Origin of the sequence: Stenotrophomonas sp. TD3, assembly GCF_001939825.1 — a bacterium.
Lineage (GTDB): Bacteria > Pseudomonadota > Gammaproteobacteria > Xanthomonadales > Xanthomonadaceae > Stenotrophomonas.
This window is the reverse complement of record NZ_MOYM01000002.1, coordinates 114,874-227,619: the sequence shown is the minus strand read 5'-3', so window position 1 is coordinate 227,619 and position 112,746 is coordinate 114,874. Positions and strand designations below refer to the sequence as shown.

Genomic DNA, 112,746 nt, shown 5'->3' with positions numbered 1-112,746 from the left:
GGCGCGTACACCCACGCGCAGGCGATCGCCATTGACCCGCATGCGCAGGTCGATGCGCGGCAGCGTGGTGTCGATGCCCAAGGCCGGCGCGTGCACGCCCAAACGGCCCCCGATCACCTGCAGCTCGCCCAGCCGGCGCAGCGCGTCCAGCGGATCGCCGCCGTTGTCGGACTGCGGCAGCCCCCGCACCGTCCAGCGTCCGTCTTCGCCCTGCTGCAGGTCCAGCGCCAAGCCACGCAGGCGCAGCTCGGTCAGCGAGCGCCCGGGCAGCAGCCCGCTGTACATCGATACCAGCACCTCGGCCTCGCCGATCGCCAGGCCCTGCCCGGCGCCGATGCGCAGGCCCTTCAGCTGCAGCAGCGGGCCACGACGGGTCCATGCCGTCTGCAACTGGTCGAAACGCACCGACTGGCCGGCACGCTCACTCAGCCAGGCGGCAATCCTGTCGGGATGACGCTCGGCCAGCGGCAGCAGCTGGCTGAGCGTGCCCACCAGCAGTGCAAGCCCGACCAGGCCCACCGCACAGGCGGCAATGAAATGACGGCGGATCCTTCGCAGTCGCAGGCGCGGCGGCGCGCTCATCGGCCACCGCCGGCCTGCAGCCGGCGAGGATCAGAGCAGAACGACATCGAATTGCTCCTGCAGGTACTGCTCGTCCGCCTGGAAGCGGATGCTCTTGCCGAGGAACTCTTCCAGCTCGGCCACCGCCGAGGATTCCTCATCGGTGATGCGCGCGACCACCTTGGTCGATGCGATCACCAGCAGGCGCGCAGCATCGAACTGGCGCACGGCACGGGTGATCTCGCGGAAGATCTCGTAGGTCACCGTCTCGGTGGTCTTGATGCTGCCGCGGCCGCTGCACTGCGGGCAGGTCTCCGACAGCTGGCGTTCCAGGCTTTCCACCGTGCGCTTGCGGGTCATCTCCACCAGGCCCAGCGGCGAGAAATCATAGACCGTGGTCTTGGCATGGTCGCGGGCCAGCGCCTTCTCCAGCGTGCGCAGCACCTGGCGGCGATGCTCTGCATCATCCATGTCGATGAAGTCGATGATGATGATGCCGCCCAGGTTGCGCAGCCGCAGCTGCCGCGCCACCGCCTGCGCCGCCTCCAGGTTGGTGCGGAACACCGTTTCTTCCAGGTTGCGCTGGCCGAGGAACGAACCGGTATTGACGTCGATGGTGGTCATCGCCTCGGTCTGGTCGATCACCAGGTAGCCACCGGATTTCAGCGGCACCTGCTTGTCCAGCGCGCGGCCGATCTCGTCCTCCACGCCGAACATGTCGAAGATCGGGCGGTCACCGGAATACAGCTCCAGCTTCTCGGCCAGCACCGGCATGTACTTGGCGACGAAGGCCTGCAGCTGGCTGAAGGTCTCCTTCGAGTCCACCTTCACCTTGTCCACGTCCTTGCGGATCAGGTCGCGCACCGACCGCAGCGGCAGGCTCAGGTCTTCATAGATGATGCTGCACGACGGCGCTTCGCGGCCGCGGCGCTCGACCACGTTCCATACGCGCGACAGGTAGGCGATGTCCTCGGCGATGGCCTCGGCCGGCTGGCCTTCGGCGTTGGTGCGCACGATGTAACCGTAGCCACCATGCTGCGCCGACAGCTCAGTCACCAGCGCCTTCAGGCGGGCGCGCTCGGTTTCGTCCTCGATGCGCGCCGACACGCCCACCACCTTCGACTGCGGCAGCAGCACCATGTAGCGCGAGGGAATGCTGATCTGCGTGGTCAGGCGTGCGCCCTTGGTGCCGATCGGGTCCTTCACCACCTGCACCACGATGTCCTGGCCGTCACGCAGCAGCTCGACGATCGGCACGCTGGCCGGCGGCGGCAGGGTGGTGTTCTCGGTGTCGGCGCTGGCCACCGGTGCCGGGCGCACCACGTCGTTGGCGTGCAGGAACGCGGCGCGCTCCAGGCCGACTTCGACGAAGGCGGCCTGCATGCCGGGCATGACCCGCTGCACCTTGCCCTTGTAGATGTTGCCGACCACGCCACGGCGCCAACCGCGCTCGATGTGCAGTTCCTGCAGCATGCCATTTTCGATCACCGCGACCCGGGTCTCGCGCGGGGTCACATTGACCAGGATTTCCTCAGACATCGGCAGCCTCCCTGGCGGCATCGGCAGTGGGGGCCGGCACGCCGCAGCGCGCCAGCAGACGATCGGTGTGCAGCAGCGGCAACCCCATGACGCCGGAGTAGCTGCCGGAAAGGTGTTCGATCCAGCGTTCGGCCCCGCCCTGGATGGCGTAGGCACCGGCCTTGTCCAGCGGCTCGCCGGTGGCGACATAGGCGGCGATGTCGGCGGCGTCGATCGGGGCGAAGGTCACCTCGGATATGACCAGCTCGCTGTCCAGGCCGGTGGCATCGACCACCACCACCGCGGTCATCACCTGGTGGGTGCGTCCGGCCAGCCGCGCCAGCATCGCCCGCGCGTCGGCGGCATCGGCCGGCTTGCCGAAGACCTCGCCCTCCAGCACCACCTCGGTGTCCGAACCGAGCACGCGCGCCTGCGGGTCGTCGGCCAGCACCTGGGCCAGGCCGGCGCGCGCCTTGTCGGCAGCGACCCGGCACACGTACTGCTCGGCACTTTCAGTCGCCGCGCGCTGCTCGACGACCTCCAGGTCAAGGGCCTGGAAGGGGCGTCCGAGTCGGGCCAGCAGCTGGTTGCGTCGGGGGGAGCGGGAAGCAAGATAGAGCATCGGCACAGCATAACCTGAGGCCGCCACCTGAATCGTCGGCAACCCGTTACGGAACGCGTACAACCCCGAACAGGCTCACAGCGCGTTCATCGCTACGACACCACCCTCACTGCCACAACAAGGAGATCCCATGCGCCTGACCGCCACCCCGCTGCTGCTTGCCCTGTCCCTTGCCCTTGGAACCTCGATGACCGCCCATGCCGCTCCGTCGTCGCCGTCGATCGCCGCCGCGGCCGAAGGCACCCTGCTGAACATCTCGGCCAACGCCGAGGCGACCCGCGTGCCGGACGTCGCCACCCTGTCGGCCGGCGTGGTCACCCAGGCCGCCGACGGCAACAGCGCCATGCGCCAGAACGCCCAGCAGATGGACAAGGTGCTGGCCGCGATCAAGGCCGCCGGCATCGCCGAACGCGATGTGCAGACCAGCGGCGTCAGCCTCAACCCGCAGTACCGCTATGCCGACAATGAAGCACCGAAGATTACCGGCTACCAGGCCAGCAATACGGTCAGCCTGAAGGTCCGCGACATCGCCAAGCTCGGCAAGGTGCTCGATGCGCTGGCCGCGCAGGGCGCCAACCAGATCAACGGCCCCAGCTTCGAGATCGACCAGCCGGAACCGGTCTATGACGAAGCCCGCCTGGCTGCCCTGAAGAAAGCCCAGGCCCGTGCCCAGACCTATGCCAAGTCGCTGGGCCTGCAGGTGCGCCGCATCGTCAGCATCTCCGAGAACAGCAACGGCGGTTTCCGCCCGATGCAGATGATGCGCACCATGTCGGCCGGTGCGGCGATGGACAAGGCCACCCCGGTCGCACCGGGTGAGTCGACCGTCTCGGTCAACCTGGACGTGGTGTTCGAACTGGGCCGCTGATCGCGTCCGCCACTGCCGGCACAGGCTGGTCCCGCAGGGGGCCCGCCTTTTTCATGCGCGCTGCCGGCGCTGGCTGAAGGCCAGCCCAACGCTCATGCCCCTGCCTCTAGGCAGTAGCCGCCAAGCCGCGCTACTGATGGACTGCCAGCCGCGTGCGGCAACCCCGCCACGGGCCCTGGTGCGTTGAGGACTTCGTCACTGGCATGGAGGTGGATCATGGTTCGTACGTATCCCGTTGCATCCCCGCACTTCGACCCCGCCCGCGTAGCCGCCTGGAGCGCGGCGATCGCCCTGCACCTGCTGGCCTTCCTGTTGCTGCTCATCCCTGCGACCTACCAGGCCGTGCAGGTCCCCCGTGACAAGACCACGGTCAGGCTGATCGAGAAGATCCCGCCGACACCGACACCGCCGGTCCCGGTCCCGCCGAAAGAGATCGTCCAGGTGGTGCCGAAACCGCGGACGCAGCCGGTGGTACCGCCACTGCCCGCCCCCACCGCGACCGTGGAAGAGACGCAGGGCATCGCGTTGCCGGCCGCCGAACCGGCTCCGCCGCAGCTGGCGCCCAGCATCGACACCTCCACCCCATTGGCTGGCGCCCAGCTGCAGTACCGCAGCGCCCCGCCGCCGACCTACCCGATCCAGTCCCTGCGCAACCACGAACAGGGCACGGTGCTGTTGCGGGTGGAAGTGGACACCCGTGGCCAGCCGGTCGCCGTCAGCGTCGAGCGCAGCAGCGGCTCGCGCAACCTGGACCAGGCCGCCCGCCAGCAGGTGCTCAAGCACTGGCGCTTCGAGCCTGCCCAGCGTGACGGCGTGGCGGTTCCGGCCATCGGCATGGTGCCGGTGCAGTTCTCGCTGCCGGACTGAGCGCCCCACCGGCCCGGCCTCGCGCCGGGCCGGCCCCTGCCTCAGCCATGGGGAATGCGGACAGTCGAGGACCAAGCGTTACCGATTAAGCAAAAATTCACGACTTCGTCACCTGCTGGAAACCTAGATTGGCGCGTCCCGGTATCGATCCGGCGACAGCCCTCAACGCTACGGTTTTCCAGTTAGGAGAGAAGCTGTGAAACACCCGATCCAACGGCCCGCCAGCCGCCGCCGCAGCACCCTGGCATCGTCCATCACCCACATCCTCACCGGCGGCGCCCTGCTGCTGGCCGGCGCCGTCGCTTCCTCCTCCGCCTTCGCGCAGGAAAAGGCCACCAACCTCGACCGCATCACGGTCACCGGCTCCAACATCCCGCGCACCAACACCGAGACACCGTCGCCGGTGCAGGTGGTGACCCGCCAGGAAATCGACCGCACCGGCAAGACCTCGCTGGCCGAGTACCTGCAGACCATCACCGCCGATGGCGCCGGCTCGATTCCCAAGACCTTCGGCAACGGTTTCGCCGGCGGTGGCGCCGGCATCTCGCTGCGCGGCCTGGGCGCCGGCTCGACGCTGGTGCTGTTGAACGGCCGCCGCATGGCCACCTATGGCCTGGCCGATGACGGCCAGAAGGTCTTCACCGACCTCAGCACCATTCCGCTCGATGCCGTCGAGCGCGTGGAAGTGCTCAAGGACGGCGCCTCGGCGATCTACGGCTCCGATGCCATCGCCGGCGTGGTCAACATCATCCTGCGCAGCGACTTCCAGGGCGCCATCCTGCGTGGCTCCTACGGCCTGTCCGGTGACAGCGATGGCGACGCCAGGAAGGCGACCCTGACCGCCGGTACCGGCGACCTGGCCACCGATGGCTGGAACGCGTTCTTCAGCCTGGACGTCGGCAAGACCGACGCGATCAAGATCAGCGACCGCAAGAACCGCAAGTGGATCGGAACCGGTGACACCCGCCCGTGGGGCTACGACAAGACCGCCCAGTTCCTCGGCGGTGCCTACACCCGTGGCGGCACCTCCGGCGGCTCCGGCCCCAACGGCTCCTACCTCGACGCTACCGGCCACCTGGTTCCGCTGCCGGGCTGTGCCGGCCTGACCACCATTGGTGGGCAGACTCCGGCCAGCATCGCCGCCGACGGCTGCCTGTTCGATCCGGCGCAGCAGTACCGCGACCTGATTCCGGAAGAGAAGTACGTCAACGTGTTCGGCCGCGCCAGCTTCGCCTTCGGTGAGGGCGGCGAGATCTACACCGAGATCGGCTACTCGAAGAAGGAAACCATCTTCAGCAACACCCCGTCCGGCGTGTCCGGTGGCTGGGGCTACCCGGGTGGCCCGGTCAATGCCAACTCCGGCCCGGGTGCCACCGTGCTGGGTGCCAACCACCCGGACAACCCGTTCTACGGGCAGCCGGGCGCCACTCCGGTCCGCGTGCGCTACTCCGCCTGGGATGTCGGCCCGCGCGTGACCGACAACACCAATGAGTTCAACCGCTTCCTGGTGGGCATCAAGGGCAACTGGGGCGACTGGAGCTACGACACCGCCTACCTGCATTCGGGCACCGACCTGACCAACAAGCGCACCGGCTTCCTGCGCTACAGCGCCGTACAGTGCGCACTGGGCAATGCCAACTGCGCCGGTGGTGTGTGGCGCATCGGTGACGATGCGGGCAAGAATTCGCAGGCGCTGTACGACTACATCTCGCCGATGATCAGCGCCCGCGCCAAGTCCAGCCTGGACATGTTCGACTTCACCGTGTCGCGCAGCCTGATGGACCTGAAGGGCGGCCCGCTGGGCCTGGCGATCGGTACCGAATGGCGCAAGACCAGCAACAGCCTGACCCCGCAGACCTACACCGATCAGGGCGACATCATCGGCCTGGGCTACTCGGCCTATGACGGCACCCAGAACGTCTACGCCGGCTACGTCGAACTGTCGGCACCGGTGCTGGAACAGCTGGAACTGTCCGGTGCCCTGCGCTACGACAAGTACGAAAGCGGTGAAGGCAAGGCCACGCCGAAGCTGGGCGTGAAGTGGACCCCGGCCGACTGGATCGCCCTGCGCGCCAGCTACGCCGAAGGTTTCCGCGCGCCGAACCCGGCCGAGAACGGTGACGGTGGCCTGGCCGCCTTCTCCACCGCTGTCGATCCGGTGCGTTGCCAGATCAGCGGCGGCGCGGCCAGCGAATGTGGCGCCAATTCGGTGGCGATCATCACCAAGCCGAACAAGCTGCTGAAGCCGGAAGAGTCCAAGAGCTACTCGGTCGGCATCGTGCTGCAGCCGACTTCGACCACCTCGATGACCGTCGATGCCTGGCAGATCAAGCGCACCAACGAGATCGTGCAGGGCAGCACGGCGGCGGCGATCCTCGCCGGCAACGTGCTGCGCGACAGCAACAATCTCAATGGCGTGGCCAACAGCGGCACCATCCTGGCGGTCAACACCGGCTACGTGAATGCCAGCTCCTCGCGCGTGCGCGGTATCGATACCGATATCCGCCAGACCTTCGAGATCGGCCCGGGCCAGCTGGAACTGGACCTGCAGTGGAGCCACATCCTGAAGTTCGAGCGCACCGAAGGCGGCGACACGGTTGATTACGTGGGTACCCACGGCAACTGCGACGTCACCAACTGCATCGGTACGCCGAAGGACAAGGTCAACTTCGGCACCACCTGGAAGCAGGGCCCGTGGAGCGTCAGCGGCATCGTCAACTACATCAGCAAGATGGACAACATCGACAGCCGTGGTGGCAGCTACCTGGCCTTCTACGCTGACGGCACGCCGGTGAAGAAGATCTCCTCGTTCACCACGATGGACCTGTCCGGTCGCTGGAGCATCAACGATTCGTTCGAACTCAACGCCTCGGTGGCCAACGTGTTCGACCGCATTGCCCCGCTCGACCCGACCACCTACGGTGCGGTGAACTACAACCCGATGCACTTCTCCGGTGCGCTGGGCCGTTACTACACCGTCGGCTTCAAGTACACGTTCAAGTAATACCGGTTGCAGCGTCACCCTCGAAGGCCCGGGCCGTTGCCCGGGCCTTCGTCGTTTTCATGCGCGCCGGTTCCTGCACGCCTCTTGCGGACATGTTCACGAGTACATGGCTACCGTGTGCTCGCGGCATCCGCGCCGCAGGGGAACTCCATGGCCGCGACATCGCAACGGCTGGGCCTGCCCGCGTTGACTGCACTGGTGGTCGGCTCGATGGTCGGCGCCGGCATCTTTTCACTGCCGCAGAACGTCGCGCGCAGCGCCGGCCCGGCCGCCGCCTTGATCGGCTGGGCGGTGAGTGGCGCCGGCATGCTGATGCTGGCCTTCGTGTTCCAGGCCCTGGCCAATCGTCGCCCCGACCTGGATACCGGCATCTACGCCTATGCGCGCGAGGGCTTCGGCAACTACATAGGCTTCTCTGCGGCGTGGGGCTACTGGGTGGCGTCGGTGCTCGGCAACGCCAGCTTCTTCGTGCTGATCTTCAGTGGCCTCGGCCACTTCATGCCGGTCTTCGGTGAAGGCAATACACCCGCCGCCGTGGCCGCTTCGTCACTGCTGCTGTGGACCGTGCACCTGCTGGTGCTGCGCGGCCTGCGCACGGCCGCCATCGTCAACGGCCTCGTGACCGTGGCCAAGCTGCTGCCGATCGCGCTGTTCCTGATCCTGGCGGCAGGCGCGTTCCGCATGGACGTGTTCCGCGCCGACTTCCTCGGCACGCCCGCACTCGGCGACCTCGGGCAGCAGCTGCGCGGCATGATGCTGGTGACAGTGTGGGTGTTCATCGGCATCGAAGGCGCCAGCATCTATTCGCGGCGTGCCGCGCGACGTGCCGACGTCGGCCGTGCCACGGTAATCGGTTTCCTGGGGGTCTGGCTGCTGCTGGTACTGGTCAGCCTGCTGTCGATGGGCGTGCTGTCGCAGGCCGAACTGGCCGGGCTGCCCAATCCGTCGATGGCCTATGTGCTGCGCGCCATCGTCGGCGAATGGGGCGCAACGGTGATCATCATCGGTTCGATCATTTCAGTACTCGGTGCACTGCTGGCGTGGGTGCTGCTGTGCGCCGAAGTGCTGTACGCCGCGGCCGGCGACGGCACCATGCCGGCCTTCCTCGGCCGCGAGAATGCGCGCGGCGTGCCGGCCAATGCGCTCTGGTTGAGCAACGGCCTGATCCAGCTGTTCCTGCTGCTGGTGCTGGTCAATTCGGGCAGCTACACCGGGTTGGTGTTGCTGGCCGCGTCGATGAGCCTGGTGCCCTACTTCCTGTCCACCGCGTTCGGCGTGCAACTGGCCTGGCGTGGGCAGGCCTATGCCGGTGAACCAGGCGTGCGCTGGCGCGATTTCGTGGTCGCACTGCTGGCCAGCGCCTATGCGCTGTGGCTGGTGTATGCCGGCGGCCTGGACAACCTGCTGCTGTCGGTACTGCTGTACGTGCCCGGCGTGGTGTTGTTCGCATTGACCCGGCGCCAGCGCGGCGAGCAGGTATTCACGCGCTGGGAGTGGGTCCTGTTCGGCGCGATCCTGGCGGTGGCGATCGCCACGCTGGTGGCGTTCTGCAAGGGTGACCTGGCATTGTAGAGCCGAGCCCACGCTCGGCTTCACACAGGCAGCCGAGCATGGCTCGGCTCTACAACTGGCGTTCCGCCAGCATGCCGATATCCTGCATCCAGCGCTCGGCCAGCTGCGGCCACGCCGCGACCGGTGCATCCTTCATGCGCAGTCCGAATGCATGGCCGCCGCGTGCGAACAGGTGCATTTCCACCGGCACGCCCGCGTCGACCAGGGCACGGTAATAGGCCAGTGATTCGCGCACGTCGTCGGTGCGATCGTCGGTGGCCTGCGCGATGAACGTCGGCGGCACCTTGTCATCCACGGTGATGTCCCTGACCAGCGACAACCCCTTTCCGTGCCCCGCCCACAGGTGCCCGGAATACATCACCATCGCGAAATCTGGGCGGCTTGGCTGCTCATCCGCCGCGTCGACCGGCGCGTAGCTGCGCAGCGCGTGCGTGCTCAGTCCCGCCACCACGTGACCACCGGCGGAAAAGCCGATCACCCCGATCCGCTTCGGATTGATGGACCAGCGCCCGGCCTGTGCGCGCAGCAGGCCCATTGCACGCTGTGCATCCTGCAGGGCCATCGGCACCTTTGGAATGTCGCGGCAGTTGCACTCGGGGTCCCAGTTCGGGCCGGAGGCTGGCACCCGGTACTTCAGCAATGCACAGGTGATGCCCTGTGCGACCAGCCAGTCGCAGATCTCGCTGCCTTCCAGGTCCATCGCCAGCACCCGATAGCCTCCGCCAGGCACCACCATCACCGCGGTGCCGGTGGCCGGCCCCTTCGGCGGAAACACGGTGAGGGTCGGCACCGCGACGTTCTGCAGCATCATCCAGTGTTCGCCACTGGCTTCGGAGGTCACGTCGCTGACCTGCTCGGGGCCCTTCAACTTCGGCGGCGCGCTCACCGTGCCCTGCGGCCACAGTGGAAGCTCGGTCGTGCCCTGTGGCGGATGCCAGGTGGAAGGCGCGGCCTTCACTGTGGCAAACGGCACCATCGCAAGCAGCAGGGAACCCATGAGCAGGCGTGCGCGCACAATCAACATCCGTAGTCGATGACACTGCATTGTAGAGTCGAGCCATGCACGACTGCCGCAGCGCGACGCCACAAACGGCAAAAAAAAACCTGCATCTCGCGATGCAGGTTTTTCAAGGTGGCGCCCGAAGTTGGACTCGAACCAACGACCCCCTGATTAACAGTCAAGTGCTCTAACCGGCTGAGCTATTCGGGCAGACGACTAGTATAACCACTCTTCACGCGCGATGGTAGGGGTGATTGGCAATCATTGCGGCGGCCCGATACAACTGCTCGGCCACCACCAGGCGCACCAGCATGTGCGGCAGCGTCAGCGGTCCGATCGACCACTTCTCATCGGCCAGCGCGGACACCTCCGGCGAATGCCCTTCCGGGCCACCGATCAGGATCGCCAGGTCGCGGCCCTGCCCGCGCCAATGCTCCAGCCGCTGTGCCAGCTGTTCGGAACTCAGCTGCCGCCCCGGCACATCCAGTGCCACCACATAGGCGTTCTTCGGCAGCGCGGCGATGACCCGCTTGCCTTCATCTTCAGTGGCGCGGCGCGGATCACGCCCCTTGCCGCGCAGGCCGGGCTCGATTTCCACCAGCTCGAACGGCAGCCAGTGCGACAGCCGCTTCTGGTACTCGGCGAAGCCCTGCGCGACCCAGCTGGGTGCGCGTTCACCGGTGGCGATCAGGCGGGCTTTCATCTACACGGTCCTCCAAAACGTCGACGGCGCCATCGGCGCCGTCGAAGGGATGCATCAACGTGCGGCTCAGGCCACTTCGTCGTCGCTGGACGGCGGCTGGTCGCCAACGGTCCACAGGCGCTCGAGGGCGTAGAACTCACGCACGCGCGGCAGCATCACGTGGACGATCACGTCGCCCAGGTCGACCAGCACCCACTCGGCTTCGCGCTCGCCTTCAACACCCAGCGGCATCACGTCGATGTTCTTGGCGAAGCGCACGACTTCATCGGCGATCGACTTGACGTGGCGGGTCGAGGTGCCCGAAACGACGATCATGTAGTCGGCAACGCTGGACCGGCCGCGCACGTCGATCTCGACCAGGTCCTTGGCCTTCAGGTCTTCGGTGGCTTGGCGGACGCTGGCCAGCAGTTCCGGCACGGACGGCGGCGGGCTGGGCAGATCGACCTTGATGGTCTGGGGCTGGGTCTGGTTGCTCAAAGTGGATCGACTCGATAAACGTGGGGGCGATTATACGGGGATGGCGCGGCCGCGCCATTCACGCTGTGGCCGGGCGGTACAGCCCGTGTGCAGCGACGTAGTCCGCGACGGCCGGCGGCAGCAGGGCGCGCCAGGGGCCACCGGCGGCGATCTGCGAGCGCACGGCGCTGGCCGACTCCTCGCGCAGCGGGTGGTGCAGGCGCAGGATGCGCCCGGCCGGGCTGGCGAACAGGGCCTGCTCATTGTCGGCCCAGCGCCCCTGCAGGGCACGCCCCAGTTCGCCGTCGATCGACGCCTGCAACGGGCTGCCCGGCCGTTCGGCCACCACGAAGTGGGCCAGCCCGAACAGGGCCTCCCATTCGTGCCAGCCGGACAGGCCCAGCAGGCTGTCGGCGCCCACCAGCCAGGCCAGCGGCCGGCTCGGGCCGAGCTCGCCACGCAGCTCGCGCAGGGTATCGACGGTGTAGGACGGACGACCGGGATAGCGCGTGGCACGGTCCAGTTCACGGCGGTCCAGCAGCAGGCCCGGCTCGTCGCCGATGGCCAGCGACAACATGGTGCAGCGCTGCTCGGCGGTGGCGCCGGGCACCGCACGGTGCGGCGGATCGCCTGCCGGCAACATGCGCACGGCTACCTGCAGTTCGTCCCGGGCGGCCCGCGCGATTGCCAGGTGCCCCAGGTGCACCGGATCGAAGGTGCCCCCGTAATAGATCCGCAGGCTCATCGCTCAGGCCCGCGCCAGCAGGCGCACGGCACGCGGTTCGGCCACGGCCACCAGCAGGCGCTCCAGCGCCAGCCAGGCATCGCCGTCGGCCCGCCCCTTGGCGATGCGGTCGACCAGACCGGCTTCGGCCACGAAGCGTTCCCAGCGCTTGCCTTCCGGGTGCCGCTGCAGCGCGCGCTTGTAGGGCGCCTGCCGCGATTCCCAGATACCACGCGATTTCATTTCGGCGGCCAGGTTGCCGCCACGGGCCTGTACCCGGGCCAGGCCGGCACCGGCCAGCAGTTCACGGATCACGATCGGCATCAGTGCGGCCACCGCTTCGCCCTCGCCGCGCAGGCCAGCCAGCATGCGCAGCACGGCCGGTGGCTGGCCGGAGAACGTCGCCTCCACCAGCCGGAACACGTCGTAGCGGGCAGCATCAGCCACCAGCGATTCCATCCGCTCCACATCCAGCGGCTGGCCATCGGCCAACAGCGCCAGCTTGTCGATTTCCTGGGCGGCGGCCAGCAGGTTGCCCTCCACCCGCTCGGCCAGGCGCTGCACGGCGGCCGGGTCGGCACGCAGGCCCTTGCCGCGCAGGCGGCGCTCGATCCAGTCCGGCAGTTCGTGCGGCTTGATCGCCCAGGCCACCGACAGCACGCCGATGCGGCTGACCGCCTCGGCCCACTTGCCCTGATGGGCCTTGCTCCATTCATTGGCGGTGATCATCAGCACCACGTCCGGCGCCGGATTGGCGCAGAACTGGCTGATCACCTCGGCGCCGTCCTTGCCAGGCTTGCCGCTGGGCAGGCGCACCTCGACCAGGCGGCGGGCGCTGAACAGGCTGGGCGCATTGAAGCTGGCGTCGAGCTGGTTCCAGTCGAAATCTCGCCCGTCGGCGTCGAACACTTCGCGTTCGCCGATGCCCGAGGCGCGCGCGCGCGCGCGGACGGCATCCGCCGCCTCCAGCACGCGCAGCGTTTCCGGGCCTGCGATCAGGTACACCGGCGCCAACGGGGTGTCAGCGCCCTGGCTTGCCAGCTGCTCCGGACGCAGTTCCATCGTCGCTGCCGCTCAGTGCTTGACGGCGGCGGCCGGCGCGGCCGGCACCGCACCCTCGATCGGCTTGGCCTTCGGCGCGGACAGGCTGCCTCCCTTCTCGATCTCGGCGCGGACCACGCTGTCGATACGGCGGATGATCGAGGCGGACATTTCCCGGCGCAGCTCCGTGGCCAGGATTTCGCGTTCGGTGGTGGTACCGGTGGCGTCGGTCGGCGGCGACACATAGTCGCGCGACAGTTCGATCACCTGCTGAGGCACCAGTTCGCTGCCATCCTCGCGGCGGAAGATGAAGATCACGGCGTAGCGCAGGCTGTATTCCTGTGCACGGCCCTGCGAGTCGATGGCGATCGGCAGGTCACCCCAGCGCTCGGACAGCACCTGCAGCTGGGCGCTGGGTTCCTTGCTGTCCTCATCGGCCAGCTTGGCACCGGAGGCCAGCAGGCTGCGGTTGAGCAGCTTGACCAGTTCACTGTACGGGGCGGTGGAGACCACCTTCACCGGGGCGGTGTCGGTCGGCAGCATCAGCTTGTTGCGCAGATGGAAACCGCAGCCGGCGAGGCCGAGGACAAGAACGAGGGCAAGCAGGATTCGGGTCATGGAGACAGTCTGGCGGAGCCGGGCGATCACGGCAACACACAGCGTGCCCGAAGCCGCGTGAATGCAGGGCCATCAGGCACCCGGCCCTGCTTCTGGAAAGGCACCGGCCACCGCGCGGGTGACCGGTGCGGGGGACATCAGGCAGCGACGATGTTCACGATCTTGCCGGGGACGATGATGATCTTGCGCACCGTCAGGCCTTCCATGAACTTGGCCGCGTTGGGCTCGGCCAGGGCCAGCGCCTCGACCTGCTCGCGCGCGGCATCGGCCGCCACCTCGATGGTGCCACGCAGCTTGCCGTTGACCTGTACCGCCAGGGTCAGCGCATCGCGCACCAGCGCGCTGCTGTCGGCCTGCGGGAACGGCTGGTCTTCCAGCAGCGTCTCGCCATGGCCCAGTACCTGCCACAGGGCGTGGCTGGCATGCGGGGTGATCGGGTTGAGCAGCAGCACGATGGCCTGCAGCGCTTCCTGGCGCACCGCGCGGCCCTGCTCGCTGCCGTCCTCGAACTTGGCCAGCGCGTTCATCAGCTCCATCACCGCCGCGATCGCGGTGTTGAAGCTGTGGCGGCGGCCATAGTCGTCACCGACCTTGCCGATGGTTTCGTGGGTCTTGCGGCGCAGCGCCTTCTGGTTGGCATCCAGCACCGCGGCATCCAGTGCCGGGGCGGCACCGTCGGCGGCGTGCTTCTGCACCTGGGCCCACAGGCGACGCAGGAAGCGGGCCATGCCGTCCACGCCGGCCTCGTTCCACTCCAGCGACTGTTCCGGCGGCGCGGCGAACATCGAGAACAGGCGCACGGTGTCGGCGCCGTACTTGCCGACCATCGCCTGCGGGTCCACGCCATTGTTCTTCGACTTGGACATCTTCTCGGTGCCACCGACCACCACCGGCTGGCCGTCGGCGATCAGGGTGGCACCGGTGATGCGGCCGCGCTCGTCGCGCTGCACTTCCACATCGGCCGGGTTGATCCAGTCCTTCGAGCCGTCCGGGTTCGGGCGGTAATAGGTTTCGGCGATCACCATGCCCTGGCACAGCAGGTTGCGCGCCGGCTCGTTGCTGTCCACCATCCGCGCGTCGCGCAGCAGCTTGTGGTAGAAGCGGAAATACATCAGGTGCAGGATCGCGTGCTCGATGCCACCGATGTACTGGTCGACCGGCAGCCAGTAGTTGCCACGCTTGTCGACCGCATCACGGGCACCCGGCGAGGTGTAGCGGGCGTAGTACCAGCTCGACTCCATGAAGGTGTCGAAGGTGTCGGTCTCGCGCTCGGCCGCGCCGCCGCAGTCCGGGCAGGTGGTCTTGCGCCATTCCGGGTCGGTCTTGATCGGCGAGCCGGTACCGGCGAAGGCCACGTCTTCCGGCAGCACCACCGGCAGCTGTTCTTCCGGCACCGGCACCGCGCCGCACTTGGCGCAGTAGATCACCGGAATCGGGCAGCCCCAGTAGCGCTGGCGGCTCACGCCCCAGTCGCGCAGGCGGTAGTTGACGCGGCGCTGGCCCTGGGCCTTGCGCTCGAAACGTTCGGCCAGCGCTTCGAAAGCGCCCTGGAAATCCAGGCCGTCGAACTCGGCCGAATTCACCAGCTCGAAGGCACGGCTCTTGTCGCTGTACCAGTCCTGCCAGCGGCTGCCGTCCCAGCTGCGCTCCTCTTCGGTACGCGCATCCTTCAGGGCGATGACCTGCTTGATCGGCAGGCCGTACTTGTTGGCCACTTCATTGTCGCGCTGGTCATGGCCCGGAACGGCCATCACCGCGCCGGTGCCGTAGCCCATCAGCACGAAGTTGGCGACCCACACCGGCACCGGCTCGCCGGTGACCGGATGCAGCGCGCGCAGGCCGGTGTCCATGCCGCGCTTTTCCTGGGTTTCCAGTTCAGCCTCGGACACGCCGCCCTGCTTCAGGTCGGCCAGCATCGCCGCCAGTTCCGGGTTGTTCTTCGCCGCATGCAGCGCCAGCGGGTGCTCGGCGGCGATCGACACGAAGGTCACGCCCATCACCGTGTCCGGGCGGGTGGTGAACACGCGCAGCGGGTCCAGCGCACTGCCATCGACATCGCGCACGTCGAACTGGATCTCCAGGCCTTCGGAACGGCCGATCCAGTTGCGCTGCATGGTCTTGACCGATTCCGGCCAGCCCTCCAGCTCGTCCAGGCCGTCCAGCAGTTCCTGGGCGTAGTCGGTGATGCGCAGGAACCACTGCGGGATCTCACGCTTCTCCACCAGCGCGCCGGAACGCCAGCCGCGGCCGTCGATGACCTGCTCGTTGGCCAGCACGGTCTGGTCGACCGGGTCCCAGTTCACTACCGCGTTGCGGCGATAGGCCAGGCCCTTGCGCATCAGGCGGGTGAACATGCGCTGTTCGTGGACGTAATAGTCCGGACGGCAGGTGGCGAACTCGCGCGACCAGTCGATGGCGTAGCCCAGCGACTTCAGCTGGCTGCGCATGTGGTCGATGTTCTTGTAGGTCCACGCCGCCGGCGCGGTCTTGTTCTTGATCGCAGCGTTTTCCGCCGGCAGTCCGAACGCGTCCCAGCCCATCGGCTGCAGCACGTTGTGGCCGGTCATGCGCTTGTAGCGGCTGATCACGTCGCCGATCGTGTAGTTGCGCACGTGGCCCATGTGCAGCGCACCGGACGGGTACGGAAGCATCGACAGGCAGTAGTACTTCGGCTTGTCCGAAGTCTCGTCGACCTCGAAGGCACGGGTGGCGTCCCAGTACTGCTGGGCGGCGGATTCAACCTGCTGCGGGTCGTAGGCGTTGGTTTCAGCGCTGGTCATGGAACACGCGGATGCGGCGGCAAAGCGGTACAGCGTACCGCAGTGCGGCAAATGGCTCCAATCCTGCCTGCCGGACGCCGGCGCCGCGGCGCTCGGGGAGGCGTCTCAGCGCGGTCGCGACAGCGGCAGGGCCGCCGCCAGCCAGACCAGCCAGCAGGCGAAGGCGAGCCGTTGTGCCATCGGCGCCGGCAGCGTGCCCTGCAGGGCAAACGCCGCCAGCGCGGCCAGCACGCCGCAGCCCAGGGCCAATGCGCCCAGTGCCCGGCCATGCGCCTGGCGCAGATGGGACACGCCCAGCAGCACGGTGCCGGCGACGAAACCCAGCACCCAGATCATCCAGGCGCTGGCATGCAGCTGGCTGGCGGGCCCGTGCAGGTCGTCCACGTCCAGTGGCAGCAGCCCCATCGCGGCAAAGGCCAGACCGGCCAACAGCAGCATCTGGCTGCCGACCCGCGGCGCCCAGCCGGCGGTGGTGGGCAGGCCGCGACGCAGGCGCTCAGCCACCACTGCCGCCAGCAGGCCGGTCAGCACGAAACCCAGCAGATTGAAGGGCAGCGCATGCGGCACACCGCGCGCGCCCAGCAACGCCACCGGGTGGCGGGCCTGCGCATAACCCTCCAGGCCGGCACCGAAGCCGGCCACGGCCAGGACGAATACGACGGCCGCAAGCAGCCCCAACCAACGATCAAGCCGGACCACGGACATTACGCGCAATCACCCGGAAAGGAATGGATCACCGCATTGTCGCGGCAGCGACGCGATGCGCCAAGCATGACGCATTTCAGATCAATTCGATGTCCGCCCGCTGCGCCAACCGTGATGCTCGGGGCATGGCAGTTCCGCCATGCCGCAAGCGCGCCTCGGCGTCGAAGCCTGTCGCCTCCGGCCAGTGGGTGATCCACGAGCTGTACTGCGTGCCGCGCTCATAAGGCTGTCACGGCGGGCCTGCGGGCCCGCCAACACCACCTCGGGGGCGTACTCCGTGATGGCAGGGTTGAGACCGACATCGATCGTCACCATAGAATCGGTCTCCAGATGCCAAGCGATGCCTCCCCCATGACCGAGACGACCTACGTATTCGACGCCACCACTGCGACCTTCGAGGCCGAAGTCCTGCAGAAGTCGCTGCAGACGCCGGTGCTGGTCGACTTCTGGGCCACCTGGTGCGGGCCGTGCAAGACCCTGGGCCCGATGCTGGAAAAGCTGGCTGCCGAGTACAACGGTGCCTTCGAGCTGGCCAAGGTCGATGTCGACAAGGAACAGCAGATCGCTGCGGCCTTCCAGATCCGCTCGGTGCCCACCGTGTTCCTGGTCAAGGGCGGCCAGCTGGTGGACGGCTTCCCCGGTGCCATTCCGGAAGGCCAGCTGCGTGAGTTCCTGGCCCAGCACGGCATCGTGCCGGCCGATGTCGGCGATGCCGCCCCTGAAGATGACGCCCCGCTGGACCCGCAGGCGCAGGTCGACGTACTGCGCGCGCAGATCGCCGCCGAGCCGGACAAGGATGAGCTGAAGCTCGACCTCGCCCTGGCCCTGCTGCAGATCGGCGGCGTGGACGAGGCCGGCACCCTGATCGACGGCCTGCCGGCCAATCTGGCCACCGACGACCGCGCCGTGCGCGCCCGCGCCCGCCTGGCCTTCGCCGCCGCACTGAAGGATGCCCCGGCGGCCGAGGTGCTGGAAGCCCGCATCGCCGCTGATGGCAAGGATCTCAAGGCCCGCCACCTGCGCGGCGTGCAGCTGCTGCTTGGCGGCCATGACGAGGCCGCACTGGCGCAGTTCCTGGAAATGCTGCGGATCGACCGTGGATTCGAGGAAGGCCTGCCACGCAAAGCCTTGATCGACGCCTTCAATGTGATCTCCGACGAGGACCTGGTGGGCCAGTACCGCCGCAGGATGGCGTCGCTGCTGTTCTGAACGGGAGCCTGCTCCGTTCAGAATCCCTGCACTGAACGCGGGCAATAATGCGCGCGCTGGCGGCCTTGCGGTCGCCGCGATCCGTTCGGGGGGATGAGGTCGGGGCCATGGGGTCTTGCAGCTGCACCCCCGCATTGCCGGGATTGCAAACTGTGACCGTCGTCCGCTCTCTGTCGTTCGCCATGCGTTTAACGGGCGCCCTGCTCTGCGCCCTCTTCCTGCTGCCTGCCATCGCCGGCGCCCAGGACTGGAACTACCGGGTCCGGCCCGGCGATACCCTGTGGGACCTGGGTGGGCTGTACCTGAAACCCTCGGTACGCTGGCAGCAGCTGCAGCAGCACAACCGCATCGACAACCCCTACCAGTTGCCGCCGGGCCAGCTGCTGCGCTTCCCGATCAGCTGGCTGCGCACCGAACCGGCACCGGCCCGGGTGCTGTCCGTGCGCGGCAAGGTCGAGCTGTCCGGTGCCGATGGCACCGCGACCCGTGCGCTCCAGGCTGGTGAGCAGCTGCATATCGGTGACACCGTGGAAACCGAGGGCGATTCCAGCATCACCCTGGAATTCGCCGATGCCTCGCGGCTGCAGCTGCGCGAGTACTCGCGCCTGCGCCTGGACCAGCTGAGCCGCTACGGCCACACCGGCATGGTCGACACCCGCCTGCGCCTGCAGCAGGGGCGTGCCAGCAACCGGGTAACGCCGGCGCGCGGTCCGGCCTCGCGTTACATCATCGATGCGCCCACCGCGACCAGCAGCGTGCGCGGTACGGTGTTCCGGGTCAGCGCCGGGGATACCGGGCACGTCGGCGCCACCGAGGTCCTGCAGGGCAAGGTGCAGGTCGGCAACCCCCATGGCCAGCGCCTGGTCCGGCCGGGCCAGGCCACCCGCAGCAGCAGCGCCGATGCGGCCCCCGCCGCGGTCTCGGCCCTGCTGCCGGCGCCGGCGCTGCGCAATGACGCGCTGCGCCTGGCGCCGCTGCCGACCCTGCTTGCCTGGGAACCGGTCGCTGGCGCCGATCACTACCGGGTGGAAGTGGTGCAGGCGGCAACGCCGGAGATCCTGCTGTTCGCCGCCACCACCGCCGACACCCGGCTGGCGATCGGCGACCTGCCGCCCGGCCAGCTGCGCATCCTGTTGCGCGCGGTCGACGCACAGGGCGTCGAAGGCCTGGATGCGAGCGCCGATTTCGAACTCAGCGACCAGCCACCGCCGCCGCTGACCGTATCGCCGCTGCATGGGCAGACGATCAACAGCGACCGCCCGCGGTTCCGCTGGAGCCAGGCCCCCGGTGCGCGCAGCAGCGTGCTGCAGATCGCCGCCGAACCCGGCTTCCAGCAGCCATTGCAGGAGCAGGCCACCCATGCGACCGACCTGCGCCTGGCACAACCGCTGCCGCCCGGCCAGTACTACTGGCGCGTGGCCTCGCGCGACGCCGAAGGCCACCAGGGCCGCTACGGCCAGGCGCTGCCGCTGCAGCTGAGCAACGAGCCGGTGGACCCGGCCCTGCAACCGCCCGAGGCCGCGCACGGCGAGCTGACGCTGCGCTGGCAGGCCGGCAGCGAAGGCCAGCGCTACCGGGTGCAGGTGGATCGCCGCGGTGACTTCAAGGCGCCGCTGGTCGACGAGACCGTGGCCCAGCCGCAGGTGAGCTTCAAGCGCCCGTGGAGCGGCACCCTGCACGTACGCGTGCAGTACGTCGACGATGACGGCCACGCCGGCGATTTCTCCCCGGCCCAACAGATCCCGCTGCCATGCCGCCTGTGCTACGGCGCCGGTGGCGGTGCGCTGCTGCTCTGGCTGTTGTTGTGAGGCGTTCGCCGCTGCCATGGTCGAAGCGGATCTTGCTGGCCCTGCTTGCCGGCGTGCTGACCATCGTGGCCAGCCAGGGCCAATGGCTGTGGCGGCAGGACGAGGCGGCCTATGACGCGCTGGTCGGCAACTGGGACTACCGCCCCGACCCCAGCGTGCTGATCGTGGCCATCGACGAAGGCAGCCTGCAGCGTATCGGCCAGTGGCCCTGGCCGCGCTCGGTGCACGCCCGCCTGCTGGACCGCCTGACCGATGCCGGCGCCGAACGCGTTGCGCTGGACCTGATGCTGTCCGAACCCGACCGTCGCGACAGCCGCCAGGATGACGAGCTGGCGGCGGCGATCCGACGCAATGGCCGGGTGGTGCTGCCGGTACTGGCGGCACCGGCGGCCGGCGACCGCATGGCCGAGGAAATGCTGCCGATCCCGCAGATCGCCGCCAGTGCCGCCGCGATCGGCCACACCGATGTCGAGGTGGATGGCGACGGCGTCGCCCGCGGCGTCTATCTGCACGCCGGCATCGGCCAACCGCATTGGCCGGCACTGGGCCTGGCACTGGCCGACCTGCCTGCGGGTGCGGTACGCGGCCTGCCCGACCCCGACCCGGCGCTGGGCTCGCCCTATCAATGGCGTCGCGACGATTACGTACGCGTGCGCTACGCCGGCCCGCCCGAGCGGTTGCCGCAGGTGTCCTATGCGGACGTGCTCGATGGCCACGTGGACATGGCGATGCTGCATGGCCGCCGCATCGTGGTCGGCATGACGGCGAGCGGCATCGCCCCTCGCCTGCTGACCCCGACCACCCGCGAATTCTGGATGAGCGGCAGCGAATACCAGGCCAACATCACCTCGATGCTGCTGCAGCACAAGCAGATCGATGTGCTGCCGCACGCGTGGCAGCACGCCATCAGCGGCGTGCTGGTGGCGCTGTGCGTGATCCTGCTCGGCCTGCGCCTGCCCTGGCTGGCCGCGCTGTGTTCATTGCCGATGCCACCGCTGCTGAGCTGGCTGCTGCTGCGCACGGGAGACCTGTGGTGGGCACCGGCCAGCGCAATGCTGGGCGTGGTGCTGGCACTGCTGGTCTGGGCGGTGTGGCGGATCTCCGCCTGGCACCGCCTGGCCAACCGCGATGCCCTCACCGGCCTGGGCAACCGCCTGCGCTTCGAGCAGTCACTGCAGCAGGAATGCGATGCCGCGCGGCGCAGTGGCAAGCCATTGAGCCTGGCGCTGATCGACGTCGACCACTTCAAGCGCCACAACGACCGCCATGGCCACCAGGTCGGTGACCGCGTGCTGCGTGATGTCGCCCGCCTGATCGGCGCGCATGCCCGTCGCCCGCGCGACATGGCGGCGCGCTACGGTGGCGACGAATTCGCACTGGTGCTGCCGGATACGCCGGCCGAGGGCGCGCGCCGGGTGATCGAGGACCTGATTGCCTGCGTGCGTGCACTGCCGGCGCCGGGCGATGGCAGCGATGACGGCGTCACGCTCACCATCGGTGTATTCACCCGCGTGCCCGACGGTGACCTGCAACCGCACCATTTCGTGGAGGGCGCCGACACCGCCCTGTACCAGGCCAAGGCCAACGGCCGCGACGGGTACATGATCGACGGCGGGACGTGAACCCCCGGGGTGCAACATACGCATGCGAATGGTTAGACTGGGCACCTCGCCTCGCGCCCCGGACCCGCATGAACGCCCGCCTGTTCCGCTTCGGCATCAACCTCTGGCCGCCGTTCCTGTTCACCGGCATCCACGTCACCCGGATCACGCCCGATTACCGGCAGATCGACGTGGCACTGCGGATGCGGCCCTGGAACCGCAACTACGTGGGCACGCATTTCGGCGGCAGCCTGTTCGCGATGACCGATCCGTTCTGGATGCTGGGCCTGCTGCACATCCTGGGCCGTGACTACTACGTGTGGGACCGGGCCGGCGCGATCGATTTCCTCAAGCCTGGCCGGGGCACGGTGCGCACCTCGTTCCGCATCGACGATGCATTGCTGGATGAACTGCGTGCCGAAGCGGCTGGCGGTGAGAAGGTGCTGCGCTGGTTCAGCAACGATGTCGTCGACGAAAGCGGCGAGGTGGTCGCCCAGGTACGCAAGCAGGTCTACCTGCGGTTGAAGCCGCACGCACGCTGATCCAGCACGCGGGCGCTATCCTCTGCCTCCCTGCCATGGAGGCTCCGATGCGCCCGTATGCACTTGCCACACTGCTGACCACCCTGTCCTTCAGCGCCCACGCCCTCGACCTGCCACCGGTGCGGTATCCGACGCTGCCAGCCCAGGCGGCCACTGCCGCCGGTTTCGTACCCCAGGGCTGGACACTTGAATCGAGTGTCGAAGGCGATCTCGACCAGGATGGCCGCGCGGACCTGGTGCTGGTGCTGCGCCAGCAGGAGCCACGCAACGTCATCGAGCACGATGGCTTCGGCCCCTCGCCGTACGACAGCAACCCGCGCATTCTCGCCGTGGCGTGGTCGCGCCCCTCCGGCTATGTGCTGGCGGTGCAGGACCACCAGCTGATACCGCGCCCGGACAATCCGGTGATGAGCGACCCGCTCGAAGACGGCAACGTCAGCATCCAGCGCGGCACCCTGAAGGTCGCGCTGTTCTCATTCGCCAGCGTGGGAAGCTGGTCAATGGGCACGACCGCCTTCACCTTCCGCTGGCAGGACGATGCCTTTGTGCTGATCGGCTACGACCAGAACTCGGTGATGCGCAATTCCGGGCAGACCGAATCGGTGAGCGTGAACTTCTCCACCCGCAAGGTAAAGCGGAGCGAAGGCAGCATCGAGGACGACAAGGACAGCGTGCGCTGGGAGCCCCTGCACAGCCGTCGCCGCTGGACACTGCAGACCATCGGTGATGGTTGGGCATTCGATCCGCTGGCGGGCAGCGACTGAGCCGCAGATCAGTCGCGCGCAGCAGCGCCCGGGGCGTTCTCCATCACCAGCGGCACCGACAGCCATGGGCTCTCGTCGGTGCTGCGCGACGGTGAACGCCGCGGCACCTGGAGGCGGCGACCATCGGCCGACAGCTGCGGTGCCCGCACCGGCGAGCGGAACTGGGCAGGCAGGCGCTGCAACGCATCCACCGGCTCCTCCGCCTGCTGCCGCAGCCAGCGCTGCGCGCCGATCAGCCGCACCATCGCGGCGGCATCCTGGGTCCGTGACGAATAGGCGGGATAGACCGGGCGGGCGATATCGGTCAGCACGCACCCCATGATGTTCGACAGGCAGCCGAAGTCATGCTGCGGCGGTGCCGGAACCGGCAGCGGGCGATCCGCCTCCAGCGCGGCCATCGCCGCCGAGCCGCAGGCCCAGCCCAGATTGCCCGCCGCACGCGCCAGGGTGCTGCTGCGATCGAGTACCAGCACCCCGCCGAATTCCTGCGCCGAGGTTTCGATCGCGGCCCGGCTCATCGCGTACTCACCCTGCATCGCACGGCACAGGCTCTGATCGGCAGCCAGCATCGGCTGCATAACCTGCTCGCATTCCGCTGGCAGCGGATGGTCGGCCGGCAGCTCGACCAGCATGTCGGCCAGCAGCTGGGCATTGGCCTGCACCAGGCTGGCACCGATGATGCTCTCCACCAGGTAACTGCCGCCCGTCACCAGCCGGCGGCCCAGTTGCAGCCCACGGCAACTGCCACGCAGGGCGCCATCGATATCGCCCTGCACATAGGCCAGCGCGCGCGCGCTGGTGGCATCAATCATCAGGCCATAGGTCGGCAGCGGCACCAGGATGCCATCGCCCTTGGGCCGGAACGGCGATGCGAAGTGGTCCGCATCGGCCAGCTGGTCCAGGCGCGCATGCAGCTGCTGGTGGCCAGCGTGGGCATCAATGAAGCGCTGCGGATCGGCGCGCACCTGGCCCAGGCAGTCGCTGGCGGTCGGTCCGCAGCTGGCCGCCGGCCGCGATCGCAGCTCGTCGTGGTCCTCCGCCAGCTGCGGTCCGGCGCCGCCATTGCCGCGCGGATCCGCCTCCCAACGCTGTACATCCGCGGCCAACGCCTGTTCGCGCTGGCGTGTGTCGAGATCGTCGAACGCGAGCGTCCACAGCAGCGCGAAGCCGTTGTGGCCGTGGACGGGCAGGCGTGCCTCCAGCCGCTGCTGGGCCTGCAGCCGCGATTCCGGCACCGGCCACATGCGCGAGGCGCACCACACCACGATGGCCAGCACCAGCAGGCCTGACAGGGTCCAACCCAGTCCGCGCAGAATCTTCAACACAGCTTCCCTTCCATGTGCCGTTGCCGCAGTCGATTCCCCAGCGTAATCGACCGGCCGTGACCGCTACAATGCGCACATGTCGCTCGAAGCCCCCGCCCTGGTCCCCCGCCCCTCCCTGCAGCGCCTGTTCCTGACCGGCCTGCTCACCCTGCTGCCGATCTGGCTGACCTGGGTCGTGGTCAAGTTCGTGTTCGTGCTGCTGTCGGGCATTTCCAGCCCGTTGGTGGTGCCGCTTTCCGAGCAGATCGCGACAAGCTTTCCGCACTACCTCGGCTGGGTCCGTGCCGAGTGGATCCAGGACACCATCGCCCTGCTGGCCACCCTGCTGGTGATCCTGGCGGTGGGCGTGGCCAGCCGCCGCGTGCTCGGCCAGCGCCTGCTGCGCTGGGTGGGCGCGGTCATCAAGCGCATTCCGCTGGCCAGCATCATCTACGACAGCGCCAAGAAGCTGCTGGACATGCTGCAGACCGAACCGGGCAGCACCCAGCGCGTGGTGCTGATCGACTTCCCGCACCGCGACATGAAGTCGGTCGGGCTGGTCACCCGCGTGATCAAGGAACACGGCACCGACCGTGAACTGGCCGCGGTGTACGTGCCAACCACGCCGAACCCGACGTCGGGCTACCTGGAAATCGTGCCGGTGGAGCTGCTGACCCCGACCGACTGGACCGTCGACCAGGCCATGAGCTTCATCATTTCCGGCGGCGCCGTCGCGCCGTCCAGCGTTCCGTTCACGCGCGCCGGCGATCGCAGCGAATGACCGCGGCGCCGATCGAGCGCCCGCTGCAGGACCGCGCGGTCCTGCTGTTCATCGTGCTGGCCGCGTTCTTCTGCGGCAACGCGGTGCTGGCCGAACTGATCGGGGTGAAGATCTTCGCGCTGGAAGACACGCTCGGCATCGATCCGTTGAACTGGAACCTGTTCGGCCAGACCGGCTCGCTCAGCTTCACCGCCGGCACCCTGCTGTGGCCGGTGGTGTTCATCATGACCGACACCATCAACGAGTTTTTCGGCAAGCGCGGCGTGCGCTTCATCTCGTGGCTGGCCGTGGTGCTGATCGCCTATGGCTTCCTGTTCGCCTTCGCGGCGATCTCGCTGGCACCGGCCAGCTGGTGGGTCACCTCGATGGACGGCCACGGCGTGCCGGACTACCAGGCGGCATTCGCAGCGGTGTTCGGCCAAGGCATGTGGACCATCGCCGGTTCGCTGGTGGCCTTCCTGCTCGGCCAGCTGATCGACGTGGCGGTGTTCCATCGCATCCGCCAGGCCACCGGCGAGCGCCACGTGTGGCTACGTGCGACCGGGTCCACCGCGATCTCGCAGGTGGTGGACAGCTTCGTGGTGATCTGGATTGCCTTCGTGCTCGGACCGCAGCACTGGCCGACCTCGCTGTTCCTGGCCGTCAGCAGCGTCAACTACATCTACAAGATGGGCTTTGCGATTGCCTTGATTCCGCTGCTGTACCTGATGCGGCGTGCGATCACCCGCTATCTGGGCGCAGACAGGGCCGCTGCGTTGCGCGCTGCGGCGGCGGCTGACTGAAGCCCCAGCGACGGTAAGCTGACTGCGCCTTCACGCTGGCCGTACGCGGCCGGATCGTGCAAGCTCCACGGTCTGTGTTCCACGGAAGCTCCTGATGCCGCATCCCACCCGCGCCCTGGCCGCCGCCATCGCCGCGTTGTTCCTGTTCAGTGCCGTGCCGTCGGCCGAAGCAGCGAAGAAGAAGGCCAGCCGCCCTGCCGCCGCGCAGACCCGCCAGGCTGCCAAGCCCAAGGCCAAGCCCGCCCGCGCCACCGCGCCGGCACGTGGCAGCTCGGCACGCCGCGCCGCGCCGCGCCCGGTCGCGCCGGCCCGTGCCGTACCCAAGCAGGTACAGCTGGAGCGCCTGTACGACGAATACTGGGATGCCTCGATGCGGTTGAACCCGCTGCAGGCCACCTTCCAGGGCGAACCCCGCTACAACGACCAGCTGCCCAACATCCTGTCCGCCGCCTGGCGCCAGCAGTCGCACGACTTCACCACGCAATGGCTGGGCAAGGTCGAGAAGCTCGGCAGTGACGGCCTGCAGGGCCAGGACCTGCTCAGCTACGAGATCTTCGTGCGCGACGCACGCGCCTCGCTGGCCGCCGAGCGCTACCCGAGCTGGATGATGCCGATCAGCCAGTACTACAACATCGGCAGCATCATGGCGATTCTCGGTGCCGGTGCCGGCGCGCAGCCGTTCAACACCGTGCAGGACTACGACACCTGGTCGCGCCGTTCGCTGGGCATTCCCGAGCTGTTCGACCAGGCCATCGACAACATGCGCCAGGGCATGAAGGCCGGCGTGGTACAGCCGCGCGACCTGATGGAAAAAGTGCTGCCGCAGCTGGATGCAGTGATCAAGCCGACCGCCGAGGAAAGCATTTTCTGGTCGCCGATCCGTACCATGCCGAACACCATCCCGGCTGAGGACAAGGCGCGCATCAGCGCCGAGTACAAGCGCATGATCGAACTGCGCATCATGCCGGCCTACCGCGCCCTGCGCGGCTTCATCGCCACCGAATACCTTCCCGCCACGCGCGCCAGCAGCGGCCTGGGCGCACTGCCCGATGGCCAGGCCTGGTACGCCAACCTGATCGTGCAGACCACCGCCAGCGACCAGACCGCCGCACAGCTGCACGCGCTGGGAGAACAACGCGTGCAGGAACTGCAGGCCCAGATCGCCACGGTGATGAAGGATGCCAAGCTGCGCGGCACCCCCACCAAGCTGCTGCGCAGCATGCGCAACGACCGCCAGTTCCAGTACGGCGATGCCAACGCGCTGATCAACCGTTACCGCCAGGTGCAGCAGCAGGTCAACGCACGCCTGCCGCAGGTGCTGGATACGATGCCGAAGGCGCCGCTGGACGTACGCGCGGTGGAACCGGAGCGCGCACTGACCGCCGCTGCCGCGGCCTACCAGCCGGCACTGCCCGGGCAATCCGCGGTGCTGTACGTGAACACCCGCGACCTGCCCAGCCGCAAGCGCTGGAACGTGCCGGTGCAGTACCTGCATGAAGCGATCCCCGGCCACCACGTGCAGCTGGGCCTACAGCAGGAGCTGGCCAAGCTGCCGCGCTTCCGCCGCCTCGGTGGCGATCTCGCCTTCGTCGAAGGCTGGGGCCTGTACGCCGAGACGCTGGGCGAGGACCTTGGCGTCTACACCGATCCCTACGACCGCATCGGCTACCTGTACTCGCGCCTGCTGCGCGCCGCCCGCGTGGTGGCCGATACCGGCGTGAACGCCCAGGGCTGGAGCAAGCAGCAGGCTGTCACCTACCTGCAGAAGACCGTGGACATGAGCAGCGACGATGCCAACGCCGAAGTCGAGCGGATCATGGCCCAGCCCGGTCAGGCGCTGTCCAACGTGGCCGGTCTGACCACCATCGTGGCCCTGCGCGACAAGGCCAAGGCGCGCCAGGGCGCCGCCTTCGACGTGCGCCGCTTCCACGCCGAACTGCTGAAGGACGGCTCGATGCCGCTGGACGTGCTGGACCGCAAGATGGAACGCTGGATGGCCCAGCCGGCCAGCGCCACGCCCGCCCCGTCACCCTGACCCTTCCGGAGCCGCCATGCGTCCTGCCGTCGCCCTGTTCGCCATCGTGCTGGGCCTGCTGCCGCTGGCCACCTCCGCCGCTCCGGTGCTGACCCCACCGGATGCGGGCATCGACGGCCTGATGCAGGCCTACGACGGTCAGGTGCCCGGCGCCGCCGTACTGGTGCTGCATGACGGAAAGCCGGTATTCCGCCGCGGCTATGGCCTGGCGGTGGTCGAGGACGGCACCGCGGTCACCGCGGCCAGCAACTTCCGGCTGGCCTCGGTCAGCAAGCAGTTCACCGCTGCGGCGGTGCTGCTGCTGGTGGAAGATGGCCGGCTCGGGCTAGATCAACCTGCCCGGCAATGGCTGCCCGAACTGCCACCGGCTGCCGCCGCCATCACCATCCGCCAGCTGCTCTCGCACACCGGTGGCCTGCTCGACTACGAAGACCTGATGGACCCGGCCGACAGCCGCCAGGTGCACGACGCCGATGTCCTGATCCTGCTGTCGCGACAGGACCGGCTGAACTTCGCGCCCGGCACGCAGTACCACTACAGCAACAGCGGCTACGCGCTGCTGGCACTGATCGTCGGCCGCGCCTCCGGCCAGGATTTCGCAGCCTTCCTGCAGCAGCGCATCTTCCGCCCACTGGGCATGGCCCACACCGTGGCCCACCAGGACGGCGTCGATACCATCGCCGCACGCGCCTATGGCTACAGCTGGATCGATGGCCGTTGGCAACGCACCGACCAGAGCACCACCAGCGCCGTGCTCGGCGATGGCGGCATCTATTCCTCGCTGGACGACCTGGCCCGCTGGGATGCGGCGCTGTACGACGACCGCCTGCTCTCGAAGGCCTCGCGCCGCGCGATGTTCAGCCCGGCCACGGCAACACCCGAACCGGACGTGCCGCACTACGGCTTCGGCTGGCGCCTGAATGGCCCGGTGCAATGGCACAGCGGCGAGAGCATCGGCTTCCGCAACGTGATCGTGCGCCACCCGGAGAAGCACCTGACCGTGATCGTGCTGACCAACCGCAACGACCCCGAACCCTATCCGCTGGCGCTGAAGATCGCCCAGCGCTGGCTGGACACCTTGCAATGACCCGCGATGCCGACGCCCTGCTGGGCATCCACCACGCCGCACTGATCTGCAGCGACTACGCACGCTCGAAGGACTTCTACGTGCGCATCCTCGGCCTGCGCGTGCTGGCCGAGAACCACCGCAGCGCGCGCGATTCCTGGAAGCTGGACCTGGCCCTGCCCGACGGCGGGCAGCTGGAACTGTTCTCCTTCCCCTCCCCGCCGCCCCGGCCCAGCCGCCCGGAAGCCCAGGGCCTGCGCCACCTCGCGTTCCGCGTGGCCGCGCTGGAGCCATTCATCCAGCGCCTGGCCGCGCATGGCGTGGCGTGCGAACCGATCCGCGTGGACGAATACACCGGCCGCCGCTTCACCTTCTTCGCCGACCCCGACGACCTGCCGCTGGAGCTGTACGAGGTCGGTTGACGCCCCCGTGGGTCAGATCCCTTTTCCGTCGGAAAAGGGATCTGACCCAATCGCCGTCACCGGAAACGCCATCCACGCATGGCGTGGATCTACCGTGTCGACCGAGGTCGACACCTACCCACAGCACACGGAACCTGTCGAAGGCGGGGTGGGTCCGGTTGCGGGGGTGTCCGCGGCATGGATGCCGCGGCCAAGCCCCCAGGGGTGAGGGCGCTTTGCTTGCGAAGCACTGCTTCGCGAGCGCCCGAACGCACAGCCGCCAGCGGCTGGGCCGGTCTGGGGGTTCACGGCGTCCCCCGCAACCGGACCCACCCCGCCATCCCACGGAATCCCGCCGTTGCCGTTGAGGTTGCCGGCCAGCGGCCGGCACTACCGCGGGTGCAGGGCGCAGCCCTGCAAAGCCCCTCTTCCCCATACCCCGCCGAATGGGTATACAGTCGACCCATGCCGGCAGCGTGCCGGAATGAACCCTGGGAGGGGACCATGCGCAACACCTTCAAGACCCTGCTGCTGGCACTGCCGCTGTGCCTGGCCGCCCTGTCGGCCCAGGCCGCCGACGGCGCCGCCGGCCGCTGGAAGACCATCGACGACAAGACCGGCAAGGTGAAGTCGATCGTCGAGATCACCGAGGCCGCCAACGGCACGCTGACCGGCAAAGTGGTCGACATCCTGCACTCGGACAAGGGCCCGAACCCGGTCTGCGATGGATGTGAAGGCGCCAACAAGAACAAGCCGGTGAAGGGCATGACCATCCTCTGGAACCTGAAGGCCGACGGCGCCAACAAGTGGTCCGGCGGCACCATCCTCGACCCGGCCAACGGCAAGACCTACAAGTCGAAGATGGAGCTGCAGCCGGGTGGCACCAAGCTGGACGTATCCGGCTGCATCGCCTTCATCTGCCGCGCGCAGACCTGGCAGCGCGAATAAGCGCCCCGGCCCCCGCGTCATCCCCGTGACCCGGCCCCGGCCGGGTCACGTCGTTGCGGGCATGCGATACTCTGCGGTTCCCCTCGGCTTCACCCCGCGACCATGACCCGTACCGCGCTCGTCACCACCGCCCTGCCCTACGCCAACGGCCCGCTGCATCTGGGCCACCTGGTCGGCTACATCCAGGCTGACATCTGGGTGCGTGCGCGGCGAATGAGCGGCGGCAAGGCCTGGTTCGTCTGCGCCGACGACACCCACGGCACGCCGATCATGCTGGCTGCGGAAAAGGCCGGGGTCACCCCGGAAACCTTCATCGCCAACATCCAGGCCAGCCACGAACGTGACTTCGCCGCCTTCGGCGTGGCCTTCGACCATTACGACTCGACCAACTCGGCGGCCAACCAGGCGCTGACCGAGCAGTTCTACCTGAAGCTGGAAGCGGCCGGCCACATCAGCCGCCGTTCGGTGGCGCAGTTCTACGACCCGGCCAAGGGCATGTTCCTGCCCGACCGCTACGTCAAGGGCATCTGCCCGAACTGCGGCAGCCCCGACCAGTACGGCGACAACTGCGAAGTCTGCGGCGCCACCTATGCGCCGACCGACCTGAAGGAGCCGCGTTCGGTCATCTCCGGTGCCACGCCGGAAATGCGCGATTCGGAGCACTTCTTCTTCGAGGTGGGCCACTTCGATGCGTTCCTGCGCGAATGGCTGGCCGGCGATGTCGCCCTGCCGGGCGTGAAGGCCAAGCTCGGTGAGTGGCTCAATGCCGAAGGTGGCCTGCGCGCGTGGGACATCTCGCGCGATGCGCCGTACTTCGGCTTCCAGATTCCCGGCCAGCCGGGCAAGTACTTCTACGTCTGGCTGGATGCGCCGATCGGCTACCTGTCCAGCTTCCAGACCCTGTGCGGCAAGCTCGGCGAAGACTTCGAAGCGCACCTGCGTGCCGGCACCAGCACCGAGCTGCACCACTTCATCGGCAAGGACATCGTCAACTTCCACGGCCTGTTCTGGCCGGCGGTGCTGCACGGTACCGGCCACCGCGCGCCGACCCGCCTGCACGTCAACGGCTACCTGACCGTGGACGGCGCCAAGATGAGCAAGTCGCGTGGCACCTTCGTGATGGCCCGTACCTTCCTCGATGCCGGCCTGGAGCCGGAAGCGCTGCGCTATTACTACGCCGCCAAGTCCGGCGGCGGCGTCGACGATCTCGACCTGAACCTGGGTGATTTCATCGCCCGTGTGAACGCCGATCTGGTCGGCAAGTTCGTCAACCTGGCCAGCCGCTGCGCCGGCTTCATCAGCAAGCGCTTCGACGGCCTGCTGGCCGCGCAGCTGCCCGATGCGGCGCAGTACCAGCGCTTCGTCGATGGCCTGGCGCCCATCCGTGAAGCCTACGAGCGCAATGACCCGGCCGCGGCGATCCGCCTGACCATGACCCTGGCTGACGAAGCCAACCGCTACATCGACGACGTCAAGCCGTGGGTCATCGCCAAGCAGGAAGGTGCCGACGCACAGCTGCAGGCCGTATGCAGCCAGGGCCTGAACCTGTTCCGTGTGCTGGTCACCGCACTGAAGCCGGTGCTGCCGGCCACCGCCGCGCAGGCCGAGGCCTTCCTGACGGCGCCGGTGAACGACTGGACCGACCTGGCGCAGCCGCTGCTGGGCCACCGCATCACCGACTACACCCCGCTGTTCACCCGTATCGACCCGAAGAAGATTGACGCCATGATCGACGCCTCCAAGGACACCCTGCAGCCGGCCGCCGCTGCCGCCCCCGCCGCCAAGACCGACGCCGCCAAACCGGCTGCACCGGCCCCGGCCAAGGACGACGCAAAGAGCGCCGATGCGCCGGCCTACATCGGCATCGACGATTTCGCCAAGCTCGACCTGCGCATCGGCAAGGTGCTGGCGTGCGAGTTCGTGGAAGGCTCGGACAAGCTGCTGCGCTTCGAGCTGGACGCCGGCGAACTGGGCAAGCGCCAGATCTTCTCCGGCATCCGTGGCAGCTACGGCGAGCCGGAAGCCCTGGTCGGCCGCAGCGTGGTGTTCATCGCCAACCTGGCCCCGCGCAAGATGCGCTTCGGCCTGAGCGAAGGCATGATCCTGTCGGCCGGTTTCGACGGCGGCGCGCTGGCGCTGCTGGACGCCGACAGCGGCGCACAGCCGGGCATGCCGGTCCGCTGATGCCCGCAGCGGGCGCGGTTATCCCCGCGCCCGCCGGCAGCACCGGCCACCGGAGGCAACGCGATGGGAAGCAACGGAATGGAACTGGCGCTGTTCGACTTCGACCACACCGTGACCACCTGCGATACCTATGGCCGTTTCCTGCGCCGCGTGGCCACGGCCGAACAGCTGGCGCAGGCGTGGTGGAAGGTCGGCCCGTGGCTGGCCGCATACAAGCTGAAACTGATCTCGGCCGAACGCATCCGTGCACGCGTCACCCGCCTGACCTTCAGCGACCGCCACAGCGATGACATCACCACGCTGGCGGCCGGCTTCTCGCGTGAGTTCCTGCCCGAGGTTGTGCGCCCGGAAATGCTGGAACAGATCCGCTGGCACAAGGAACAGCAGCACACCGTGGTGATCGTGTCCGGCTCGCTGGACCTGTACCTGCGGCCGTGGTGCGAGCAGCTGGGCCTGCAGCTGATCTGCAACCGGCTGGAAAGCCAGGACGGCCGCCTGACCGGTCGTTATGCCGGCGGCGACTGCGGCCCGCGCAAGGTCGAGCACATCCGCCGCCAGTTCGATCTGTCGCGCTACGTACGCATCCATGCCTACGGTGACAGTTCAGAAGACAAGCCGATGCTGGCGCTGGCGCACGAGCGCTGGTTCCGTGGCAAACCCCTGAAGTAATCCCAACGCGCAGCCTTCGCCACGCATGAGCCTGATCCCGCCCCTGACCGAACGCCTCGACCGCCTGCTGCCGCAGACCCAATGCGGGCAATGCGGCTACGACGGCTGCCGCCCGTACGCGCAGGCGATGGCGCGCGGCGAGGTGGGCGTGGACCGCTGCCCGCCGGGCGGCGATGCCGGCGCGCGCGCACTGGCGCAGGTACTGGGCGTACCCGCCGTTCCGTTTGATCGTTCGCGTGGCGAACACAAGGCGCCGCAGGTGGCGCTGATCGTGGAAGCCGACTGCATCGGCTGCACCAAGTGCATCCAGGCCTGCCCGGTGGACGCCATCGTCGGCGGCGCCAAGTACATGCACACGGTCATTGCCGATCTGTGCACCGGTTGCGAGCTGTGCATACCACCGTGCCCGGTGGATTGCATCGAGATGCTGCCCCTGTAACGGGGTCTGCAGAAGGGGTCAGATCCCTTTTCCAACGGAGAGGGATCTGACCCCGTTCAATGATTACGGCACCGCTGCCGTCACCACGATCTCGACCTTCCACTCGGCGTGGGCCAGCTTGGCTTCGAACGTTGCGCGGGCCGGGGTCGCGCCCTCGACCACCCACTCGTCCCATGCCTTGTTCATGCCGTCGAAGTCGGCGATGTCGGCCAGGAACACTTCGGCGCGCAGCACGTGCTGGCGATCACTGGCGACCAGCGCCAGCAGCTTGTCGATCTCGGCCAGCACCTGCCGGGTCTGCCCGGTGATGTCCTGGCTGGTGTCTTCCGGAATCTGGCCGGAGAGATAGGCGACCTTGTTGTACACGGTCATTTCGGACATGCGCGGTCCGACGTCGTAACGCTCCATCATGGGCGTGGCTCCTGCGGGTGATCAGGCCTGCATTGTCCTCCAAACCGGTCAACGGTGGGTGCAGGGGGAACCGTCGCGCAACATCACTACCCGGCTCCGACACGCCTGCTGGTCAAATGACCGCGACAGGCGCACGATGCGCCACGCCCCGCGTTGACACTGCCCTCGCCCCTCCTGACGCACCCTTGCGCCGATGACCCCAGCCACCGACCCCGCCACCGCTTCCTCCACCCCGGCATGGAAGCGGGTCCTCACCATCGTCGTTCCCCTGCTGATCCTCTCGCTGGCCCTGCATGGCCTGGCCAGTGAATTCGATGAGCACGGCTACCGTGCCATCCGCCAGGCGTTCCGCCAGCTCAGCGGCGCCCAGATCGCGCTCACTGTGGTACTCGGCCTGGCCAGCTACGCCTGCCTGATCGGCTTCGATGCCATCGGCCTGCGCCGCAGCGGCATCCGCGTGCATCCGGCGCGCATCGGCATCACCGCCTTCCTCGCGCACACGCTGGGCCAGACCGTGGGCTTTGCCGCGTTGACCGGTGGCGCAGTGCGCCTGCGCGGCTACCGCAGCGCCGGCCTCGACCTGGCGCAGATCGGCCAGGTGGTGCTGATGAGCACGCTCGGATTCGTGTTCGGTGCGTGGCTGCTGATCAGCGTGGCGTTGTGCATGGAACCGGCGGCAGCGGCGTTGGCCTTGCCATTGAATCCCGATGCCGTGCGCATCGTCGGCATCGTCGCCCTGCTCGCCTATCTGGGTACCGTGCTGCTGGTCGGCCGCGATGGCCGGCAGTTCAGCGTGTTCGGCCATGCGTTGTGGCTGCCCGACCGCCGCACCATGATCGGCGTCACCGTGCTCAGCGTGATCGAGCTGGTGCTGGCCAGTGCCGCCTTCTACGTGCTGCTGCCGGACTCCACGCCGACCGGCCTGCCCGGCTTCGTCGGCCTGTACCTGGTGGCGGTGCTGGCCGGCCTGGTCTCGACCGTGCCGGCCGGCCTGGGCGTGTTCGAGTGGAGCCTGTTGAAGCTGCTGCCACAGGTGGCACCGGCAGCGGTGCTGGCGGCGGCGCTGATCTACCGCGTTACCTACTACGTGCTGCCGCTGGTGCTGGCCACCCTGCTCGCCCTCGCGCCTGCCCTGCGCCAGCCGCTGCAGGCCAGCGCCGGGGCAACCCGCGCCGGCTGGAATGCGCTGCGCCCATGGCTGCCGCAGATCATCGCGCTGGCGGTGTTCAGCATCGGCGCGGCGCTGGTCATCGACGGCACGCTGCCGACGCCACGCCGTCACCTGGTGAACGCCTCGCTGCCGATTCTGGAAACCTCGCACCTGATCGGCAGCCTCAGTGGCGTCGCGCTGCTGTTGATTGGCCAGGGCCTGGCCCGGCGCAGCCACGCGGCGTGGATGCTGGCAATGGCAGTGTGCGTGATCACCCCACTGCCGCTGTGGCTGCGCGGCGGCCAGCCGCTGATCGCGGTGTCCGCGTTGCTGGTGGCGATGGCGTTGTGGGCCGCCCGGCGCGAGTTCTACCGCCAGGGCGCGCTGCTGGACGAAGCCTGGTCGTGGCCGTGGCTGCGCAACCTCGGCCTGGTGCTGGTCGCGGTCACCTGGCTGCTGTTTTTCACCTACAGCCATGTCGAATACCAGAATGAGCTGTGGTGGCAGTTCGCGGTGTCGGGCAACGCACCGCGCGCGTTGCGTGCGTTGCTGGTAGTGGCCATCGCGCTGGTGATGTTCGGCCTGGCGCGGTTGCTGCACAGCACGCGCAGCCCGCTGCAACCCGCCGACGAGGCCACGCTGCAGTCATTGGCACCGGTGCTGGCCGGCGCTACCGATACCCAGGCCTGCCTGGTGCTGACCGCCGACAAGGCGGTGCTGCGTGATGATGCAAAGCAGGGCTTCGTGATGATGCAGCGCTATGGCGGTTCGCTGATCGCGATGGGCGATCCGGTCGGCCCGCCGGAGGTCGCCCGCGCATTGATCTGGCGCTTCCGCGAGGAAGCCGACCGGCTCGGCCTGCGCCCGGTCTTCTACCAGGTCGGCGAGACCTACTGGCAGACCTACCTTGACCTCGGCCTGGGGCTGGTCAAGCTGGGCGAAGAAGCGATGGTGCCGCTGCACGACTTCGGCCTGGAAGGTCGCGAACGCGCCGACCTGCGCCAGGCCTGGAACCGCGGCAAGCGCAGCGGCCTGTCGTTCCGCGTGGCGCAAGTGGAAGAGATTCCCAGCCTGCTGCCACGCCTGCACGCGATCTCCAACGCGTGGCTGGAAGACAAGGCCGGCGACGAAAAGGGCTTCTCGCTGGGCAGCTACGACCCGGACTACCTGGTGCGCTTCCCGGTGGCGCTGGTCGAGGCCGAAGGCCAGATCGTGGCGTTCGCCAACCTGTGGCAGGCACCGGCCGGTGCCGAGCTGTCGGTGGACCTGATGCGACACGTCAACGAGGCGCCAAAGGGCACGATGGATTTCCTCTTCATCGAACTGTTCCTGTGGGGCCGCGCGCAGGGCTATGCACGCTTCTCGCTGGGCATGGCGCCACTGTCCGGGCTGGCACAGCATCGCCTGGCCGGCCGCTGGAACCGCCTGGCCGGCCTGCTGGCGCGGCACGGCGAACGCTTCTACGGGTTCAGTGGCCTGCGCCGTTTCAAGTCGAAGTTCGATCCGCAGTGGCGGCCACGCTATCTTGCTGCGCCAGGCGGCATGCACCTGCCGGCCGCGCTGCTGGACGCCACGCGCCTGATCTCGTTGGACCCACGACGTAATTGACGCCCATACCGCCGGGCATGCCCGGCGCTACCGCGGCTCGTTCTGGTGGGTGCGAACCGTTGGTTCGCACGCTCTCCGGTTCACGCCCCGCCCTTGAGGATCACTTCGGCCAGGCGGTCGTAATCACCATTGAAGTGGTGGTCGCCGGGCAGCTTCACCTTCTGCACGCCGTCGTTGGCCGGCAGGCCGGGGCACAGCGCGTCATCGTCGTCCTGGCCGTACACGCACAGCGTCTTGCCAGTCGGGAGTCTGGCCACTTCCGGCGCGATCGGCAGGCCGTCGCCGCCACCGCCCAGCCAGTTGCTGACGTGGAATTCGAAGTCGGCCTTCTTGCCTACCGACAGCAGCACGATACGGTCCAGCGCTGCACGGGTATCGGCATCGAGCTGGTTGATGGTGGCCGGCAGCACGTCGGCGCCCTGCGAGAAACCGATCAGCATCACCTTGTCGCGGTGCCACTGCTGGCGGTAGTGGTCGATGATCTTCTGCAGGTCAGCAGCGAAGCCCTTCGGCGTGCGCTCGCTCCAGAAGTAGCGCAGCGAGTCGATGCCGACCACGGCCACGCCATGCTCGTTGAGCGACGACGCCACGTCCTTGTCCAGGCCGGCCCAGCCACCATCGCCGGAAACGAACACGGCCAGCGTGTCGCCGTTGCCGGTCGCCGGTACTTCCACCACCGGCAGGCCCTTCAGCGCGGCCGGCGGCGGTGCCAGGCTGACGCCCGCCTGCGCACCCATCACCCGCGCGGCAGCCACCAGGCCCGGTGAGGCATCACCACGCGCGGTGCGCTTGAACTCGCGCGCCATCGCGACCTGCTGCACGAACCCGCTGGCCTCACCCACCTTGCAACCGTGATCACCGGCTGCACTCAACCACGGGAAGTTCAGTTCGGCGGGTTGCAGCTTGTTGCGCTTCACGCCATCGCCGCAGACCATGCGCTCGTGGTTGTGGTCCGGGCAGAAGCCGGTGGTGAGCAGGCCGGCGAACACCTGGGTGTCGGCCTGCGCGGCCAGTGAGTAGGCCATTTCTGCACCTTCACCATCGCCGCCGACCAGCGGCAGGTGGTAGCCGGGCAGATGCAGGGAGGCCTGCAGCCAGCGCGAGAAGTTCTCGACGTCGCCGGAACCGAATGAACAGGTGGGGTCGCCCTCACGCTTGAGCACCCCGCGCAGGTGCGCGATGTCCACGGCTGCGACCATCGCGCCATCGGCACGCAGGGCCTCGATCGGCAGACGGCTGGTATCGCCGCCGGCAGAAGGTTCATGGAACCAGATCACCACCCGCTGCGGCGTTCCCGATGGCATGTGCACCGGAATCTGTTCGAACCGTCCGTGGCTGAACTGCTGCACGGTCGCTGCCGCGGTTGCCGGCAGTGCGGCCAGCGCCAGCACCACACCCATTACCCTGACCAGCCCTGCACGCGTCATATCGCAGCCCCGATGGAATGCGCACACGATACGCTGCCTCCACGTGCACGGCACGTACCGGTGCAGGCCGTTGGGCTTTCAGCAGGCCGCGGCGCGACGACTGCGTCGATACAGCGCCAGTGCCAGATACAGCAGCCAGCCCACGATCACCACGATCACCACTTTCTGCCCCAGCCCGCGCGGCGGCCCGCCACGCCACAGCACGTGCAGCCACAGCAGCACGAAGGCCAGCCAGGCCCAGCCCCAGAGCAGGCCGGCGGCGGATTGCCAGCCCGGTTCGCGGCGCAGGTACCAGGCCTGCAGCAGCATGCCGACGCTGGCGCACAGGAACGCGGTGTTGGCCGCCAGCCCATGGATGAACGGTGCCAGCAGCGGCGTGGCTTCGGGCAGCCAGCTGTCACCGATGGCGACCGTGGCCAGGCCCAGCGCCGAGACCGTGAACAGCAGCGGCGCCGCCGCGCTGCGCCGCGGGCCGATGCTGCCGCGATAAAGGGCGATGCCGAGCAGGGCGATCGCCAATGCCAGCAGGCAGTAGGCTGCGCGCAACGCCAGCCCCCACGGCCCGTGCAGGTAGAGGCTGAGCGTGGCCCGCACCCAGTCCAGGTCGGTGCGCGCGAACTGCGTCCACAGCGCGGTGGCCAGGAACAGAGCCAGGGCTGCCAGCGCCAGTAGCGCCGCCGGACGCGCGCGACTCATGCGGAGGCCTCCGGGTGCCGCGCCTGCCATTCGGCCAACGCCTTGCGGTAGCGCTGCAGCTCATCGGCATACAGATCCAGCACGCACAACGGGCAACCGCTGCCGCAGCATTCGTTGGGACCGGGCTCTTCCGGCGGCAGCGGACGGGGATCGGGATCAGGGACGGACACGGTTGGAAGCGGTGATCAGTGGAAACAGGCCCCAGTGTACCGGGCTGGCTCAGTGGTCCAGCTGGCGGCGCAGGTTGTCGCGCGCGGCCGCGTCGAGGCGCTGATGGAAGAATTCGCTGAGGAAGATGCGCGGTGCGCGCAGCAGGCCCTGCAGGAAACGGCGGCGACCGGCGCGATACAGGAAGCCCGGCACCACGCCCTTGTACTCCTCGGCCACGCCACGGTCATACGCGGCGAACACCGGTTCCGGCGCGGCCAGGATCGCCATGTCGCAGTCCAGGAACAATGCGGCCTCGGCATCGACATCGTCCGGGCCGAGCGCGCCATGGCGGGCGGTCAGCAGGATCAGCTGCTCGATCCGGGCCGCATCGACGGCGGCGAGTTCCGGCGCCTGCGCGATCGCCTGCAGGGCCAGCTGCGCCGAACGCGCCTCGTTGTCCTTTCGCCCCGCCTCGTAGATCGCATCGTGGTAGAGCACGGCCAGGTAGACCTCGGCCGGCTGCTGCCAGCCGGGGCCGTCGGCAACCTCCTGGCAGTGCTGCAGCACCGCGCGCACGTGGCCGAAGTGGTGGTAGGCCCGTGGCGGCGTTGCGTAGCTGTCCTGCAGCGCCTGCCACTGCACTGGAGCGAGCGTCAGCGGGGAAAAGTCCATGCGCGGATCATCCCGCCTGCGCCGGTGGCGGGCAAGCTGTCACTTTTTTCACCACACCCTCACAACGCCCTTCGCACCAGGCCGCAACGTGGTTGTCCACAGCTTTGTCGAGCGCTGGTCCACACCGGTTGTGGATGAACGTGCGGACCGACCAACGGTCGCTGCAGCGGTGCGCGCACAGGTCTACACTCGCCTCAGGCGGGAGCGCCCGCCGCTGCCGGGAGCCGTCATGTATCGTCCTGCCGCCCGATCCGTTCTGCTCGCACTGGCCGCATTGGCGGCACCGTCCGCGATCGCACTCAACCCTGCCGCGACCGAAGCCCCCGCAGTTGTTGCCAGCAACGCCGCGCCGACGATTCCGACGCCGCAGCAGGTATTCGCGATTCCGCCGGCGATGCTCGACATGCTGCGCACGCAGGTGATCAATCGCAGCTACTCGCGCGAGCAGCGCCTGCAGGCGCTGGTGGAAATGATCTTCGACCGCCACGGCCTGGACCTGCAGTACGACGCCGACGCGACCCTCACCGTCAGCGAGATCTGGCAGCAGCGCCGCGCCAACTGCCTGGCCTTCACCCTGATGTTCGTCGCGCTGGCACGCGAAGCCGGCATCCAGGCACGCGTGCAGGAAGTCGGCCAGGTGGTGTCGTGGTACCAGGACCAGGCCCAGGGCCTGGTCTACAGCGTTGGCCACGTCAATGCCGGGGTCGGCTTCGCCGGCCGCTTCGCCACCGTCGATCTGGATCGCAACGTGCTGTACGACCGCCGCGGGCCGCTGCCGATCAGCCAGGCACGGGCATTGGCACACTTCTACAACAACCGCGGCGCCGAACGCATGGCCAGCGGCGATCTGGTGGGTGCGCGCACCTTCTTCAATGCCGCGCTGGCACAGGACAACAGCTTCGCCGCCACCTGGAACAACCTGGGCGTGCTGGAAAACCGTACGGGCGATGCCGCCGCCGCGCGCCGGGCACTGGAAACGGCGCTGCGACTGGACGGCCGCCAGGACGCTGCACTGACCAACGCCAGCGCGTTGTACCGAAAGCTGGGCATGGTCGTGCAGGCGCAGGCGCTGGAGCAGCGGCTGCAGTCGGTGCAGCGCGAGGATCCGTTCGCGCAGTACATGCTCGGCGCCGAGGCCGAACGCGCCGGCCAACTGGATCAGGCGATCCGCTATTACCGGCAGGCCGTGCGCCTGTACGACACCGCACACCAGTTCCACTTCGGGCTGGCGCGGGCCTATTTCCTGGCCGGCCAACTCAAGCGCGCCGATCGTGAACTGCTGCGCGCGCAGGAGCTGGGCGGTGCCCCGCAGCAGGCGCGCTACCAGGCCAAGCTGGACAGCCTGGCCCGCTGGCGCGCGCAGCAGCAGGCCAGGCGCTGAAAGCCGGTCAGGCCTTCTTGAGGAAGCAGGTCTTCAGGACCAGGCCCTTGATCTTGTCCGAATTGCCTTCGATGTGCTCGGCATCGTCCTCGACCAGGCGGATGTTGCGGATCACGGTGCCCTGCTTGAGCGGGATCGAGGAACCCTTCACCTTCAGGTCCTTGATCACGGTGACGGTGTCACCGGCCTGCAGGGTGTTGCCGTTGCTGTCACGCACGACCAGGGTCGAACCGGCACCTTCCTCGGCGGTCCATTCGAAGCCGCAATCGGCGCAGATCCACAGCGCGCCATCGGCATAGGTGTTTTCCAGGGTGCACTGCGGGCAGGCGGGGGCAGAAGACATCAGCAAGTACCTCAAAGTGAATCAACAGCCGCCATTGTAACCGCCCGGCTCCCCTGCCCTTTTCCGGGAGGCGCCCGGCGGACCGCATGACCCGATCCGGAACCCCGATCCGGATCGGGAGGCCGCGGGAACTTGCAGTCGGCAGCGAACTGCAGCAGAGTGCGCGGCCCCTGATCGCCCCCGGAACTCCCCATGCGCCTCGGCATCGACTTCGGTACCAGCAATTCCGCCGCCGCCATCGTGCATGAGGGGAAACTGCTGCCGATCCGCTTCGGCGACGCCGAGCAGTTCCGCACCAGCGTGTATTTCCCCGGCGTGGTGCCCGACCCGGACGACTTCCAGCTCGACGACGGCCAGGAACACCAGCTGCAGCAGATGATCGACAGCGCCGCGCGCGCGGCGCGCGCCGCCGGCCAGGAACGCACGCCGCAGGCGCTGCGCCGCGAAGCCCTGCGCGCGCTGCGCCGGGAATGGATGGAAGCCCGCGCTGGCAAGGAACGCAGCGCCAACGACCTGCTGCAGAACGCGGTCTACGGCGACGAAGCGCTGGAAGCCTATTTCGAGGAACACGAAGGCAACCTGGTGCAGAGCCCGAAGTCGATGCTCGGCTACAACCTGCACCCGCGCGCGAAGCAGACCATCACCGGCATCGCCGCGCACATCCTCGAACACATCCGCCTGACCGCCAGCGCCCAGCTCGGCCAGCCGCTGCGCGCCGCCCTGCTCGGGCGTCCGGTGCAGTTCCGCAGTTCGATCGGCGCAGCCGGCAACGACCAGGCGCTGGACATCCTGCGCGAAGCGGCCACCCAGGCCGGCTTCGACCAGATCGATTTCCTCGAGGAACCGGCCGCGGCGGCCATGCATTACCACGCCGAAAGCCGCGAGCGGCACCAGGCGGTGATCGTCGATATCGGCGGCGGTACCACCGACATCGCCCATGCCGAGGTCGGCGGCGACGACGCCCCGCGCATCCACCGCGCCTGGGGTATCGCCCGCGGCGGTACCGATATCGACCTGGCGCTGAGCCTGTCCAGCTACATGCCGCTGTTCGGCCGCGGCATCACCCGCGTGCCCGCCCATCACTACGTGGAAGCGGCCACGGTGCAGGACATGACCCGCCAGCGCGACTTCCGCCTGCACAAGTACGACCATGTGGACGCGCCCTGGGGCGACCGCCTGCAGGCCCTGCAGGACACCGGCAACACCGCCCGCCTGTACCGCGATGTCGAACGCGCCAAGATCGCCCTCAGCGCTGCCAGCGAGCACCGCAGCACGCTGGACTACATCGCCCGCGACCTGCATGCCGACAGCAGCGCCGACGGCCTGGCCGCCGCCGCCCATGGCTACCTGGAGCAGATCCGGGAGCTGCTGGCCCAGGTCCGCAGCGACATCGGCGGCGACCCGGATGCGGTGTTCCTGACTGGCGGCATGTCCCGCGCCGGCTACCTGCGCCAGGCGGTAGCGGCCGCCTTCCCGGGCGCCCGCATGGTCCACGGCGAGCCCTCGCTGGGCGTGGTCCAGGGCCTTGCGCTGGCGGCAGCCAGCCAGGATTAACAAAACGTTACGCGGTCTAAGTTACTCTTGGTCGGCTAGAACCCTGCTGCACCTTCCACTGGCCACGCCGGTGTGTGTCCACGGTGCAGCCTGGCCCGCCCAGCGGGCCTAGCGGCCATGCCTTCCTGGCTCGTTCATGGTCCGCGCAGCACCTGAGCCGCCATCGAGACCCGCTTTGGGCACCCGCCAGGCCCCTGAGGCCTTACAACCTGACGCAGCACCTGCACCCATCGACTGCCGCCGTTGTGACGCGGTCTGTTGCCGGTTGCCCGTGCTGCTGCAGCCCGGCGACCACGTGCCCGGCCAGTTCCTGTCACGCGACACCCACGGCCGTGCCGTGATGGCGCGCAACGAGGAAGGCTGGTGCGCGGCGATCGATCCCTATCACCTGCGCTGCACGATCTATTCGCAGCGCCCGGCGATCTGCCGCCAGTTTTCGATGGGCGGCGATGACTGCCGCCGCGAGCGGCAGGACTACCTGCGCCAGGCCGATGCCTGGGCGCTTTCCTCCCCTTCCACCTGACAGGAGCAACCATGCCCCGCAAGGCAAAGACCCCCGCGAAGGCCAGCAACAGCATCCGCAGCGAACGCAAGGGCGCGGCCGCCAGCACCGTGGTCAGCAGCGATTCCATCGCTTCGGACCTGGCAGCGTTCCGCAAGGCCGGTGGCAAGATCGAAGTCCTCGGCACTACCTGGGCGCTGAAGAAAGCCAGCTGACCCAGCTCCGACCGCGGCGGCGCTGCCGCCGCGGCCTGCCGGATCGCGCTCAGCGATCCAGGCGTACCCGGACACTGCCCGAATGCGACTGGATGCGGATGTCACCGTCGCCATTGCCGAGCCGTGTATCGAGATGGCTGCCGGGGCCGTAGCGCGGCCGCTCCACCTGGCCGGCATCGCTGTTGATCGACCCGCTGAAGCTGTTCACCGACAGCTGCGCCGAGACCGTGCGTGGCAGCCGCAGGTTGACCGACGCACTCACCGATTCGACATTGATACGGCCCCCCGGTGCCAGCCCGGCCGCCGACAGGTCGATGCTGCCCGACACGGTTTCCACCGCCAGCCGCTGCACCCGCCCGGCATCGACCTCGACCCGGCCGGATACCGTCTGCGCACCGATGTCACCGGACACGCCGCCGCCGGCCTCGATGCGGCCACTGACCGTGTTCACGTCCAGCTTCGGCGTCTGCAGGCGCGCGATGACACCGCCGCTGACCGTATTGAGCTTGCTGTCGCCGCTGCGACCGGAGGCGCTCAGGCTGCCGCTGACCGTGTCGGCCTGCAGGCGGCGCACATCGATGCCGCTGATGTCCTGGCTGGCACTGACCGTGCTCAGCAGCAGTTCCACCGAGCGCGGCACGTTCAGCACCAGCGTCGCGCCGCCGTTGTTGTTGCGACGCGGGTACTCGATCTCCCAGCGCACGCGGTTGGCACTCTTCTCCTGGCGCAGCTGCAGGCCATCACTGAGCGTACCGGTGAGCTGCACGTCATTGCGGTCCCAGCCACGCACGGTCACTTTGCCGGCCACGTTGCTCAGTTCGATGCGGCCACCGGCGGCCAGGTTGTGGCGCTCGTCGATCTGGGTGTCAGCCAGGGCCACCGCCGGCAGCAGCAACAGCGCGGCGCAGCAGGTCATCAGGGATCGTGTCATCAGGGGTCTCCTCAGGTCGTCAGGCCGGACTCGGCGGCATAGGCCGCCTGCCGGGTCAATTCCAGCCGCAGCGCGTAGGTGCGCTTGAGCTGGCCAAGCAGATGCGGCGCGCGTGGATCCTGCGCCAGCGCGGCCTGGATCTGTGCCGCGCTTTCATCGAGTTCGTGCAGCGCCGGCTGCCATTCCGGCGCCCGGCCTGCGGGCAACGAGGCCACTGCCTGCTGGTACTGCGCGGTCATCGCCGCGGCCTGCAGCTGCAGGGTAGACGGCACCGGCGCGTCCGGCTGCGCATGGCGCCACGGCGCCACCGCGTAGAGCGCCAGGCTTGCGGCCAGTGCGGTCCCCACCGGCAACCACCAGCGCCGGCGCGAACGTGCAGGCAGCGCCACAACGTTGTCGGCCGGCACAGGCGCCGCCTGCGGTTCACGCGGCGGCAGCTGCGCCGCCAACCGCGCCCAGCCATCGGCGGGCAGGCTGCGTTCGGGTGGCAGCGCGCGCAGGCGGGCCGCCAGATCGTGGTCGGAATCGTGTTCGTGTGTACTCATGTCATGTCTCCCAGCCGTGCGCGCAACAGACCGCGCGCACGATGCAACTGTGCCTTGGAACTGCCGACGGCCATCTGCAGCTGCTCGGCGATCTCGTGGTGTTTCCAGCCTTCGATGTCATGCAGCACCAGTACCGCGCGCGCCCGTGGTGGCAGCGTCGACAGCGCCCGTTCGAGGTCGCGTTCGGTGCCGGCACAACTGTCATGCACCGCCAGTTCCTGCAGTCCTCCGTCCACATCCTCAAGACTGTCGTGGTCCTGCCCGGCGGCGCGCCCACGCAGTTCCATCAGCGCAGCGTTGACGCCCAGGCGATGCAGCCAGGTCGACAGGCTGCTCTCGAAACGGAACCCGGGCAGCGCCTTCCACGCCTGCAGGAAGGCTTCCTGCAAGGCATCTTCGGCACGCGCCTGCTGGCCCCCGCACAGGCGCCACAGCACGGCGAACACGCGCGGCGCATGCCGCCGGTACAGCAGTTCATAGGCCGAGGTATCGCCGGCGGCCGCCGCCCGCACCAGGGCGGGTTCATCGACGGCGTCGTGGGCGGCAGGCGGCGCGGGCATGGTGGTGTCGAGCATATCGCTTGGATGCGGCGGCCCGGGAAAAGGTTTAGAGCCGGACGACGATCTCTGCCATGCAACCTTTTTGATGGCTGCTGCATCCATGGAAGGTCCTTCGCGAAATTGCCGTCCAGGAGTTCCTGCATGTCCAGCCCATCCTGCGCCGCCCTGCTGGTGATCGCCGCCTGTGTCGTACTGCAGGCGCTGGGCCTGTCGCTGCAGCTGCGCCCCGACAACGGCCGCGCCTGCCTGCAGCAGCATCGCCAGGAGCTGGTCTGTCTGGCCTGGGCACCGGCGGTCGAATCCGGGTCACGCGCCGGGTAACATCGGGGGCCGTTTCCCCCTCCGTAGTCACCCCATGATGTTGTCGCTGAAGGATCACCTGCCGCCTTGGACCCACCCCTGGCTGAATGACGTGGGCATCGCCGTGAAGATCCTGCTGACCCTGCTGGCGGCCTGGCTGCTGCGGGTGCTGGCGCGGCGCCTGATCCGCCGCTTCGCCGAGCACTACACGCTGCCACCGGAGATGGCGATGGGCGCGCGCCGCATCACCAGTTTCGTGGTTTATTTCAGTGCCCTGCTGTACATCCTCAGCCTGCTCGGCGCATCGCCATCGGTCCTGTGGACCGCCTTCACCGGCTTCGCGGCCGTGGGCGCGGTCGCGTTCTTCGCCGCCTGGAGCGTGCTGTCCAACATCTTCTGCACGCTGCTGATCTTCACCACCCGTCCGTTCCGCCTGCACGACTACATCGAGGTGCTGGAAAACGGTGAGAAGCCAGGCCTGAAGGGCCGGGTGATCGACGTGAACCTGATCTACACCACGCTGCAGGAGACCGGCGACGGCCACGAGGGCACGGTGCTGCAGCTGCCGAACAACCTGTTCTTCCAGCGCACGGTGCGCCGCTGGCGCGACCCGGCGCAGGCCCCCGGTGGCATCCAGGGCGACGGCTGAGGGTGGTTTTCGGCAGGGCTGCGCCCTGCACCCGCTACGAGCTGGAGCAACAGCCGAAGCAACGGCAAAAGCTGGCTTCCTGCGGGATGGCGGGGCGGGCCCGGTGGCAGGAGACGCCGTAAACCCATCCATGGGGGCTTGGCCGCGGCATCCATGCCGCGGACACTCCCGCCACCGGACCCACCCCGCCTTCGACAGTTTCCCGCGATCTGCCGGAACGGAGTTCCGCTCTGGTAGGTGTCGACCTTGGTCGACTCAGTAGAGCCACGCCATGCGTGGATGATTCATTCGATATCTGACAGCAAAATCGTGTCGACCAAGGTCGACACCTACCAACAGCCGCGCGTTCCAACAGCCGCGTGAACCCGTCGAAGGTGGGGCGGTGTCGGAGTGCGGGGTGTCCGCGGCATGGATGCCGCGGCCAAGCCCCCATGGACGGGTTTACGGCGTCCCCGCAATCCGACACCACCCCGCCACCCCACGGAACGCCAGCTTTTGCTGTTGATGTTGCCTTGGCTTGAAGGCATCTGCAGGTGCAGGGCGCAGCCCTGCCGAACAACCCTTACCTCAGCTGGCTGTCCTTGCTGCCACGCCGGTTGTAGCCGGCATGCGCCTGCGCTTCATCATCATGTGCCTGCTGGCACGCCACGCACAGTCGAACACCCGGCACGGCCTGGCGCCGCGCCAACGGGATCGGCGCATCGCATTCCTCACAGTGCTCCAGACCCGGACCCTCGCGCAGCTGGCGCCGCGCGCGGGCGATCGCGTCGTCGACGGTGGCGTCGATCTGGTCCTGGACCGCGCCGTCTCCCGCCCAACCGGTGGCCATGGCCATCCTCCGCAGGTGTGTCGCCTGATATGGGGACGATACACCTGCGCACAAAGGCGCAGACCTGTGGCGAGCCGAGCCATGCCCGGTGGGCCTTCAGCAGGCCGAGCAGAAAGAGGACGGGTCCGATCAGGCCGATTGCGGCTTAATCCCCTCCGTCCCCTTTTTGCTTACCAGACCAGGTCGTCCGGCACCTGGAACTGCGCGTAATAGGCGTCGTCCTCGGCGTTGCCGGTGGAGATCTCGGCGGTCGAGCCCGGCTGGCCGTGATCGACGATGATCGCCTGCGGCGCGCGCTCACGCACCTTCTCGGCGGCAGCACGCGGCAGCAGGGCGTAGCCCTCGCCATGGGCAACGATGACCAGCACGCCCACCGACAGCGCCTTGCGCAGCTTGGGGTCGATCAGCAGGGTACGGATCGCCGCGCCGTCGCTGAAGCGGTACTCGTCGTCGCCCTTGTGGGGTACGGCGTGGGCCGTGATGATCTGCCTGGCCTGGGCCTTCTGTTCAGCCTGCCTGGCTTGGGCATTGCGTTCGGCGGCCAGTGCGCGGTCGCGCTCGACCTTCTCGGCGCGGGCACGTTCAGCCTCGCGCTGGACCTCGGCCGAGGTCGATTCGGCCTTGCCCTGGCGGGCCTTGGCCTGCGCGCTCGCGGCAGCGCTGGCCTGCGACTTCTTGGCCAGGCCGGCCTTGAGCAATTGTTCCTGCAGCGCGTTGGGCTTTGCCATGGTCGGTGCGTACCGCGTGTAATCTTGGATGTCCCCATTCTACCGACGCCCCGCCGCCCCTGCATGGCAGTCCTGAAGTACCTCACCGGCTATCCCGAACCCCTGGTCGCCCAGGTCAGCGAACTGCTGGCGCAGGGCAAGCTGGGCCCCTGGCTGCAACAGCGCTACCCGGACCCGCACGAGGTGCGCAGCGACCGCCAGCTGTACGACTACACCCAGGACCTGAAGGACCGCTACCTGCGCAAGTCGGTGCCGCTCAACAAGGTCTGCTACGACAACACGCTGGAAGTGATCAAGCACGCACTGGGCACGCATACCGCGATTTCCCGCGTGCACGGCGGCCGCCTCAAGGCCAGCCGCGAGATCCGCATCGCGACCGTGTTCCGCCAGGCGCCAGCGGCGTTCCTGCGCATGATCGTGGTGCATGAGCTGGCCCACCTGAAGGAAGCCGACCACAACAAGGCCTTCTACCAGCTGTGCCAGCACATGGAGCCGGACTACCTGCAGCTGGAGTTCGATACCCGCCTGTACCTGACCGAGCTGGCCAACCGCGGCCAGCGCTGACCGGCCGCAGCAGCTACACTGCGCGCCCCCTGCCCGACCTGCCTGCCATGGAACCGATCCGTCTCGACAAACGCCTGTCCGCCCTGCTCGGCATCCCGCGCGGCGAAGCGCGGCGCTACATCGAAGGCGGCTGGGTCACGGTCAACGGCGAGGTGGTGGAACAGCCGCAGCGCCCGGTCGATGACAGCGCGGTGATCGTGGTGGCCGAACAGGCCAGTGATGAAAAGGCCGAGCGGGTCAGCATGCTGCTGCACAAGCCGGCCGGTGTCGCCGCCGAAACCCTGTGTGCCCTGGTCAGCAGTGACAGCCGCAGCGAACTTGATGCCAGCGACATCCGCCCGCTGCAGCGTCACTTCCACGGCCTGCAGCTGGCCGCCTCGCTTCCGGCCAGCGACAGCGGGCTGGTGGTGGTCAGCCAGGATCCGGCCACGCTGGCCCACCTGCAGCGCAACCTGGGCCGCACCGAGCAGGAATACCTGATCGAAGTGGCCGAAGGCGGTCCCGAGCGCGGCCCCTGGCTGATGGCGCGGCTGCAGCAGGAATCGGGCGGCGCCAAGGTCAGCTGGCAGAGCGAGCAGCGCCTGCGTTTCGCCGGCAAGGGCCTGACGGCCAAGGGGCTGCGTGTAGCGGTCAGCGCCGCCGGCCTGCAGGTCACGGCCGTGCGCCGCCTGCGTATCGGGCGCGTGGCGCTTGGGCCGCTGCCGCCGGCGCAGTGGCGCTATCTGGGCAGCGACGAGCGGTTCTGACCCTTCAACCCTCGGGGTCGGATCCCTTTCCGCGGGCAAGGGCTCTGCCCCCATCCACGCATGGCGTGCATCCACAGCAATGGGTCTGTCGGCTTTCATCCACGCATGGCGTGGATCTACCATCGGGGCATGAGCCTGCCCACACCCTTGTGGCGACGCCTGCTGCGCGTCGCTGCGATCGTCATCGCCGCACTGTTGCTGCTGGTCCTGTCCGGCCTGCTGCTGGCCGACCACCTCACGCCGCAGGCGCACGGCGCGCCCTCGCAGGTGCTGCCACTACAACCCGCGCAGACCCGTATCGACCAGCAGATCGTGCCGTTGCAGGAGGCCCATCCCGGCCAGTCGGGCGTGGCGTTCCTCAGCGATGGCATGGATGCGTTCGCCGCGCGCGCGCTGATCACCACCTACGCCGGCCGCAGCCTGGACCTGCAGTACTACATCTGGCACGACGACCTGATCGGCCACCTGATGGCCAAGGCGCTGTATGACGCCGCCGAGCGCGGTGTGCGCGTACGCATCCTGCTCGACGACATGAACGCCAAGGACAAGGATGCGTTGATGATGGCACTCGATGCGCACCCGAACATCGAGATCCGCCTGTACAACCCGTTCCGCAACCGCAGCGGCATCGCACGCACGCTGGAACTGGTGCAACGCGCCTTCAGCGTGAACCACCGCATGCACAACAAGAGCTGGATCGCCGATGGCCGCGTCGCGATCGTCGGTGGCCGCAACATCGGCGAGGAGTACTTCAGCGCGCGCGACGATGTGAACTTCCAGGACCTGGACCTGGTGGTGGCCGGCCCCGCCGTGCAGCAGGCCAACCGGATCTTCGACGACTACTGGAACAGCAGCGCGGCAATCCCGATTTCCGCGCTGGCCTCGTACAGCGATGAACAGCTGCGGCAACTCGTGCGGCAGTCGGACCTGGATGCGATGCATGCCAGGGCGCAGCCCTACCTGCAGCGCGTTGCAGAGTCGCGCCGCCTGCAACGCCCCAGCCCGGAGCCGCTGCACTGGAGCGCGAACGTGCGCATCGCCTCCGATCCGCCGATGAAGCACCGCGACGATGATCGCCGCAACTGGCTGGTCAACACGCTCAGCGACGAGCTGGCAACCGCCCGTCACAGCGCACTGCTGATCTCGCCCTACTTCGTCCCTGGCAGCGAAGGCGTTGAAGGCTTGTCGGCGCTGGCCGCTCGCGGTGCGCAGGTCGGGGTGGTGACCAACTCACTGGCCGCCAACGACGTGGCGGCAGTGCACGGCGGCTACATGGGCTACCGCGTGCCACTGCTGAAGGCCGGCGTGCAGCTGTACGAACTGAAGGCGCACGGCCAGCTGGATACCAGCCTGTTCGGCAGCAGTGGCGCCAGCCTGCACACCAAGGCGTTCGTGGTCGATGGTCGCCGCGGCTTCGTCGGCTCGTTCAACCTCGACCCGCGCTCGGCCTACCTCAACACCGAGATGGGCGTGCTGTTCGACGATCCGGTGCTGGGCGCGCAGCTGCGCGACGAGTACCTGCGACTGGCCAGTCCGGAACACAGCTGGTGGCTGGCCCTGGGGCGCGATGATGGGCTGCGCTGGCTGCAGCGGCAGCCGCCACCGCATTGGGTGGAGGCCGAACCCGGGGCGAGCCTGGGCAAGCGCTGGACTGCGCGGGTGATCAGCTGGCTGCCGGTGGAATCGCAGCTGTAGCGCTCAGGACGCCGGACTGGCCTCGTCCTGTCCGGCCTCATCCAGCGTTTCCACGTTACGTCCATGCAGGCGCCGCCAGATCCAGCGCAATGCATGCGGCGGTGCCGAAGGCAGCTGCTCCAGCAGGGCCAGCATGCGGCTCTGGCTGGCATGCCCATGGCGGCACAACAGGCTGGCCGCTGCGGCCGCGCTGGCCAGGCGCAGGCTGTCGGCCAACGGTCCTTCCGCATCCACCGCCAAGGCCTGGTGAACCGGCTCAGGCAACTCCCATGCGGCGGCGACCCGCTGCGCCAGCGGCAACGACCACTGCTGCAGCAGCTGCAGGGCCAGGGCCGGCTCCACGGCCTCGCCACGGGCCTGCGCCTCCTGCAGCAGCTGACGCATCACCAGTGCCGCACCCAGCCCCTGCACCAGGCCCAGCCACTGCGCGGCGAAGGCATCGCCGAAGGTGACCGTGCGTGCGTGGTCGGCTGCTGCACGCGATGCCAGCAGCGCGTGCTCCCAGATGATCGCGCTGAACTGCGGGAATACCTCGCATTGCACCTGCATCACCGGCTGCACCAGTACCGCACTGATGATCTGGCGCACGCCCTCGGTGCCGACCAGCGTCACCGCCCGTTGCAGGCTCTCTACCGGGCGCTCGTGGACCTTGTAGGCCGGGCTGTTGGCGATGCGCAGCAGGTTGCCGGTCAGCACCGGGTCCTGGCCGATGATCGCGGCCATTACGCGGGCCGAGGCGGCATCGTCGTTGACGGTCTGGATCAGCTGCGGCAGCAGCTGCGGCCGGCGGGGCAGCTGCCTGGCCGCCCAGTCGCGGTCCTGCAGCGCGCGTGCCACCGCCTCGCCCAGGCCGGGGTCCTGCACCGGCGTTGGCTCGCCGGCCAGCCGTGGGTACAAGGCAAGCGCATGCAGCCCGCGTTGCAGGTGAGCGGCGATCTCCGCCGAGGGCAGCGCCTCGCCCTGCAGGCTTGCGGCTGCGGCGGCCACCGCCTGGCGGGACGCGGCAACCAGCCGCGCCGGTGCCGTCCCGGTCGAACGTGTCAGCCAGCCGCGCAGCGAGCGCCACCAGGCCGCTGTCATCGCCGCCCGTCCTGTCGTTGTGATGCCCTTGCCGTCACTGACCGCCCTGCCTCTTCACGCCCATCCGGCCACCCGCCGTCGTCGCAGCATCGGCCGCACTTTCATCTTCTTTAACCGGACGGCCGCCAACGTCGACGGCACCGGCCGGGGGAATGGACTAGAATGGCGCCGCGCGACCCGTCCCCCAGCCATGACGACGTCGCTTTTTTTGTTTTGGGACCCTACCGTTCACTGGCCGTTCGCTGCAGTTCGCCGCTGTTCGCGCCATCGGAGACGCCATGCTATTCGAAACCCTCGCCACCACCGGCCACGAACAAGTGGTGTTCTGCCACAACCACGATGCCGGCCTGAAGGCGATCATCGCCATCCACAACACCACCCTGGGCCCGGCCCTGGGCGGCGTGCGCATGCGCCCCTACGCCAGCACCGACGAGGCACTGGCCGACGTGCTGCGGCTGAGCCGGACGATGACCTACAAGAATGCGCTGGCCGGCCTCAACGTCGGTGGCGGCAAGGCGGTGATCATCGGCGACCCGAAGGTGGACAAGACCGAGGTGCTGTTCCGGGCCTTCGGCCGTTACGTCGACTCGCTGGGCGGCCGCTACATCACCGCCGAAGACGTCGGCACCGACGTCAACGACATGGAGAACATCTACCTGGAGAGCCAGTTCGTGACCGGCGTGCACCAGGTCCATGGCGGCTCCGGCGATCCGGCCCCGTTCACCGCCTACGGTGCGCTGCAGGCGCTGATGGCGGCGATGCGCTTCAAGTTCGGCCATGAGGAAGTGGGCAAGACCAGCATCGCGGTGCAGGGCCTGGGCCACATCGGCATGGAGCTGGTGAAGCTGCTGCGCGACCGCGGCGCCAAGCTGTATGTCACCGACCTGGACAGCGCGCTGGTCGATCGCGCGGTCAGCGATTTCGGCGCCGAAGCGGTCAAGCCCGACGAGATCCACGAAGTGAACGCCGACGTGTTCGCACCGTGCGCGCTGGAAGGCGCCATCAACGCCGACACCCTGCCGCGGATCAAGGCGAAGATCATCTGCGGCACCGCCAACAACCAGCTGTCGAGCCTGGAAATCGGCGATGAACTGCACGCGCGCGGCATCCTGTATGCACCGGACTATGCGGTCAACGCCGGCGGCGTGATGAACGTGTCGCTGGAGATCGATGGCTACAACCGCGAACGCGCGATGCGCCTGATCCGCAGCATCTATCACAACCTCACCCGCATCTTCGAACTGTCGCAGCGCGAGAACATCGCGCCGCAGCGTGCGGCCGACCGCATCGCCGAAAGCCGCATCCTGTCGATCGGCAAGCTGAAGATGCCGCTGGGCCGCAGTACCCCGCGCCTGGGCAACCTGCGCGGCGGCTGAGCCTGCGATGTCGCGCCGGGGCTGACGTCCCGGCGCGACCGCCCACTCAGAACCCGGTGCTGTAGCGCAGCGCCGCCTGGCGCGCGCCCTCGCCACCGACGCGCTGGTCGTAGCCCAGGCTCAGGCGGCCATTGCGGCCCCACCACGACTCCAGCGCCACGCCGAACAGCGCACTGCCGCGCGGCGCGTTCCATCCCGCCAGGGGTGCCCAGGCATCGACACCAACGAAGCTGGCCTGCCAGCCCGCATCGGCACCGTCGAGCCGTTGCTGCCACTCGGCATGCCCGCGCAGTGTCCAGCGCCCCCAACCGCGTTCGCCGCGGATACCGGCCAGCATCTGGCTGCGCTGCACGCGGTTGGCATCGCCACGCAGGCCGAAGCCGAAACCACCCAGCTCGTTGAAGGCGTCGGTATCCACGCGCGTGGTGCTGGCACCCAGATACGGTGTCAACGACGCGCCCGCGCGGCCGAAACGATAGCCGCCTTCGACGCTGGCACTGCTGGAGCGTCCGCCATAACGTGCGGAAACACCGTAGGCACCGGCGCCCAGCAGCAACTGGCGATCCAGCGCACGGGTGAACTGGCCGCTGCCGACCTGCGCCAGCGCATAGCCCCGGCCCAGGTTCCAGCCGGCGTACAGCTGCGCCTGCGCCTGGCGATCACGCCCACGATCACCGCCGAAGCTGCTGCCACCATTGCTGCGGGTCTCGCCAAAGGCCACGCCCATCAACGCATTGCTGCCCAGCGGCAGGTCCTGACCGGCCATCCAACCGCGGCTGTCGGCGGCATTGCCGGCAAAACTGCCCTGCCCGGCCTCACCGAGCGCGCTCTGCCAGGCCCCGCGCAGCCGCGGCGCCGCCTGCACGCGATCGAAACGCTCGGCAATGGCACGGCGTGACATGTCGATGCTGTCGAAGGTGGCCGACTCGGCACGCGCATGCGCCTGCCCGGACAGGCTCTGCAGGCTGGCTGCCAGGCCCTCGCTGCCACCACCGGTCCACTGCAGCGCACCGGCCGCCGCGCCGAAGACCGAGCCCTGCAGGGCGGGACTGCCATCGAGTGCGTTGAACGCACCTTCCAGTCGTTGCGCCGCGGACTGCGCCGAGGCCGTGAGCCCGGTCGCCGCCGCAGTGACGCTGACCTGGGTCAGGTTCAACCAGGCATTGTTGCTGTCATAGCCATAGCTGCTCTGCAGTAGCGACAGGCCCTGCAGGCCGCTGGAGGTGGCCGGGCTGCTGAAGGTGCCGCTCAGGCCACCGGCCGCATGGACCAGATCCTGGCGGCTGCCGTTCTGCGGCACATAGCCGGAGACGAAGCCATGCACGCGCACGCCACCATTGATCGAGGCGGTGCCGGTCACCTGCAGCGCATTGGCACCGAGCGCGATCATCAGCTGGCCACCAGCCTGCTGCGTGTAGTTGCCCTCGATGGTGCCGGTGGTGCTGCCCGTGGTCAGGAACACGCTGCTGCCGTTGACCACGTTGCCGATCACGCGGGGCGTACCGCCATTGAACTGCAGGCCGGTCGAATCCGGATCGGGCTGGCCGAGGATGGTCACGTTGGAACGGATGACACCGCCGTTCTGCAGCGACAGGATGCCGCGCTCGATGCGAGTGGCGCCGCTGTAGCTGTTGTTGCCCGCGAGCACCAGGGTGCCCCCGCCCTGCTTGACCAGTCCGCCGCTGCCGACAATGTCGTTGCTCCACAGCGAGCCACTCGATGGCGCATCGACATTGGCCACCACATCGCCCCAGTCGAAGCGGCCCGGGCCCTTGATCGCCCGCGAGATGTCGAGCAGGCCGTAGCCGAACACCGCATCCACGCCGGGCGCGCCGATGTCCTTGGCGGTGCCCAGCAGGGTCTGCCGCACCAGGTTGTTGTCGAAGTACGGGTAGCGCTGCCAGACCAGCGCAGCGGCACCAGAGATCAACGGGGCGGCGAAGGACGTCCCGTAGTTCCAGTAGTAGGTGCTGCCATTGGCATCGGGATAGACGGCGCTGCCCGGCGCCGCCAGGCAGTAGCGCGCTGCCTGGCCGCAGGCATTGGCATAGCTGGCCAGGGTGCCCGGTGCATAGGGATCCACCGCGGTCGCCACCAGCCAGCCGCGCTCCAGGTCGGCTGCCGGCAACGAGCCGGCAACGCCCTGCTGGCTGGGCAGGGCGGCCAGGCTGCTCGGCTCGGTGCGCGCATCGTTGCCGGCCGCGAACACCACCAGGCCGCCATGGTTGATGACGAACGGACGGTACTCGGCCGCCACCTGCGCGGTGGTCGGCAGGTCGGTCCAGTACAGGCCACCCCACGAGTTGTTCATCACCTTCACGTTGTAGCTGATCAGGTCCTGGTGGACCTGCGCCACGCCCAGCGGTCCACTGAAGGAATTGCCCTTGCCGCTGCCGTCATCGACAGGCGGCTTGTCGGCGATGATCCGCGCCGAGACGATCTGCGCACCGGGGGCGATGCCACCCGGCCAGGATCCCACCGACGCGCCGGCAGCCAGGCTGGCGACCGCCGTGCCGTGGCCCACCACGTCGTCCACCAGCAGGTTGTTGCGCGCCGGATCGATGTAGTTGAGGTTGGCGATCACGCGCCCGTTCAGCGCCGCGGCGTTGCGCTGCACACCCGAGTCGACGATGCCGATGCGCACGCCCTGCCCGGTCAGACCGGCGGCCTGTGCGGCACGCGCATTGGTCACTGACAGGTGCGCGTCGAAGGCCGGCTCCTGCGGCTTGGCCGGCGGCGGTGTCGTCGGAGGGGGCGTGGTCGGGGGTGTCGGGGTGGTCGGGGGGGGATCGATGCGGACATTGCCGCCGCCTCCGCCACCGCCACATGCCGTCATTGCCATCGCCAGCGCCGTTGCCAGCGCGGACCTCACCATCATCGTGCGTTCCATCGATTCCTTCCCATGAACGTTGGCCTGCCTACATCCCGGCAGGCGTGCGGTGCCGCCCAGCGGCGGCCCTCCCCGACCCTCTATACTTGGGCCGACCCCCACGCAGTCTGCCGGGAAACCGGGGCGCTTCCAACGTCCGCGGTCTCCTTTCCGAACATTGCTTACGCATCAACGAGATTGCCATGTCCAACATCGTCATCGCCGCCGCCAAGCGCACCGCCATCGGCTCCTTCCTCGGCCAGTTCAACGGCGTGCCGACCCCCACCCTCGGCGCGGCCGCCATCGCTGCCGCCCTGGAACAGTCGGGCGTACCGGCCAGCGACGTCTCCGAGGTCCTCATGGGCTGCGTGCTGCCGGCCAACCTCGGCCAGGCGCCCGCCCGCCAGGCGGCGATCGCCGCCGGCATTCCGGTGTCGACCGGTGCCACCACCCTCAACAAGGTGTGCGGCTCGGGCATGAAGACCATCATGCTCGGCCATGACCTGATCAAGGCCGGTTCGGCCAGCATCGTGGTCGCCGGTGGCATGGAATCGATGTCCAACGCCCCGCACCTGCTGCCGAACTCGCGTACCGGCAACCGCTTCGGCAACTTCCAGGCGGTCGACCACATGGCCCACGACGGCCTGGTCAACGCCTACGACGGCAAGGCCATGGGTGAATTCGCCGAATGCGCCGTGGACAAGTACCAGTTCAGCCGCGAGGAGCAGGACGCCTACGCGATCGAATCGGTCAAGCGCGCGCAGGCCGCACAGGCCAACGGTGCGTTCGCCGACGAGATCGTCGCGGTGAAGGTGGCCACCCGCAAGGGTGACGTCGAGGTCGCCACCGACGAACAGCCGGGGCGCTCGGACATCGCCAAGATCCCGACCCTGCGCCCGGCCTTCAAGAAGGACGGCAGCGTCACCGCAGCCAGTTCCTCCAGCATCTCCGACGGCGCTGCCGCGGTGGTCCTGCTGACCGAGGAAGACGCGGCCGCACGTGGCATCACCCCGCTGGCCCGCATCGTCGGTCACGCCACCCATTCGCAGGAACCGGAGTGGTTCACCACCGCCCCGATCGGCGCGATCCACACGCTGCTGGCCAAGACCGGCTGGTCGCTGGACCAGATCGACCTGTTCGAAATCAACGAAGCCTTTGCCGTGGTGGCAATGGCGCCGATGCGTGAGCTGGGCATCCCGCACGACAAGCTCAACGTGAATGGCGGTGCCTGCGCGCTGGGTCATCCCATCGGTGCCTCCGGTGCACGTCTGGTGGTGACCCTGGTCAACGCCCTGCGCACGCGCGGTGGCAAGCGCGGCATTGCCACCCTGTGCATCGGTGGCGGCGAAGCAACGGCAATCGCCATCGAATTGATTTAAAAAGATTTAACGATGATTTCGCAAAAATGAATGCGGGATCGCTTGACACCCAATCTTGGCTTGTCATCATGTTGTCGGCGCGCAGCATGCGCGTTGCCTAATTCTAACGACGAGGATTTACACAATGAGCATCAACAAGCTGCTGGTCGCGATGTCCCTGGCTCTGGCCCTGGCCGCCTGCTCGAAGCAGGAAGCTGCCCAGGACGCCGCTGCTTCGGCCAACGAAGCCGCCACCGAAGCCCAGGCTGCTGCCGACCAGGCCGCCGCTGCCGGCGCCCAGACCGCCGACGCTGCCCAGCAGGCTGCCAACACCGCCGCCACCGCTGCTGACGCTTCGGTCGACGCCGCTGCCCAGGCTGGCGCTGCTGCCACCGACGCTGCTGCCGGCGCTGCTGCCGACGCTGCCAAGGCTGCCGAAGGCACCGCCGAAAAGGCCAAGGACGCTGCTGAAGAAGCCAAGAAGTAATAACTTCTTTCTTCATGCTGTTCTGGAAAAGCCGCTGGTTCGCCAGCGGCTTTTTCTTTGCACCGATGCCACCGCACAGCGCAGGCATCGCGACCCCGTCTTCACAACGGCATGAATAGGCTGGCGTCCCCATCCATTGCAGTACCGGAGACCGCCATGAAGATTCGCCCGATCACCACCACCCTGCTGGCCGCCTCCCTGCTGCTGGCCCTGGCCGCCTGCAAGGGCCCGGAAGCCGAACAGGCCAAGCAGGACGCACAGCAGGCCGCTGACAGCGCCGGCGCAGCTGCCCGCGATGCCGTCGACAAGGCGGCAGAAGCCACCCGTGACGCCGCCGACAAGACCGCTGCAGCCTCCGAGCAGGCCGCCGCCGATACCCAGCAGGCGCTGGACAAGGCCGCCAGCGCCACCGCCAACGCCGCTGACAAGGCCAAGGACGCCGCAACCGACGCCGCTGCACACGCCAGCGACGCCACCGCCAACGCCGCGCAGAAGGTGGCCGACAAGGCCCGCGACGTCGCCAATGACGCGAAGGCGAACGCTGCCAAGGAAGAAGCCAAGCACTAAGCCCTACCGGCAGCCGGGCATCGGCTCGGCGCCACAGGAAAAGCCGCGGCACTGCCGCGGCTTTTCTGTTTTTCGCTCTCTGCTCTTTCTGTTGATTCCGTGGTGGACGCGTACGGAAAGTGTCCAAGGACGCGCGGGTAGGTTGCGCAGGGGCGTGAGCCGCATGGATGCGGCGACCGAGCTTGCATGGACGTACTTGCAGCGCCCCCTGCGCAACCCACCCGCGCGGCCCGCTCACGACGCAGACTCCGCGCCGCCCACCACGAGGGGCTCCGCCGTTGGCCACCTCCTACGGCAGCGCGCGCACCAGCATCGCCGACAGATCCACGCCCGCCGGCAGCGTCCCGAACACCAGCCCATGCTCCCCTTGCAGCCGGCTGCGCACGAACGCCTCCGCCATCGGACTCCGCGCACGCAACAGCAGCGCGGCCTGCAACAACAGCGCAGTGCGCTCGCAGAACAGCCGCGCCTGCGACTCATCCGGTGGTGGCGCCGCTGCCCAACGCCGCAAAGCCGCTGCGTAGCGCGCATCACGATCAGCCACCGCCGCCAACTCAGCGCGCAGCGCCGCCAGCGCCTCCGGTTCGCGCGCCAGCGCGCGCAGCACGTCCAGGCACTGGATGTTGCCGCTTCCTTCCCAGATCGAATTCAATGGTGCCTGCCGGTACAGCCGCGGCAGCATCGATTCCTCCACATAGCCCGCACCGCCCAGGCATTCCTGTGCTTCATTGACGAAGGCCGGCGCCCGCTTGCACAGCCAGTACTTGCCCAGCGCCGTCCCCACACGCGCCAACGCGGCTTCGTTGGCATCCACGCCGGCCCGGTCCACCGCACGCGCGATGCGCATCGACAGCACCGTGGCCGCTTCCGACTCCAGTGCCAGGTCGGCCAGCACATTGGTCATCAACGGGTGCTCGACCAGCAGCTTGCCGAACGTGCGGCGATGCCGCGCGTGATGCAGTGCCTGCGCCAGCGCCATGCGCATTTCCGCCGCCGCGCCCAGCATGCAGTCCAGGCGGGTCATCATCACCATGCCGATGATGGTGGCCACGCCGCGTCCTTCCTCGCCCACGCGCCACGCCTGCGCCCCGCAGAACTCGACTTCGCTGGAGGCATTGGCCCAATCGCCAAGCTTGTCCTTCAAGCGCATCAACCGGAAGGCGTTGCGGTCACCGTCGGCCAACCGGCGCGGCATCAGCAGGCAGGTCAGTCCTCCCGGCGCCTGCGCCAGCACCAGGAAGCCATCGCACATCGGTGCGGAAAAGAACCACTTGTGACCGACCAGGCGATAGCGCTCGCCATCGATCGGTTCGGCACGCGTGCTGTTGGCGCGCACATCCGAGCCTCCCTGCTTTTCGGTCATGCCCATGCCCAACGTGATGCCGGCCTTGTCCGCCACCGGTACATCGCGCGGGTCGTAGACCGGCGCTGCGGCCTTGCGTGCCCACTCGGCCAGGTGCGGCTGCGTGTGCAGCACCGCTACTGCCGCATGGGTCATCGTCAACGGGCAACTGGTGCCGGCCTCGGCCTGGTGGTGCAGGTAGCTCAACACCGCACGCGCGACATGCGCGCCGGGTTGCGGCTCGTGCCAGGACAACCCGGCGACACCGTGCGATTTCGCCGTGCCCATCAACTGGTGATAGGCCGGATGGAACTCCACCGTATCGATGCGATGGCCCTGCGCATCATGCGTGCGCAGGCGCGGCCGATCGCGGTTGGCATCGAAGCCGAGCCGGTACAGCTCGTCACCCGCCAGCGCGCCATAGAGCGCCAGCCGCGGCGCGAAGCTGCCAGCACCTTCGCGCTGCACCGCCTCCATCAGCGCCACGTCATCGGTCCACAACTGGCGCCCCGCGAATGGCGGCGGCTGGTTAAGCACCACGTGGGTCTCGAAGGGGGCATTCATCGCATTGCCTGCTGCGGTCATCGGCGCATCCTGCACGAAGAGGTGATGACCGATTCTGCCGCAGACCGCGACGAGGCCGTGTTCAGCCGCCGCGGGCCAATGCCACCGGCATCAGGCTGAAATCAACGCCGGTACTGGCCGTCACCGGCAGTTCCTGCAGCATCTGCGCTGCACATCGGCGGATATAGCCGTGATGCTCATCGGCGGCATGGCTGATCAGGCTGCCGACATGGAACTCGAACACATCCTCCAGTACGTCGGGCTGGTCCTCGTGCAGCATCCGCAGCAGACCGCGCAGCTTGCAGATTTCCGATTCCAGCTCCTCGACCGCGAACAACATGGCGTCCTCCTCTTCAACATCAGCGGCTCATCCGGGCCGCAGCAGGCGGCGACGGCAGGGCCGCCCGGGGCCATGCGCGATGTTGATCACGGAAAGGAAAACGGGCGACGCGGCTGTCGCGTGCTCCCCTCTTCTCGCATATCCGCAGTGAGGCAACCGTTAATTCACGTGACGGCGTGCTTCACGCCGTTGCCGCAGCCACGTGCGCGCGCGGCGGTTCGGCCGCAGTGGCCAGCGCATCGATGAAAGCCGGATCCAGCGCAAGCGAACCGAACCAGCCATGCTGGGTACCGCTGAGCACGCGCAGCATGTGGCCACGCCCACCCGGCAGGCGCCCCATCGGGCCGAGCAGCACGTCGCGCGCCTTCGCCCAGGCATCGCGGTCGGACTGGAACAGCGGCGTCAGCCAACGGCTCCAGCGCTGATAGACCGCAACGTGTGCCCTGCGCTGCGCCTGGTAGGCCTGCAATGCAGCGGCACCACCGCCCTGCGCGCGCACGGCATCGCGCAGTGCCAGCGCATCGAGCAGCGCCATGTTCACGCCCTGCCCCAGCTGCGGGCTCATCGCATGTGCGGCATCGCCGGCCAGCACCATGCGGCCGCAATGCCAGCGCGTCATCACAGCGTCACGGTAGACCGCGCGCGCCAGCTGGCCGGCATCATGCAGATGCGCGAAGCGTGCACTGGCCTGCGGCCACAGCGCGTGCAGTTCGTCCAGCCAGGGCGTCATGCCATCGGCCTGCCATCGTTCGAAGTCGGCGCGTGGCAGGCTCCAGAAGAAACTCAGGCGCGGTGTGTCGTCACCGGGCCGCGTACCGACCGGCAACAGCCCGATCATCTTGCGCGCGGCCACGTAGCGCTGCCGCAGCTCCTGCAGGTGCGGCCAGTCCTCGGCCGGCAACAGGCACCACAGCGCGCCCCAGGGATACACGCGGTCCAGCCCGGTACCGCCTTCGATCGAGCCGCGCAGCGTCGAAGCCGCACCATCGGCGGCCACCACCAGGTCGAACGGCCCATGCATGCGGCCCTCACTGTCACGCAGGCGGCCCTGCTCTGCATCCACTGCAGCAATGGTGACGCCGGCATGCAGCTGGCCCGCACCCGCACGCGCCTCGTCCAGCAGCGAGAACAGCGCCCCACGCTGCATGCCGAGGCCGTGCAGGCGCGCATCCAGACCGTCATAGCGCATGTCCATCACCGTGCGTTCGCACGGCGTATCGCCATACAGACGGTGCACCGGCGCCGCATGCGCGCGCACGGCATCAAGCAGGCCCATCTGCCACAGCACCTGCAGGCCGCTGGGCTGCAGCAGGAAGCCGGCGCCAACCGGCCCCGGCGTGGGCACGCGTTCGAATATCTCCACCTCGTGGCCATCACGGGAGAGCAGGATGGACAATGCCTGTCCAGCAGTGCCGTAGCCGATCACGGCGATGCGCAGTCGTTCCTTCATGGGCGCATTGTGCCCGAGGTGGGTTGCGAATGGAGAAGGGAGGCCACGCACGGCATCCACGCATGGCGTGGATCTACTGCGCAAAAAAAACCCCGCCGAAGCGGGGTTTTCAACGCACTGTCGAGTGGATCACTCGGCCGGCGTGATGTTCGAAGCCTGGGCACCCTTCGGGCCCTGGGTCACGTCATAGGTGACACGCTGGCCTTCCTGCAGGCTGCGGAAGCCCTTGGAGTTGATGGCGGAGAAGTGCGCGAACACGTCGGCGCTGCCATCCTCCGGCGAGATGAAGCCAAATCCCTTGGCGTCGTTGAACCACTTGACGGTACCGTTCGGCATGGTGATGCGAGACCTTATGCAATGAATGGGTGGTGTACGCTGAACCCGCGCACAAGCTGAGTATGCAAAGCTTGCTCGGGGAAGACAATCACCCCCGCGCCAATTCGCCCACCAGTTCCGGAAGTCCGTTGCTTGCCGCCTGCACATTGGCCAGTACTTCGGCCATCGTAATCTCCTCGCCATCACCGCACCCGGCGGCCCAGTTGGCGATGATCGCCAGGCAGGCGTAATCCAGCCCCAGCTCGCGTGCCAGCGCAGCCTCCGGCATGCCGGTCATGCCCACCAGGTCGCAGCCGTCACGGCGCATGCGGGCGATTTCGGCGATGGTCTCCAGGCGCGGGCCCTGCGTTGCGCCGTAGCAGCCACCGTCATGGACCGCGACACCGGTCACTTTGGCTGCCGCCAGGATCTTGCTGCGCAGCATCGGCGTGTACGGATGGCCGAAATCGACGTGGACCACGTCGGTGCCCTCTTCTTCACAGATCGTGCTGATGCGGCCCCAGGTGTAGTCGATGATCTGGTCCGGGCAGGCCAGTACGCGCGGGCCGAAGTCTTCGGTGATGCCACCCACCGTGTTCAATGCCAGCACCCGCTGCGCGCCCAACTGCTGCAGCGCGGCCAGGTTGGCGCGGTAGTTGATCTTGTGCGGCGGCAGTGAATGCCCCTCGCCATGCCGCGCCAGGAACGCCACGCGATGGCCGAGCAGCGTGCCCACGCGCACCGGGCCGGACGGGCGGCCGAAGCGGGTGTCGACCTCGTGGGTCTGCACGTCGTCAAGCTTGGCCAGGTTGTAGACACCGGTACCGCCGATCACGGCCAGGGCGATCTGTTGCATTCGAAGCACTCCATGAAAAGACGAACGCCGGCACCCGAGGATGCCGGCGATGGAAAAAGACGCTCTGTGGGCGGCTGCGCCGTTATTCCTTCATTGCGTAGATGGCCGGCACGCAGCGCAGGGTCTCGTTGACGTCCATGCCGAAGCCGAACACGTAGCGGTCCGGCAGCTCGATGCCGGCGTAGTCGGCGGTCACGTCCGGCAGTGCGCGGTCGTGCTTCTTCACGGTCATCGCGGCGATGCGCACGTCGGTCGCGCCCTGTTCCAGGCACCAGGTGCGCACGCCCTGCAGGGTGTAGCCCTCGTCGAGGATGTCGTCGATCAGCAGCACGCGGCGGCCGAACAGCGAGGTGGCCGGCTTGTGCTTCCAGACCAGGTCACCGCCGGTGGTTTCACCGCGGTAGCGGGTCGCGTGCAGGTAATCGAACTGCACGTCCTGGCCGCGCGCGCCCAGTTCCAGCGCCAGCTGGCCAGCGAACGGCAGCGCACCATGCATGATCGACAGGAACAGCGGCACCTCGCCCTTGTAATCGCGCGCGATGGCGTCGGCGATACCTGCGATGGCCTTGTCGATGGTGGGGCGGTCGACCAGCAGGTCAGCCTGGGCCAGGGCCTGGGAAATGGTGAGGTTGGGCATCAGACGGTTCTTCCAAGGGTTTCAAGCAGACGGGATTGGGTGTCGCCATGGCGGGCATCGGCCAGCAGGCCGTCCCAGCCGAGCGCGCCGCGGCCCAGCAGGCCGAGCAGCGCAGCAGTATTGAGGGAGCGTCCCTGCACCGCGTGCAGGGCTTCATCGACCAGTTCCGGGTGGCAGACCAGCACCACGTCGCAGCCGGCATCCAGGTGCGCGTGCACGCGTGCCGGCACGCCACCGGCGCTGTGCGAGGCGGCCATGCCGATGTCATCGGAGAACACCACGCCGCGGAAGCCGAGCTCGCCGCGCAGGATGTCCTGGATCCAGCGCGGCGAGTAGCCGGCAGGCTCCGGTGCCACCTGCGGATAGATCACGTGCGCCATCATCACCGCATCGGCACCGGCGGCGATGCCGGCCTGGAACGGCACCAGGTCCTGCGTACGCAGTTCGTCCAGCGCGCGCGGGTCGATCGCGGTATCGACGTGGGTGTCTTCCAGCACGGTGCCGTGGCCGGGGAAATGCTTGAGCGTGGCGGCCATGCCGACCGCATGCATGCCACGCACATAGGCGGCGGTGAACGCCGCCACCACCTGCGGGTCTTCACTGAAGGCACGGTTGCCGATGGCGCGGTTGCCACGGCCGAGGTCGACCACCGGCGCGAAACTCAGGTCGAGGCCGCTGGCACATACTTCACTGGCCATCAGCCAGGCATGCTGCTCGGCCAGGGCCAGCGCCTGCTGCGGGTCGGTGGCGTACAGCGCGCCGATGTCCTGCAGCGGCGGCAGCTCGCTGTAGCCCTCGCGGAAGCGCTGCACGCGACCGCCTTCCTGGTCCACGCAGATCAGCTGCGGGCGCGGGGCGGCGGCGCGGATCGCCGCGCTCAGATCGGTCACCTGCTGGCGCGAGGCGAAGTTGCGCTTGAACAGCACCACCCCGGCCACGGCATCGTGCTGCAGCCAGTCACGTTCCTGGGCGGTCAGTTCGGTGCCGGCAACGCCGATCAGCAGCATGGTCGATCTCCACAACGCGCGCCCGGATGGCGCAGTGCCGCATTGTCGCAGAACCGGCCGACAGGCGCAGTGGTCAAGGCAAAAGGGAGGTGTGGGGTCAGAGCCCCTGCGGGGATCTGACCCCAGGGTCGGATCCCCGCAGGGGCTCTGACCCCGATCTGCTCAGACCTTGCAGCCGTCCGGGCCGCAGGCCTCGTCACCGTCAGCCGGGGTGGCCGGGGCGCCCTGTTCGGCCGCGATCTGCTGCAGGGCCTGGGCGAACGCTTCCGGCGGCTGGGCCCCGGAAATGGCCCACTTCCCATCGATGACGAAGGTCGGCACCGAGGAAATACCCAGTGCATGGGCCTGCGCCAGCTTGGCTTCGACCTCGGCCAGGCCGCGGTCGGAGGCCAGCATCTGCGCGATTTCACCACCGTCCAGGCCGCCCGCCACACCGGCCTTCACCAGCACGGCGGTATCGGCCAGATTCTGGCCATGCTCGAAGTGGGCACGGAACAGTGCTTCGCCGACCGCATCCTGCACGTCATGCTGGCTGGCCAGCCACAACACCCGATGGGCCGGCAGCGTGGTCACCCGCACCTGGCCCTGGCTGAAATCCATCGGCAAGCCCTCGGCCCGCGCGGTGGTCTGGGTCTGGCCGAGGATCTGCTCGGTGCGCTCGACGCCACCGAACTTGCGCACATAGGCCTCGCGCAGCGGCACCGGGGTGTCGTCCGCGTCCGGGTCCAGCTGGAACGGCTGCCAGTGGATATCGAGTTCAGGCGCATTGGCGCCCAGCAACTGCACACCCTGCTGGAAGCGATGCTTGCCGATCCAGCACCAGGGGCAGACCACGTCGGAGTAGATGTCGATTCTCATCTCCACGACATGGGGCCCGCCTCCCTCGAAAAAAGGGGACGGAGGGGATTAAGTCGTCTCCAGCACAGCTGGGGTAAAGACGACTTAATCCCCTCCGTCCCCTTTTTGGGGTTTCACCACTGTGAATAGGGATGGCTGGCCAGCGCGACGTTGTAGTAGCGCGCGTCATCGGTGACTTCGGCACCCACCCAGTCCGGCAGGTCGATGGCCTGATCGGCGCTGTCCAGTTCGACTTCGGCCACGACCAGGCCGGCGTTGTCGCCGAGGAACTCGTCCACCTCCCAGGTCAGGCCTGCGTGTTCGACCAGATGGCGGCGCTTGTCGATCAGCCCCCCCACGCACAACGCCAGCAGCGCGCGCGCATCATCCACCGGGATCGGGTAGTCGAACTCCTGGCGGGTATGGCCGATGGTGCGCGACTTCAGGTTCAACGCCGCGTGGTCGCCTTCGATGCGCACGCGCACCGAGGCGTTCTGGGTGCCGCGGTCGAGCGCGCCCATGTCGTTGATGTAGCCCTGCGCCATCGGGATCACCCGGTGCGCGGCGGTGCGCCAGCCATCACTGCTGACGAGGAATTTGCGTTCGATTTCGATGCCCATCGCGCCATTATGCGCGATGGGCATGACAGCCGATCAGCGCTTCTCGAACACCGCGATGCTTTCCACGTGCGCGGTATGCGGAAACATGTCCATGGCACCGGCGCTGACCAGGGTAAAGCCCTGTTCGTTGACCAGGTAGCCGGCATCGCGCGCCAGCGAGCCCGGGTGGCAGCTGACGTAGACAATGCGCTTGAACTGCTTCAGCGGCAGCTGCTGCAGCACTTCGATCGCACCCGAGCGCGGCGGGTCCAGCAGCAGCTTGTCGAAGCCCTGGCGCATCCACGCGGTGCTGCGCTGGTCCTGGGTCAGGTCGGCGCTGAAGAACTGCGCGTTGGCCAGGCCGTTGCGCTCGGCGTTCTCACGCGCACGCGCCACCAGGCCGGCATCGCCTTCCACACCGACCACCTCGCGCACGCGGCGGGCCAGCGGCAGGGTGAAGTTGCCCAGGCCGCAGAACAGGTCCAGCACGCGCTCGTCCTCGCCCGGTTCCAGCAGGTCCAGGGCGTGGGCGATCATCTTCTCGTTGAGCTTGGCATTGACCTGGATGAAGTCCAGCGGGCGGAACGCCAGTTCGACATCCCACGGCGCCAGACGGAACGACAGCGGCACGCCCTGCCCGTCCAGCGGCTGCACGGTGTCCACGCCGCCGGACTGCAGGTAGATCACGAAGCCATGCTGCTGGCCGAAGGCCGCCCAGGCCACGCGGTCGGCATCGCTGAGCGGCTGCAGGTGGCGCACGGTCAGGACCACGGCCTGGTCGCCAGCGATGAATTCGATCTGCGGGATGTCACGCTTGCCATCGAGCGATTCGATGAAGGTGGACAGCGCCTCGACCTTGGTGCCGATCTCGGGGATCACGGTCAGGCACTGGCTGAGGTCGGCGACGAAGCGCGGATCCTGTTCACGGAAGCCGACCAGGGTCTTGTCCTTCTTTTCGACCCGACGCACCGAGAAGCGGCCCTTACGGCGGTAGCCCCAGCTCTCACCGACCAGCGGCGCCAGCACGGTGCCCGGCTTCACATGGCCGATCCGCTCCAGGTTGTCCATCAGCACGCGCTGCTTGGCGACGATCTGCTGGTCCTCGTCCAGGTGCTGCAGCACGCAACCGGCGCAGGTACCGAAATGGGGGCACTTGGGGGTCACCCGCTGCGGCGAGGCCTGCAGCACCTCCACGGTGCGCGCCTCGTCGAAATGGCGGCTGCGGGCGGTCTGTTCAGCCATCACCACCTCGCCGGGCAGCGCGCCACTGACGAAGGTGACCTTGCCGCCCTCGCCTTCACGGCGGGCGACACCGCGACCATCATGGCTGAGGTCGAGGATCTCGGTCTGGAATGGGGTACGGTCGGTGCGGGAACGGGATCGGGCCACGTGGCAACAGGCTGCGGGCAAAAATGGGGGCGTATTGTCGCAGATCCTGACCGGCGGGGCCCGGACCCGCTTGCGCCCGTGGCCGCCGTGCTTGATGATTGGGACAGCTGACATGGAGGCAGCCCTGATGCAGATGACCCCGCGGGCCGCACGGCCCCGCTTCCTGCTTGTCGAGGACGACATCATCAGCCGCGGTTTTTTCAAGGCGGCGTTGGAAACGTTACCGGCGGATGTGGACACCGCAGATTCGCTGGCCAGCGCCCTGGCAAGTGCCGAACCCGGCGCGCACGACCTGTGGCTGATCGACGTCAACCTGCCGGATGGCAATGGCGCGCAGCTGCTGCGTGAGCTGCGCCGTTCACACCCCGACACGCCGGCGCTGGCACATACCGCCGACGGCGATACCTCCATCCACGCCCGCCTGCGCGAAGCCGGTTTCAGCGACACCCTGGTCAAGCCGCTGGGCCGCGACCAGCTGCTGAAGGCGGTGCGCCGTGCGCTGGTCAACAGCCCGGCGGGAATCTTCGTGGCACAGGCCCCGGCCGCGGTCGAGCTGGCCGTGCAGGACTGGGACGAGACCGCAGCCCTGGCCGCGCTCAATGGCCAGCGCAATCACCTGATCGCCCTGCGCGAGCTGTTCCTGGCCGAGTTGCCGGGCGTGCGTGATGCGGTGGAGCAGGCGGTGGACCAGCACGACGAGCGCCAGCTGCGCAGCCAGTTGCACCGGTTGCAGGCGAGCTGCGGCTTCGTGGGGGCGGCACGGTTGGGCCGGGCGGTGCGCCAGCTGCATCATGCGCCCGAGTCCGGGCAGGCCCAGGCGGGGTTCCGCGACGCGGTAGCTGCCCTGCTGCACTGAGGGGTGTTCGGCAGGGCTGCGCCCTGCACCTGCAGAGGCGTTCAAGCCAGAGCAACACCAAAGGCCAGAGCCAGAGCGGCTCTGGCTTTCTGCTTGTTGGGTGGGGCGGTGTGAATTGGCAGGACACGCCGTAAACCCGTCCCTGGGGGCTCGATGGCGCCATCCATGGCGCCAACGGTCCTGCCAACCCACACCGCCCCACCCCCGACAGATTCCGTGTGACGGCTGGTAGATCCACGCCATGCGTGGATGAATCTCTGTCAGATATCGAATTCCAAATTGGGGTCGGATCCGTTTTCCTTCGGAAAACGGATCCGACCCCGTCGGCACGTCCAACAGCTCGCGAGAAACTGTCGAAGGCGGGGTGGGTCCGGTTGCGGGAGTGTCCGCGGCATGGATGCCGCGGCCAAGCCCCCATGGGTGAGAGTGCTTTGCTTGCGAAGCACTGCTTCGCAAGCGCCCGAACGCACAGCCGCCAGCGGCTGGGCCGGACCGCGGAGCGGGGTTTACGGCGTCTCCCGCAACCGGACCCACCCCGCCTACCCACAGATAGCCAGCTTTTGCAGTTGACGTTGATTCAGCGGGTGCAGGGCTGCAAGCCCTGCCGAACACCCCTCAACGCCTGGGCGCGAGCTGCTCGAGCATTTCCCAGGACTTCAGGCCGCGCGGCCCCAGGTGATGGGCCAGCACCCGCCGCATCGGCAGGCGCAGGCTGGCCAGGTCGGCGGCATCCGGCTCTTCATCTGCCGCCAAAGCCAGCAGCGCCGAGCCAGTGGCTGCTGCCCGGCGTTCCCCGCCGCGCTCGCTCAACAAGCGTTGCGCGCCCTCCTGCGGATCCAGTTCGTAGCGCGCCGCCGGGTCGATCGGCTGGCCATCGCTGGCACTGTCCAGCTCGAAGCCCAGCCCCAGTGCGGACAGCAGTTCGCGCTCGAAACGGCGCAGGGTCCAGGCCAGGCCGGCGCCCACCGCCAGACGCGCGCGTGCCTCGCCATAGGCGAGGTACAGCTCCGGCAGCGGGTCCTGGCGCGGGGCCAGGCGCAGGGTCAGTTCACTCAGGTAGAAGCCGGCCAGCATCGCCTGGCCGACCAGGCGTGGCGCGGCATCCAACGCCTCGGCACCACGCAGCTGGGCCAGTTCACCCCGCTGCTGGGCACTGAAGCGTATCCACTGCAACGGCTGCAGGGCAGCACGCAGTACCTGGCCCTTGGCAGTGGACACACCACGCGCGAGCAGGCCGATACGGCCATGCTGCGCGCTCAACACTTCGACCAGCAGGCTGGTCTCGCGGTAGGCCCGTGCGTGCAGCACGAAGCCGGTGTCGTCCTCGATCATCATCGAAGCGACCGCAACGCGTTACTCGTAACCGAAGGCCTTCAGCGCGGCCTCGTCGTCGGACCAGCCTTCACGCACGCGCACCCAGGTTTCCAGGAACACCTTGGCCCCGAACAGACGCTCCATCTGCAGGCGGGACTTGGCGCCGATCTCCTTCAGGCGGGCGCCGCCCTTGCCGATCACGATGGCCTTCTGGCCCTCGCGCTCGACCCAGATCACCGCACCGATGCGCAGCAGGTTGCCATCCTCGGTGAAGCGCTCGATCTCGACGGTGGTGGCGTACGGCAGTTCCTCGCCGAGCTGGCGCATCAGCTGCTCGCGCACCAGTTCACCAGCCAGGAAACGCTGGCTGCGGTCGGTGATCTCGTCCTCGCCGAACATCGGCGGGGCTTCCGGCAGCAGCTTCAGCACGTCGCGCACCAGCGCTTCCAGGCCGTTGCGCTTCTGCGCGGAGATCGGGTGCACGGCGGCGAAATCCCGACCTTCGGTCACCTGCTGCAGGAACGGCAGCAGCGCGCCCTTTTCCTTCAGGCGATCAATCTTGTTGACCACCAGAACGACCGGGATGCCGGCGTCGCGCAGCACGTTGAACGCCAGGCTGTCCTCTTCATCCCAGCGACCGGCTTCGATCACCAGCAGGCCGGCATCGACGCCTTCCAGCGAACCGCGCGCGGCGCGGTTCATCACCCGGTTCATCGCCCGCTTCTGCACCTTGTGTAGGCCGGGGGTGTCGACCAGCACCAGCTGGCCTTCCGGATAGGTGGCGATGCCCAGCAGGCGATGGCGCGTGGTCTGCGGACGGTTGGAGACGATGCTGACCTTGGCGCCGACCAGGGCATTGGTCAGGGTCGACTTGCCCACGTTCGGGCGGCCGATGACGGCCACGCTGCCGCAATGATGGGGAGTTTGTTCGCTCACTTGGAATCCAGTTGTTCTAGGACGGCCGCAGCCGCCTGTTGTTCGGCAAGCCGCCGCGAGGCGCCTTCGCCCTCGGTGCTGGCGGCCGGGTCGGCTACGTTGCAGCGTACCCGGAAGTGCTTGGCGTGGTCGTCACCGGATTCTGACACCAGTTCATACTGCGGCAACGCCTTCTGTCGGGCCTGCAGCCATTCCTGCAGGCGGGTCTTGGGGTCCTTCTCGGGCCGGCCGGAGGCCGGCAATGCCTCGATCGAAGCGCTGAACCAGGGCAGTACCACCGCCCGGCAGGCCTCGAAGCCGGCATCCAGATAGATCGCAGCCACCACGGCTTCCACCGCGTCGGCCAGGATCGAATCACGACGATGGCCGCCGGACTTCATTTCGCCCGGGCCCAGGATCAGTCGATCGCCCAGTTCCAGGGTACGTCCAATCACCGCCAGCGCGCCCTCACGCACCAGCTCGGCGCGGGCACGGGTCATCGCGCCTTCGTCAGCCTTGGGCCAGCGTCGGTACAACGCCTCGGCCGCCATCATGTTGACGATGCTGTCGCCCAGGAATTCCAGGCGCTCGTTGTGTGGCGCACCGGCACTGCGATGCGTCAGCGCCTGCTTCAGCAGCGCCGGGTCGCGGAAGGGATGACCGATCAGGTCACCACGTTGGAAAGGTTTATTCGGCACCGCTTCGGGTCAGGTCCTGGGATGAATCGAATTTGCCAACCACGTCCAGGTTGCCGACCAGCGGACGGCGCACTTCGTAGTTGACCTTGAGGGTCCAGCCATTGTCGCGACGGTCGAACTTCACGTTGGCCGGCTTCACGTTTTCCGAGTAGTTGATGTACAGGCGCTTGAAGAACAGATCCTGGATCCGGGCCGGCTCCATGCTGCCCACCCCAGGCTCCTTGGCCAGGCTCTTCATCGCCGAGCGCACCGCGTAATACTCCTGGTACATCGGGAACAGCTTCATGCCGATGTAAAGGAAGAAACCGACCACGATCAGGACCGCCAGGAACGAGGTCAGGGTCATGCCACGCTGCGTGTTCATCGTCTTCATTGCGTTCTCCCCAGATACGCGTTGGATGTGAAAATACTCGGTTGATGCCCGATCAGTTGATGCTCGAGCCGATCCGCGACGGCTCGAAGCCATCCTTGCAGAACCAGCCCTGGCAGTTCAGCCAGATCAGGAAGGCCTTGCCGCGCAGGTTTTCTTCCGGCAGCAGGCCCCAGAAACGGCCGTCGTCGCTGTTGTCACGGTTGTCGCCCATCACCAGGTACTTGCCGGCCGGCACGGTCCACTGGCCCTGGCCACGCGGGTAGTCGGTCTCCAGCACGGTGTGGGTACGGCCCGGCAGGTGCTCGACCAGCAGGTTGGCGCCCTCGCCCTGGCCCTTGTGGCCGGCATAGATGCCCTTGTTGTCGTACTTCAGCGGTTCGCCGTTGAGGATCACGCCGTCGCCTTCGAAGACCACGGTGTCACCCGGCACGCCGATCACGCGCTTGATGAAGTTCTCGCCCTTGGCCGGGTCGTTGTCGCTGTGGCCGGGGAAGTGGAACACCACCACGTCACCGCGCGACGGCTCGCCGAACGGCACGATCTTGGTGTTGCTGATCGGCAGGCGCAGGCCGTAGGAGAACTTGTTGACCAGGATGAAATCGCCGATCAGCAGGTTCGGCATCATCGAGCTGGACGGGATCTTGTACGGCTCGGCGATGAAACTGCGCACGATCAGCACGATCGCCAGCACCGGGAAGAACGCACGCGAGTAATCCACCAGCACCGGCTCGGAATCGAGCAGGCCCGCGCGCTGTGCGCGACGCTTGGCGAGATACAGCTTGTCCGCGAGCAGGATCAGGCCCGAGGCCAGGGTCAGCACGACCAGGAGGATCTCAAACAGTTTCATTCAGGGTCCTTTGCAACGTCACCAGACGACCGGCCCCGCGGGGCCGGTGCGGGCTTACTTGTTGTCCATCTGCAGGACGGCCAGGAACGCTTCCTGCGGAATCTCCACGCGTCCGACCTGCTTCATGCGCTTCTTGCCTTCCTTCTGCTTTTCCAGAAGCTTTTTCTTGCGCGAAACGTCGCCACCATAGCACTTGGCCAGCACGTTCTTGCGCATGGCCTTGACCGTGGTGCGGGCGATGATCTGCGAGCCGACGGCGGCCTGGATGGCCACGTCGAACATCTGCCGCGGGATCAGGTCCTTCATCTTCTCGCACAGCTCGCGGCCGCGGCGATCGGCATGGCTGCGGTGCACGATCAGCGACAGCGCATCGACCTTGTCGCCGTTGATCAGCACGTCCACGCGCACGAACGGGCCCGCGTCGAAGCGCACGAAGTGGTAGTCCAGCGAGGCATAGCCACGGCTGACCGACTTCAGCTTGTCGAAGAAGTCCAGCACCACCTCGGCCATCGGCAGTTCGTAGCTGATCTGCACCTGGCTGCCCAGGTAGTTGATGCCGATCTGGCTGCCGCGCTTTTCTTCGCACAGCTTGATGATGTTGCCGATGTACTCCTCGGGGGTGAGCACGTTGGCACGGATGATCGGCTCGCGGATCTCCTCGACCTGGTTCACCGGCGGCAGCTTGGCCGGGTTGTCCATGTTGATGATCGAGCCATCGGTCTTCAGGACTTCATACACCACCGTCGGCGCGGTGCTGATCAGGTCCAGGTTGTATTCGCGCTCCAGGCGCTCCTGCACGATTTCCATGTGCAGCATGCCAAGGAAGCCGCAACGGAAGCCGAAGCCCATCGCCTCGGAGCTTTCCGGCTCGAAACGCAGCGCGGCATCGTTCAGGCGCAGCTTGTCCAGCGCTTCGCGCAGGTCCGGGTAGTCTTCGGCATCGACCGGGAACAGGCCGGCGAACACGCGCGGCTGCATTTCCTGGAAGCCCGGCAGCGGCTTCGGCGCCGGATCGCCAGCCAGGGTGAGGGTGTCGCCGACCGGCGCACCGTGCACGTCCTTGATGCTGGCGGTGACCCAGCCCACTTCACCGGCACGCAGCGCCGGCAGCACCTTGCGCTTCGGAGTGAACACGCCAACGTTGTCGACCTGGTGGTTGCGGCCGGTCGACATCACCTGCAGCTTGTCGCCGGCCTTGATCTCGCCCTGCATCACGCGCACCAGCGAGACCACGCCCAGGTAGTTGTCGAACCACGAGTCGATGATCAGCGCCTGCAGCTTGTCGGTGTCGCGCGGTGCCGGCGGCGGGATGCGATGGACGATCGCTTCCAGCACGTCCTGCACGTTCAGGCCGGTCTTGGCGCTGACCGGCACGGCGTCGGAGGCGTCGATGCCGATCACGGCCTCGATCTCGGCCTTGGCGCGCTCGATGTCGGCGGTGGGCAGGTCGATCTTGTTGATCACCGGCACCACTTCCAGGCCCTGCTCCACCGCGGTGTAGCAGTTGGCCACCGACTGCGCTTCCACGCCCTGGGCCGCGTCGACCACCAGCAGCGCGCCTTCGCAGGCGGCCAGCGAGCGGCTGACTTCATAGGAGAAGTCGACGTGGCCGGGGGTATCGATGAAGTTCAGGTGGTAGGTCTGCCCGTCCTTGGCCACGTACGGCAGTGACACCGACTGCGCCTTGATCGTGATGCCACGCTCGCGCTCGATCGGATTGGAATCGAGCACCTGCGCTTCCATCTCGCGGGCCTGCAGGCCACCGCAGAGCTGGATGATGCGGTCGGCCAGCGTGGACTTGCCGTGGTCGACATGGGCGATGATGGAGAAGTTGCGGATGTTCCGCATCGAATCAGAAGACATAGGTGGCGGCGGCGCGCGGCGTCGTCAGGGTAACGGTCGATTATCGCACGCCCGGCGCCCTGCCGCGAAAACTGCCTCATCGGGCCGGACGCTGAACGACCGAAGCCCCGCCGGGGCGGGGCTTCGGGGGAGACGCAGGGGGCGCCGCAGCGCCCCCTGGCAGGCCTTACTGGCCGGCCTTGACCGCCACGAAGGCGCTGTTGCCATTGGCCGTGCGGACCAGCAGCATCACCACGTCGTCCTTCTTGAAGCTGGACAGCGCCCGGTTCAGGGCATCCACGCTGCCGACCGCGACGCGGCCGACCTGCAGGATCACCATGCCCGGCGACAGGCCGGCATCGCGCGCCGCCTGGCCCTTGACCCCGGTGATGCGCACGCCTTCGTTGCCGTTGAGCCCGAACTGCTTGCGCTGGGCCGCGTTCAGATCGCTGACGTCCAGCCCCAGCAGGGCAACGGCGCCGGTCTGCGGAGCCGCCTCGGCACCGCCGGCCGACGGCCCGCGGGCATTGGCCTGCCCGTCTTCACTCAGGGCGGTCAGCGTGGCACTGAGGTCATGCGGCTTGCCGTCGCGGTACACCACCAGGTTCACCTTGCTGCCCGGTGCCATCGCACCGATCAGCGGCGGCAGGTCGGACCAGCTGTTGACCGCGCTGCCGTTGACCGAGCGGATGACATCACCCACCTGCACACCGGCCTTGGCGGCCGCACTGCCGGCCACGATCTGGTTGACCAGGGCGCCACGGCTGTCCGGCAGGCCCAGGCCCTGCGCCTTCAGCGAATCGATCGGCTCGACCACCGCGCCGAGCTGGCCGCGGGTGACCTTGCCGCTCTTCTTGATCTGCTCGACCGCGCTCATCGCCAGGTCGATCGGGATCGCGAAGCTGATGCCCATGTAGCCGCCGGAGGCGGAGAAGATCTGCGAGTTGATGCCGACCACTTCGCCGCGGGTGTTCAGCAGCGGACCACCGGAATTGCCCTGGTTGATCGCCACGTCGGTCTGGATGAACGGCACGTAGCGCTGATCGGCACCGCCGGTACTGCGGCCCAGCGCGCTGACGATACCGGCCGTGACCGAGTGGTCGAGGCCGAACGGCGAACCGATCGCGACAACCCACTGGCCCGGCTTCAGGGTGTTGGAGTCACCCACGCGCACGGTCGGCAGGTTCTTGCCGTCGATCTTCAGCAGGGCCACGTCGTACTGCTGGTCGCTGCCCACCACCTTGGCGGTGAACTCGCGGCTGTCGCCCAGCTTGACCTTCACGTCACTGGCGTCGGCCACCACGTGGTAGTTGGTCAGCACATAGCCATCGGGCGAGATGATGAAGCCCGAACCCATGCCACGGCCCTTGATGCTGGGACCGCCATCCTGCCCACCCGGCCCCTGCCCCGGCATCGGGAAGTCAGGGCCAAAGAAGCGGCGGAAAAATTCCGGCATGTCATCGTCGCCCCCCATCGGGCCCCGCGAGGCCTGGCGGTTGTTGCGGACGATGGTGGTGTCGACGTTGACCACGCCCGGGCCAACCTGTTCGACCAGGTTGGTGAAGTCGGGCAGGCCGCTGACCAGCGGCTGCGCGGGAGCCCGCGGTGCCGCGGCCGGCGCAGGCTGGGTCTGGGCGGCAGGCGCCGGCGCCTGCGCGCAGGCCATCAGGGGAAGGGTCAGGGCCAGCAGGCCAATGGCCTGCGTGCGGAGTCGGGGAGTCATCGGACGGCAACCTCCGGGTCGGATGGAAAGAGGAATACGGGCCCCGCCGACGGCGGGGCGTGAAGGCGCCCGGCTCAGTCGCGCGGGCGCGGCGGCACCGGCAGGTCGTCCTGCAGGCGCGGCTCGAACGGGTAGAACGCGGCACCACCGGCATGGGCCGGGAAGCTGGCATTGAGCGCACCACCGGCGGCGGGCGCCAGGCTGGAGCGCGGCCATGGCCGGGCCTGCAGCCCACCGACCTCACCAAACGGCAGGTTGCGGTTGGCGTTGGCCGGCACGGTCGGGGTCAATGGTGCCTGCGTGGATGCCACGGCACGCTGCGGAAGATCGTCACGCTGGGCGGCACGCGCGGCCTGCTGGCTGCGGGTGGCACTGGCGCGGCGGGCATCCTGGCGGCGGCTGGCCGCCATCGCCACGGCCGGCGCAGCCACCACGGCCATTGCCGCGGTATCCACCGATGCCTCGGTGACCGGCGCCGGCTGGGTCGGTGCCGGCGCCAGCTGGGCCTCACTGGCGATCACCTGCGGTGCCAGCGGCTCGCCCGGCGTGGCTTCCTGCAGCTTCTCGCCGCCCATGAACAGCGCCACGGCCGCCACCGAGGCGGCCAATGCGGCACCACCGCCCCAGGCCCGCCAACCGCTGCGGCGCACCTGGCGACGGGGCTCGGCCTGCGGCACGGGCTCAGCGGCAACAGCGGCGGCCACGGCGGCGCTGAAACCGGCCGGTGCCAATGCCGAGGCCTGCCCGCGCATCACGTCGCCCAGCAGCTGCCAGCGCTCCTGGCAGCCGGCCAGTTCGGGGTCGTGCTCCATCCGGCGCAGCAGGAAGCGCGCTTCATCGGCGCCCAGCTCGCCATCGACCAGGGCCGACAGCTGCTCGCGATGGCGCTGGTCCAGGCGCTGCCCGGCGGGCGATTGATGGTTCTGCGATTCGTTGAACGGATTACTGGTCATACGCGGCTCTTCTCACGGGTGGCGCTGCCGATGTCCAACAGCGGCCGGAGTTCGGTGTCGATCGCCTCGCGCGCCCGGAAGATCCGTGAACGCACGGTGCCGATCGGGCACCCCATCTTCTGCGCGATATCCTCGTAGCTCAGGCCTTCCACCTCGCGCAGGGTGATCGCCGACCGGAGTTCTTCCGGCAGCGCGTTGACGGCCTTCATGACCGTCTGTTCCAGCTCCTGGCGCATCAACTCGCGCTCGGGCGTGTCGGTGTCGCGCAGGCGGGTACCGCTGTCGAACTGCTCGGCGTCACCGATGTCGATGTCATCGGTCGGCGGACGTCGATTGTGTGAAGCCAGGTAGTTTTTGGCGGTATTCACGGCGATTCGATGCAACCAGGTTGAGAACTGGGCATCGCCACGGAAACTTCCGATCGCGCGGTAGGCACGGATGAAAGTGTCCTGGGCGACGTCCTGACATTCGCTCCAGTCGGCGATGTAGCGACCGACCAGGGCCACGACCCGATGCTGGTACTTGCGCACCAGGACATCGAACGCGGCACTCTCGCCGTGCTGCACGCGCCGGACCAGCTCCAGATCCAGCTCCTGAGGTGTATCAACATCGGCCATGAGGGGCCGCACTCCTGTCAGCCCAACCGACGTCGGGCAATGAGACTGCCAATCCCGGGAAAAGTTCAGTCGCCGATCACCTGGCGCCGCACCAGCTTTTAACCACCGTTCCGTTAGCGTCCCGGTCCACGGCCATGGATCCGGGGGCGCCACTCCCCTGCTATTGGGATTTGACGCGGGGGAAACAACCTCTGGATCATAGCCGCTTCTCCATACACAACCGGATGGAACGTCCATGCTCTCAGGCTTCGATGGTCTCCGCTTCAGCCACTGGCACCCCGAGATCCGCGACGACGGCGTGGTGGTTCTCTCCCTGGATCGTCAGGACAGCAGCGTCAACGCGATGTCGCAGGATGTGCTGCTGGAACTGGGCGACCTGCTTGAGCGCATCGCGCTGGACCCGCCCAAGGGCGTGGTGATCCAGTCGCTGAAGAAGGCCGGCTTCATCGCTGGCGCGGATCTGAAGGAGTTCCAGGAATTCGACCGTCGCGGCACCGTCAACGACGCGATCCGTCGCGGCCAGGCCACCTACCAGAAGCTGGCCGAGCTGCCCTGCCCCACCGTGGCGGCCATCCACGGCCACTGCCTCGGCGGCGGCACCGAACTTGCCCTGGCCTGCCGCTACCGCGTGGCCTCCAATGACAGCAGCACCCGCATCGGCCTGCCGGAAACCCAGCTGGGCATCTTCCCCGGGTGGGGTGGCAGTGCCCGCCTGCCGCAACTGGTGGGCGCCCCGGCAGCGATGGACATGATGCTGACCGGCCGCACCCTGTCGGCCTCGGCCGCACGTAGCATCGGCCTGGTCGACAAGGTGGTGGCACCGGCAGTGGTGCTCGACACCGCCGTCGCACTGGCGCTGTCCGGCACCACCCGCCCGTTCAAGCAGCGCGCGACGGCCTGGGCGACCAACACCTGGCTGGCACGCACGCTGCTGGCACCGCAGATGGTCAAGCAGGTCGCCCGCAAGGCCAAGAAGGACCAGTACCCGGCGCCATACGCGCTGATCAGCACCTGGCAGCGCAGCGGCGGCAAGCCGATCCAGGCACGCCTCGACGCCGAACGGCGGGCCGTGGTGAAGCTGGCCAGTACGCCGACCGCGCGCAACCTGATCCGCATCTTCTTCCTGACCGAGCGCCTGAAGGGCCTCGGCGGTGGTGATTCCGGCATCCGCCACGTGCACGTGGTCGGCGCCGGCGTGATGGGTGGCGACATCGCCGCGTGGGCCGCCTACAAGGGCTTCGAGGTGACCCTGCAGGACCGCGAGCAGCGCTTCATCGACCCGGCCATGGAACGCGCGCAGGCGCTGTTCGCCAAGAAGGTGCGCGACGAGAGCAAGCGTCCCGCCGTGGCCGCGCGCCTGCGTGCCGACCTGGAAGGCAACGGCGTGACCGAGGCCGACCTGGTGATCGAAGCGATCATCGAGAACCCGGAGGCCAAGCGTGCGCTGTACCAGACGCTGGAACCGAAGATGAAGCAGGACGCGCTGCTGACCACCAACACCTCGTCGATTCCGTTGGTGGAACTGCGCGACCATATCCAGCGCCCGGCACAGTTCGCCGGCCTGCACTACTTCAACCCGGTCGCGCAGATGCCGTTGGTGGAGATCATCCATCACGACGGCATGGCGGCGGAGACCGAGCGCCGCCTGGCCGCATTCTGCAAGGCGCTGGGCAAGTTCCCGGTGCCCGTGGCCGGCAGCCCGGGCTTCCTGGTCAATCGCGTGCTGTTCCCGTACATGCTGGAAGCCGCCACTGCCTACGCCGAAGGCATCCCGAGCCCGGTGATCGACAAGGCTGCGGTGAAGTTCGGCATGCCGATGGGCCCGATCGAACTGATCGACACCGTCGGCCTGGACGTGGCCGCCGGCGTCGGTCGCGAACTGGCGCCCTTCCTGGGCCTGCAGATTCCGGCGGCGCTGCAGACGGTGGAACCGGACAAGCGTGGCAAGAAGGATGGCCAGGGCATCTACACCTGGGAGAACGGCAAGCCGAAGAAGCCGGACGTGGCCAGCGATTACCAGGCACCGGCAGATCTGGAGGACCGCCTGATCCTGCCGCTGTTGAACGAGGCAGTGGCCTGCCTGCACGAAGGCGTGGTGGCCGACGCGGACCTGCTGGATGCCGGCGTGATCTTCGGTACCGGTTTCGCCCCGTTCCGCGGTGGTCCGATCCAGCACATCCGTGCGGTCGGTGCCGATGCCATCGTGGAACGACTGAAGGCGTTGCAGCAGCGCCACGGTGACCGCTTCGCCCCGCGCCCGGGCTGGGACAACCCCGCCCTGCGCGAACCGGTGGTGTGATCGGCCGGGCCTGCGGCCCGGCACCCGCGTTTCAAGCCAAAGCCAGAGCCGGAGCAACAGCCGGCTCTGGCTTTTCTGTTTGGTGGGCGGGGCGGTGTCGGGTTGCGGGGACGCCGTAAACCCATCCTTGGGGGCTTGGCCGCGGCGTCCATGCCGCGGACACCCCGCAACCCGACACCGCCCCACCCCTGACAGTTTCCCGATGACGGTGAGCGAACAGCAAACCCGGTAGGTGTCGACCTTGGTCGACACCTGAGCGAAGCGACCGGCGTTTGATTTTGATTTTCTTTTTTCTTCTCCGTGGCTGGACAGCACACGGAAACCGTCAGAGGCCGGGCGGGTGGGTTGCGCAGGACCGTTGGCGCCATGGATGGCGCCATCGAGCCCCCATGGATGGGTTTACGGCGTGTCCTGCGCAACCCACCCGCCCGGCCAAGCGCAAGTCGACTAACAGTCGACTCTACCGATCGTTCAGCCACGAGGGGCTGCGCCGTTGGCTGGAACAACCTGTTACCCATACGGGGCATGTCCCCGTCACAGCTGCATGCGATGCTGACCACCTGATCCCTGCCAGCGAGAACGCCCGCATGACCACCATCATCGCCCCGCGCGTGCACGACATCGGCGGCCTCGAAGTCCGTCGCGCCGTCCCTACCCTGCAGGCTCGCAGCATCGGTTCGTTCGTGTTCGTCGACCAGATGGGCCCGGCACTCATGCACCCCGGCACCGCCATCGACGTGCGCCCGCATCCGCATATCGGCCTGGCCACGGTCACCTATCTGTGGTCGGGCGCCATCGGCCACCGCGACACCCTGGGCTCGGATCAGGTGATCCGCCCCGGTGACGTCAACTGGATGACCGCCGGCCGCGGCATCGCCCATTCCGAGCGCACGCCGCAGCCGGACCGCGACCATGACAACCCCATCCACGGCATGCAGACTTGGGTCGCGCTGCCGAAGTCGCATGAAGAGATCGAACCGGCGTTCTACCACCATGCCGCTGCCACCCTGCCCGAGCAGCGTCGCAACGGCGCGTGGCTGCGGGTGATCGCTGGCCGTGCGTACGGCGAGGAGTCGCCGGTGAAGGTGTTCGCCGATACCCTCAACGTGGCGATCGATCTCGACCCGGATGCGGAGATCGATATCGACGACGGCCACCGCGAGCGCGCGTTGTACATCCTCGAAGGCGAGGCGCAGCTGGATGGCGTGGATATTCCCGCGCAGCACCTGGTGATCCCCGAAGCCGGCGCACGTGGCCGCCTGCGCGCGAAGACGCCAGTGAAGGCGATGCTGTTCGGTGGCGAACCGCTGGATGGCCCGCGCCACCTGTGGTGGAACTTCGTGTCCAGCTCGAAGGAGCGCATCGAGCAGGCCAAGCACGACTGGGAAGCCGGCCGCTTCGGCACCATTCCCGGCGATGACAAGGAATTCATTCCCCTGCCGCAGTACTGAACATCGCGTGTTGCACACATCCGAAGGTGTATCCCTGCACCCGGCGTTGACACTACAGTCACCCGCTGATCATTGAAATGTGACATAAATCACACTTTCGACCGTCAAAGGAGTGCAACACATGAGCATGGGTAAACGCTTGTCCGCCGAGTTCCTCGGCACGTTCTGGCTGGTTCTGGGTGGCTGTGGCAGTGCGGTGCTGGCCGCCAAGTTCGGTGGTGACGGCAATCCGCTGGGTATCGGTTTCCTCGGCGTGGCGCTCGCCTTCGGCCTGACCGTGGTGACCGGCGCCTATGCGTTCGGCCATATCTCCGGCGCGCACTTCAATCCGGCGGTCAGCGTCGGACTGTGGGCTGGCGGTCGTTTCCCGACCAAGGACCTGGTGCCGTACATCATCGCCCAGGTCGCCGGCGGCCTGCTGGCCGGCTTCATCCTGCTGCAGATCGCTTCCGGCGCCAGTGGCTTCGCCATCGATGGCAGCCAGGCCGGCGCGTTCGCCAGCAATGGCTATGGCGCGCTGTCGCCCGGCGGCTACAGCGTGGCGGCCGCCTTCCTGTGCGAAGTGGTGCTGACCGCGGTGTTCCTGATCGTGATCATGGGTTCCACCCACGGCAAGGCGCCGGCCGGTTTCGCACCGCTGGCGATCGGCCTGTCGCTGACCCTGATCCACCTGATCAGCATTCCGGTCACCAACACCTCGGTGAACCCGGCCCGCTCCACCGCCGTCGCATTCTTCGCCGGCAGTGGCGCGGTCAGCCAGCTGTGGCTGTTCTGGGTCGCCCCGCTGCTGGGCGGCGCGATCGGCGGCATCATCTACAAGTGGATCGGCAGCGACCGCTGATCCACGCGGCACCCATTGCGGCCGACCCTCGGCCGCAATGGTTACTTCTGTAACCGCGAATTGTGCGATCGCTCACGTTCCGTTAAGGTTGAGTTGACCGTCCGTGCACATGCCGGATGGGGCGGCATCCGGGGATGGGATGCCATGGCCGCCGGCCCTGCCGGCGGAGCCAAACAACTCATCACCTTGGGGGATGCATGAAGTTCGTGCCTGTCATGTTGTCGAGCCTGCTGTTCGCCGCGGCCCAGGCCGCCGCGCAGGCGCCGTCCGAATGTCCTTCGCTGCCAGCCAGCAGTGGCCTGCAGTGGCAGCAGCAGGTGCAGGCCGATTTCCTGGTCTGCCGCGCCAGCACCACGGATGGCCGCGAAGTGCTGAGCCTGATGCTCAGCGCGCGTGATCCCGCCATTCCGCTGAGTCGCTCGCTGCGCCAGGAAAAAGGCAGTTTCGGCGGTGAATCACTGTACTGGTACCAGCCCGACCTGGGCGGCCAGCAACCGCCGGGGTATGCCGAACGGCGCATCAGCGTGGTCAAGATCGACAAAGGGCGTTACGCGCAGATTTCGCTGTATCCGGACAGCGCGCAGGAGCTGGGCTCACTGCAACAACTGGCGCAGGGCATGAGCCTGACCCCGTCGGCCGTGGCCGCCGGGCGCTGACGGTGATGGGGATGACTGCCTGGCAGCATCCCCGCAACGCGACCCGATCCGACGGTAGTGCCGGCCGCTGGCCGGCACCCCGATCCGCCTTCGTCCGAGGCTGCTGCCGGCCAGCGGCCGGCACTACCTCAGAACTTGCCTTCCTGGAAATCAACGAAGGCCTGCATCAGTTCCTGCCGCGTGTTCATCACGAACGGACCGTGGCGCATCACCGGCTCACGCAGCGGACGGCCTGCTACAAGGATCAGCCGCGCGCCTTCGCCGCCGGCCGAAACATGCAGCTGTTCGCCGCCGCCCAGCACCGCCAGTTCCTGGCGCGCGACATCGCGCGCAGCATCCTGCTCACCCACCGTCAGCGCACCTTCGAAGACATAGGCGAAGGCGTTGTGGCCTTCCGGCAGCGTGTAGGTCCAGGCCCGGTCGGGCGCCAGCGTGATGTCCAGATAGAGCGGCTCGGTGGCCGGCTGCACGATCGGGCCGCGGGTGCCGTCGACCGTGCCGGCGATCACCTTCACTTCCACGCCGGCGTCCGGCTGCACCACGGGAATGCGCTCGGGCGCGAACTCCTGGTACTTCGGCTCGGTCATCTTCTCCTTCGCCGGCAGGTTCACCCACAGCTGGAAGCCGCGCATCTGCCCGCTTTCCTGCTCGGGCATCTCCGAATGCACCAGGCCGCGGCCGGCGGTCATCCACTGCACGCTGCCCGGGGTCAGCAGGCCTTCGTTGCCGTGGTTGTCGCGATGCCGCATGCGTCCGTCGAGCATGTAGGTGACGGTCTCGAAGCCGCGGTGCGGATGCTCCGGGAAGCCTGCGATGTAGTCTTCGGCGCGGTCGGTACCGAACTCATCAAGCAGCAGGAACGGATCCAGGTCGGGCAGCGTGGGGCCGCCGATGACGCGGGTCAGGCGCACGCCGGCACCGTCGGAGGTGGGCATGCCACGGATGGTCCGCAGCACGCGGACCGGTTCGGGAAAGCTCATGGCGACTCCTGTTGGATGGATGCCAGTGAAGATGGACGCCACATGGCCGTACGCCAATGGATGGCACCGCAACCGATTGTTCCATCCCTGATGTTCGCTGCACGTCAGCGCAACCGCCGTACGACCAAAGTACTACCGCAGATTCGTCCTGTGCCAATTGACCCTGTCGTGGGCAAGCAGGACTCTTTGACTGTCTTTCCGGGAGAGAGCACCTCATGAAAGGGTTTTCCAAACTGGGCTGGGCGGCACTCGCCCTGCTCGGCGCATTCTGTCTGGGCACCGTGGCCCTGCGCCGCGGTGAACACATCAACGCACTGTGGATCGTGGTGGCAGCGGTTTCGCTGTACCTGGTCGCCTACCGCTTCTACAGCCTGTTCATCGCCAACAAGGTGATGCAGCTGGATCCGACCCGGGCCACCCCGGCGGTGATCAACAACGATGGCCTGGACTACGTGCCGACCAACAAGCACGTGCTGTTCGGCCACCACTTCGCCGCTATTGCCGGTGCCGGTCCGCTGGTCGGCCCGGTGCTGGCCGCGCAGATGGGCTACCTGCCCGGCCTGCTGTGGCTGGTGGTGGGTGTGGTACTGGCAGGTGCAGTACAGGACTTCATGGTGCTGTTCCTGTCCAGCCGCCGCAACGGCCGCTCGCTGGGTGACCTCGTCCGCGAGGAGATGGGCCAGGTGCCCGGCACCATCGCCCTGTTCGGTGCGTTCCTGATCATGATCATCATCCTGGCGGTGCTGGCGATGGTGGTGGTCAAGGCGCTGGCCGAAAGCCCGTGGGGCATGTTCACGGTGATCGCGACGATGCCCATCGCGATCCTGATGGGCGTGTACATGCGCTACATCCGCCCCGGCAAGATCGGCGAGATTTCAGTGGTTGGCCTGATCCTGCTGCTGGCCGCGATCTGGTACGGCGGCAAGGTCGCCGCCGACCCGGTCTGGGGCCCGGCGTTCACCTTCACCGGCACCCAGATCACCTGGATGCTGATCGGCTACGGCTTCGTCGCCTCGGTGCTGCCGGTGTGGCTGCTGCTGGCTCCGCGCGACTACCTGTCGACCTTCCTCAAGATCGGCACCATCATCGCGCTGGCCATCGGCATCCTGGTGGTGATGCCGGAACTGAAGATGCCGGCGCTGACCCAGTTCGCCGCCAGCGGCGATGGCCCGGTGTGGAAGGGCGGCATGTTCCCGTTCCTGTTCATCACCATCGCCTGCGGTGCGGTCTCCGGTTTCCATGCACTGATTTCGTCCGGCACCACGCCGAAGCTGCTGGCCAATGAAGCGCACATGCGCTACATCGGCTACGGCGGCATGCTGATGGAATCGTTCGTGGCGGTGATGGCGCTGGTGGCGGCCTCGATCATCGATCCGGGCATCTACTTCGCGATGAACAGCCCGGCGGCGGTGATCGGTGCCGATGCGGCTTCCGCGGCGCACTACATCACCAACACCTGGGGCTTCACCATCACGCCCGAGCAGCTGACCGCGACCGCGGCCGCCATCGGTGAACCGACCATCCTGCACCGCGCCGGTGGTGCACCGACGCTGGCGGTGGGCATCGCGCAGATCCTGCACGAAGCGATTCCCAGTGGCAGCGACGCGATGATGGCGTTCTGGTACCACTTCGCGATCCTGTTCGAAGCATTGTTCATCCTGACCGCGGTGGACGCCGGTACCCGTGCTGGGCGCTTCATGCTGCAGGACCTGCTGGGCAACTTCGTGCCGGCGCTGAAGAAGACCGAATCGTGGACCGCCAACATCATCGGTACCGCCGGCTGCGTGGCGCTGTGGGGCTACCTGCTCTACACCGGCGTGGTCGATCCATTCGGCGGCATCCAGACGCTGTGGCCGCTGTTCGGCATCTCCAACCAGATGCTGGCTGGCATCGCGCTGATGCTGGGCACGGTGGTGCTGTTCAAGATGAAGCGTGACCGCTATGCGTGGGTCACCGCGGTACCGGCGGTGTGGCTGCTGATCTGCACCACCTATGCCGGCTTCATCAAGATCTTCGACAGCAACCCGGCACAGGGTTTCCTGGCGCAGGCACACAAGTTCCAGGCTGCGCTCGCCAGCGATACGATCACCGCACCCGCCAAGTCGGTGGCGCAGATGAAGCAGATCGTGGTCAACGCCTACGTCAACACCGGCCTGACCGCACTGTTCCTGCTGGTGGTGGGCGCGGTGCTGGTGTATTCGATCAAGACCATCCTGGCGGCACGCCGCAACCCGCAGCGTACCGACCGCGAGACCCCGTACGTGGCGCTGAAGCCGCATGAAATGGTGGATCTGTGATGAGCACGCAACTGGTTCCCGCCGGCCAATACCAGGCGCACCGCCGCATCTGGCGGCGCCTGGTGCAGACCGCACGGCTGTGCTGTGGCATTCCTGACTACGACAACTACGTCCGGCACATGCTGGAAAAGCACCCGGACCAGGAGCCGATGGACTACAAGACGTTCTTCCGCGAGCGCCAGGAAGCGCGATACGGCGGGCGCAACGGTGGACGCTGCTGTTGAGGGTTGGGTTCAACAGCTCTCGATTGACGTTGAGTAGATCCACGCCATGCGTGGATGAAACCTGGCAGACATCGAGTTGAATCCGGGGTCGGATCCGTTTCCTCCGGGAAACGGATCCGACCCCTTCCTTGTTCATGGAGACCCATGAAATGCATCCACGCATGGCGTGGATCTACGGGAGCGTGACGCCAGGACGGCCCGAACTCAGCCGGTCGCCATCCACTTCAGGATCAAACCGGTGACGTAGGCCAGGCCGGTGCCGGTGGCATAGCCCACCGTGCCCAGCAGCACGCCCACCGGGGCCAGCGTCGGATGGAAGGCTGCGGCCACCACGGGGGCCGAGGCGGCCGCGCCGATGTTGCCCTGCGAACCGATCGCGAAGAAGAACAGCGGCGCGCGCAGCAGCTTGGCCACCACCCACAGCACCAGCACATGCGTGGCCATCCAGATCGCGCCCAGCAGGAACAGCCACGGCCGATCCAGCAGCGACAGCAGGTTCATCTGCATGCCGATGCAGGCGATCAGGAAGTACAGGAACACCGTGCCCAGCCGCGAAGCGCCAGCCGCTTCCAGCCGGCGTGCACGGGTGAAGCTCAGGCCCAGGCCCATCGCCGTGGACAGCAGGATCACCCAGACGAACTGGCTGTCGAGGCTGAACTGGCTGGCCCAGCTGACATTGGCCTTGAACCAGCCCGACAGCGGCGCGGCGATGGCGTGGGCCAGGCCGACGCCACCCAAGGCCACGCCAACGATCACCATCAGGTCGGTCATGCTGGGAATGCGCGCGTTCTGTGCCTCGTAGGCGCTGATGCGTGCCTTCATCTCGTCGATGGCACGGGTGTCGGCACCGTTGCGGGTGTCGATCTGCTGCGCGCGGTTGGCCAGGAACAGCAGGATCGCCATCCACAGGCTGGCGCAGGCCACGTCGACCACCGCGAACTGGCCGAAGGTGGTGGCATCGGTGCCGAACACTTCGCGCATGGCGACCATGTTGGCGCCGCCGCCGATCCAGCTGCCGGCCAGCGCGGCCATGCCGGCCCAGGTATCACCGGCCACGGTTTCCGGATGGATCAGCTTCATCAGCTGGAATGAAACGATGGCGCCGAGCATGATGCCGGCGGTACCGGCGCAGAACACGACCAGCAGCTTCGGGCCGAGCTTGATGACGCCCTTCAGGTCGATCGAAAGCGTCAGCAGGACCAGCGCGGCGGGCAGCAGCACGTCGCGCGCGACTGGGTTGTACAGCGAGGTGTTGTGGCCATCGATGACACCGGCGGTGTTGTAGATGGCGGGGATGAAGTAGCACAGCAGCAGTGCCGGCACCCAGGCGAAGATTTTCTTAAACAACGGGGTCGGACCACTGGCGGCCCAGAAGATCAGGGCCAGGGTGGCGGCAATCAGGCCCAGTCCAACGATGTCGTTGCTGATCAGGGCAGTAGCGGGTTCGGTCGGCATGGGATCCTCTGTCGATCGAAAGAGCGGAGAAAAAAAAGCGCCGCATAAAGCGGCGCAGGTCGAGATTAACATTGTCTTCACGCCGGGTCATGCCGCAGCGCGGAGCAGATTGGGATGCCGGTCAGGCCGGGCGCGAGGCGCCGAAGTCCAGGGTGACGCGTGTCCCGCGCGGCTCGCAGGGCTGCAGCTGCAGGGTCCAGCCCAGGTGCTCGCACAACCGCGCGATCAGGTCCAGGCCGATGCCACCGCCACGATCGGCGCGCTCGCCGCGGGCCATGCGCGCGTGGATGGCCGCGATCTCCTCCGGGCTCATGCCATGCCCAGGATCCTGCAGGGTCAGCACCGCCGACGAATCCAGCTGCAGCTCGATATGGCCGCGACCGCTGTTCTCGATGGCATTGCGCAGCAGGTTGCCGATCGCCGCCTGCACCACCGCCATCGGTGCAACGATATCCACCGGCGCCGCCTGGATGCCGATGCTCAGGTCCTTGTCACCGAGCAGGTGGCGATGGTCGTCGACGATCTCCGGCAGCAGCTGGTCCAGGGCGATGCGCTCGGCACGCGCAGCCAGGCGCGCCGGATCACGCGCCAGCACCAGCAGCAGCTCGATCAGCTGCTCCACGCTCTGCGCCGTGCGCAACACCCGCTGCATCTGCTGGCGGGCACGCTCGGGCAGGCCCGGTTGCTCCAGCGCGAGCTCCGCGGCACCGGTCATCACCGCGATCGGCGTGCGCAGTTCGTGGCTGGCGGTGCTGATGAAGACCCGCTCGCGCTCGACGAACTGCTCGTTGCGGTCCAGGTAGTCGTTCAACGCACCGGCGATGGTATGCAGCTCTGAGCTGCCGCGCGGATCGACCTCGATACGCTGGCCCTGCACGCCCGGCCGCAGCCCGGCAATGTGCTGTGCCAGCAGGCTCAACGGACGCACCATCCGCTCCATGCCGAACGAGGCCATCAGCACGGTGACGAAGATCATGATCACCCCGGCCAGCATCACCCAACGTGTGGCGAACTGTTCCAGGTCATGGAAATCGGAGATGTCCAGCGCCAGCGCCACCCGCCCCATCGAGCCGGTGTCACGCACCATCACCGCAGTCTGCCGATCCTTGATCGGCACGCCATCGTGCAGCCCGGGATGCAGCGTGCGCACGCTCTCGGGCATGTTGCCCTCGTCGAAGCGGAACAGGCTGAGCGTGTCGGAATCCTGCCAGCGGTAATGCGGCTCGTGCTCGGTGTGGTCGACAATGCTGTCCAGTTCGGAATTGAGCAGCGCGCGCCAGGCGGCATGCTCGGCGTGTTCGTGCACGTAGTTGCCGACGCTGAACACGGCAATCGACAGCAGGGCCAGGTAGCCCAGCAACCACCACACCACGCGCCGGTACAGCGGGCCCGGCTTACGCGCCTTCATCGTCTTCCCGGGTTGCGTCGCTGGCCGCGGTCACCGCCAGGCGATAACCGACCCGCGGCAGGGTGTGGATCAGCTTGTCGGCGAACGGGCCGTCAACGCTGCGGCGCAGCTCGTAGACATGCGAGCGCAGCAGGTCGCCATCCGGTGGCTCGTCGCCCCACAGGGCGAATTCCAGCTGCTGGCGGGTCACCGCCCCCGGGCTGGCGCGCATCAGCACTTCCAGCAGCTTGCGGCAGGCCGGGTACAGATGCAGCACCTGGCTGCCGCGCTGCGCCTCCAGGGTCGCCAGGTCCAGCACCAGGTCGCCCACCTGCAGGCGCTTGCGCGGATTGCGGCCCTGCGCACGCAGCAGCAGCGCCTCCAGCCGCACCTCCAGCTCGGGCAGGGCGAACGGCTTGGTCAGGTAGTCGTCGGCGCCGGCACGGAAGCCGGCGATCTTGTCCGGCAGCTCGTCGCGCGCGGTCAGCATGATCACCGGCACCTCCGACGCGTGCTCGGCGCGCAGGCGGCGCAGCACCTCCGGCCCCTCCATGCGCGGCAGCATCCAGTCCAGGATCACCGCATCGTAAGGGTGGCTGCCGGCCAGGTGCAGGCCGGTGATGCCATCCGGAGCCACGTCGAGCACGTGCCCGCGCGACTCGAAATAGTCGAACAGGTTGGCCACCAGCTGGCGGTTGTCCTCGATCACCAACAGACGCATGCACGAAAGATCCACGGAAGTTCGTACCATGGTAGCGCCGACCATGTCGGAATGCGGTCGCCGTGCGCCCGCTCCGACGCCTTTCCTACCCCTGCCACGTCAGAGTGGCCGTTTTGCTCCCGGAGCCTGCCGTGCCCGTAGCCCTGCCCCGTCATTGGCGCCTGCCCCTGTTGTGGCTGCTGATCATCGCTGCGTTGGCGGCCGGTATCGGCCTGCGCCAGCCGCAACCGCCGGACGAGCCGCGCTTCGTGCTGGCGGCCCGCACCATGGTCGAAAGCGGGGAATGGCTGCTGCCGCACCGGGGCGTGGAGCTGTACGCGGAGAAGCCGCCGGTCTTCATGTGGCTGCAGGCGGCCGCCTACGAGATCGTCGGCAGCTGGCAGTGGTCGTTCCTGCTGCCGTCGCTGCTGGGCGCCCTGCTCAGCCTGTGGCTGGTCTCGGACCTGGCACGCCGGCTGTGGTCACCGCGGCATTCCCTGTACGCCCTGGCGGCGCTGTTCTGCACCCTGCAGTTCGGCCTGATGGCCAAGCGCGCGCAGATCGACATGGTGCTGGTCGGCATGACCACGGTGGCCCTGTGGGGATTGATGCGCCACCTGTGCGAGCGCCGCAATCTGCCCGCGCTGTGGCTGGCCGGTTTCGCCGCTGGCCTCGGCACGGTGACCAAGGGCGTGGGTTTCCTGCCGCTGCTGATGGTGCTGCCGTGGTTCGGCTGGTGGCTGTACCAGCGCCGCCGCGGGCGCAGCGTGGACGGTCCGCACCCGGCAACGCTGCTGTGGCTGATCCCGGCCTTCCTGCTGGGCGTGGCGGTGTGGCTTGCCCCGCTGGGCTGGGCATTGCTGCATGAGCCCAGCGCGTCCCTGCAGTCCTATGCCCACGAACTGCTGTTCAAGCAGACCGGCACCCGCTATGCCAACGCCTGGCACCACCGCCAGCCGGTCTGGTACTACCTGCAGGTGATCCTGACCTTGTGGCTGCCGGGCAGCCTGTTGCTGCCGATGCTGTTCAAACCCTGGTGGCGCCGCATCCGCCGTGGCGACCGCCGGCAGTGGCTGTTGCTGGGCTGGGCGCTGCTGGTGCTGGTGTTCTTCAGTGCCAGCCCCGGCAAGCGCGAGGTCTATGTGCTGCCGATGCTGCCGGCGATGGCGCTGGCGGTGGCCCCGCTGTTGCCGGGCCTGCTGCGCCGGCTGTGCGTGCGGCGCTACCTGTTCGGCTACAGCGTGGTGCTGATGCTGGCCACCGGCGTGCTCGGCGTGATGCTGATGACCGAGCATCCGTGGGCCGTGGCGCAGCTGGAACGGCGTGCGATGCCCGATTCGCTGCTGCCGGTGCTGGGGGATGGCCTGCTGACCTTTGCCATTGCCCTGGCCACGTTGATCGTGTGGCTGCGGGTGCGCCGTGCCGCAACGCTGGTGCTGCTGACCCACGGCATGCTGTGGATGCTCTACGGCCTGGTGCTGATCCCGGCACTGGATCCGTATGCGTCAGCGTCGGCGGTGATGCGCCGGGTGGGCGCGCGGATCGGCCCGGACGCGGAGCTGGCACTGGTCGCCTGGCGCGAACAGAACCTGCTGCAGGCAGATCGGCCGGTGCGCGAGTTCGGCTTCAAGCGCCCGTGGGCCGAGCAGTGGCATGACGCCGGCCCGTGGCTGGCCGAGGCACCGGGCAAGCGCTGGCTGCTGGTGCTGGACGATGCGATGAGCCCCTGCGTGGACCCGGCCAAGGTGATCGACATCGGCATTGCCAACAGGAATCGTTGGCAACTGCTTCCCGGTACGGCCTGGGACCCGGAATGCCACGCCGAGCGGACAGGATCGACCGCCGAAGAAGACTGAACGTTGACACGTGCCGGGCAAACATTAACCCGGCACGAACGAGCGTCCGACCCTTCTCCGACATCCAGGTGACGAGCATGACCGCGGATTCCCGAACCGCCCCTTCCCAGCATGCCCGTTCGTCCCATTGATTCGGTAGCGCCGCTTGCGACATCACCACTGGCGTCAAGATTTGCCGTAACCCACCTTTGGCTGCCTGTCGCAATCGGTCTACCCGTGTTTACGCTGCTGATGGGTTTCGGCGGCGACCAATGGGTGGCCGATCACCTGTTCCGCCTTGAAGGTGGCCACTGGGCATTGCAGGACGCCTGGATCACCCGCACGGTGGTGCACAAGGTGGGCAAATGGCTGAGCACGGCAGCGGCGCTGGTGGCGATCCTGCTGTGCTTCCACCACTGGCGCAAAGGACGCGATCGCACCCTGCGATGGGCGTTGCTCTATGTCGTGATTGCCATGGCACTGGGCACCGGCGTGATCTCCCTGCTGAAGGCGCTGGTGCCAATGGAATGCCCGTGGGATCTGCTGCGCTACGGCGGCCATGAGCCCTTCATCGGACTGTTCACGCTGCGCCCCGAAGGTATGGCCGCTCGGGCCTGCTTCCCGGCCGGCCACGCCAGTGCTGGTTATGCCTGGCTGTGCCTGTACTATTTTGCCCTGCTGTGGCGCCCGTCGTGGCGCTGGGCCGGGTTGTGGATCGGCCTTGGCACCGGCCTGGTGTTCGGCATCAGCCAGCAGCTCCGGGGCGCGCATTTCCTTTCGCATGACGTTGCCACTGCATTGATATGTTGGCTGCTTTCGCTCGGCCTGTATGTCCTGATCCGCCGTCAGCTGGACCGTCCCAACCGCCAGGAGGCAAACGCATGAGTGCATCGGTCCAACGCCCCGCCCGCCTTCCCGCGTTGGCGAGTCTTCGCCGCTGGCGGCCGCAGCTGTCCACCGAAGCACTGATCGCACTGACCAGCCTGTTCTTCGCGGTGGCCGGCAATGGCCTGTTCTGGCACAGCGCGATGGCCAGCCATCCGGGCAGCGTGCGCTACGCGCTGTCGCTGCTGCTGTTGCTGCTGGGTGCGCACGGCGTGCTGCTGGGCATCCTGGTCTGGCGCTGGAACGCCAAGGTGGTGATCAGCCTGCTGCTGCTGGTGACCGCATTCGCCGCGCACTACATGAGCCGCTACCACATCTACCTGGATGCGGACATGCTGCGCAACGTGCTGGCGACCGACCCCAAGGAAAGCCGCGAGCTGATGACCGTGTCACTGCTGTGGCCGGTACTGCTGCTGGCGGTGCTGCCGATGATCGTGCTGTGGCGTGTGCAGCTGCGTCGCCGCAGCTGGGGCCGCAGCCTGTTGTGGCGGCTGGGCTTCCTGGTGGTGGCGGCGGTGACTGCGGTCGGCGGCGCGTTGATCTCGTTCCAGGATGTCTCGGCACTGATGCGCAACCAGCGCGAAGTGCGCTACCTCGCGACACCGGCCAACGTGCTGCTGGGCATGCCGCGTGCACTGCGTGGTGACAACCCGGTGCAGCGCGCGCCGAAGCTGCCGATCGGAACCGATGCCAAGGCCACCCCGCGCGCGCCGGCCAGCAAGCCGCGCCTGCTGGTGATCGTCATGGGTGAGACCGTGCGCGCGCAGAACTGGGGGCTCAACGGTGGCCGCAACACCACCCCGGAACTGGCGCAGGCCAGCGTGATCAGTTTCCCGGACATGCACTCGTGCGGCACCAGCACCGAGGTTTCGCTGCCGTGCCTGTTCTCGCCATGGGGTCGCCACGACTACGACGAAAAGAAGATCCGCGCGCACCAGTCGCTGCTGCACGTCCTGAACCGCGCCGGCATCGCGCCGTTGTGGCGTGACAACCAGTCCGGCTGCAAGGGCGTGTGCGAAGGCCTGGACTTCCAGTCGCTGTCCGATGCCACCACGCCGGGCCTGTGTGCCGATGGCCGCTGCATGGATGAGATCCTGCTGCAGGACCTGGCCACCCAGGTGCGTGCCAGGCCCGGTGACCGGGTGGTGGTGCTGCACCAGCTGGGCAACCACGGCCCGGCCTACTTCGAGCGCTATCCGCCCGCGTTCCGCCGTTTCACCCCGACCTGCGATACCCGTGACATCGGCCGTTGCTCGCGCGAAGAGATCACCAACAGCTACGACAATGCCGTGCTGTACACCGATCACTTCCTGACCAAGACCATCGGCACGCTGCAGGGCATGCAGGACTACGACACGGCGATGATCTACCTGTCCGACCACGGCGAGTCGCTGGGCGAGAAGGGCCTGTTCCTGCACGGCGTGCCCTATGCCATCGCCCCGGCCGAGCAGACCCGGGTACCGATGACGATGTGGTTCTCGCCGGGCTTTGCCAGCAGCCGCGGGCTGGACCTTCAGTGCGTGCGCAAGCGTTCGGCGGCGTACACCGACCATGACAACCTGTTCCCGTCGGTGCTGGGCCTGATGCAGGTGAAGACCTCGCTGTACGAGCGCGACCGCGACGTGTTCGCCAGCTGCGAAGGTTGAGGGTTGTTCGGCAGGGCTTGCAGCCCTGCACCCACGGTAGTGCCGGCCGCTGGCCGGCAGCCTCGACAGCAACAGCAACAGCAGAAGCTGGTTTCCCGTGGGTAGGCGGGGTGGGTCCGGTGGCGGGAGACGCCGTAAACCCATCCATGGGGGCTTGGCCGCGGCATCCATGCCGCGGACACTCCCGCCACCGGACCCACCCCGCCTTCGACAGTTTTCCGCAATCGGTTGGAACGACCTTGGGGTCAGATCCGTTTTCCGGAGGAAAACGGATCTGACCCCATTTTGATTGTCGATACCTGACAGATGTGTCGACCAAGGTCGACACCCACCAACAGCCGCAGCGATCTGTCAGAGGCGGGGCGGTGTGGGCTTGCAGGACCGTTGGCGCCATGGATGGCGCCATCGAGCCCCCATGGATGGGTTTACGGCGTGTCCTGCAAGCCCGCACCGCCCCGCCATCCCTCGGAATGCACGCTGTTGCTGTTGCTTCGGCCTTTGCCCTTGCTTGAGGGCCTCTGCGGGTGCAGGGCGCAGCCCTGCCGAACCCAACCGACTTCCGCCACTTGCGGTGGCAGCGACTGCCCACTAGCCTTCGGCCGTCGTTCACCACCCAAGGACCGCCCGTGAAACACCGTCATCTCCTGCTGGCCTCGGCAATCGCCGCCGCCACGCTGGCCCTGGCCGCCTGCAAGAAGGAAGCTGCCCCAGGCACCGATACCGCCAGCAGCAGCGCCCCGGCCGGCGAAACCGCCGACCAGTTCGTGGCCCGCATCAATGCCGAATTCAAGGCCGCCTACCCGGAGATGACCTCGGCGCAGTGGCTGTCCTCCACCTACATCAACAGTGATTCGGAACGCATCGCGGCCAAGGCCAACGAGCGCTCGCTGACCCAGCTCAACAGCTGGATCGAACAGGCGGCCACGTTCGACGGCAAGCCGATGAGCGAGGACAGCAAGCGCGCGATCCACCTGCTGAAGCTGATGTCGTCGATGCCGGCACCGCGCGACCCGGCCAAGCTGGCCGAGCTGACCCAGATCGCCACGCGCATGGAAGGCAGCTATGGCGCCGGCAAGTACTGCACCGATGCCAACGACCCGAACTCCTGCCGCCAGTTGGGAGAGCTGGAGCAGGTGCTGGCACGCAGCCGCGACTACGACAAGCAGCTCGACGCCTGGCAGGGCTGGCACAGCACCACCAAGAGCATGCGCGGCGACTACCAGAAGTTCGTCGGCCTGGTGAACGAAGGCGCCAAGGGCATGGGCTTCACCGATGCCGGCCAGATGTGGCGCAGCGGCTATGACATGCCGCCGGAACAGATCGGCCCGGAAACCGACCGCCTGTGGGAACAGGTCAAGCCGATGTACGAGCAGCTGCACTGCTACGCGCGCGGCAAGCTGGACAAGACCTATGGCAAGGACAAGGCGGAAGTGGGCAATGGCCTGATCGCCGCACACCTGCTCGGCAACATGTGGCAGCAGGACTGGTCGAACCTGTGGGACCAGCTGGAACCGTACCCGGGTGCCGGCAGCCTGGACATCACTGCGGCGCTGGAAAAGCAGTACCAGACCAACCTGAGCGCAGCGCTGGCCAAGGCCGGCAAGGACGCCAACGTAGCCGCCCAGTACAAGGCGCAGCGCGAGGCCGAACTGCGTACCGCCAAGCAGATGACCGAACGCGCGCAGGACTTCTACGTGTCGCTGGGCATGCCGTCGCTGCCGCAGTCGTACTGGGAACGCACCCAGTTCATCAAGCCCGACGACCGCGACGTGGTCTGCCACGCCAGCGCCTGGGACATGAACATGGAAGGCGACGTGCGCACCAAGATGTGCATCAAGCCGAACGAAGAGAACTTCACCACCATCTACCACGAGCTGGGCCACATCTATTACGACCTGGCCTACAACCCGCTGCCGCCGCTGTTCCAGGGTGGTGCCAACGATGGCTTCCATGAAGCGATCGGCGACACCATCGTGCTGGCGATGACGCCCAAGTACCTCAGCTCGATCGGCCTGGTCGACGCGCCGACCGAGAGCCGCGAAGCGGTCATCAACAACCAGATGCGCATGGCGCTGTCGGGCGTGTCGTTCCTGCCGTTCGGGCTGATGATCGACCGCTGGCGCTGGGGCGTGTTCGATGGCTCGATCACCGCCGACAACTACAACAAGGCATGGTGGGACCTGAAGGCCAAGTACCAGGGCGTGGCGCCGGCCAGCACCCGTGGCGAAGAATTCTTCGACCCGGGCGCGAAGTACCACGTGCCGGGCAACACCCCGTACACGCGTTACTTCCTGGCGCGCATCCTGCAGTTCCAGTTCTACAAGGGCCTGTGCGACGCGGCCGGCTACAAGGGCCCGCTGCATGAGTGCACCTTCTACGGCAACAAGGAAGCCGGCCAGAAGTACTGGGCGATGCTGAGCAAGGGCGCCAGCCAGCCGTGGCAGGCCACGCTGAAGGAGCTGACCGGCACCGACAAGCTCGATGCCGGCCCGATGATCGAGTACTTCACCCCGGTCAACGAGTGGCTGAAGCAGCAGAACGAAGGCCAGATGTGCGGCTGGCAGGCCAACGCGGCACCGGCGGCGAAATGAAAAAAGGGGCGGATCCGCGAGGATCCGCCCCTTTCTGGTAGTGCCGGCCGCTGGCCGGCAACCACGCGATGAAGAGCCAACGGGCAGCCGGCCAGTGGCCGGCTCTACCGAAGTGCCTGTCAGCTGTTCTTCTTCGCCGCCATCGCTGCAGCCAGCTCGGCCTTGAATTCCTCGAAGGTCTGGCCCTTCTCCTTTGCTTCGGCCTGCGCCGCATCACGCAGCGCGTCGGAGTACATCAGGCGCACCGGCGTGCCGTTGCGTTCGTGCAGTTCACCGGCCTGCATGATCAGCGCCAGCACCTGCGCAGCGCTCTCGCTGTGTCCCGCGATGCGGCCATCCATGCCCAGCACCCATTCGCCATCACGGCGCACGACACCGGCCAGCAGGGTGCGCTGCGCGTCGCGCAGTTCGGCATGCGGCTCCACCGGCGAGGCCTGGGCAGCGGCCTTGTTGGCGGCCTGCTTTTCCTGGCGACGGCGCTGGTCGCGGCGGGTCTTGGAGCTGGTGGACATGGTGCGGTACCGCTGCGAGGGGGGCGCAAGGATAGCGCACCCCGCCCGCAGCGCTGCTTCACGTCGCCTCAGTCCAGCACTTTGCCGTGGCGCCAGTAACCCATGAAGGTGATCGCGCGGCGGTCCAGCCCGCAGTCACGGACCAGATGGCGACGGATCGCCATCACGGCCCCGGCCTCACCTGCGACCCAGGCGTACAGCGGCCCAGCCACGCGGCTATCGGCCTGCTCCCAGAGGATCTGCGTATCGACGTCGATCTCTTCCAGCGCATCGCCGGCAGCCACACCCGAGGCCGCCGCCAACCTTGCCTGGACTGCCTGCAGCAGGGGCTGCCCGTACGCCGCCTGCCCGCGCGGCAACCAGACCAGCTCGGCCGTGGCCGGCGCCTTCAGGGGAACCGCATCACCGGCCTGCGCCACTTCCAGCAGGGCCAGCGTGCGCGGCGGATCCACCATGGCCGCCAGTTCCTCGAGAATCCCGGCCACTGCCGGCAACGCGGTCTCGTCAGCCACCAGCAGCACCTGGCCAACGCAGGCCGGCGGCTTCCATTCCCAGCCCTCGCTGCTGTCGGCGCAGTCGGCATCCGGGGCCAGCAGCACCACGCGGTCGCCCGGCCGGGCATGCATGGCCCAGCGCGAGGCGGGACCGGTCACGCCGTGGATGACGAAATCGACATCGACCTCGCCCTGCTCCGCTCGCAGCTGGCGGATGGTGTAGGTGCGCATCGGCGGGCGCTGATCGTCCGGCAGGGCCCGGTAGCGTGGATACCAGTCGTCGCCGCTGGGGACCTGCGGCACCTCCTGGCCGGGCAAGGGAAAGAACACCTTGATGCGCTGGTCCGGGCCTTCGGTCTTCATCCGCGCCACGTCGGCACCGGTGAACACCATGCGGTCCAGGGAAGGGGAAAGAACGCGGCGCTCCTTCAGCGCCACCTCGAACAGGCGGTAGGTCTGCTGCGCAGCCATGGGGGAACCTCATGCAACGACATCGGATCGGCTGGCTGTCGTGCACCTGTGCACCGGCTGGCTGGAGTGCCCAGCCTAGTCCGGTGGATTCCCGTCGCAAGCGCTGCGGGCGTCGCGGCCCGCCCTACCCCTGCACGCTGCTCAGTGACCCGTGCAGGCTGCCTGCGCCGTGCGTTCACGCTGGTGTTCCCAGTACCAGAACACGAAGCCGGCGCCGAAGAACGCCGCCTGGCCCAGCGCCAGGTGCAGCGGGCTGGCGCTGAGCAGCGGCGACACCACGCCGGCCACCACGGTGCTGATCATCAGCTGCACGAACGCCTGCAGCGACGAGGCCAGGCCGCGCTGGTGCGGGTACATGTCCAGCACCGCCAGCGCCAGGATCGGGAAGATCAAGGCCATGCCCATGCCGCCCAGGAAGATCGGCAGTACCGCCCACGGCAGCACGAACTGCGGCGCCAGCGCCACGTAACCGACGTTCAGCAGCACCGACAGCGCGCACAGGCCGAAACCGATGGCGACCTGGCGGGTGGGCGTGGCGTGCCCGGCCATGCGCCCGGACAGGAACGAGCCGGTGGTCATGCCGCCGATGGTGGGGATGAACAGCCAGGCGAAGCCGCCCTCGCCCAGGTGCAGGTGCTGCATCACGAACACCGGCGCCGAGGAGATGTACAGGAAGATGCCGCCGAAACCGATGCTGCCGGCCAGCGCCAGGCGCAGGAAGCGCGGATTGAAACCGATGCGCACGTAGTCGCGCATCAGCACGCGCGGCGACAGCGGCACCCGAGCCTCGACCGGATGGGTTTCCGGCAGATAGCGTGCGGTGGCTGCCAGCAGGACCAGTGCGAACACCACCAGGAACCAGAAGATCAGCGGCCAGCCCGCGCCACTGAGCAGGATCCAGCCACCGATGATCGGCGCGATGGCCGGGGCGATGCCGAACAGCATCGACACCTGGCTCATCAGCCGCTGCGCGTCGTGGCCGTGGTACAGGTCGCGGATCACCGCGCGGCCGACGATCATGCCGACGCCCGCGGACAGGCCCTGCAGCGCGCGGAACGCCAGCAGCGTGGTCAGGTCGGTGGACAGCGCACAGCCGACCGAGGCGCCGACGAACACCACCAGGCCGCCGAGGATCACCCGCTTGCGGCCCCAGGCATCGGACAGCGGGCCGTGTGCCAGGCTCATCAGGCCGTAGAACAGCAGGTACACGCTGATGGTCTGCTGCACCGCCACCTCGTCCACCGCCAGGCGCTGGGCCAGCTGCGGGAAAGCCGGGAAGATGGTGTCGATCGAGAACGGACCGAACATGGCGAGGCCGGCGAGCAGCAGGGCCATGCGGCGGGTGGAAGGAGCAACAGCGGCGGTCATGGAGAAGGCGTCCGGCAGGGCCATGCGCGGCACGCACGGCGGGCGCCGGTCCCCCTGCAGCAGGGACGGCGCCAGATGAATTCGGGTATCCGCCCATCATAGGTGGGGATTGCGCCTGATGCCATGCAGCAGTGCACAAAACATACGGACGGGCCATCGGCCATTCAGGCGCCGCGGCCGGGCCCGGAGGCGGCTGGCGCGTCCGCAACGGGCTATAATCGGCGGGCAACACGGTGGGAGAAGCGGAACACCGCTGCCGAAGGCGCAACGCCCGTAATCGCTCAGGCCCGATACCACCCGTAACACAACTCTGGAGAGACCGGTTCGATCCGGCGCCGAAGGGGCACGAAGCCGCGGTTTTCCGCGCTTCCAAACTCTCAGGCAAAAGGACAGAGGGGCGCCCCGCAGACCGCCGACCGGCGGCTTGTGCCCGTGCGTGTGCCCTTTCCTGACGGATCCTTCGCCATGTCCCAGAACACCCCTTCCCTGCGTGAGCTCGAGCACCACAATGCGTTCGTCGAGCGCCACATCGGCCCCAACGATGCCGAGATCGCGCAGATGCTCGACGTCGTCGGCCATGCATCGCTGGACGCGATGACCGATGCCATCGTACCGGCCAAGATCAAGTCGCCGGCACCGCTGGCACTGCCGGAATCGATGACCGAAGTGCAGGCACTGGCGAAGATCCGTGCGATCGCCGACAAGAACACCGTGCTGCGCAGCTTCATCGGCCAGGGCTACTACGGTACCCACACGCCGAACGTGATCCTGCGCAACATCCTGGAAAACCCGGCCTGGTACACCGCCTACACCCCGTACCAGGCGGAAATCTCGCAGGGCCGCATGGAAGCGCTGATCAACTTCCAGACCCTGTGCGCCGACCTCACCGGCATGGAAATCGCCAACGCCTCGCTGCTGGACGAAGCCACCGCCGCCGCTGAAGCGATGACCCTGGCCAAGCGTTCGGCCAAGTCGAAGTCGGACACCTTCTTCGTGCACGACGCCGTGCACCCGCAGACGCTGGAACTGCTGCGCACCCGCGCCGAGCCGATGGGCATCGTGCTGCGCGTCGGCACCCCGGCCGAGGCACTGGAAGCGGAAGCCTTCGGCCTGCTGCTGCAGTACCCGGACACCTTCGGCCAGGTCGGCGACTACAAGGCGCTGGTCGATGCCGTGCACGCAAGCGGCGGCCTGGTGGCCGTGGCCAGCGACCTGCTGGCCCTGACCCTGCTGGCCGCCCCGGGCGAATGGGGTGCGGACATCGTGGTCGGCAACAGCCAGCGTTTCGGCGTGCCGTTCGGCTTCGGCGGCCCGCACGCCGCGTTCATGGCCTGCCGTGACGCCTACAAGCGTTCGATGCCGGGCCGCCTGATCGGCGTCTCGGTCGATGCCCAGGGCAACCCGGCCTATCGCCTGACCCTGCAGACCCGCGAGCAGCACATCCGCCGCGAGAAGGCCACCTCCAACATCTGTACCGCACAGGTGCTGCTGGCGGTGATGGCCTCGATGTATGCCGTCTACCACGGCCCGGAAGGCCTGACCCGCATCGCCCGCCGCACCCACCGCCTGACCTCGATCCTGGCCGCGGCGCTGCGCAAGGCCGGCGTGCAGGTCGGTGGCGACTTCTTCGACACCCTGCATGTCACCGGCGTGCACGCCGATGAGATCCACGCCAAGGCCCGCGCCGCCGGTTACAACCTGCGCGCGATCGACAGCGACTCGGTCGGCATCAGCCTGGACGAGACCGCCACCCGCGCCGACGTGGTCGCGCTGGCCGCCGTGTTCGGTGCGCAGGCCGACGTCGACGCGCTGGATGCCAGCACCGCCGATGCGCTGCCGGCCGGCCTGCTGCGCCAGTCCGCGTTCCTGACCCACCCGGTGTTCAACACCCACCACAGCGAGCACGAACTGCTGCGCTACCTGCGCTCGCTGGCCGACAAGGACCTGGCGATGGACCGCACGATGATCCCGCTGGGCTCGTGCACCATGAAGCTCAACGCCACCGCCGAGATGATCCCGGTGACCTGGCCGGAGTTCTCGCAGATCCACCCGCTGGTGCCGGCCGACCAGGCGCTGGGCTACAAGGAACTGATCGACACGCTGGAAGCGATGCTGGTGGAATGCACCGGCTACGACGCGGTCAGCCTGCAGCCGAACTCCGGCGCGCAGGGCGAGTACGCCGGCCTGCTGGCGATCCGCGCCTACCACCGCTCGCGCGGCGAAGACCACCGCGACATCTGCCTGATCCCGGACTCGGCGCACGGCACCAACCCGGCCTCGGCGCAGATGTGCGGCATGAAGGTCGTGGTCACCAAGACCGATGCCAACGGCAACGTCGACGTCGAGGACATCCGCCTCAACGCCGAGAAGTACAGCGACCGCCTGGCCGCGATCATGATGACCTACCCGTCCACGCACGGCGTGTTCGAGGAAGAGGTGGTGGAGATCTGCGAGATCATCCACAAGCACGGCGGCCAGGTGTACACCGACGGTGCCAACATGAACGCCCTGGTCGGCGTGGCCAAGCCGGGCAAGTGGGGTTCGGACGTTTCGCACCTGAACCTGCACAAGACCTTCTGCATCCCGCACGGCGGTGGCGGCCCGGGCGTCGGCCCGTGCGCGGTCAAGGAGCACCTGGCCCCGTTCCTGCCGGGCAAGCTGGGTGACAACGGCCCAGTCGGCATGGTCAGCGCGGCCAGCTTCGGCAGCGCCTCGATCCTGCCGATCAGCTGGATGTACATCGCGATGATGGGCCGCGACGGCCTGCGCAAGGCCACCCAGGTCGCGCAGCTCAACGCCAACTACATCGCCAAGCGCCTGGCCCCGCACTTCAAGACCCTGTACACCGGCCGCAATGGCCTGGTGGCGCACGAGTGCATCCTGGACGTGCGCCCGCTGGAGAAGACCAGCGGCATCGGTGCCGAGGACGTGGCCAAGCGCCTGATCGACTTCGGCTTCCACGCCCCAACCCTGAGCTTCCCGGTGGCCGGCACGCTGATGGTGGAGCCGACCGAGAGCGAATCGCTGCACGAACTGGATCGCTTCATCAACGCGATGATCCAGATCCGCGAGGAAATCACCGCGATCGAAGACGGCCGCCTGGACCGCGAGGACAACCCGCTGAAGAACGCGCCGCACACTGCCACCGCAGTGACCGCCAGCGAGTGGACCCACGCCTACCCGCGCGAACTGGCCGCCTTCCCGCTGGCCAGCCTGAAGCAGAGCAAGTACTGGCCGCCGGTGGCGCGTGTCGACAACGTGTACGGCGACAAGAACGTGATGTGCGCCTGCATCCCGGTCGATGCCTACAAGGATGATGAAGTCGAGGCTTGATTCCTCACTGCATCGGTAAAGAAAACGGCCCGCGCAAGCGGGCCGTTTTCATAAGGGCGTGTGGACCAAGGTCCACACCCACACACATCCGGTCACGGGTCCGGCATCTGCCCCAGGCTCAACTGCCACGACACGCCGAAGCGGTCCTGCACCCAGCCGTAGCGGTTGCTGAAGTCATAGTCGCCCACCGGCATCAACCAATGGCCACCCTCGCCCAGTACGCGTGCGGCACGTTCGAACTGCTCGGCGCCGGAACACTCGACGAACAGCGAGATCGACGGTGAGAAGGTGAAATCGTGCACGTCCAGGCTGTCGAAGCACAGGTAGTGGGTGCCACCGAGCAGGAAGATGGCCTGGCGGACCTGCCCGGGCACGCCGGCGCCGGCGCCCTCGGGGTGGCGTTGCAGGGCCAGCAGGCGGAAATCGGCAAAGGCTTCGGCGTACAGGGCCAAGGCGGCCTCGGCCTGGCCGGTGAACATCAGGAAGGGACGGCTGCGCAGCATGCGGTGCTCCTGGTCGACGGGCCGATGACGGCCCACGCGATCAGGATGGCACGGCGGATGTGCAGCCCCCGTGGTAGTGCCGGCCGCTGGCCGGCAGCTTCAATCAGGCCTCGCGCATGCGCCGTGCGATGGCGCTGCTGGCGGCGATCGTGGCGGTCAACGCCACCATCGACAGGAACTGCAGGCGGGTGTGCGACTCACTCAGCAGCAGGCCGAAGATCAGCGCCAGGATCGCCAGTGCACAGCAGGTCAGCCACGGGAAGCCGGCCATGCGGAACGGCAGGCGGGTGCCCAGGCGATCCGCGCGCCGGCGCAGCACCAGCTGCGAGACCAGCGACAGCGTCCACACCAGCAGGCAGGTGGAACCGACGATGTTCAGCAGCACCGGCAGCACACGGTCCGGGAACAGCAGTTCCATCACCGTGGCGGCAAAGCCGAACAGCACGCTGGCCAGCACGGCGATCACCGGCACCTGGCGCGGGTCTGTCCAGCCAAGCACAGCCGGCGCTTCGCGGCGCTGCGCCAGCGAATACATCATGCGCGAGGCGCCGTAGAGGTTGGCATTGAGCGCCGACAGCAGCGCGATCACGGCGATCAGGGTGATGGCGGTACCGGCGCCCGGGATGCGTGCGATGTCCAGCACGGCGGCGAACGGCGACTTCAGCGCCTCGCTGGTCCACGGCACCACGGCGATGATCACGCTCAGCGAGCCGATGTAGAACACCAGGATGCGCCAGGCCACGGTGCGGATGGCACGGGCGATGCTACGCTCGGGGTCTTCGGTTTCGGCCGCCGCCACGGCCACGATCTCGGTGCCACCGAAAGCAAAAACGACAACCAGCAGCGCCGCACCGATCCCGGCCAGGCCCTTCGGTGCGAAGCCACCGTGTTCGGTGAAGTTGCTCAGGCCCGGCGAGGCCACCTGCGGCAGCCACCCCATCAGCAGCGCCACGCCAATGGCGATGAAGGCCAGGATCGCCGCCACCTTGAGGATGGCGAACCAGAATTCGAACTCGCCGAAGTTCTTCACTCCGAGCAGGTTGATCGCGGTGAAGAACAGCATGAAGGCCAGCGCCGCCAGCGGTACCGGTATCGCCGGCCAGACCGTGGCCAGCAGCCCGGCTGCACCCACTGCTTCGGCGGCGATCACGATCACCAGCTGCACCCACCAGAGCCAGCCCACGGTGGCACCGGCGGTAGCGCCCATGGCGTCGGCTGCATACACCGAGAACGCGCCACTGGTGGGCTTGGCCGCCGCCATCTCACCCAGCGCGTTCATCACGATGATCACCAGCGCACCAGCGACCAGATACGACACCAGCACCGCCGGGCCGGCCGCCTGCACACCCACGCCCGAGCCGAGGAACAGGCCGGCGCCGATGGCGCTGCCCAGGCCCATCATGATCAGCTGGCGGGGCTTGAGCGAATGTCCGAGGCGGGACGGCGAAGCGGTCGGAATCGAGTTGGGCATCGGCGGGGCTGGCGGCGGGCTACAGGGGCGACACCTTACCCTGTCCCGTGCCCACGGGGATAGGCACAGCGCAGCAGTCGGCTCAGGCCAGCGCCGGCTCGCCGACGTTCCCGCCGATACGGGCACGATAGGCACGCGGCGAGAAACCGGTTTCAGCCTTGAACTTGCGGGTGAAGGCGCTCTGGTCGCTGAAACCGCAGGCCTGGCCGATGCAGGCGATGCTGTCGTCGCCATGCAGCAGGTGCATGGCCATCTGGATCCGCAGCCGGGTCAGCACCTGCTGCGGGGTCATCTGGAACACCTTGCGGAAGCTGCGCTCCAGCTTCGACAGCGAGAAACCGGTGATGTCCAGCAGGGTCTGCATGCGCACGTTCTCGGCGTAGTGCGCGTTGAGGTGGGCCAGCGCCAGCCGCAGCTGCTCGTACTGGGTGCCGAGGCTGTCCTTCTGGCCGAGGTCGCGGGAAATGCCGATCAGGCCCTCGATGGCCCCATCGACCACCAGCGGGCGCTTGCAGGTCAGGCACCAGCCCGGTTCGCGGTTGGCGAACAGGTGCAGCTCCATCAGGTTCTCGATCACCTCGCCGGACAGCACGCGGGCGTCCTGGTCGACATAGTCCGCGCTGAGGCCGGTCGGGTAGATCTCGGCCGCGGTACGCCCGATCACGTCCTTGCGCGCGCGCAGGCCCAGCCGCCGCAGCATGGTCTGGTTGACGTGGGTGTAACGCCCCTGGCGGTCCTTGATGAAGAACAGCACATCCGGGATGGCGTCGAACAGGGCTTCGATGTCGGCGGGCTCGACTCGCATGCCACAAGCATAGCCGAGGCCCCTTGCCGGTGCGATCACCCTTGCGGGACTTGCGCTTAACGCCGCCAGGCCCACCGTGGGGGCCAGCCCCCACCGGAGAACCGGCCATGCCCCGCGGTGACAAATCCGCCTATACCGAAAAGCAGAAGCGTCAGGCCGAGCACATCGAAGAGAGCGAGCGCGAGCGCGGCGCCAGCGAAAGCACCGCAGAGCGCATCGCCTGGGCCACAGTGAACAAGCAAGACGGTGGTGGCAAGCGCAGTGGTAGAGGGCGCAAGGTGGCCACGAAGAAGGCAGCAAAGAAGACGGTGGCCACGAAGGCCAGCACCATCGCCTCACGCAGCGCTGCCGCAAAGAAGGCGGCGAAGACCCGTGCGGCGAAGAAGACCGTGCGCAAGGTGGCGGCGAAGAAAGCCGCGCGCACCCGCGCGCGCGGCTGAACGCATCGTTCAGTGCGACAACGTCGTCATCCACGCGGCAACTTCGGCTGCCGCTGCATCAGCGCGCGCCTGCAGCAGCAGATGTGGGCCCTCCAACGACACATGGCGGGCCTCGGGCAACAGGGCCTGCAGCTCGGCCACGCTGGGCGGCCACAGCAGGCGGTCCTGCCGGGCATGCAGGCACAGCGTCGGCACTTCGATTCCCGGCAGCAATGCGCGTACGTCGACCCGCAGGGTCGCTGCGGCGCGTTGCCGCAACGTGGTCGCTGGAATCTGGGCCAACGCATCGCACAGCATCGACATGTGCTCGCGGGTGCGCCACCGCCCCAGCAGCAGGCGCGCCAGCAACGCCACGGGAGGCAGAGGCCAGGCCGGCGTCAGCAGGGCTGCGCTGGCTGCCGGCAATGGCACCGGCCGACGCGCAAAGGTCGCGGCAAGCACCAGTCCGCGCAGCCCGGCGGGCTGTCGCGTGGCCAGTTCAACCGCCAACGGGCCCGAGAAGGACTCGGCAAGCAGGATGAAGGGGTGGTGGGGCAGCTGCGGCCAAAGCCATCTCGCAAGCGTGGTGTAATCCTGCCGGCCCTGCGCAGGCAGCGCGAGCGCCTGCGTCGTCAGCCGATGAGCCTGCAGTGCGGACAGCAACGGGGTCGACATGCTGCCGGTGCCATCCAGGCCTGGCAGCATCAGTACGTGCGGCGGCGGGACCGACGTGGCATCACAGCCCTGTTTTTCCTCGCGTCCGGTTCCCATGCCAGCTCCTTTGCTGGCAAGCATCGCCTGGATCGGCAGGCGAGGGAACCTCTTCTTTGGTTCTCCCCTGCTGTGCCGGTCAAGGTTGCGCGATACTGCCGGCTTCGCCGCAGGATGTGGCTACCAGGGAGAGCTGTTGATGCGATGGACCGACGCACTGGCCATGATGGCCCTGATGCTGCCACTCACCACCTTTGCCAGCGATGGCTTTGCGGCATCGCTGCTGGTCACCTCCGACGCCGACTGGCGGGCCAAGTGGGAATCCCCAGCGGACACCACGCCGGACTTCACCGAGGCCAGCGAAGTCCAACTGGGTGGAGAGTTGTTCGTACTGACGTTCCTGTCCAACCCGCAGCTGGGCGAGGATGGTGCAGCGAAGGTCCACTGCGACGTGCGCATGCTGCGCCCGGACGACAGTGCCAGCGTGGATGAGCGCGATGTCCCCTGCTTCACCGCCCGTCTGCCGGGTCCACCCACCCTGCTGTACATGACCAACGCGCAGCTGAAATTCGTCGCCGAGCCCGGCGATCCGAAAGGTACGTGGACCGCGCAGGTGGTGGTCAAGGATCTGCTGCGGGGTGTGAGCCAGCCACTGCAGGCGCGCTTCGACGTCCGTTGAAGGAAGGCCTGCAGATGAAGATGCGACGATTGTTCAGCTGGACCGGCCTTGCGCTGTGCGTGGCCTACCTGCTGTTTACCGCGTGGCTGGTCCACGGCGCGCAGACGGACACCGACCCGAAGGGTACCTACATCCTGATGGCACTCCCCATCACCCTGCAGTCTGCCGCGCTTGATGCCGTCGGCGCAGGCAGCCTGTTGTACGGCAAGCCCTGGTCGACCGCGTATGCGATGCTGGTTCCGCCAACATTGCTGTTGCTGTACGCGGCCGGTTGGTTGATCGAGCGTTCCGCGCGCGGGCGCTAGCGGCACCCAACCGTTGCGTGCAACGACGCCCTGCATGCGGGTCATCGCATGCAGGGCACCATCCAACATCGCGCTTCCGTTGGCTTACGCCGCGTGTGCAGGCACGATGATCTTGCGCGCCCCCTGCTCCAGCTGGAACACCGACACCGACGTGGTCAGTGCATGCGCCTGTTCTTCCAGCGCGCGGCTGGCGGCGGTGGCTTCTTCCACCAGCGCGGCGTTCTGCTGGGTCACCTGGTCCATCTGTACCACCACCTGGTTGACCTGCTCGATGCCGGCGGCCTGTTCCTTGCTGGCCGCGGCGATGTCGCTCATCAGCTGGGTGGTGCGCGAACTGGCCTGGGCCACGCGCGCGATCGCGGCTTCCGACTCAACGGTCACCGCCAGGCCACTCTTCACCTTGGCAGCGGCGTCTTCGATCAGCTCCTTGATCTCCTTGGCGGCGACACCGGCACGCTGTGCGAGCGTGCGCACTTCGCTGGCGACCACGGCAAAGCCACGGCCCTGCTCGCCCGCACGTGCGGCTTCCACCGCCGCGTTCAGCGCCAGGATGTTGGTCTGGAACGCGATGCCGTCGATCACCGTGGAAATTTCCGAGATGCGTGCCGACGACTGGTCGATCTCACCCATCACCGAGGCCATCTGTGCCATCGCCTGTTCGGTCTCGCGCACGGCGGCGCCGGCCGCATGCGCTTCGCTGTCGGCCTGTCGCGCCAGCTCGGCGTTCTGGCGCACGGTGGACGTCAGTTCCTCCATCGATGCAGCGGCTTCTTCCAGGTTGGCCGCCTGCTGCTCGGTGCGGCGCGACAGGTCGTTGTTGCCGGCGGCCAGTTCCTGCGCCGCGTTGTTGATGCTGTCGGCAGCCACCTGGATGCCCCGTACGATGCCGGTCAGCTGCGCGGTGGTGGTGTTGGCGTCGTCGCGCATACGGGCGAACACGCCGTCGTACTCGCCGTCCATGCGTGCGGTCAGGTCGCCGTGCGAGATCGCGCGCAGCACGTCGGAGACATCGGCGATGCTGGCCTGCGAACTGGCCATCATGCCGTTGAGGTGCTCGACCATCGCCTTGAACTGGTACTGGAACGCAGCGGCATCGCCACGCATGCTGAAGTCACCGGCGCGAGCCGCACGGGCCAGTTCGTCGATCTGCGCGTTGATCGCCATCAGGCTCTGCTTCACCGCGGCCAGGGTCCGGGTCAGCGTGCCCTTCTCGCCCGGGTAGTCCGGCAGGTCACGGCTGAGGTCGCCGATGGCGTAGCGCTGCATCACCTCGGCCATCAGCAGTTCCACCTGCACGTGCGATTCGACCAGGCTGTTGGTCGCCTGCACCATGCGGCCGAAGTCGCCCGGGAATGCACCGGCGTCCATGCGATAGCGGATCGCACCCGCTTCGTGCTGCTCGGCCATCTGCAGCTGCGCGCCGATCGCCGCCTGCACGCTCTGCCGGACGCTGGCCATTGCCTCGCCCAGCTGGGTCAGTTCGTCACGGCCGCCAAGACGGAACTCCTGGTCCAGCTGGCCCTTGGACAGGCGCTCGGCCAGGTTCACCGCGCGGGCCAGCGGGCCGGTCAGGCTGCGGCCGATCATCACCGAGGCACCGATGCCCACCAGCAGCGCGACGCCGCCCAGCACCAGCAGCTGCAGCAGGCTGCGCTCACCCAGGCGGATCGCCTCGGCGGCGGCCTTGCGGCTTTCCTTCTCTTCGAAGTCCACGCCATCGGACAGTGCCTTGTTCCAGCCGTTGGCCGCTTCCTGCACCGGGCCCAGGGTCAGCGCCACCGCGCCCGGGTAGTCGCCCTGCTCCATCAGTTCGCTGGTCTGCTTGTTGAGCGGGCGCGCGATGGCACGCTTGGCCGCGATGTTTTCGGCGATGGCCTTGCCGTCGGCGTCGCTGGGCAGCGCCTGGTAGGCAGTCCAACTGGCCTCATAGCGCTTGACCAGGTCGGCGATGCGCTTCTCGTCGCTGCCACGGTCTTCGCCCTGGCGGATCAGCATTTCGCGGCGCACGACCATCATCTGGTTGTTGGCATCGAGCATCTGCGACAGCAGGCGCACCTTGGCCACGCTGACGTCGACCACCTGCTGCATCGCGCGCTTCTGCACGACACTGGCGGTGGCGCCGGTGGCCACCACGGCGGCGACCAGCAGCAGCAACAGGCCAAAGCCCAGCCCAAGACGCCAGGCAACCCTGACGTTCCTCAAGTAGTTCATGGGGGTATCCAAAACGGGGGGGATGCGCCCTTATCGGCCGCGAGACCCAGCATCTTGATAGCGACTGGCGATGCGGGCTGGGGTGGGTTCAGACAGGTGACGAATTTCGCCAGGGAGTGCAGTGGCATTCAGCTTTATCTGCGTCTGTCTCTCAGGCATGCTTCCCAACTTCCTGAATATGGATGTTTCCATGAACTTCATGCCTCTTGCACCGTGGCCACTGACCAAGCAGACCAATGGCTTGATTGCCACCGACAAGGCCTCCCTGGCCAAGCTTTGGAATGACATCGATGAGGCAACGGAACCGGGGCTTTCCGGCTCCATCGGCTGCTACATTTTTTCGATCCGCGCCGGCAAGGGTTCCCTGCCATGGTATGTGGGAATGGCAGAGAAGCAGTCGTTTCGAAAGGAGTGCTTCACTCCGCACAAAATAAATCACTACAACAATGCGATCGCGAGCCGGCGGGGAACACCTGAAATCACGTTGATTCCCAAGTACACCAACGGTGCAAAGCTGGTCAATCCGACCGGGAACACGCACCGTGATATCCAACAGCTGGAGGCGATGCTCATTGGCAACTGCCTTACCCGAAATCGCGGCCTTCTCAATCTTCGCGATACCAAGCTTCTGAGGGAAATGATCGTCCCTGGGCTTCTCAACTCGCCTTCCGGAAATCCCGGTAGCAGTGTCAGATCATTCAAAAGATTGATTGGCGTCTGACCACCGCGTTACAGCCTGTGCATGAGCGATGTTCATCACGCCATCAACCTGCTTTCACGGACCGGCGGCGAGGACATCAGGCAAGGTGAGGGCGCTAGCCACTGGAGCCATGTATGCCGGCATTCCGCCCTTCCTTGCTTGTGCTGTTGCTGTTTGCATCCCCCGCGTTCGCCCAGGCTACACCGTCCGACCTACCCGCACCGATCGCTGAGAGGGCCGGGCCGGAAATCGCCCCGCGCTCGCCGCTGCACGCCCAGGTGCTGCTGGATCGCGCAAATTTCTCCCCTGGCCAGATCGATGGCGAAGTGGGCAGCAACCAGCGACGCGCGGTGTCGGGTTTTCAGGCGGCGCATGGGCTGACCGTAACCGGTGAACTGGATGACGCTACCTGGAAAGCTCTGCAGGCCGATACGATCGCGCCGCTGGCCAGCTACACGCTGACTGCTGAGGATGTTGCCGGTCCGTTCCAGGCCACACCGAAAGGGCCCGCCGCCCAGGCCAAGCTGGAATCGCTGGGCTACGGCAGTGTGGAGGAAGCCCTGGGCGAGCGCTTCCATGCCTCGCCTGAGTTGCTGAAGGTGCTCAATCCCGGCGTGGGTCTGACCGAGGCTGGCAGCCGCATCCAGGTACCCAACATCGCACCGGCGGCATTGCCGAAGGCTGCGAAGATCGTGGTCGACAAGTCCGATTCCACTCTGCAGTTGCTGGATGCGCAGGGCAAGGTGATCGCGCAGGTGCCGGTCTCGTCCGGCAGCCAGCACGATCCGCTGCCGATCGGTGAATGGAAGATTCTTGGCGTGTATCGCGACCCGCCGTTCCACTACAACCCCAAGCTGTTCTGGGATGCGCGCAAGGGCGACAGGAAGGCCACGCTGCCGCCCGGTCCGAACAACCCGGTCGGCCGGGTCTGGATCGATCTGTCCAAACCGCATTACGGCCTGCATGGCACGCCTGAACCCGGCCACGTGGGCAAAACCGAATCGCATGGCTGCGTGCGCATGACCAACTGGGATGCAGTGCGTGTGGCCGATGCGGTGGATACCTCGGTACCCGTGGT

105 protein-coding genes, 1 tRNA gene and 1 riboswitch (2 of these 107 cut by a window edge) are annotated in these 112,746 nt (G+C 67.6%); of the genes, 49 read left to right on the top strand and 57 right to left on the bottom strand.

The genetic code is table 11. The features are described from left to right. The 3 genes in view from BKE09_RS17925 to BKE09_RS17915 are tightly spaced (at most 30 nt apart) and all read right to left on the bottom strand, a layout consistent with a single transcriptional unit that may run on beyond the window. On the bottom strand, positions 1–582 hold the start of the coding sequence (locus tag BKE09_RS17925) for a YhdP family protein (RefSeq protein WP_075677028.1). 3,276 nt of this gene lie to the left of the window's left edge; 582 of the gene's 3,858 nt are visible here — the first part of the coding sequence; its start codon is at positions 580–582; the stop codon falls past the left edge of the window. A gap of 30 nt (positions 583–612) precedes the next feature. After that, on the bottom strand, positions 613–2,100 hold the full coding sequence (rng, locus tag BKE09_RS17920; RefSeq protein WP_014038023.1) for a ribonuclease G: 1,488 nt from the start codon (positions 2,098–2,100) through the stop codon (positions 613–615). Next, positions 2,093–2,701 (bottom strand): Maf family nucleotide pyrophosphatase, encoded by a 609-nt coding sequence (locus BKE09_RS17915; protein ID WP_049447162.1) that lies wholly within the window; start codon positions 2,699–2,701, stop codon positions 2,093–2,095. The genes rng and BKE09_RS17915 overlap by 8 nt, the downstream gene beginning before the upstream one ends. Positions 2,702–2,831: 130 nt before the next feature. Between BKE09_RS17915 and BKE09_RS17910 the strand changes: the two genes are divergently transcribed. The 4 genes from BKE09_RS17910 to BKE09_RS17895 all read left to right on the top strand — a co-directional run bounded on the left by BKE09_RS17910 (position 2,832) and on the right by BKE09_RS17895 (position 9,012). Beyond that, the gene (locus BKE09_RS17910) at positions 2,832–3,569 is read left to right on the top strand and encodes an SIMPL domain-containing protein (protein ID WP_075677026.1); all 738 of its coding nucleotides are present in this window, start codon (positions 2,832–2,834) and stop codon (positions 3,567–3,569) included. Positions 3,570–3,785: 216 nt separating this feature from the next. Continuing rightward, positions 3,786–4,436 (top strand): energy transducer TonB, encoded by a 651-nt coding sequence (locus BKE09_RS17905; RefSeq protein WP_075677024.1) that lies wholly within the window; start codon positions 3,786–3,788, stop codon positions 4,434–4,436. Positions 4,437–4,632: 196 nt separating this feature from the next. Next, positions 4,633–7,440, top strand: coding sequence for a TonB-dependent receptor (locus tag BKE09_RS17900; RefSeq protein ID WP_075677022.1), 2,808 nt, complete (start codon positions 4,633–4,635; stop codon positions 7,438–7,440). A gap of 150 nt (positions 7,441–7,590) precedes the next feature. Next, positions 7,591–9,012, top strand: coding sequence for a basic amino acid/polyamine antiporter (locus BKE09_RS17895; RefSeq protein ID WP_075677020.1), 1,422 nt, complete (start codon positions 7,591–7,593; stop codon positions 9,010–9,012). Between the two features lie 49 nt (positions 9,013–9,061). On the opposite strand, the gene BKE09_RS17890 is transcribed toward BKE09_RS17895, so the two are convergent. From BKE09_RS17890 to BKE09_RS17850, 9 genes are all read right to left on the bottom strand, one after another. Beyond that, positions 9,062–10,036, bottom strand: a complete 975-nt coding sequence (locus BKE09_RS17890) for an alpha/beta hydrolase (RefSeq protein WP_170871773.1) — start codon at positions 10,034–10,036, stop codon at positions 9,062–9,064. A gap of 109 nt (positions 10,037–10,145) precedes the next feature. Then, positions 10,146–10,222: transfer RNA gene (locus BKE09_RS17885), tRNA-Asn, on the bottom strand. A 22-nt stretch (positions 10,223–10,244) separates the two neighbouring features. After that, entirely contained in the window at positions 10,245–10,715 is a 471-nt protein-coding gene (gene rlmH / locus BKE09_RS17880) for a 23S rRNA (pseudouridine(1915)-N(3))-methyltransferase RlmH (protein WP_075677018.1), read from the bottom strand. 66 nt (positions 10,716–10,781) lie between these two features. Next, positions 10,782–11,192 carry a ribosome silencing factor gene (gene rsfS, locus BKE09_RS17875; RefSeq protein WP_005418109.1) on the bottom strand — a complete coding sequence of 137 codons (411 nt, stop codon included), beginning with the start codon at positions 11,190–11,192 and terminating at the stop codon, positions 10,782–10,784. Between the two features lie 58 nt (positions 11,193–11,250). Then, on the bottom strand, positions 11,251–11,916 hold the full coding sequence (nadD, locus tag BKE09_RS17870) for a nicotinate-nucleotide adenylyltransferase (RefSeq protein ID WP_014647945.1): 666 nt from the start codon (positions 11,914–11,916) through the stop codon (positions 11,251–11,253). A 3-nt stretch (positions 11,917–11,919) separates the two neighbouring features. Continuing rightward, positions 11,920–12,957, bottom strand: a complete 1,038-nt coding sequence (gene holA, locus BKE09_RS17865; protein WP_032961944.1) for a DNA polymerase III subunit delta — start codon at positions 12,955–12,957, stop codon at positions 11,920–11,922. Between the two features lie 12 nt (positions 12,958–12,969). After that, the gene (lptE, locus tag BKE09_RS17860; protein WP_014038032.1) at positions 12,970–13,554 is read right to left on the bottom strand and encodes an LPS assembly lipoprotein LptE; all 585 of its coding nucleotides are present in this window, start codon (positions 13,552–13,554) and stop codon (positions 12,970–12,972) included. A gap of 137 nt (positions 13,555–13,691) precedes the next feature. Next, complete coding sequence (leuS, locus tag BKE09_RS17855; RefSeq protein WP_049447151.1) at positions 13,692–16,334, bottom strand: leucine--tRNA ligase; 2,643 nt, start codon at positions 16,332–16,334, stop codon at positions 13,692–13,694. 105 nt (positions 16,335–16,439) lie between these two features. Continuing rightward, on the bottom strand, positions 16,440–17,039 hold the full coding sequence (locus BKE09_RS17850) for a DUF998 domain-containing protein (protein ID WP_075677016.1): 600 nt from the start codon (positions 17,037–17,039) through the stop codon (positions 16,440–16,442). Positions 17,040–17,390: 351 nt separating this feature from the next. Between BKE09_RS17850 and trxA the strand changes: the two genes are divergently transcribed. The 5 genes from trxA to BKE09_RS17825 all read left to right on the top strand — a co-directional run bounded on the left by trxA (position 17,391) and on the right by BKE09_RS17825 (position 22,963). After that, positions 17,391–18,248 (top strand): thioredoxin, encoded by an 858-nt coding sequence (trxA, locus tag BKE09_RS17845; RefSeq protein WP_014038035.1) that lies wholly within the window; start codon positions 17,391–17,393, stop codon positions 18,246–18,248. 107 nt (positions 18,249–18,355) lie between these two features. Further along, a complete protein-coding gene (locus tag BKE09_RS17840) occupies positions 18,356–20,056 on the top strand; it encodes a FecR domain-containing protein (RefSeq protein ID WP_075677014.1) in 1,701 nt (566 codons plus the stop codon). After that, positions 20,053–21,678: a CHASE2 domain-containing protein gene (locus BKE09_RS17835; RefSeq protein WP_075677012.1), complete on the top strand. Its 1,626-nt coding sequence runs from the start codon at positions 20,053–20,055 to the stop codon at positions 21,676–21,678. The genes BKE09_RS17840 and BKE09_RS17835 overlap by 4 nt, the downstream gene beginning before the upstream one ends. Positions 21,679–21,746: 68 nt before the next feature. Next, entirely contained in the window at positions 21,747–22,199 is a 453-nt protein-coding gene (locus BKE09_RS17830; protein WP_014038038.1) for a DUF4442 domain-containing protein, read from the top strand. 47 nt (positions 22,200–22,246) lie between these two features. After that, positions 22,247–22,963 carry a hypothetical protein gene (locus BKE09_RS17825; RefSeq protein WP_075677010.1) on the top strand — a complete coding sequence of 239 codons (717 nt, stop codon included), beginning with the start codon at positions 22,247–22,249 and terminating at the stop codon, positions 22,961–22,963. An 8-nt stretch (positions 22,964–22,971) separates the two neighbouring features. On the opposite strand, the gene BKE09_RS17820 is transcribed toward BKE09_RS17825, so the two are convergent. After that, complete coding sequence (locus BKE09_RS17820; RefSeq protein WP_075677008.1) at positions 22,972–24,288, bottom strand: hypothetical protein; 1,317 nt, start codon at positions 24,286–24,288, stop codon at positions 22,972–22,974. A gap of 76 nt (positions 24,289–24,364) precedes the next feature. Here BKE09_RS17820 and BKE09_RS17815 point away from each other — a divergent pair, with 76 nt between their 5' ends. The 9 genes from BKE09_RS17815 to rnfB all read left to right on the top strand — a co-directional run bounded on the left by BKE09_RS17815 (position 24,365) and on the right by rnfB (position 33,572). Beyond that, entirely contained in the window at positions 24,365–25,048 is a 684-nt protein-coding gene (locus BKE09_RS17815; protein WP_014038041.1) for a DUF502 domain-containing protein, read from the top strand. After that, the gene (locus tag BKE09_RS17810) at positions 25,045–25,830 is read left to right on the top strand and encodes a queuosine precursor transporter (protein ID WP_014038042.1); all 786 of its coding nucleotides are present in this window, start codon (positions 25,045–25,047) and stop codon (positions 25,828–25,830) included. Before BKE09_RS17815 ends, BKE09_RS17810 begins: the two co-directional genes overlap by 4 nt. Positions 25,831–25,924: 94 nt before the next feature. Next, positions 25,925–27,865: a DUF885 family protein gene (locus tag BKE09_RS17805; RefSeq protein ID WP_075677006.1), complete on the top strand. Its 1,941-nt coding sequence runs from the start codon at positions 25,925–25,927 to the stop codon at positions 27,863–27,865. A gap of 16 nt (positions 27,866–27,881) precedes the next feature. Beyond that, on the top strand, positions 27,882–28,952 hold the full coding sequence (locus BKE09_RS17800; protein WP_075677004.1) for a serine hydrolase domain-containing protein: 1,071 nt from the start codon (positions 27,882–27,884) through the stop codon (positions 28,950–28,952). Continuing rightward, positions 28,949–29,353 (top strand): VOC family protein, encoded by a 405-nt coding sequence (locus BKE09_RS17795; RefSeq protein ID WP_049447129.1) that lies wholly within the window; start codon positions 28,949–28,951, stop codon positions 29,351–29,353. The genes BKE09_RS17800 and BKE09_RS17795 overlap by 4 nt, the downstream gene beginning before the upstream one ends. Positions 29,354–29,836: 483 nt before the next feature. Continuing rightward, positions 29,837–30,280, top strand: a complete 444-nt coding sequence (locus BKE09_RS17790) for a DUF2147 domain-containing protein (RefSeq protein WP_014038046.1) — start codon at positions 29,837–29,839, stop codon at positions 30,278–30,280. A 102-nt stretch (positions 30,281–30,382) separates the two neighbouring features. Further along, entirely contained in the window at positions 30,383–32,464 is a 2,082-nt protein-coding gene (metG, locus tag BKE09_RS17785; protein ID WP_075677002.1) for a methionine--tRNA ligase, read from the top strand. A 78-nt stretch (positions 32,465–32,542) separates the two neighbouring features. Next, positions 32,543–33,133 carry an HAD family hydrolase gene (locus BKE09_RS17780; RefSeq protein ID WP_075677000.1) on the top strand — a complete coding sequence of 197 codons (591 nt, stop codon included), beginning with the start codon at positions 32,543–32,545 and terminating at the stop codon, positions 33,131–33,133. 25 nt (positions 33,134–33,158) lie between these two features. Then, positions 33,159–33,572, top strand: coding sequence for an Rnf electron transport complex subunit RnfB (rnfB, locus tag BKE09_RS17775; protein WP_014038049.1), 414 nt, complete (start codon positions 33,159–33,161; stop codon positions 33,570–33,572). A gap of 63 nt (positions 33,573–33,635) precedes the next feature. Here rnfB and BKE09_RS17770 read toward each other — a convergent pair whose 3' ends face one another. Further along, a complete protein-coding gene (locus BKE09_RS17770; protein ID WP_005418155.1) occupies positions 33,636–33,983 on the bottom strand; it encodes a RidA family protein in 348 nt (115 codons plus the stop codon). Between the two features lie 193 nt (positions 33,984–34,176). Here BKE09_RS17770 and mprF point away from each other — a divergent pair, with 193 nt between their 5' ends. Beyond that, on the top strand, positions 34,177–36,741 hold the full coding sequence (gene mprF / locus BKE09_RS17765; RefSeq protein WP_075676998.1) for a bifunctional lysylphosphatidylglycerol flippase/synthetase MprF: 2,565 nt from the start codon (positions 34,177–34,179) through the stop codon (positions 36,739–36,741). A gap of 80 nt (positions 36,742–36,821) precedes the next feature. Here the strand turns inward: mprF and BKE09_RS17760 are convergent, their stop codons facing one another. The 4 genes from BKE09_RS17760 to BKE09_RS17745 all read right to left on the bottom strand — a co-directional run bounded on the left by BKE09_RS17760 (position 36,822) and on the right by BKE09_RS17745 (position 39,686). Continuing rightward, a complete protein-coding gene (locus BKE09_RS17760) occupies positions 36,822–38,168 on the bottom strand; it encodes an AcvB/VirJ family lysyl-phosphatidylglycerol hydrolase (RefSeq protein ID WP_240502940.1) in 1,347 nt (448 codons plus the stop codon). Positions 38,169–38,246: 78 nt separating this feature from the next. Next, positions 38,247–38,864 carry a DUF998 domain-containing protein gene (locus BKE09_RS17755; RefSeq protein ID WP_014038052.1) on the bottom strand — a complete coding sequence of 206 codons (618 nt, stop codon included), beginning with the start codon at positions 38,862–38,864 and terminating at the stop codon, positions 38,247–38,249. Beyond that, positions 38,861–39,034, bottom strand: a complete 174-nt coding sequence (locus tag BKE09_RS17750) for an oxidoreductase-like domain-containing protein (RefSeq protein WP_032958663.1) — start codon at positions 39,032–39,034, stop codon at positions 38,861–38,863. Before BKE09_RS17750 ends, BKE09_RS17755 begins: the two co-directional genes overlap by 4 nt. Positions 39,035–39,083: 49 nt before the next feature. Further along, positions 39,084–39,686, bottom strand: coding sequence for a hypothetical protein (locus tag BKE09_RS17745; protein WP_075676993.1), 603 nt, complete (start codon positions 39,684–39,686; stop codon positions 39,084–39,086). A 229-nt stretch (positions 39,687–39,915) separates the two neighbouring features. On the opposite strand from BKE09_RS17745, the gene BKE09_RS17740 reads away from it, so the two are divergent. After that, complete coding sequence (locus BKE09_RS17740) at positions 39,916–41,067, top strand: tetratricopeptide repeat protein (RefSeq protein WP_075676991.1); 1,152 nt, start codon at positions 39,916–39,918, stop codon at positions 41,065–41,067. 7 nt (positions 41,068–41,074) lie between these two features. On the opposite strand, the gene BKE09_RS17735 is transcribed toward BKE09_RS17740, so the two are convergent. After that, a complete protein-coding gene (locus BKE09_RS17735; protein ID WP_014038055.1) occupies positions 41,075–41,410 on the bottom strand; it encodes a zinc ribbon domain-containing protein YjdM in 336 nt (111 codons plus the stop codon). 192 nt (positions 41,411–41,602) lie between these two features. On the opposite strand from BKE09_RS17735, the gene BKE09_RS17730 reads away from it, so the two are divergent. The 3 genes from BKE09_RS17730 to BKE09_RS17720 all read left to right on the top strand — a co-directional run bounded on the left by BKE09_RS17730 (position 41,603) and on the right by BKE09_RS17720 (position 43,681). After that, positions 41,603–42,964, top strand: coding sequence for an Hsp70 family protein (locus tag BKE09_RS17730; protein WP_049447114.1), 1,362 nt, complete (start codon positions 41,603–41,605; stop codon positions 42,962–42,964). A 229-nt stretch (positions 42,965–43,193) separates the two neighbouring features. Next, the gene (locus BKE09_RS17725) at positions 43,194–43,487 is read left to right on the top strand and encodes a YkgJ family cysteine cluster protein (protein ID WP_053462562.1); all 294 of its coding nucleotides are present in this window, start codon (positions 43,194–43,196) and stop codon (positions 43,485–43,487) included. Positions 43,488–43,498: 11 nt separating this feature from the next. Then, the gene (locus BKE09_RS17720; protein ID WP_005410566.1) at positions 43,499–43,681 is read left to right on the top strand and encodes a hypothetical protein; all 183 of its coding nucleotides are present in this window, start codon (positions 43,499–43,501) and stop codon (positions 43,679–43,681) included. Between the two features lie 49 nt (positions 43,682–43,730). Here BKE09_RS17720 and BKE09_RS17715 read toward each other — a convergent pair whose 3' ends face one another. Genes BKE09_RS17715 through BKE09_RS17705 form a run of 3 tightly spaced genes read right to left on the bottom strand, consistent with a single transcriptional unit; the run spans position 43,731 to position 45,732 of the window. Further along, complete coding sequence (locus BKE09_RS17715; RefSeq protein WP_014038057.1) at positions 43,731–44,612, bottom strand: DUF4097 family beta strand repeat-containing protein; 882 nt, start codon at positions 44,610–44,612, stop codon at positions 43,731–43,733. A gap of 11 nt (positions 44,613–44,623) precedes the next feature. Continuing rightward, positions 44,624–45,157 (bottom strand): hypothetical protein, encoded by a 534-nt coding sequence (locus tag BKE09_RS17710; RefSeq protein WP_075676989.1) that lies wholly within the window; start codon positions 45,155–45,157, stop codon positions 44,624–44,626. Continuing rightward, positions 45,154–45,732 (bottom strand): sigma-70 family RNA polymerase sigma factor, encoded by a 579-nt coding sequence (locus BKE09_RS17705; RefSeq protein WP_014038059.1) that lies wholly within the window; start codon positions 45,730–45,732, stop codon positions 45,154–45,156. Before BKE09_RS17705 ends, BKE09_RS17710 begins: the two co-directional genes overlap by 4 nt. Positions 45,733–45,858: 126 nt before the next feature. Between BKE09_RS17705 and BKE09_RS17700 the strand changes: the two genes are divergently transcribed. Continuing rightward, complete coding sequence (locus BKE09_RS17700) at positions 45,859–46,038, top strand: hypothetical protein (RefSeq protein ID WP_075676987.1); 180 nt, start codon at positions 45,859–45,861, stop codon at positions 46,036–46,038. 34 nt (positions 46,039–46,072) lie between these two features. Then, positions 46,073–46,666 (top strand): mechanosensitive ion channel family protein, encoded by a 594-nt coding sequence (locus tag BKE09_RS17695; protein WP_014038061.1) that lies wholly within the window; start codon positions 46,073–46,075, stop codon positions 46,664–46,666. 562 nt (positions 46,667–47,228) lie between these two features. Here the strand turns inward: BKE09_RS17695 and BKE09_RS17690 are convergent. Both BKE09_RS17690 and BKE09_RS17685 read right to left on the bottom strand, forming a co-directional pair. Further along, positions 47,229–47,495 (bottom strand): DksA/TraR family C4-type zinc finger protein, encoded by a 267-nt coding sequence (locus BKE09_RS17690; protein WP_032129365.1) that lies wholly within the window; start codon positions 47,493–47,495, stop codon positions 47,229–47,231. A 170-nt stretch (positions 47,496–47,665) separates the two neighbouring features. Then, on the bottom strand, positions 47,666–48,223 hold the full coding sequence (locus BKE09_RS17685; RefSeq protein WP_075676985.1) for a DUF2058 domain-containing protein: 558 nt from the start codon (positions 48,221–48,223) through the stop codon (positions 47,666–47,668). A gap of 63 nt (positions 48,224–48,286) precedes the next feature. On the opposite strand from BKE09_RS17685, the gene BKE09_RS17680 reads away from it, so the two are divergent. From BKE09_RS17680 to BKE09_RS17670, 3 genes are all read left to right on the top strand, one after another. Continuing rightward, positions 48,287–48,787, top strand: a complete 501-nt coding sequence (locus BKE09_RS17680; protein ID WP_014038064.1) for a M48 family metallopeptidase — start codon at positions 48,287–48,289, stop codon at positions 48,785–48,787. Positions 48,788–48,834: 47 nt separating this feature from the next. After that, the gene (locus tag BKE09_RS17675; protein WP_014038065.1) at positions 48,835–49,533 is read left to right on the top strand and encodes an RNA pseudouridine synthase; all 699 of its coding nucleotides are present in this window, start codon (positions 48,835–48,837) and stop codon (positions 49,531–49,533) included. A 105-nt stretch (positions 49,534–49,638) separates the two neighbouring features. Beyond that, entirely contained in the window at positions 49,639–51,228 is a 1,590-nt protein-coding gene (locus tag BKE09_RS17670) for a phospholipase D family protein (RefSeq protein ID WP_075676983.1), read from the top strand. A gap of 3 nt (positions 51,229–51,231) precedes the next feature. On the opposite strand, the gene BKE09_RS17665 is transcribed toward BKE09_RS17670, so the two are convergent. Then, entirely contained in the window at positions 51,232–52,308 is a 1,077-nt protein-coding gene (locus BKE09_RS17665) for an HDOD domain-containing protein (protein ID WP_075676981.1), read from the bottom strand. A 278-nt stretch (positions 52,309–52,586) separates the two neighbouring features. On the opposite strand from BKE09_RS17665, the gene BKE09_RS17660 reads away from it, so the two are divergent. Then, positions 52,587–53,684 carry a Glu/Leu/Phe/Val dehydrogenase dimerization domain-containing protein gene (locus BKE09_RS17660; protein WP_008264553.1) on the top strand — a complete coding sequence of 366 codons (1,098 nt, stop codon included), beginning with the start codon at positions 52,587–52,589 and terminating at the stop codon, positions 53,682–53,684. Between the two features lie 46 nt (positions 53,685–53,730). On the opposite strand, the gene BKE09_RS17655 is transcribed toward BKE09_RS17660, so the two are convergent. After that, positions 53,731–56,574: an autotransporter serine protease gene (locus tag BKE09_RS17655; RefSeq protein WP_075676978.1), complete on the bottom strand. Its 2,844-nt coding sequence runs from the start codon at positions 56,572–56,574 to the stop codon at positions 53,731–53,733. A gap of 182 nt (positions 56,575–56,756) precedes the next feature. Between BKE09_RS17655 and BKE09_RS17650 the strand changes: the two genes are divergently transcribed. From BKE09_RS17650 to BKE09_RS17640, 3 genes are all read left to right on the top strand, one after another. Next, on the top strand, positions 56,757–57,932 hold the full coding sequence (locus BKE09_RS17650) for a thiolase family protein (RefSeq protein WP_075676976.1): 1,176 nt from the start codon (positions 56,757–56,759) through the stop codon (positions 57,930–57,932). Positions 57,933–58,056: 124 nt separating this feature from the next. After that, a complete protein-coding gene (locus BKE09_RS17645) occupies positions 58,057–58,398 on the top strand; it encodes a hypothetical protein (protein ID WP_075676974.1) in 342 nt (113 codons plus the stop codon). A 156-nt stretch (positions 58,399–58,554) separates the two neighbouring features. Further along, entirely contained in the window at positions 58,555–58,965 is a 411-nt protein-coding gene (locus BKE09_RS17640) for a hypothetical protein (RefSeq protein WP_075676972.1), read from the top strand. Positions 58,966–59,254: 289 nt separating this feature from the next. Here the strand turns inward: BKE09_RS17640 and BKE09_RS17635 are convergent, their stop codons facing one another. The 10 genes from BKE09_RS17635 to rlmD form a co-directional block, all read right to left on the bottom strand. Continuing rightward, complete coding sequence (locus BKE09_RS17635) at positions 59,255–60,892, bottom strand: acyl-CoA dehydrogenase family protein (protein ID WP_075676970.1); 1,638 nt, start codon at positions 60,890–60,892, stop codon at positions 59,255–59,257. Between the two features lie 61 nt (positions 60,893–60,953). Continuing rightward, complete coding sequence (locus BKE09_RS17630) at positions 60,954–61,211, bottom strand: hypothetical protein (protein ID WP_075676968.1); 258 nt, start codon at positions 61,209–61,211, stop codon at positions 60,954–60,956. Between the two features lie 181 nt (positions 61,212–61,392). Beyond that, a complete protein-coding gene (locus BKE09_RS17625; RefSeq protein WP_075676966.1) occupies positions 61,393–62,661 on the bottom strand; it encodes an NAD(P)/FAD-dependent oxidoreductase in 1,269 nt (422 codons plus the stop codon). 129 nt (positions 62,662–62,790) lie between these two features. After that, positions 62,791–62,997 (bottom strand): cold-shock protein, encoded by a 207-nt coding sequence (locus tag BKE09_RS17620; protein WP_005410590.1) that lies wholly within the window; start codon positions 62,995–62,997, stop codon positions 62,791–62,793. An 88-nt stretch (positions 62,998–63,085) separates the two neighbouring features. After that, complete coding sequence (locus BKE09_RS17615; protein WP_075676964.1) at positions 63,086–63,832, bottom strand: S-methyl-5'-thioinosine phosphorylase; 747 nt, start codon at positions 63,830–63,832, stop codon at positions 63,086–63,088. Positions 63,833–63,914: 82 nt separating this feature from the next. Beyond that, complete coding sequence (locus BKE09_RS17610; protein WP_014038078.1) at positions 63,915–64,469, bottom strand: hypoxanthine-guanine phosphoribosyltransferase; 555 nt, start codon at positions 64,467–64,469, stop codon at positions 63,915–63,917. Beyond that, positions 64,469–65,476 carry a beta-N-acetylhexosaminidase gene (gene nagZ, locus BKE09_RS17605; RefSeq protein ID WP_075676962.1) on the bottom strand — a complete coding sequence of 336 codons (1,008 nt, stop codon included), beginning with the start codon at positions 65,474–65,476 and terminating at the stop codon, positions 64,469–64,471. The genes BKE09_RS17610 and nagZ overlap by 1 nt, the downstream gene beginning before the upstream one ends. Before the next feature lie 162 nt (positions 65,477–65,638). Next, the gene (locus BKE09_RS17600) at positions 65,639–66,334 is read right to left on the bottom strand and encodes a DsbA family oxidoreductase (RefSeq protein ID WP_075676960.1); all 696 of its coding nucleotides are present in this window, start codon (positions 66,332–66,334) and stop codon (positions 65,639–65,641) included. A gap of 113 nt (positions 66,335–66,447) precedes the next feature. After that, on the bottom strand, positions 66,448–66,933 hold the full coding sequence (locus BKE09_RS17595; RefSeq protein ID WP_049447080.1) for a CYTH domain-containing protein: 486 nt from the start codon (positions 66,931–66,933) through the stop codon (positions 66,448–66,450). Positions 66,934–66,966: 33 nt separating this feature from the next. Beyond that, a complete protein-coding gene (gene rlmD, locus BKE09_RS17590; RefSeq protein WP_075676958.1) occupies positions 66,967–68,301 on the bottom strand; it encodes a 23S rRNA (uracil(1939)-C(5))-methyltransferase RlmD in 1,335 nt (444 codons plus the stop codon). 127 nt (positions 68,302–68,428) lie between these two features. Between rlmD and BKE09_RS17585 the strand changes: the two genes are divergently transcribed. Then, positions 68,429–69,157, top strand: coding sequence for a response regulator (locus tag BKE09_RS17585; RefSeq protein WP_014038083.1), 729 nt, complete (start codon positions 68,429–68,431; stop codon positions 69,155–69,157). Positions 69,158–69,772: 615 nt separating this feature from the next. Here BKE09_RS17585 and recO read toward each other — a convergent pair. The 9 genes from recO to rpoE all read right to left on the bottom strand — a co-directional run bounded on the left by recO (position 69,773) and on the right by rpoE (position 78,439). Further along, complete coding sequence (gene recO / locus BKE09_RS17580) at positions 69,773–70,492, bottom strand: DNA repair protein RecO (protein WP_049447075.1); 720 nt, start codon at positions 70,490–70,492, stop codon at positions 69,773–69,775. An 18-nt stretch (positions 70,493–70,510) separates the two neighbouring features. Beyond that, positions 70,511–71,407: a GTPase Era gene (gene era / locus BKE09_RS17575; RefSeq protein ID WP_005410599.1), complete on the bottom strand. Its 897-nt coding sequence runs from the start codon at positions 71,405–71,407 to the stop codon at positions 70,511–70,513. After that, positions 71,404–72,084 (bottom strand): ribonuclease III, encoded by a 681-nt coding sequence (gene rnc / locus BKE09_RS17570; RefSeq protein ID WP_075676956.1) that lies wholly within the window; start codon positions 72,082–72,084, stop codon positions 71,404–71,406. The genes era and rnc overlap by 4 nt, the downstream gene beginning before the upstream one ends. Continuing rightward, positions 72,074–72,457: a DUF4845 domain-containing protein gene (locus BKE09_RS17565; RefSeq protein WP_014038086.1), complete on the bottom strand. Its 384-nt coding sequence runs from the start codon at positions 72,455–72,457 to the stop codon at positions 72,074–72,076. The genes rnc and BKE09_RS17565 overlap by 11 nt, the downstream gene beginning before the upstream one ends. Before the next feature lie 52 nt (positions 72,458–72,509). Continuing rightward, a complete protein-coding gene (gene lepB / locus BKE09_RS17560; protein ID WP_014038087.1) occupies positions 72,510–73,304 on the bottom strand; it encodes a signal peptidase I in 795 nt (264 codons plus the stop codon). A 54-nt stretch (positions 73,305–73,358) separates the two neighbouring features. Then, the gene (gene lepA / locus BKE09_RS17555; protein WP_014038088.1) at positions 73,359–75,152 is read right to left on the bottom strand and encodes a translation elongation factor 4; all 1,794 of its coding nucleotides are present in this window, start codon (positions 75,150–75,152) and stop codon (positions 73,359–73,361) included. 181 nt (positions 75,153–75,333) lie between these two features. Then, the gene (locus BKE09_RS17550) at positions 75,334–76,869 is read right to left on the bottom strand and encodes a DegQ family serine endoprotease (RefSeq protein ID WP_014038089.1); all 1,536 of its coding nucleotides are present in this window, start codon (positions 76,867–76,869) and stop codon (positions 75,334–75,336) included. Positions 76,870–76,943: 74 nt separating this feature from the next. Further along, positions 76,944–77,822, bottom strand: coding sequence for a sigma-E factor negative regulatory protein (locus BKE09_RS17545; RefSeq protein WP_075676954.1), 879 nt, complete (start codon positions 77,820–77,822; stop codon positions 76,944–76,946). After that, complete coding sequence (gene rpoE / locus BKE09_RS17540) at positions 77,819–78,439, bottom strand: RNA polymerase sigma factor RpoE (RefSeq protein WP_014038091.1); 621 nt, start codon at positions 78,437–78,439, stop codon at positions 77,819–77,821. Before rpoE ends, BKE09_RS17545 begins: the two co-directional genes overlap by 4 nt. 235 nt (positions 78,440–78,674) lie before the next feature. Between rpoE and BKE09_RS17535 the strand changes: the two genes are divergently transcribed. The 4 genes from BKE09_RS17535 (at position 78,675) to BKE09_RS17520 (ending at position 83,686) form a co-directional block, all read left to right on the top strand. Further along, complete coding sequence (locus BKE09_RS17535) at positions 78,675–80,738, top strand: 3-hydroxyacyl-CoA dehydrogenase NAD-binding domain-containing protein (protein ID WP_075676952.1); 2,064 nt, start codon at positions 78,675–78,677, stop codon at positions 80,736–80,738. Between the two features lie 587 nt (positions 80,739–81,325). Beyond that, positions 81,326–82,189, top strand: coding sequence for a pirin family protein (locus BKE09_RS17530; RefSeq protein ID WP_049427674.1), 864 nt, complete (start codon positions 81,326–81,328; stop codon positions 82,187–82,189). Between the two features lie 121 nt (positions 82,190–82,310). Continuing rightward, positions 82,311–83,030 carry an aquaporin Z gene (aqpZ, locus tag BKE09_RS17525; RefSeq protein ID WP_049443042.1) on the top strand — a complete coding sequence of 240 codons (720 nt, stop codon included), beginning with the start codon at positions 82,311–82,313 and terminating at the stop codon, positions 83,028–83,030. A gap of 197 nt (positions 83,031–83,227) precedes the next feature. Beyond that, positions 83,228–83,686 (top strand): hypothetical protein, encoded by a 459-nt coding sequence (locus BKE09_RS17520; RefSeq protein ID WP_049443041.1) that lies wholly within the window; start codon positions 83,228–83,230, stop codon positions 83,684–83,686. A 128-nt stretch (positions 83,687–83,814) separates the two neighbouring features. Here BKE09_RS17520 and BKE09_RS17515 read toward each other — a convergent pair whose 3' ends face one another. Further along, positions 83,815–84,666: a pirin family protein gene (locus tag BKE09_RS17515; protein ID WP_014038096.1), complete on the bottom strand. Its 852-nt coding sequence runs from the start codon at positions 84,664–84,666 to the stop codon at positions 83,815–83,817. Positions 84,667–84,881: 215 nt separating this feature from the next. On the opposite strand from BKE09_RS17515, the gene BKE09_RS17505 reads away from it, so the two are divergent. Both BKE09_RS17505 and BKE09_RS17500 read left to right on the top strand, forming a co-directional pair. Continuing rightward, positions 84,882–86,963: a carbon starvation CstA family protein gene (locus BKE09_RS17505; protein ID WP_014038097.1), complete on the top strand. Its 2,082-nt coding sequence runs from the start codon at positions 84,882–84,884 to the stop codon at positions 86,961–86,963. Next, on the top strand, positions 86,963–87,187 hold the full coding sequence (locus tag BKE09_RS17500; RefSeq protein ID WP_005410613.1) for a CstA-like transporter-associated (seleno)protein: 225 nt from the start codon (positions 86,963–86,965) through the stop codon (positions 87,185–87,187). The genes BKE09_RS17505 and BKE09_RS17500 overlap by 1 nt, the downstream gene beginning before the upstream one ends. 204 nt (positions 87,188–87,391) lie before the next feature. Here the strand turns inward: BKE09_RS17500 and BKE09_RS17495 are convergent, their stop codons facing one another. From BKE09_RS17495 to BKE09_RS17485, 3 genes are all read right to left on the bottom strand, one after another. Then, positions 87,392–88,642 carry a DUF819 family protein gene (locus tag BKE09_RS17495; protein WP_075676948.1) on the bottom strand — a complete coding sequence of 417 codons (1,251 nt, stop codon included), beginning with the start codon at positions 88,640–88,642 and terminating at the stop codon, positions 87,392–87,394. A 121-nt stretch (positions 88,643–88,763) separates the two neighbouring features. Beyond that, entirely contained in the window at positions 88,764–90,050 is a 1,287-nt protein-coding gene (locus tag BKE09_RS17490; protein WP_049443039.1) for a HAMP domain-containing sensor histidine kinase, read from the bottom strand. Next, positions 90,037–90,750, bottom strand: coding sequence for a response regulator transcription factor (locus tag BKE09_RS17485; protein ID WP_014038101.1), 714 nt, complete (start codon positions 90,748–90,750; stop codon positions 90,037–90,039). Before BKE09_RS17485 ends, BKE09_RS17490 begins: the two co-directional genes overlap by 14 nt. Positions 90,751–90,881: 131 nt before the next feature. Here BKE09_RS17485 and BKE09_RS17480 point away from each other — a divergent pair, with 131 nt between their 5' ends. From BKE09_RS17480 to BKE09_RS17465, 4 genes are all read left to right on the top strand, one after another. Then, positions 90,882–92,585, top strand: coding sequence for a glycosyltransferase family 39 protein (locus tag BKE09_RS17480; protein WP_075676946.1), 1,704 nt, complete (start codon positions 90,882–90,884; stop codon positions 92,583–92,585). Between the two features lie 111 nt (positions 92,586–92,696). After that, positions 92,697–93,449 (top strand): phosphatase PAP2 family protein, encoded by a 753-nt coding sequence (locus BKE09_RS17475; RefSeq protein WP_075676944.1) that lies wholly within the window; start codon positions 92,697–92,699, stop codon positions 93,447–93,449. After that, entirely contained in the window at positions 93,446–95,095 is a 1,650-nt protein-coding gene (locus BKE09_RS17470) for a phosphoethanolamine--lipid A transferase (protein WP_075676942.1), read from the top strand. The genes BKE09_RS17475 and BKE09_RS17470 overlap by 4 nt, the downstream gene beginning before the upstream one ends. A 626-nt stretch (positions 95,096–95,721) precedes the next feature. Next, entirely contained in the window at positions 95,722–97,686 is a 1,965-nt protein-coding gene (locus tag BKE09_RS17465) for a M2 family metallopeptidase (protein WP_014038105.1), read from the top strand. A gap of 119 nt (positions 97,687–97,805) precedes the next feature. Here the strand turns inward: BKE09_RS17465 and BKE09_RS17460 are convergent, their stop codons facing one another. The 3 genes from BKE09_RS17460 to BKE09_RS17450 form a co-directional block, all read right to left on the bottom strand. Beyond that, positions 97,806–98,198: a hypothetical protein gene (locus tag BKE09_RS17460; protein ID WP_008265644.1), complete on the bottom strand. Its 393-nt coding sequence runs from the start codon at positions 98,196–98,198 to the stop codon at positions 97,806–97,808. Positions 98,199–98,266: 68 nt separating this feature from the next. After that, a complete protein-coding gene (locus tag BKE09_RS17455) occupies positions 98,267–99,163 on the bottom strand; it encodes a siderophore-interacting protein (RefSeq protein WP_075676940.1) in 897 nt (298 codons plus the stop codon). Between the two features lie 141 nt (positions 99,164–99,304). Further along, a complete protein-coding gene (locus BKE09_RS17450; protein ID WP_075677359.1) occupies positions 99,305–100,531 on the bottom strand; it encodes a multidrug effflux MFS transporter in 1,227 nt (408 codons plus the stop codon). A gap of 300 nt (positions 100,532–100,831) precedes the next feature. Continuing rightward, positions 100,832–100,934, top strand: a riboswitch (glycine riboswitch). A 62-nt stretch (positions 100,935–100,996) separates the two neighbouring features. Here BKE09_RS17450 and gcvP point away from each other — a divergent pair. Then, the gene (gene gcvP, locus BKE09_RS17445) at positions 100,997–103,864 is read left to right on the top strand and encodes an aminomethyl-transferring glycine dehydrogenase (RefSeq protein ID WP_075676938.1); all 2,868 of its coding nucleotides are present in this window, start codon (positions 100,997–100,999) and stop codon (positions 103,862–103,864) included. A 92-nt stretch (positions 103,865–103,956) separates the two neighbouring features. Here the strand turns inward: gcvP and BKE09_RS17440 are convergent, their stop codons facing one another. The 3 genes from BKE09_RS17440 to BKE09_RS17430 form a co-directional block, all read right to left on the bottom strand. After that, complete coding sequence (locus BKE09_RS17440; RefSeq protein WP_005418291.1) at positions 103,957–104,367, bottom strand: VOC family protein; 411 nt, start codon at positions 104,365–104,367, stop codon at positions 103,957–103,959. A 103-nt stretch (positions 104,368–104,470) separates the two neighbouring features. Further along, on the bottom strand, positions 104,471–105,838 hold the full coding sequence (locus BKE09_RS17435; RefSeq protein ID WP_075676936.1) for an amino acid permease: 1,368 nt from the start codon (positions 105,836–105,838) through the stop codon (positions 104,471–104,473). Positions 105,839–105,920: 82 nt separating this feature from the next. After that, entirely contained in the window at positions 105,921–106,643 is a 723-nt protein-coding gene (locus BKE09_RS17430) for an AraC family transcriptional regulator (protein WP_014038112.1), read from the bottom strand. Between the two features lie 107 nt (positions 106,644–106,750). Here BKE09_RS17430 and BKE09_RS17425 point away from each other — a divergent pair, with 107 nt between their 5' ends. After that, positions 106,751–107,083 carry a hypothetical protein gene (locus BKE09_RS17425; protein WP_075676934.1) on the top strand — a complete coding sequence of 111 codons (333 nt, stop codon included), beginning with the start codon at positions 106,751–106,753 and terminating at the stop codon, positions 107,081–107,083. 9 nt (positions 107,084–107,092) lie between these two features. Here BKE09_RS17425 and BKE09_RS17420 read toward each other — a convergent pair whose 3' ends face one another. Then, the gene (locus tag BKE09_RS17420; protein ID WP_075676932.1) at positions 107,093–107,833 is read right to left on the bottom strand and encodes an alpha/beta hydrolase; all 741 of its coding nucleotides are present in this window, start codon (positions 107,831–107,833) and stop codon (positions 107,093–107,095) included. Positions 107,834–107,972: 139 nt separating this feature from the next. Between BKE09_RS17420 and BKE09_RS17415 the strand changes: the two genes are divergently transcribed. Together BKE09_RS17415 and BKE09_RS17410 are read left to right on the top strand one after the other, a co-directional pair. Continuing rightward, positions 107,973–108,452, top strand: a complete 480-nt coding sequence (locus tag BKE09_RS17415; protein WP_075676930.1) for a hypothetical protein — start codon at positions 107,973–107,975, stop codon at positions 108,450–108,452. Between the two features lie 14 nt (positions 108,453–108,466). Beyond that, complete coding sequence (locus BKE09_RS17410; RefSeq protein WP_075676928.1) at positions 108,467–108,757, top strand: hypothetical protein; 291 nt, start codon at positions 108,467–108,469, stop codon at positions 108,755–108,757. Between the two features lie 84 nt (positions 108,758–108,841). On the opposite strand, the gene BKE09_RS17405 is transcribed toward BKE09_RS17410, so the two are convergent. Beyond that, positions 108,842–110,968, bottom strand: coding sequence for a methyl-accepting chemotaxis protein (locus BKE09_RS17405; RefSeq protein WP_075676926.1), 2,127 nt, complete (start codon positions 110,966–110,968; stop codon positions 108,842–108,844). 190 nt (positions 110,969–111,158) lie between these two features. On the opposite strand from BKE09_RS17405, the gene BKE09_RS17400 reads away from it, so the two are divergent. Both BKE09_RS17400 and BKE09_RS17395 read left to right on the top strand, forming a co-directional pair. Next, positions 111,159–111,689, top strand: a complete 531-nt coding sequence (locus BKE09_RS17400; RefSeq protein WP_075676924.1) for a hypothetical protein — start codon at positions 111,159–111,161, stop codon at positions 111,687–111,689. 113 nt (positions 111,690–111,802) lie between these two features. Continuing rightward, positions 111,803–112,746, top strand: the 5' portion of a protein-coding gene (locus BKE09_RS17395) for a murein L,D-transpeptidase (protein ID WP_075676922.1). The gene runs 13 nt beyond the window's last position; the window shows 944 of its 957 coding nt (coding positions 1–944); its start codon is at positions 111,803–111,805; its stop codon lies beyond the right edge, outside the window.

Coding starts and splice junctions, on each gene's coding strand:
- rng (WP_014038023.1), bottom strand. CDS start 2,100: ATGTCTGAGGAAATCCTGGTCAATGTGACCCCGCGCGAGACCCGGGTC.
- BKE09_RS17915 (WP_049447162.1), bottom strand. CDS start 2,701: ATGCTCTATCTTGCTTCCCGCTCCCCCCGACGCAACCAGCTGCTGGCC.
- BKE09_RS17910 (WP_075677026.1), top strand. CDS start 2,832: ATGCGCCTGACCGCCACCCCGCTGCTGCTTGCCCTGTCCCTTGCCCTT.
- BKE09_RS17905 (WP_075677024.1), top strand. CDS start 3,786: ATGGTTCGTACGTATCCCGTTGCATCCCCGCACTTCGACCCCGCCCGC.
- BKE09_RS17895 (WP_075677020.1), top strand. CDS start 7,591: ATGGCCGCGACATCGCAACGGCTGGGCCTGCCCGCGTTGACTGCACTG.
- BKE09_RS17890 (WP_170871773.1), bottom strand. CDS start 10,036: ATGTTGATTGTGCGCGCACGCCTGCTCATGGGTTCCCTGCTGCTTGCG.
- rlmH (WP_075677018.1), bottom strand. CDS start 10,715: ATGAAAGCCCGCCTGATCGCCACCGGTGAACGCGCACCCAGCTGGGTC.
- nadD (WP_014647945.1), bottom strand. CDS start 11,916: ATGAGCCTGCGGATCTATTACGGGGGCACCTTCGATCCGGTGCACCTG.
- holA (WP_032961944.1), bottom strand. CDS start 12,957: ATGGAACTGCGTCCGGAGCAGCTGGCAAGCCAGGGCGCTGACACCCCG.
- lptE (WP_014038032.1), bottom strand. CDS start 13,554: ATGACCCGAATCCTGCTTGCCCTCGTTCTTGTCCTCGGCCTCGCCGGC.
- leuS (WP_049447151.1), bottom strand. CDS start 16,334: ATGACCAGCGCTGAAACCAACGCCTACGACCCGCAGCAGGTTGAATCC.
- BKE09_RS17850 (WP_075677016.1), bottom strand. CDS start 17,039: ATGTCCGTGGTCCGGCTTGATCGTTGGTTGGGGCTGCTTGCGGCCGTC.
- trxA (WP_014038035.1), top strand. CDS start 17,391: ATGACCGAGACGACCTACGTATTCGACGCCACCACTGCGACCTTCGAG.
- BKE09_RS17840 (WP_075677014.1), top strand. CDS start 18,356: ATGGGGTCTTGCAGCTGCACCCCCGCATTGCCGGGATTGCAAACTGTG.
- BKE09_RS17830 (WP_014038038.1), top strand. CDS start 21,747: ATGAACGCCCGCCTGTTCCGCTTCGGCATCAACCTCTGGCCGCCGTTC.
- BKE09_RS17825 (WP_075677010.1), top strand. CDS start 22,247: ATGCGCCCGTATGCACTTGCCACACTGCTGACCACCCTGTCCTTCAGC.
- BKE09_RS17815 (WP_014038041.1), top strand. CDS start 24,365: ATGTCGCTCGAAGCCCCCGCCCTGGTCCCCCGCCCCTCCCTGCAGCGC.
- BKE09_RS17810 (WP_014038042.1), top strand. CDS start 25,045: ATGACCGCGGCGCCGATCGAGCGCCCGCTGCAGGACCGCGCGGTCCTG.
- BKE09_RS17805 (WP_075677006.1), top strand. CDS start 25,925: ATGCCGCATCCCACCCGCGCCCTGGCCGCCGCCATCGCCGCGTTGTTC.
- BKE09_RS17800 (WP_075677004.1), top strand. CDS start 27,882: ATGCGTCCTGCCGTCGCCCTGTTCGCCATCGTGCTGGGCCTGCTGCCG.
- BKE09_RS17795 (WP_049447129.1), top strand. CDS start 28,949: ATGACCCGCGATGCCGACGCCCTGCTGGGCATCCACCACGCCGCACTG.
- BKE09_RS17790 (WP_014038046.1), top strand. CDS start 29,837: ATGCGCAACACCTTCAAGACCCTGCTGCTGGCACTGCCGCTGTGCCTG.
- metG (WP_075677002.1), top strand. CDS start 30,383: ATGACCCGTACCGCGCTCGTCACCACCGCCCTGCCCTACGCCAACGGC.
- BKE09_RS17780 (WP_075677000.1), top strand. CDS start 32,543: ATGGAACTGGCGCTGTTCGACTTCGACCACACCGTGACCACCTGCGAT.
- rnfB (WP_014038049.1), top strand. CDS start 33,159: ATGAGCCTGATCCCGCCCCTGACCGAACGCCTCGACCGCCTGCTGCCG.
- BKE09_RS17770 (WP_005418155.1), bottom strand. CDS start 33,983: ATGATGGAGCGTTACGACGTCGGACCGCGCATGTCCGAAATGACCGTG.
- mprF (WP_075676998.1), top strand. CDS start 34,177: ATGACCCCAGCCACCGACCCCGCCACCGCTTCCTCCACCCCGGCATGG.
- BKE09_RS17760 (WP_240502940.1), bottom strand. CDS start 38,168: ATGACGCGTGCAGGGCTGGTCAGGGTAATGGGTGTGGTGCTGGCGCTG.
- BKE09_RS17755 (WP_014038052.1), bottom strand. CDS start 38,864: ATGAGTCGCGCGCGTCCGGCGGCGCTACTGGCGCTGGCAGCCCTGGCT.
- BKE09_RS17745 (WP_075676993.1), bottom strand. CDS start 39,686: ATGGACTTTTCCCCGCTGACGCTCGCTCCAGTGCAGTGGCAGGCGCTG.
- BKE09_RS17740 (WP_075676991.1), top strand. CDS start 39,916: ATGTATCGTCCTGCCGCCCGATCCGTTCTGCTCGCACTGGCCGCATTG.
- BKE09_RS17735 (WP_014038055.1), bottom strand. CDS start 41,410: ATGTCTTCTGCCCCCGCCTGCCCGCAGTGCACCCTGGAAAACACCTAT.
- BKE09_RS17730 (WP_049447114.1), top strand. CDS start 41,603: ATGCGCCTCGGCATCGACTTCGGTACCAGCAATTCCGCCGCCGCCATC.
- BKE09_RS17720 (WP_005410566.1), top strand. CDS start 43,499: ATGCCCCGCAAGGCAAAGACCCCCGCGAAGGCCAGCAACAGCATCCGC.
- BKE09_RS17715 (WP_014038057.1), bottom strand. CDS start 44,612: ATGACACGATCCCTGATGACCTGCTGCGCCGCGCTGTTGCTGCTGCCG.
- BKE09_RS17710 (WP_075676989.1), bottom strand. CDS start 45,157: ATGAGTACACACGAACACGATTCCGACCACGATCTGGCGGCCCGCCTG.
- BKE09_RS17705 (WP_014038059.1), bottom strand. CDS start 45,732: ATGCTCGACACCACCATGCCCGCGCCGCCTGCCGCCCACGACGCCGTC.
- BKE09_RS17700 (WP_075676987.1), top strand. CDS start 45,859: ATGTCCAGCCCATCCTGCGCCGCCCTGCTGGTGATCGCCGCCTGTGTC.
- BKE09_RS17695 (WP_014038061.1), top strand. CDS start 46,073: ATGATGTTGTCGCTGAAGGATCACCTGCCGCCTTGGACCCACCCCTGG.
- BKE09_RS17690 (WP_032129365.1), bottom strand. CDS start 47,495: ATGGCCACCGGTTGGGCGGGAGACGGCGCGGTCCAGGACCAGATCGAC.
- BKE09_RS17685 (WP_075676985.1), bottom strand. CDS start 48,223: ATGGCAAAGCCCAACGCGCTGCAGGAACAATTGCTCAAGGCCGGCCTG.
- BKE09_RS17680 (WP_014038064.1), top strand. CDS start 48,287: ATGGCAGTCCTGAAGTACCTCACCGGCTATCCCGAACCCCTGGTCGCC.
- BKE09_RS17675 (WP_014038065.1), top strand. CDS start 48,835: ATGGAACCGATCCGTCTCGACAAACGCCTGTCCGCCCTGCTCGGCATC.
- BKE09_RS17670 (WP_075676983.1), top strand. CDS start 49,639: ATGGCGTGGATCTACCATCGGGGCATGAGCCTGCCCACACCCTTGTGG.
- BKE09_RS17665 (WP_075676981.1), bottom strand. CDS start 52,308: ATGACAGCGGCCTGGTGGCGCTCGCTGCGCGGCTGGCTGACACGTTCG.
- BKE09_RS17660 (WP_008264553.1), top strand. CDS start 52,587: ATGCTATTCGAAACCCTCGCCACCACCGGCCACGAACAAGTGGTGTTC.
- BKE09_RS17655 (WP_075676978.1), bottom strand. CDS start 56,574: ATGGAACGCACGATGATGGTGAGGTCCGCGCTGGCAACGGCGCTGGCG.
- BKE09_RS17650 (WP_075676976.1), top strand. CDS start 56,757: ATGTCCAACATCGTCATCGCCGCCGCCAAGCGCACCGCCATCGGCTCC.
- BKE09_RS17645 (WP_075676974.1), top strand. CDS start 58,057: ATGAGCATCAACAAGCTGCTGGTCGCGATGTCCCTGGCTCTGGCCCTG.
- BKE09_RS17640 (WP_075676972.1), top strand. CDS start 58,555: ATGAAGATTCGCCCGATCACCACCACCCTGCTGGCCGCCTCCCTGCTG.
- BKE09_RS17635 (WP_075676970.1), bottom strand. CDS start 60,892: ATGACCGCAGCAGGCAATGCGATGAATGCCCCCTTCGAGACCCACGTG.
- BKE09_RS17630 (WP_075676968.1), bottom strand. CDS start 61,211: ATGTTGTTCGCGGTCGAGGAGCTGGAATCGGAAATCTGCAAGCTGCGC.
- BKE09_RS17625 (WP_075676966.1), bottom strand. CDS start 62,661: ATGAAGGAACGACTGCGCATCGCCGTGATCGGCTACGGCACTGCTGGA.
- BKE09_RS17620 (WP_005410590.1), bottom strand. CDS start 62,997: ATGCCGAACGGTACCGTCAAGTGGTTCAACGACGCCAAGGGATTTGGC.
- BKE09_RS17615 (WP_075676964.1), bottom strand. CDS start 63,832: ATGCAACAGATCGCCCTGGCCGTGATCGGCGGTACCGGTGTCTACAAC.
- BKE09_RS17610 (WP_014038078.1), bottom strand. CDS start 64,469: ATGCCCAACCTCACCATTTCCCAGGCCCTGGCCCAGGCTGACCTGCTG.
- nagZ (WP_075676962.1), bottom strand. CDS start 65,476: ATGCTGCTGATCGGCGTTGCCGGCACCGAACTGACCGCCCAGGAACGT.
- BKE09_RS17600 (WP_075676960.1), bottom strand. CDS start 66,334: ATGAGAATCGACATCTACTCCGACGTGGTCTGCCCCTGGTGCTGGATC.
- BKE09_RS17595 (WP_049447080.1), bottom strand. CDS start 66,933: ATGGGCATCGAAATCGAACGCAAATTCCTCGTCAGCAGTGATGGCTGG.
- BKE09_RS17585 (WP_014038083.1), top strand. CDS start 68,429: ATGCAGATGACCCCGCGGGCCGCACGGCCCCGCTTCCTGCTTGTCGAG.
- recO (WP_049447075.1), bottom strand. CDS start 70,492: ATGATGATCGAGGACGACACCGGCTTCGTGCTGCACGCACGGGCCTAC.
- BKE09_RS17565 (WP_014038086.1), bottom strand. CDS start 72,457: ATGAAGACGATGAACACGCAGCGTGGCATGACCCTGACCTCGTTCCTG.
- lepB (WP_014038087.1), bottom strand. CDS start 73,304: ATGAAACTGTTTGAGATCCTCCTGGTCGTGCTGACCCTGGCCTCGGGC.
- lepA (WP_014038088.1), bottom strand. CDS start 75,152: ATGCGGAACATCCGCAACTTCTCCATCATCGCCCATGTCGACCACGGC.
- BKE09_RS17550 (WP_014038089.1), bottom strand. CDS start 76,869: ATGACTCCCCGACTCCGCACGCAGGCCATTGGCCTGCTGGCCCTGACC.
- BKE09_RS17545 (WP_075676954.1), bottom strand. CDS start 77,822: ATGACCAGTAATCCGTTCAACGAATCGCAGAACCATCAATCGCCCGCC.
- rpoE (WP_014038091.1), bottom strand. CDS start 78,439: ATGGCCGATGTTGATACACCTCAGGAGCTGGATCTGGAGCTGGTCCGG.
- BKE09_RS17535 (WP_075676952.1), top strand. CDS start 78,675: ATGCTCTCAGGCTTCGATGGTCTCCGCTTCAGCCACTGGCACCCCGAG.
- BKE09_RS17530 (WP_049427674.1), top strand. CDS start 81,326: ATGACCACCATCATCGCCCCGCGCGTGCACGACATCGGCGGCCTCGAA.
- aqpZ (WP_049443042.1), top strand. CDS start 82,311: ATGAGCATGGGTAAACGCTTGTCCGCCGAGTTCCTCGGCACGTTCTGG.
- BKE09_RS17520 (WP_049443041.1), top strand. CDS start 83,228: ATGAAGTTCGTGCCTGTCATGTTGTCGAGCCTGCTGTTCGCCGCGGCC.
- BKE09_RS17515 (WP_014038096.1), bottom strand. CDS start 84,666: ATGAGCTTTCCCGAACCGGTCCGCGTGCTGCGGACCATCCGTGGCATG.
- BKE09_RS17505 (WP_014038097.1), top strand. CDS start 84,882: ATGAAAGGGTTTTCCAAACTGGGCTGGGCGGCACTCGCCCTGCTCGGC.
- BKE09_RS17500 (WP_005410613.1), top strand. CDS start 86,963: ATGAGCACGCAACTGGTTCCCGCCGGCCAATACCAGGCGCACCGCCGC.
- BKE09_RS17495 (WP_075676948.1), bottom strand. CDS start 88,642: ATGCCGACCGAACCCGCTACTGCCCTGATCAGCAACGACATCGTTGGA.
- BKE09_RS17490 (WP_049443039.1), bottom strand. CDS start 90,050: ATGAAGGCGCGTAAGCCGGGCCCGCTGTACCGGCGCGTGGTGTGGTGG.
- BKE09_RS17485 (WP_014038101.1), bottom strand. CDS start 90,750: ATGCGTCTGTTGGTGATCGAGGACAACCGCCAGCTGGTGGCCAACCTG.
- BKE09_RS17475 (WP_075676944.1), top strand. CDS start 92,697: ATGCCCGTTCGTCCCATTGATTCGGTAGCGCCGCTTGCGACATCACCA.
- BKE09_RS17470 (WP_075676942.1), top strand. CDS start 93,446: ATGAGTGCATCGGTCCAACGCCCCGCCCGCCTTCCCGCGTTGGCGAGT.
- BKE09_RS17460 (WP_008265644.1), bottom strand. CDS start 98,198: ATGTCCACCAGCTCCAAGACCCGCCGCGACCAGCGCCGTCGCCAGGAA.
- BKE09_RS17455 (WP_075676940.1), bottom strand. CDS start 99,163: ATGGCTGCGCAGCAGACCTACCGCCTGTTCGAGGTGGCGCTGAAGGAG.
- BKE09_RS17450 (WP_075677359.1), bottom strand. CDS start 100,531: ATGACCGCCGCTGTTGCTCCTTCCACCCGCCGCATGGCCCTGCTGCTC.
- gcvP (WP_075676938.1), top strand. CDS start 100,997: ATGTCCCAGAACACCCCTTCCCTGCGTGAGCTCGAGCACCACAATGCG.
- BKE09_RS17440 (WP_005418291.1), bottom strand. CDS start 104,367: ATGCTGCGCAGCCGTCCCTTCCTGATGTTCACCGGCCAGGCCGAGGCC.
- BKE09_RS17435 (WP_075676936.1), bottom strand. CDS start 105,838: ATGCCCAACTCGATTCCGACCGCTTCGCCGTCCCGCCTCGGACATTCG.
- BKE09_RS17430 (WP_014038112.1), bottom strand. CDS start 106,643: ATGCGAGTCGAGCCCGCCGACATCGAAGCCCTGTTCGACGCCATCCCG.
- BKE09_RS17425 (WP_075676934.1), top strand. CDS start 106,751: ATGCCCCGCGGTGACAAATCCGCCTATACCGAAAAGCAGAAGCGTCAG.
- BKE09_RS17420 (WP_075676932.1), bottom strand. CDS start 107,833: ATGGGAACCGGACGCGAGGAAAAACAGGGCTGTGATGCCACGTCGGTC.
- BKE09_RS17415 (WP_075676930.1), top strand. CDS start 107,973: ATGCGATGGACCGACGCACTGGCCATGATGGCCCTGATGCTGCCACTC.
- BKE09_RS17410 (WP_075676928.1), top strand. CDS start 108,467: ATGAAGATGCGACGATTGTTCAGCTGGACCGGCCTTGCGCTGTGCGTG.
- BKE09_RS17405 (WP_075676926.1), bottom strand. CDS start 110,968: ATGAACTACTTGAGGAACGTCAGGGTTGCCTGGCGTCTTGGGCTGGGC.
- BKE09_RS17400 (WP_075676924.1), top strand. CDS start 111,159: ATGAACTTCATGCCTCTTGCACCGTGGCCACTGACCAAGCAGACCAAT.